A 113,787-nucleotide genomic window follows, 5' to 3' on the forward strand; every position below is an offset into this window, starting at 1 on the left:
GCCACCCCTTGCCGGGGACGCGTCTTCTCGCCTGGAAGTTCAGTGTCCACACCGCGAGCAAATCAACCGCCTACAACGGGCAGGTGCTCTTCGACACCGTCAATGAGTGGTGGTAGACCATGAACTCTTTTGGACTCGGCTTCGACTTTCGTCCCATGGTGCCTTGGGCAGGCGACGGCTATTTCGCGGGCGAACCCGCGCTGGGTGATGAGCCCGACGGTTTGGCGCGCATCATGAACGAGCCCAGCCGCATAGCGATTCGGGTCTTCGAGCGCCGGGGGATGAACTGTGTCGCCCAAGCGCTCAGCGCGTTTGACGGAACATGGCGAGTCGATGGACTCCGCCGTACCGACCGATACATGGTCGTGGGCGTCGACGGCCGCGCCACCGTCAACTCCGCGATCCAAGATTGGGTTTCCCCCGCGGAATCCACCGGTCCGGTGCCTATCCCTTTCCGCCTTGACGCAGCGTTTCCCTTCGTTATGCCTGGCCAGCTTCTTCGCGTCCTCGTGAGCACGTCTGGTGCTTCCGGCGATGTGACCTTCGATGTGATCGATGGCGCGATGCCGGCAGGCTTTACGCTGCAGTCGGCAGGCTCGTTCGGGATCATTTCGGGTGCGGTTACCTCAAACGATGGCGCGCTTTGGACTCTTCGCGGTACAGATGAATTGGGGCGCGAAGTTGCCATCGCGTGCGAGCTGCCGACCAACAACAATGTCTTTGACGTCCTGTTGAAGGCCGGTTCCGGCTCCGGAATCGACTTCTCTTGGGACCGCGCTCGTGCGATCACGACCACCACTTCGTGGCGAGGCGCCTTCGCAATCATTGGGAGGTCTAGCGGAAAGTACGCGTTCGAGCTGATACAGGCCTCGGGAGATGGGCAAGTAGGATCGGGCCAAAACTCCGTGTGCGGGATCGCGACCAAGGAGAACTTGAACAGCCAGCTTGCCGACATGGTCGGCAACGCACTGAATTCCGTCGGCTATTACGGCGGCAGTGATAGTACCGGGGCTCTGACATGGACGCTCGATACCGGCAATTCGGTCGTGTCCGTCGCAGCCTACAGAACGGCTGATGTCATCACCGTCGCGGTGGATGCCGATGCACCCGAGGTAACCTTCTACAAGAACGGCGCGTTCCAAGCAGCCGTGCCCCTGCCCGCGGGGAAAACCTGGTTTCCAACGATGACCTTGCGAAGGGTGGGCACCGTCGGCCTCGTGCGCACGACTGGACTTTCGTTCCTCCCGTCTGGATTCAGTGAGTGGAACGCGACGTGACCGGAGACGAGCGCAGGGTATGAGCGCCGCTGGAGCCAAGGTCGGGCTCGATCTCGGCCCGCTTCACGCGGGCCCAGGCAGTCGTGTCGGCCTGAACCTCGGGGTCCCTTGGGACGACGACATTCCCGACCCGCCCGATCCAGTCGACCGTGGGCTCAGGACCAACGCCACCATCCGGTGGGGGTCGGCCGCGGCACTGCGTCGTATGGACACGCGTGTCCCGTGGGGACGCATGCCCTCGATCCGGCGCACCGCGAGAGTGCCGTGGGCACCTTCTGCAGCGACTCGCCGCGCTTTTGCGCTTGCGTGGGGGAGCCTGCCGCGCCTGAATCGTACCGCGGCGGCCCGTTGGCGCACACGACCGCCCATCCAACGCCGTGCGGCAGATCTGCCGTGGACCAGCCTGCCGGTGCGTCGCCGTGGGGCCTCCATACCTTGGTTAGCCAGCCTGGCGCGCCGTGCGGTCGCCTCGTCAATCGCTTGGCGCAATCCGGGTCTGATTGCTGCAGGTCGCTCATTGCCCTGGATCGCGCGCTTGGCGACCCGCCGGCGCGACATCGAACTGCGGTGGCTCTACCCGGGTAGGACGAAACGCACGTGGCGCATCCCGTGGGGCTTGGCCAAGCGCATCCCTTGGATCGTGGTGCCGCCGAAACCTCCGAAGCCACCACCCCCCGACGACACCTTCCCGCCCGGCGATCGCGTCGGCCTCAACCTCGGTTGCCCGGCCATCGACGTCCGCGGCCTGGCGCCGCTCAACCTCGGCGTCACCGCGTGCTACGCGGTCCGCCCCACGCGCAGGACCTACATCGTGCTCAACTCCATCCTCGTCGTCCGTCTACCCGACCGCTTGCCGATCGAGGTCGACGCCGTCTCGATCGCGCAATCGATCGATGCCTGGGGCGCCACCTTCGACCTGTCGCTGTGCGACCCCGAGCAGCTCGAGCTGCTGAAGCCCAACGCCAACGGCCCGCGCGAGATCGAGGTGACGCTCAACGGGTACGTGTGGACGGCCATCGTGGAGGCCTACAACTCGCGCAAGGAGTTCGTCGCCGGCGGCGTCTCGATCTCCGGCCGCTCCCGCACGGCGTTGCTGGCGGGCCCCTACGCGCCGGCGCGCACCAAGGTGGCACCGCTGCAGCGCACCGCGGCGCAGCTGGTCGGCGAGGAGCTGGCCAGCACCGGCTACACCGCCGACTACGACACCGTGGACTGGGTGGTGCCCGCCGACGCGTGGTACTACGACAACACCACCCCGCTGGATGCCATTAGCCGGATCGCGGAGGCCAGCGGCGCGGTGGTCCAGTCCGACCCGGAAGAACTCACCCTGCGGATCCGCCCGCGCTACCCCACGAGCCCATGGGACTGGCCCGACACCACGCCCGACGCGGTGCTGCAGGACGACATCGTCACCTCGGTGAACCTGCAGGTGGTGAGCCAGCCGCTGTTCGATGCGGTGGTGGTCACCGGCGAGACCGCCGGCAAGGGCGTCACCGTGCGCGTCAAGCGCAACGGCGAGGCCGGCACGCTGTACGCGCCGCAGGTCAGCCACCCGCTCACCAACACGGCCGCGGTGGGGGCCGAGCACGGCCGCAACATCCTGGGCGATCGCGGTGAGCAGGCCAGCGTGGACCTCACCTTCCCCCTGTTCCCCGCGCCGCTGGCCGCCGGGGAAACCGGACGTGTGTTGCCCCTCGACCTGGTCGAGGTGCAGGCCTCGGAAGGCACCTGGCACGGCCAGTGCACCGCCGTGCGGTTCGACGCCCGCACCGACGGCAAAGCCCTGGTGATCGAGCAGACCATCACCCTCGAGAGGCACTACAGCGATGCGGACTGAACTCTGGGACCAGTTCTCGAACCTGGGCGGTCCATCGCCGCGCCTGCTGGCCACCGTCACAGCGCACAACGCCGACGGCACCAGCAGCCTCACAACCGCCGAGGGCGCGCAGATGCGCGCGCAGGGGCAGCTGGGCGGCACCATCCCCTACAACGTATGGGTGCAGGCCGGTCGCGTGGTGGACGTGGCGCCGAACCTGCCGCTGGTGGAAGTCACCGTCTGACCATGCGCGCAGCGTGGCCGTCCTGGAGCTATTCCTGGCAGGGCTCGTCGTCGCCCGGGATCAGCCCGTTGTCGCGCAGGATGCACTGCAAGCGCGTCCATACGTGCGCGTGGTCATCGTCGCCGGCGTCGGCTTCAATCTCCTCCGCCACGCCGGCGAATGCGCCGATCAGGTCGCTGTCGGGGTCCTCGTTGGCAAGTCGCTGCGTCTCCACAGCGAGCGCATCGATGCGGGCATCCAGTTCTGCACGGGACTGTTTCATGCGATGGCTTCCTCCGCGGGGATCGGGGCGATCAGGCTCGGATCATCCAGCTTCGGCCCGTTGACCGCCCGTGAAACGGGGTAGATCTCGATCGGCGGCGGCGTGAAGGCGAGCAGCATCGCCATGGCGTCCTCGGTGGAGCCGGTCGACCATGGTTCCATCATCGCGAAGGGCAGGAAGACCGGCATCCGCGTGTGGACTCGTCCGTACTCGTCGCGCGCATCTGTCGTGATGATCGCGAAGCTGCCGGGGTCACCCTCCGGCTGGATCTTCTGCCGCGGCTCCCAGATGCCGGCAGCGAACAGCGGCTCGTCGTTGGCGCGGTGCAGGTAGTAGGGCTGTTTCGCACCGGTCGGCCCCTGCCACTCGTAGTAGCCGGCCATGGGCACCAGGCAGCGGCGCTCGCGGAAGGCGTAGCGGAACGACCAGGACTTGGCCACCGTCTCCACCCGCGCGTTGATCGTCGAATACTTGAACTTGAGGTTGTCGGCGTGCCGTGGGATCAGGCGCCAGATCAGGCGGCGGACCTGTAGCTGGTCTTCGTCGCGGAGGATCACCCCGGCGCGCTGTGTCGGCGCGAGGTTGTAGCGCGGGGTGAGCTCGCGCAGATCAGGGCCGATCTCGGGGTAAACGTCGGCGTCGGCGAACGCCAGGGGCAACGGTCTCTGGACGAAACGACCGCACATGGCCTTACTCCATCACGTCGTCGATGGTGGCTGGGTTGGCGCTGAACCCCTCGCCGGCGGATTCCACGATGTCGTAGAGCGCTATCGATATCTCGCTGTCCGGGCCTGCGGCCTCGGCGTGCGCATAGAGGTCGCCGGCCTCGGCCCAGAACTCGTCCCAGAACTGGCGATAGGTCTTCCCCTTGCGGCGGTAGCCCACCATGAACGCCTCAAGGGCGGCGAGGCGGGCCGTCTGGTCGGGGGTCATGCCGCGGAGCATACCGCCGGCGCTCTCGAGCTGCGCGGCGGCCGCGGGTAACATGCCGGCATGCTCCCCGAAGGCTTCCGCTGGGCCAAGCGCCACCAATACGACGCCCAAGACAGTGCGCTGGTGCTCGATAGCACTCAAGTGGCCATGCTGCTTGATCGTCTGGACGGCAGTTGGTTCGTCAGGCTGTGGGCGCACTGGAGCATCCGCGAGCCGCTGGTTACGCGGTCGTGCACCAGCTTGGACGCCGGCCGGGCGGGCATCGAGGCTTGGGCCTGCCGGCACGAGGCGCAGATCCGGGACGAGGTAGCCCGTCAGGTGTGGAGGGCCGGCTAGGTCAGCCGCGGATCTCGGTGATGTCCGTCACCTTGCCGCCGCTGAACTCGATGTTCACCTGCTTGCCGTTGAGGTAGTACTCCCACCGCTCGCCGATGCCTGCGCCGTAGTGGTTCTGCAGCTGCACGATGCGGTCGGGCTGGCGCCCCGCCTTCTGGATCACGGATCCGGCGCTGTCACCGACGGATACGACGCCGCGATCGAAGCGGACGCTGAAGTCGGCCAGGGCCGCGGTGCTGGCCAGGGCCAGCAGGATTGCAAGGATGATGCGCATTGGACGTTCCCTCTTGTTGATTAGCAGCCTAACGATGACCCGGCAGGGTGCGCATCGGAAAATTTCTCGCGAAGCCATCACCCTGCAGGTGTGTAACCCTTTGATCTGTTTAGGTCGATTCTGACGGTTCTGGAGCCTGTTGATTCGATTGGAAACGCTTTGAATTCAAGACGATGCCGCTGTCATGGAACAAGTCTGGGGGACAAGTGGTCGTCGGTTCAAATCCGGCTACCCCGACCATTGATCGACGAAGCCCGCCTTGTGCGGGCTTTCGTTTGTCTGGCGCAGGCAGGTTCGCTGGTACCGGGCCCCGGAACCGGTCGGCAGCAAGACGCCCGAGCCGACCTACAATTGCCGCGTTGCCTGTTCAGGAAACCCCATGCACGCATTGTTTCGCAGCCTGTGCCTGCTCGCCTGTCTCGCCCTTCCCGCCCAAGCGCAATCGGGTTCGCAACTGACGGGCACGGCGCCGGCGGACGGACAGGTGGTTGCGCAACGCGCGGTGCAGGACGGAGCGCTGGCCCCCAGCGACGCGATCGTCGACATGGACACAGTGGTCGTATCGGGCGCGCAGCCAGGTCCAGGCATGTGGAAGGTGTCCAAGGGCGACCACGTGCTCTACATCCTGGGCACGCTGTCGCCGCTGCCCAAGCGCATGGACTGGGTTTCGCGCGACGTCGAGGACGTGATCGCCCGCTCTCAGGCGGTGATCCTGCCGCCGTCGGTGGCGGTGAGTTCCGATACCGGGTTTTTCCGCTCGCTGCTGCTGGTGCCGTCGCTCCTGCGCGCGCGCAACAACCCGGAGGGCAAGAGGCTCCAGGACGTGGTGTCGTCGGCCCTGTATGCGCGCTGGCAGCCGCTCAAGGCACGCTACCTGGGTCGCGACCGGGCCGTGGAGAAGCGCCGGCCGATCCTCGCCGCGCAGGAACTCTACGAAGCGGCGATGCGCAAATCGGGACTGGAACAGGACGACCGTGTCGGCCAGGTGGTGGAGAAGGCCGCCAAGCGCGTGCGCGTGCCGCTGCTGCCGGCGCAGGTGAAGCTGGTGGTGAAGAATCCCAAGGCGGCGCTGAAGGAATTGAACGCCATGTCGCTGCACGATGCGGGCTGCTTCGCCGGTACGCTGTCGCGGATCGAAGCCGACCTGGGCACGATGCGGATGCGTGCCAATGCCTGGGCGGTCGGCGATATCGACGCGTTGCGCGCGCTGCCGTTCCGCAACCAGTACATCGATTGCGTCAACGCGATCACCGAAACCGGCCTGGCGCAGCGGCTGGGATTCGGCGACGTGGTGCAACGGGTCGGCGACACCTGGATCCAGGTGGCTGAAGACGCGTTGGCGCGAAACCGCACGACCTTCGCCACGCTACCGGTCAACCAGCTGCTGCAGCCCGAGGGCTACGTCGAGCGGCTGCGGACCAAGGGCTACGTGATCGAGGCGCCCTGAGCGGGCGACGACCCAGCGCGGCAGAGCAGAGGACCGCTGCGGCGCCGAGGTTGTCGACCTGACAGCCGCTGATGACCTGCGAAGGACGGCTGGTGCACGGCAATGCCTCGCTTGATGCGTAGCCCGTAGCCTGCCCCTATTCGTAGACCTTCTGGCACGCCTCGCAGAAGAACGCGCGCCGATGGGCGGCGCCGAAGGACTTCACGTAGCTGATGCGGTGGCCGTCGCGCGGACACGTCTGCTTGGTGTGCACCTGGTAATGCTTTTTCAGCTCGAACGCCTTGCGCCAGCGGTAGAAGTCGAAGCTGTAATCGCGCGCTTCGCGCACCAGATCGCCGAGCTTGCGCGGCGACAGGGCGCCGACCCGGCTGCCCGGGTGCAGCCGGATGCGATGCAGGACTTCGTTCTTGATGATGTTGCCGACGCCCGCGAACACGTCCTGGTCGAGCAGTACGTCGGCGACCAGGCGGTCGGGCCTTGCGCGCAGCTTGCGACGCGCCTGCGCCGGATCCCACTCGTCGGCCATCACGTCGCCCGACCAGTCGTAGAGTTCGTCCAGCGGCTCGGAGAGGAAGCGGACCGAGCAGGCGTAGAAGTTGATTTCGCGATCGCGGGTGAAGCCGAGCGAGAGCCTCGGCGTCGCGTCCTTGCGTTCGTCGATCAGCCACCTGCCGTAGAGCAGGAAGTGGATGCGAATGGTGAACGGATCGAATTCCAGCAGCAGCTGTTTGCCCCAGTTGCGCACGCGTCGCAGGGTCTTGCCGTCGATGTCCGAGATCGGCTGCCGGGAGTTGCCGGCGACCCGCAGCACGCGCTTGCCGGCGAACGGTTGCAATGCTTCGCGCAGGATGACGAGGGACGGACCTTCGGGCATGCGGGGCGGATGGAGGCGGGGCATTCGACACTAGGCCGGACGGCGTGAACGCCGCGACAGCCCGACAGCGACAGCCGCCGGCGTACCACGACCGATCAGTGCAAGCTGCACGTCGCGATGCCATCGGACCGGGCGATTCAAGCCACGTTGGCGTCAGATGCGCAGTGCGACCCGATCCGGCGAAGCGTTCGCCGAACAAGGTGCCCGATCCGCGCGGCGACGCGGCTGCCGAGTGAGTCGAACAGCGACGACGCCGAGGGTTTCGCCCGCGTCAGCTGGCCGCGGTGCGCGCGGTTTGCAGGGGCGGCCTGGCCAGCCCGGGCCAGCGTGCCAGCAGGGCGGCGCGGATGCCGGCAACGTCCAGGCCGGCTTCGGCCAGCAGGTCTTCGCGGCTGGCGTGGTGCTGGAACGTGTCGGGCAGCCCCAGGTGCAGGATCGGCAGGACCACGCCGGACGCGTTCAGCAGTTCGGACACCGCCGACCCGGCGCCGCCCATGACCACGTTGTCTTCCAGCGTCGCGAATCCGTCGTGCGAGCGGGCCAGTTCGAGGACCAGCTCGCGGTCGAGCGGCTTGACGAACCGCATGTTGACCACGGTGAGGTCCAGCTCTTCGCCGACCTGTTCGGCTGCCGGCACCATCGCCCCGAACGCGAGCAAGGCGACGCGCGCGCCGCGGCGACGCAACTGCGCCTTGCCGATCGGCAGCGTATCGAGCTCGGGTTGCACCGCGACGCCTGGGCCGCTGCCGCGCGGGTAGCGCACCGCGGCCGGGCCGTCGAAGCGGAAGCCGGTGGACAGCATCTGCCGGCACTCGTTCTCGTCCGCCGGCGCCATCACCACCATGTTCGGGACGCAGCGCAGGTAGGAAAGATCCAGGTTGCCGGCATGGGTGGCGCCGTCGGGTCCGACTACGCCGCCGCGATCGATCGCGAACAGCACGTCGAGGTTCTGGATCGCGACGTCGTGCACCAGCTGGTCGTAGCCGCGCTGCAGGAAGGTCGAATAGATAGCGACCACCGGCTTCGCGCCTTCGCAGGCCATGCCCGCGGCGAGCGTCACGGCGTGCTGCTCGGCGATGGCGACGTCGAAGTAGCGCTCCGGGTATTCCTTGCTGAAGCGCACCAGGCCCGAGCCCTCGCGCATCGCCGGGGTGATGCCCATCAGCTTGTCGTCGGCCGCGGCCATGTCGCACAGCCAGTCGCCGAACACGTCGGTGTAGGTCGCCTTCCTGACCGCGCCAGGCTTCTTGACCACGCCCAGCTCGGGATCGAACGGCGACACCGCGTGGTAGCCGATCTGGTCGCCTTCCGCGAGTTCGTAGCCTTTGCCCTTGGTGGTGATGACGTGCAGCAGCTGCGGTCCCTTGAGCTTGCGCAGCACCTTCAGCGCGGCGACCAGCGCCTTGACGTCGTGGCCATCGATCGGCCCGGTGTAGTGGAAGCCCATTTCCTCGAACAGGGTCGACGGCACGAACATGCCCTTCCAGTGTTCCTCCCAGCGGCGCACGAACTTCGCCGCCGGCTTGCGCTTGTCGCCGAGCAGCTTCTTGCCGCCTTCGCGCAGCGCGTTGAGGGTATTGCTGCCGGTGGCGCGGCCGAGCATCTTGGTCAGGCCGCCGACGTTCTCGCTGATCGACATGCGATTGTCGTTGAGGACCACCAGCAGGTCGGGTTCCGGTTCCATGCCGCCGGCGTGGTTGAGGGCCTCGAACGCCATGCCCGCGGTCATCGCGCCATCGCCGATGACCGCAACGACCCTGCGGTCGTTGCCGGCGCGCGCATTGGCGATCGCCATGCCCAGCGCCGCCGAGATCGAAGTCGACGAATGGCCGACGCCGAAAGTGTCGTATTCGCTTTCCTCCCGCTTCGGAAACGGCGCCACGCCGCCGGCCTGCTTCACGGTGTGGATCTCGTCGCGGCGCCCGGTCAGGATCTTGTGCGGATAGCTCTGGTGGCCGACGTCCCAGACGATGCGGTCGTCCGGCGTGTCGTAGAGCGCATGCAGGGCGACGGTCAGTTCGATCACGCCGAGCCCGGCGCCGAAATGACCACCCGACTTGCCCACCGATTCGATCAGGTAGGCACGCAGTTCGTCGGCGATGGCGGGCAGTTCGGCTTCGTCGAACTGGCGCAACTCGGCCGGGGAGTCGATGCGCGAAAGGCGCGGATAGCGCGAAGAGTCGATCATCCCGGCATTTTCCCCTCCACCGTCGTGACGGGCAAGGCAAACCGGCTTTTGCGCGGCGTGCGGGGCGTCGCGCTTGTGCCGGCGCCGTCACCGCGGCAGCCGGCATTGCGACATTGCGCGAAACCGTACGTACGGCCAGGCAAGGTCGCCGGAGGGGGCCGCCGGGCGGCGGCGCGCGTTATTTTCCGCGCAGGCGCCCGAACAGGCCGGTCGGCTTGGTCGCCTCGATCGGCTCGACGGGTTCGTCGGGAGCGAGGTCGGCGAATCCGGTGGCGAGGCTGGCGTTGATGAAATCGGCTACGTCGGATACCGGCATGCCGCTGGCCTCGGCGAGCTCACGCACCGTCGCCGGGCCCTTCATCATCGCCGTGGCGATGCGGAAATGCTTGGGATACTCGCGTTCGGTCTGCGGCCACTTGTTGAGACGGTAGCGGCCGTCGGGATCGTGGCCGGGCAGCAGCGCACCCTTGCCGGCCAGCAGGGCATCGAGCCACTGCAGGCGCTGCAGCGGCTGCGCGGCGCCGGCTGCGGTGCTTTCACGGCTCCAGTCCGCGTCGTCGACATCCACGAAGTCTTCGCGCTGCACCACCGACGCGAACGCGGGGGCCAGCGGCTTGAGCGCCGCCGGGCCGTGGTAGCTGCGGTTCGACGGATCGATCAGCAGGACGACGCCATCGCCACTGCGATAGCGCACGCGGCGTTCGAGGGCGCCGGGCGCGAGCCAGTCGCCCAGGCGCCGCTCGCGCGGTGCGGCTGGTTGCGGGGCGGACTCTGTCGCCGGTGGGGCGGCGGCAACAGGTGCAGCCGCGGTTGCAACGGGTGCAGCGGAATCCGGTGCGCGCTCTTCGATCGCCGGAGCGGGGTCGTCGGTCGCATCGGATGCGGTTTGCGTGACGGCCGGGGTGCCTGGCACGCGCTCCGTCGGCGAGGCTGCGGGAGGTGACGGCGCGGGCTGCGGCGCAGGAGATGGGGGCGAGGAGGCTGCCGGCGGTGCGAGATCCGCTGCGGCGGCGGCCCTTGGCGCGGAGTCGCTGGCTGCCTCGGGCACGGAGACGCCGGCCTGGGCCGCGACGTCGCGCAGCAGGGTCGAGAACGAGTCGCTGTCGAAAGGTCGCCCCAGCCGGAAATCGGTTTGCGAGCGAGGTGCGGTGGTCAGCCCGATCACGTGCTTGCCCGCGGCGTGCAGGCGCAACCAGCTCATCGGCCCGTACATGCTGTCCATGTCGACCATGATGTGTTCGGCCTCGGTTTCCGGCACCAGCTGCCAGAGGCTGCCGATCCGCGCATTGGCGTGGATGAAGGCGGCCTTCAGTGCGGTTTCGGTGGCCGGATCCATCCCGGTCAGGCCAAGGGTCAAGGGCATCGTCACAGTCCGGCGTTTCGCAGCCCACGAGTGTTGCCAAGTGCGCGGCGCGCGTCAACGCGCGTGCTGCGGCAGCTTGTGGCCCGTCCGCGTCAGTTGCTGCCATGCCGCGAGGCGCGATCGGCCGCGCATCCGGGAAAAGTGAGACGTAGAGCGCAGCGCGCGCGACTGGCGTTCGCGGGGTAGCGCGGATGGAACGGGCGTCCATCGGGGAACAGCCGCGCCCGGAACCCGTCCGCACGGACCAGACTGGGAAGGCCAGCGACAGACGAGTTGCAACTGCGTTCGAAAAACATGGAGGTCGCAGCGTGCGGCGCGTGCCGGTTCGCGCTCGAACGCGAGGGGCAGCCAGGCGGATGCGATCAGGCGCCGAAGCGGCGCGAGCGCTTGGGGAGATGGTGCTTCAGGAACGCCATCTGGTCGGCGAGGATGTTGCGGTTGCTCAGGATCAGATGCTCGACCCAGCTCGGGCGATAGGGCACCGCGAGCAGCGGCATCGACGCCTGCTGCGGCGTGCGCCCGCCCTTGCGGGAGTTGCAATGGAAGCAGGCGGACACCACGTTTTCCCAGCTGTCACGCCCGCCCTGCGACAGCGGCTTGACGTGATCGCGCGTGAGCTGCTGGCGGCTGCAGTCGCGGCCGCAATACAGGCACAGGTGCTGGTCGCGCGCGAACAGTGCGGCGTTGGTGAGGGCAGGCGTGGGATCGAGGGCGTGCGCGCGGGCGTGGCCGCGGGCGGCGATGATCGGGTGCAGGGGCTGGACGCTGCGTTCGCCGCTGAGACGGTTGGTGCCGCCGTACACCACCAGGCAGGGGTCGCCCAGGGTCCACGCCACCGCGCCGCGCGCATACAGGCAGGTGGCATCCTGCCAGCTCATCCAGTCGAGCACGCGGCCGTGGGCGTCGAGCGAGAGCAGGCGCACGGCATCGAGTCGCGCGGGATGTGGGTCAGCGGTGCGATGGGTCGAAGCGGCGGCAGCCGGGTCCGCGAGGTCCCCGGTCCGGATCAGGCGAAGATTCGCTCTGTCGGTCTCCATCGGGCGACCAGCTTATACCCGATTGTTTGCGTTTTGGTAGCGCGTGCGCGCGCCCGCAGTCGCCGACGCCACGGTCGGGCAGGCGGAGGCGTCGTACGGGGCATCGGATGCGCTGTATCGCGCTGTCGCCGGATTCGGCTCGCCCTGACCTGGCGCTGGTACCGCGGCCAGGTTTCAGTCGAACCGGTCGGCGTCCATCGTCATCAGCGACGCAGCGCCGCTGTCGATCGCGGCCTTGTGCGCAAGCGTGCGCGGCAGGATGCGGGCGAAGTAGAAGCGCGCGGTCTCGCGCTTGGCGTCCTTGAACGCCTGCGGCTGCGACGAGGCATCCGCGGCGGCAACGCTGCGCGCCCACCAGTAGGCCAGCGCCATGTAGCCCGAATAGAACAGGTAGTCGTATGCGGCGGCACCGATCTCGTCGGCGTCGCCCATTGCGCGCTTGCCGATCGCCAGCGTCAGCGCCTGCCATTCGCCGGCCTTGGCGCGCAGCGGTTCGAGGAACTCGCGCAGCGCCCCGTCCTCTGCGTGCGCCTGGCAGAACGCCTCGACCATCCCGAGGAACACGCGCAGCCCGGCGCCCTGCAGCTGCATCGTCTTGCGACCCATCAGGTCCAGGGCCTGGATCCCGGTGGTGCCTTCATACAGCGTGGTGATGCGCGCGTCGCGCGCGAGCTGCTCCATGCCGTGCTCGGCGATGTAGCCATGGCCGCCGAAGCATTGCAGTGCGTGGTAGGTGCACTCCACGCCCCATTCGGTCAGGCAGGCCTTGACGATCGGGGTGAGGAAGCCGAGCAGGGCGTCGGCGCGTTCGCGCTCGCCGGCGTCGTCGGCATGGGCGACGATGTCCACCAGCGAGGCGGCGTGGTAGCCGAGCACGCGCCCGCCTTCCACCAGCGCCTTCTGGGTGAGCAGCATGCGGCGCACGTCGGGATGGACGATGATCGGATCGGCCGGCTTGTCGGGGAACTTGGCTCCGGTGAGCGAACGCATCTGCAGCCGCTCGCGGGCATAGCGCAGCGCGTTCTGGTACGCGCGGTCCGCCAGCCCCAGGCCCTGCAGGCCCACTGCCAGGCGCGCGGTGTTCATCATGGTGAACATCGCCATCAGGCCCTTGTTGGGCTCGCCGATCAGCCAGCCCTGGGCGTCATCGAAGTTGATCACGCAGGTCGCCGAGCCGTGGATGCCCATCTTGTGTTCGATCGCGCCGCAGCGCACCGCGTTGCGTTCACCGACGTGGCCGTCGCGGTCCACGCGCAGCTTGGGCACGATGAACAGCGAGATGCCCTTGCTGCCCGCCGGGGCGTCCGGCAGCCGCGCCAGCACCAGGTGCACGATGTTGTCGGTGAAGTCGTGCTCGCCGGCGGTGATGAAGATCTTGGTGCCGGTGATCGCGAAGCTGCCGTCGTCGCGCGGTGCGGCGCGGGTCTTGAGCAGGCCCAGGTCGGTGCCGCAATGCGGCTCGGTCAGGCACATGGTGCCGGTCCAGCGGCCGTCGACCAGCGGCTTGAGGAAGACCTCCTGCTGCCATGTTTCGCCGTGATGCAGCAGGGCCTCGGTGGCGCCGTGCGAAAGCAGCGGGAAATTGCCCCAGGCCAGGTTCGCCGCGTCGATCATTTCCTTCAGCGGGATCGCCGCCAGATGCGGCATGCCCTGGCCGCCGAACTCGACCGGCGACGCCAGTCCCGACCAGCCGCCGTCGACGAACTGCGCGTAGGCCTGCTTGAAGCCCGGCGGCGTGGTGACCGCGCCGGTGGCCTGGTCGTAGCCGCAGCCGACCTCGTCGCCAACCCGGTTGAGCGGCGCCAACACGGTTTCGGTGAAGCGTGCCGATTCGTCGAGCACCGCGTCGATGATGTCGCCGGTGGCTTCGGTGAAACCGAGCCTGGCGAACAGCGCCTCGGCGCCGAGCACATCGTGGAGGGCGAAGCGGATGTCGTGCAGGGGGGCCTGGTAGGTGCTCATGCCGCGATCTTGTTTCCAGTTCGGATGGGGTTGGCGAATGCGGCGACGACGGTGGTCGCCGGGTGCGCTAGCGCAGCACGCCGGGCAGGCCGGGGACCGGGGTCAGGCCGCTGGTGCGCTTGATGTCGAAGCTGCGCGAGCCCTTGTCCTCGGGAGCGGCCCGCAGCGTGCCTTCGAGCGCGTAGCCGATGCCGTGGTTGCCGCCGAGCGCGTCGGCGAGCGCGATGCGCGCCGCCGAAGTGGGGGTGTGGGTCAGGGTCACCACGTCGGCCGACTCCGGGCCGATCGAGATGCCGGCGTTGCCCTGCAACGTGCCCGCGGGCTGGTCGCCAAGGGTCACCGCCAGGTCGATCGCCTCGAAACGCATCGGGATGCTGCTGTAGTTCTGCAGGCGCAGCTCCACCGACCAGCTGCCATCGGCGCGCACCGTGAGCTGCTGGATGCTGGCGCTGGGTTCGGACACGCGCCGCACCGGGCCGTTACTGCAGGCGCCGAGCAGCAACGCGGTGGCTGCTGCGAGAAACAGGAACGACAACCCGCGACGATGCATGACCGATCCCCAGTGGGTAGAGAGGAGGACCGGAAAATACCACGGCGTATGGGCTCGGCGCGAAGCCGCTGTTGGGGGCTGGGTTCCGGTCGCCGCGAGGCATCGGCCCAGGGCCGAGCGGTGCCGGTGCGCCGGCATCAACACCGGGTCAGGTACCGCCGGATACGCAGCGCGCGTTTCACCGGCGCGAAGACAATCCGGCCCACGTCGGGTTCGCTACGCCGCTACGGCATGTGTCGCACGCCACACCCGTCCGGGCTGGCTGTCGGAAGTGCGCATCGTCACTTGCCCTCGTGACGCCGGGCAACCAGTTCCGCGATGTAGCGCTGCAGGCTGACCGTACCGCGTAACGGCGTATCGCTGAACTCGAATCCGCCGTCGACGCTGGCTTTGCTCATTCGCGCGTAGGAAGTGGCCGCCTTCTCCGAGAAACCTTGGCTGAGGAATGCATCTTTCCACCCGGCGCGCGGCGTGATGTCGAGTCCCACCGGCTTGCCCAGCGCACGCGCAAAAGCGTCGGCGACCTGGCGGACGGTATAGCGTTCGGGCCCCTCGACTTCCCGGATCGCGATGTCATCCGTCCCCGAAAGCAGGCGATCGGCGGCGAACCTGCCCAGATCCGCAGGTGCGACCATCGGGATCGCAAGATCGGCCGGGAAGATCGTGCTCAGCTTTCCGGTTGTTTCGACCGATTCGAGCAGCCCGTCCCAGTTGCTCATGTAGTACGCGCCACGATTGATCGCGGCAGGAATCGGCTGGCGGCGAAGACCCCGCTCCAGCTCCCAAAGCACATTCAGGTCGCCCAGGCATTCGCCTTCCTGCGCCCCGCCGGTGGACGCAGCGACGACTTTCTCCAGGCTTGCCCCTTCCAGCGCTTCGAGGATCTTGGCAGCCGTGCGCCGCTCGATGGTGTCAGTGTCCTGTGCGACATCGGCAGGGGGGTTCAGCAGAAAGGCGCGCTTCGCGCCACGGAAGGCAGCGCGGAGACTGTCGACGTCCTCGACATCGGCCTGGGCGAAGCGCGCTCCCTGGTCGCGCAGGCGCGAGGGGCCGTCGACAGCGCGGGTGATGACGATGACCTGCTCGCCGCGCCAGAGCAGTGCTTCTGCAACGGCAGACCCGACATGTCCCGTTCCACCCATGATGGCGTGCATGACCAGCTCCTGTTCGGAAAGCACCAGCGTGGGCGAGGGCAGTGTCAGGTCCTGTCAGGAGTCGCTAGAACTCGGCCTTGGGTTCGAGCCGTCTAAACTCCGCGAGGAGTTCCTGTCGAGAGCGGGGCGGCGATTCGGCCAGGACCTCGGCAAGCTCGATGCGATCGATGCGGAAATTGCGGAACGCCCGGCGCGTCTCGCACCAGGCGCCGAGCATTTCGATTTCGTCAAACCAGCCGAGCACCGTGGGCCAGACGACGCGCTGGCGCGCCTGCTTGCCAGCCGATCGGTAGCGCAGGCGGAGCTTGCGTTCCTCGCTGATCGCCTGCCGCACGATGCCGAGCGTCGCGTCTCTTGGGGTTCTCGGCGGGCCAACCAGGAACGGCGCCAGACGCGCGCCATGGTCATCGAAACGGGAAGGCGCGGCCGAAGCGAGTTTCGCGCGCACATGCGAAGCGGATTCGACCAGCGCGGGGTCGCCGCGACGCAGCACGAAGCGCAGGCCCAGGAGAATCGCAGCGGCTTCCTGCTGGTTGAAGCTCAGTGGAGGCAGGAAGTAATCGCCTCGGAGCAGATAGCCGACCCCGGCACTGCCTTCGACGACGGCGCCGCGACTTGCGAGGACGCGCATGTCGCGATAGATCGTTCGCTCGCTGACTTCAAAGCGCTCGGCCAGCGCCTTCGCCGTCACGGGCCGGCGACGCGCGCGCAGGGCCTGGAGAATGGCAAGGAGGCGCTCGCTGCGCACCATCGGAAGAGACCACTGATCTGGGGTTGCTTTCGCTGGGTAGGCGAGGATAGAGCAGGTCGCAGGCACGTCGTGTGTAAAGGGCATCGCGCCGGTGCATGCCGAAGGCCGACAGAGGTCTTGATCAGAACCCGGGCAAGAGCGCGCGGAAACCCGTGCCCCGACCTGCGCGGACTCCGGTTGCGGCCGTGCAGACCATGCTCGGAAAATGCGCCAACCCGACCACTTTCCTCGCGAGTCGTCAATCAGTGCCGCGGTCCTTGGGCACCAAGCCCTGGCCGGGCATGCGCGGCCTGGCGCACCCGCACAAAACGAAAACGCCCCGCTCTGAAGAAGCGAGGCGAACGGTGTACTTGTGGTGGCCGGGGACGGAATCGAACCGCCGACACGGGGATTTTCAATCCCCTGCTCTACCAACTGAGCTACCCGGCCGGAACGCATCGGCGCTGGGCCGTGCGAGGGCGAGATGATACGGGGCCGGGCGACAGGCGGCAAGCCAATCCGCATCCCGGCTGAATGGCGGCGACAGGCTTGACCGGATCCTGCGCGGTGGCGGCGCATGATCGGGGCTCCGCAAGCAATCGCACCGCGATATGGAGCCGCGATGAAAACCTTCCCGACCCTTGTGTGGCTGTCCCTGGTCATGGCGACCGCGTCCTGCGCGAGCACGGGCATGAGCGATGCCGACGAGCTGGCCACCTATCGCGCGCACGCCGGTGCGCCCGTGCGCAGTTTCCAGTTCTTTGGCCAGATCAACGGCTGGACCCCGCTCGGCGACAGCGCGGTCGCGGTGTGGACCAAGCCCAGCGAAGCCTGGCTGCTGGAGCTCTCCGGCCGCTGCCCGGGCATCGACTTCGCGCCTGCCATTACCGTGACCAGCCAGCTCAACCGGGTCAGCGCGAAATTCGACAAGGTGGTGCCGCTGGGCTCGGGGACGATGGACATTCCGTGCCAGATCAGCGAGATCCGCCCGCTCGACGTCAAGGCGATCAAGCAGGCGGAAAAGTCCGCGCGCGATCAGCCCGCGGCGGGGTCTTCGGGCACGTAGCCGGCCGGCGCTTCGGAACCGCCGGAGAACAGGAACTTTTCCATCTCGGTCTCCAGGAAGGCCCGGTGCTTGGGATCCAGCGGCGAGAGCCGGTTCTCGTTGATCAGCATGGTCTGGTGCGCCAGCCAGGCCGCCCAGCCGGCCTTGCCGATGCCCGCAAACACGCGCCTGCCCAGTTCGCCAGGCCAAGGCACGAAGTCCAGGCCCTCGGCGTCTTTGTTCTCATACTGGCAATGCACCCTGCGGCTCATGTCGGTGGATCCTCGTGTTCGGGGCGGAGCTGCGTTTCGAGCAGCGTCCTGATCGGCGCCGGGATGCCCAGCGTCCGAAGTTCGTCGCGTGCCACCCAGCGTAGGTCGTCATTGTCGCCGACCGTGTCGCGCATCGCGACTTCGCGCCAACGCAGCGGCTGCAGCGCAAGCCGGTAGTGGGTGAAACCGTGGGCGATCGCCTCGAGCGGTTCGCCGTGGTCGTAGTCGCCATTGACATGCCCCCCGAACCATTCGCGGGCCGCGGCGTGCGTGGCGGCCTCCGGTAGCGACCACAGCGCGGCCCACGCCCCCGTGGTTGGGCGCCGCTGCAGCAGCACGCGCCCGTCCGCATCGCGCAGCAGCAGCACGTGGGCGCTGCGCTCCGGCAAGGGCTTGCCGGGCTTTGCTGTCGGCAGCACGGCGACGCGGCCGGTGGCCAGCGCAACGCAGCCGCCTTGCAGCGGGCACAGCACGCATGCCGGATCGTGGCGCGTGCACAGGGTGGCGCCGAAATCCATCTGCGCCTGGGTGTAGTCGGCCATTCGCGCGGAGGGCAGGTGCGACTGTGCGATTTCCCACAGCACTTTCTCCACCTTCGGCAGGCCGGGCCAGCCCTCGATGCCGTGGTAGCGGCACAGCACGCGCTTGACGTTGCCGTCGAGGATCGCGAAGCGGTCGCCCCAGGCCTGCGACAGGATCGCCCCCGCGGTACTCCGGCCGATGCCGGGCAGGGCGACCAGTGCGTCGAAATCCCGAGGCAGGTCGCCGCTGTGGAGTTCGACGCAGGCTCGAGCCGCTGCGTGCAGGTTGCGGGCGCGGGCGTAGTAGCCCAGCCCCGACCACAGGGCGAGGACGTCGTCGAGCGGCGCTGCGGCCAGCGATGCCACGTCCGGCAGGGCGCCGACGAAACGCTCGAAGTAGGGCACCACCACCCGCACCTGCGTCTGCTGCAGCATGATTTCCGACAGCCAGACGCGGTACGGCGAGCGCGGATGCTGCCAGGGCAGGTCGTGGCGGCCGGAAACATCGAACCAGGCCAGCAGGCTTGTGGCGAACGTGTCGACATCGCGCGCCGCGCTCATGGCGCGGCGTCCCGTGGCAGCGAGGGATCTTCGATCCGGATCTCGACGCCCTCGAGCTGCGCGCCGGAGATCTCGAGTCGCGGCGTGGAAAGATGGCCCGACAGCGGCGGCAGCGGCGACCCGTTCGCCGCCGACGCCATCCATGTCGTCACGTCGGGCAGGCGGAAGCGCGCATCGAGCCGGGTCTCGTCGCGGCGCAGGCGCAGCGAGGCGGGGTCGGACAGATTGGCGCGGCCCAGGTAGTGCAGCGTGAACGGCAGCGGCGCATCGGACTCGCCGATTGGCGGTGGCAATGCCGGCCACGCTTCGGGCCAGTCAGCGAGCTTGCCTTCCATGTCGAGCAGCAGGCGCTTGCCGTGGGCCAGCGTGCCGCCGGCATCGATGTCCGGGACCAGGCCGTCGCCGCGCAGCGCGATGCCGGCCGGGGCGAGCGCCAGCGTGCCGCCGCGCAGCAAGAGCGGCGAGGTGATCGCGAAAGCGAACGGCAGCCGGGTATCACCGGATTCGTAGCGGCCGCCCACGCGCGCGCGCAGGCGTTGGCTGCGGATGCCGTCGTCGCCGAAGTGCAGTGGCGCGGAGAGCCAGACCCTTGCCGGCAGGCGCCAGCTGCCGGAGGAAGCCGTCACCGGGCCGACGATGGCGATGCCGGCGTCGTTGGCCGGTCGCGACATGGCCACGGCCAGGTCGAAGCGCAGTGCGAGCTCGCCCGCCGCGAAGCGCCCTGAGGCGCGCCCTTCGACGCGCCGGTCCGGCTGAAATCGTGGCAGCGAGATCGCGAGCCCGTCGACGCGCCAGCCGTCGCCGTCGATGCGTCCGTCGCTGACCTGCAGGCCATCGCTGAGCGTGGGCATGCGCGATTTGCCGGGCGGGCGCGTCGCCAGCCAGTGCTGCAGCGCCGGCAGGTCGAGCACCGGGGCATCGAGTTCGATGCGGGTGATGTCCAGTTGCTCGCCGCGGCTGCGCACGGTCGACCACGGCACCGAGACATGCATGCGCTGTGCTCGCAGCAGCGGCGTTTCGGCGCCCGGCTCGTGCACGGCCACGTTGCGTACGACCAGCAGAGGGCCGCCGCGCAGGCGGTATTCGCTGGTGCCGGTGGCGGTGATTTCCAGGCCCAGCGACTTGCCGAGCGTGTGGAGCACGAAGCCGGTGACGCGCTGCGGTTGGAGGAGCAGGGACAGGCCCAGCCCAAGCAGGACCAGGAGCACGGCTGCGGCGGCGAGGAGAATGATCGCGCGCTTCTTATGCATCGGCGGCGTCCGATGGTATTGCCGGTGGGGTCGGTTCCTGCGCCCGATGCATGGACTGCCATGGCATCAAGGACGATAGGCTTCTCACCGTGAAGGATGGAGTCGCCGTGCCTTGCCGGTGCAAGCAATCCTGTGGGAGCGGCTTGATCTGCGCGCCGTTTGCGAGGAGACCAGGCGAAGCGAGAAGCTCGCGGCCGAGGCCGCTCCTGCATGGCTTCAGCGATGGCGGCAGCGAACGATGCGCCGCCGCCGGACTAGGCGCTGCCCAGCTCACCGGGCAGCAGCGCGTCGACAAAGGCTTCGGCGTCGAACACGCGCAGGTCCTCCGGGCGTTCGCCGATGCCGGCGTAGCGGATCGGAATGCCGAACTCGCGCGCCAGCGCGAACACCACGCCGCCCTTGGCGCTGCCGTCGAGTTTGGTCACGACCAGGCCGGTGACCCCGGCCGCGGCGTGGAACTGGCGCAGCTGCGACAGCGCGTTCTGGCCGGTGGTGCCGTCGATCACCATCAGCACCTCATGCGGCGCGGCCGGATCGAGCTTGCCGAGCACGCGCTTGATCTTGCCCAGCTCGGCCATCAGCCCCTGCTGCGTGTGCAGTCGGCCGGCGGTGTCGGCAATCAGCACGTCGACGCCGCGTGCCTTCGCCGCCTGCAGCGCGTCGAATGCGACCGATGCGGCGTCCGCGTTCTGCCCCTGCGCAATCACCGGCACGCCGTTGCGTTCGCCCCACGCCTGGAGCTGGGCCACCGCGGCGGCGCGGAACGTGTCGCCGGCGGCCAGCATCAGGCTGCGGCCCTCGTCCTTGTAGCGCCGCGCCAGCTTGCCGATGGTGGTGGTCTTGCCGACGCCGTTGACGCCGACGGTGAGGATCACGAATGGCCTGGCGCGGTCGTCGATCACCAGCGGTCTGGCGACCGGCTGCAGCAGCGCGACCAGCTCCGCCCGCAGCGCCACGAGCAGCGCGCGCGCGTCGCTGAACTCGCGCGCTTTCATCCGCTTGCGCAGGTGCTCGACCAGCTGCGTGGTGGCGGTGACGCCGACGTCGGCGGTGATCAGTGCGGTCTCGATCTCGTCGAGCAGGTCGTCGTCGAGCTTGGGGTTGCGCGAAAACAGTCCGCCGAGCCCCCGCGCGATGCCGCTGCCGCGCAGGCGTTCGCGCCAGCCGGGCTTGCCGGGTGCGGCAGCGGGCTTCTCCTGCACCCGAGGTGGCGGCGCGGCAACGTCGATCGAAAGCGCCGGCGCCTGCATTGCGCCCTGCGCGGGCAGGGCCGGCGCGACCGGGTGTGCCGGCACGTCGCTGGCGATCGGCGGGGCAGCTTCGGGCGCGGGCTTGTCGCCGTCGGCGACCGTGCCGGCGGCGGGGATGGCGGCATCGGGCGTTGCCGCATTGGAGGATTCCGGCGCGCCCGGCGCCTTGGGAAACGCCGCGGCCAGCGCCTCGATGTCCAGGCCGCCCTTGCGGGTCTCGCCGTCGGTGCCGGCGGCCGCACCCTTGTCCTTCTTGCGGCGGAAGAAACTGACCATTCGTCGCCAATGCGGTGGGGGAATGAAATTGTCCGCGCGAGCGCGGAAAATGGTCGATCATGGTAGCACCCGGCATCGAAGCGACCGCATGAAATCCCGCAGTGCGAAAGCGGCCACGGGCGGCCGCGAAGGCAGCGTGCGCATCATCGGCGGGCGCTGGCGCGGCACCCGCTTGCCGGTGCCCGACATGCCTGGCTTGCGGCCCACCTCCGACCGTGCGCGCGAGACGCTGTTCAACTGGCTGCAGCCGGCATTGCCCGGTGCGCGGGTGCTGGACCTGTTCGCCGGCAGCGGCGCCCTGGGCCTCGAGGCGCTGTCGCGCGGCGCCCGCGAAGCGCTGCTGGTGGAACGCGACCCGCTGCTGGTCGAATCGCTGCGGGCCACGGTCGAGCGGCTGCACGCCGGCGGCGAAGCCACGCCCGTCCGCGCTGACGCGCTGGCCCTGCTGCGTGCGCCGCTGCACGGGCGTTTCGACATCGTGTTCGTCGATCCGCCCTTCGACAACGACCTGTGGAATGCGGTGCTGGCGGCGTTGCCGCCGTGGCTGGCCGATGACGCGTGGCTGTACCTCGAATCGCCGGCCGACCGCCGACTCGAACCAGGCGCCGGATGGCGCCCGCACCGCGAGGGCGGCAGCCGCGAAGCACGCCACGCCCTGTACCGTCGATCGGGCGGGGGCGCTGCTACACTGCCGCAGGTTCCCGACGACAGCGCGACGAGCACTCCATGAGCGTGGCCCGCAACCGCATCGCGGTCTATCCCGGCACCTTCGATCCGATCACCAGCGGCCACGTCGACCTGGTCGATCGTGCCGCGCCGCTGTTCGAGCGCCTGATCGTCGGCGTCGCCGCAAGCCCCGGCAAGGGGCCGGCGCTGCCGCTGGCGCTGCGCGTGGAGCTGGCGCGCGAGGCGCTGGCCCACCACGAAAACGTCGAGGTGCGTGGTTTCGATTCGCTGCTGGCGCACTTCGTGAAGGAAGTCGGCGGCGGCGTCCTGCTGCGCGGCCTGCGCGCGGTGTCGGATTTCGAGTACGAGTTCCAGCTGGCCAGCATGAACCGGCACCTGATCCCGGAGGTCGAGACCTTGTTCCTGACCCCGGCCGAACAGTACGGCTTCATCTCGTCATCACTGGTGCGCGAGATCTCGCGCCTGGGAGGCGACGTCACCGATTTCGTTCCGCCGGCCGTGGCGCGCGCGCTGCAGGCCGAATGGCAGCGGAGCCGCGAATGAGCACCACCCTCCAACCACCCGTCCAGGGGAGCCACATGAAAACCTTCTCCATGAACATCCTGAGCCACCGCGCGCTGCAAGTCTTCCTCGTCGCCTGCCTCGTGCTGCCGTTTGCGGCATGCAAGAAGGAAGAAGCGCCGAAGGAAACCGTCAAGGCGCCGGTGGCCGCGCCGGCTGGCGACGACATCGCCGCATGGCGCACCTACGTATCCGACGCGGTGACCCGCAACATGGGCGGCGTCAGCAACCAGCCTTACGTGTACCTGCTGCCGGGTGAAAACTCCGAAGGCTTCGAGGGTTCCTACGAACGGCTCGCCGAAAAAGCCGAGACCGACGTCGCCCGCGGCATCATCGCCGGCAACATGCTGGCCTACGCGTCGCCGGCCTCGGCCAAAATGGCGGACATCGTGATTGCCTCGTTCAAGGACGTGCCCGCCGACACCATGAAGGGCGTGCGCGTGCTGTTCATCGGCGACGCGGCCGACGATCCGCGGGTCAAGGCTGCCGTCAGCCCGGCCGGCGTGGACTACGTGTTCATCGAAGCCAAGTGATGCACTGAATCCTCCTTCGCGCGAGGTCCGGAGGGGCGGTGAAGCGGGCGATCAACCTCGCCGGCAACGACACCTTCCCCATCCCGGACCTCCTTTTTTGAAGGAGGAGCAGGTCCAGGCGCCTTGCCCGGTCGCATACACCACCAGCATGTCCCTCAAGATCAACGAACTCTGCGTCAACTGCGATGTCTGCGAGCCAGCCTGTCCCAACCAGGCGATTTCGCAGGGCGAAGCGATCTACGTGATCGATCCGGCCCGCTGCACCGAATGCGTGGGCCATTTCGACGAACCGCAGTGCGTCGTGGTCTGTCCGGTCGAATGCATCGATCCCGATCCGGACCACGTTGAAGGGCGGGAAAGCCTGCTGGCCAAGCTGCGGCGACTGCAGGCAGAGGACAGCGGCGCAGCGCCGCGCCTGGCCGAAGCGCCGACGCCACCGGTCGTGGTGTCGACTGCCTTGTCCTGAGATACCGGGCCGGAAAAGCCGAGGCCTGATGCTAGGCGGCCTCGAGCCCTGCCTCCACGTTTTTGGAGTTCGCATGAAAGCCATCGCACACCTGTTGCTTGTTTCGCTGCTCGCCCTCGCGCCTGCTGTGGCGGCGCCGCGCGCCGCAACGCCGGCCGCGCATCCGCCCGGCGTTGCCATCGCCTCGGGCCATGCGTTGGCCACCGAGGCGGGGCTGCAGGTCCTGCGCGAAGGCGGCAACGCGTTCGATGCGGCGATCGCGGTGTCGTCGACGCTGTCGGTGGTCGAGCCGATCAGTTCGGGATTGGGCGGCGGCGGCTTCTTCCTGCTGCACGACGCCGGCACCGGCAAGGACGTCTTCATCGACGCGCGAGAAACCGCGCCCGCGGCGGCGACCGAAGCCGAATACCTGCTGGAAAACGGCGAGTTCAACCGCGACCGGGCCATGAACGGACCGTGGTCGGCCGGCATCCCCGGCCTGCCGGCGGCGTTCGTGCACATGGCCGAGAAGTACGGGAAGCTGCCGCTGAAGACGACGCTCGCGCCGGCGATGCGCATCGCGCGCGAAGGCTTTCCCGTCTACGCGCGCATGGCCCGGGGCTACGCTTCGCGTCGCGACGTGATGGATCGCTACCCGGGCACGCGCGCGGTGTACCTGGCCAGCGGCAGGCCGATCGCCGAGGGCGACATCTTCCGCCAGCCCGACCTGGCGCACACCCTGGAGCTGCTGGCCGAGAAGGGATTCGACGGCTTCTATCGCGGCGAAACGGCGAAGAAGCTGCTCAAGGGCGTGCACGACGAAGGCGGCAAGTGGACCGCTGCCGAACTCGCCGCCTACCAGGTGCGCGAACGCGCGCCGATCGTATTCGACTACGACGGCTGGAAGATCACCACCGCGCCGCCGCCCTCGTCCGGTGGCATCGCGCTGGCCGAAATGCTGCAGATCCTTGAGCCTTGGGACCTGTCGAAGCTCGACGCCACGCACCGCACCCATCTGGTCGTCGAGGCTATGCGCCGCGCCTATCGCGACCGCACGTTCTATCTCGGCGACCCGGACTTCGTGGAGATTCCGCAGCGCACCCTGACCAGCGCCGACTACGCCGCCGGCCTGCGCGCGACGATCAATCCCGACAAGGCGACGCCCAGCGACATGCTCTCGGGCAAGCAGACGCCGCTGGAAGACGAGGAGACCACCCACTTCTCGATCATCGACGCCGACGGCAACCGCGTGGCCGCGACCCAGACGGTCAACCTGCTGTACGGCTCCGGCCTGATCCCACCCGGCACCGGCGTGCTGCTCAACGACGAGATGGACGATTTCGCGCTGAAGCCGGGCACGCCCAATGCCTTCGGCGTGATGGGCTTTGATGCCAACGCCCCCAAGCCGGGCAAGCGCATGCTCAGCTCGATGACGCCGACCTTCATGGAATCGGCCGACAAGGTCGCCGTGCTCGGCACGCCCGGCGGCAGCCGCATCATCACCATGGTGCTGCTCGGCATCCTCGGCTACGACGATGGCCTGGACGCGCAGCAGGTCGCCGCGCTGCCGCGATACCACCACCAGTGGATGCCCGACGTGATCCAGGCTGAAACCGATGCGTTCACGCCCGATGTCGTGAAGGGACTGCGTGCGATGGGGCACACGGTGGATGTTCCGGACGAGGAGGGTGGCGACGACGGCCGCCGTTCCAGCCATGTCTGGGGCAACCTGCAGACCGTGGAATGGAACAAGGCGACCGGCACCCTGTCCGGCGGCACCGACCCGCGCAATCCGGTGGGTGCGGCCAAGGTGCAGCTGTCGCCCTGACGTTGACGCGCGCATCGAACCACGAGTATCCGAATGCCGGACCAAGACAAGAAACCCCTGTTGCACGTGCTGCCGGCGATCCTGACCGGCGCCGCGGCGTTGATCGCATCGTTGACCGCGGTCTACGTCAACACGCGCGGCGACCGGCAGGCGACGCCGCAGCAGGCGGCGCAGCCATCGGTGCAGCAGCCCGCCGCCGCGCCCGCGCCTGCCGCGGAGTCGGCGGGACCGCGCACCGTGCACCTGCGCCTGGACCGCATCGCCGTGCAGCACGATGGCTCGGTCGGCAGCACCGACTGGCGATTCGCGGTCGAGCTCGACGGCGAGCCGCTGTTCGTATTCCAGCAGGACGACCTGGACGATACCGGCGGGCGCAACGTGGCGTTGCCTGAGGACGTCGGCAGCAACATCGAGATCACGCCCGGCAAGGCGGCCCATCTCGCGGTCAAGGCCTGGCGCGGCAGCCGCCTGCGCCTGGTGGAAGGCGAGCCCGATGCGCAGGGCGAGGGCGTGGTGGCTGCAACCGGAGCGCTGGCCCCGCTGGCCGTGGCGGCCTCGAAGCCGGAGAAGGGTGCGTTCGTTCTGTATTTTTCGGCGGCTTCCGAATAGCAAGGTTCAAGCACCGGCGCGTTACCATGCCGGGCATGCGGTCACGGATCATGGCGCGATGAAACTCTGGTCGATTTCGGGCAACAGTCAGCAGCTGGACGGCGGCGCGATGTTCGGCAATGCGCCGCGCGCGATGTGGGCCAAGTGGATGGCGCCCGATGCCGCCAACCGCATTCCACTGGCCTGCCGGGCACTGCTGGCCAGCCCGCTGGCCGGCAAGACCGTGCTGTTCGAGACCGGCATCGGCGCGTTCTTCGAGCCCAGGCTGCGCGAGCGCTACGGCGTGGTGGAGGATCGCCACGTCCTGCTCGAATCGCTGCGCGCAGCCGGGTTCGAGCATTCCGACATCGACGTGGTGGTGCTTTCGCACCTGCATTTCGACCACGCCGGCGGCCTGCTGGCGGCGTGGGCGGAGGGGCGCGCGCCCGAGCTGCTGTTCCCGAACGCCACCTTCCTCGTCGGCGCCGAGCAGTGGCAACGCGCGCGGCATCCGCATCCGCGCGACCGCGCCAGCTACATCCCGGAGCTGCCGGCACTGCTCGAAGCCAGCGGCCGGCTCGAGATCGTCGAGGGTGACCGCTCGCGCGCACTCGGGGACGCGGTGCGCTTCCATTACAGCGACGGCCACACGCCGGGGCTGATGCTGGCCGAGATCGTCGGGCCCGAACGCATCGACGGCCAGGCCCACGGCGGCGTGGTGTTCTGCGCCGACCTGGTGCCGGGCAAGCCGTGGGTGCACGTGCCCATCACCATGGGCTATGACCGCAACGCCGAACTGCTGATCGACGAGAAGCGGACATTTCTCGAAGACAAGTTCGCGCGCAACGTGCACCTGTTCTTTACCCACGACCCGGCGATTGCGCTGGCGCAGCTGTCGCGCGACGACAAGGGCCGCTTCGGTACCACGCACGAGACCGCGGAACTGCGGGCGAGGGTGCTGGGCTGATGCAGGTGCACGATCGCGACGCGCGCGCGCCGGCCCGGGCCCGCCTGCGCGCGCGATCATGGTGCGCGGCACTGCTGCTGTGCGCGATGGCCTGGTTGCCGGGGGCTGCTTTTTCGCACGCGACCGCGGCCGAAGGCGCGTCGCCACGCGGCGAAGCCAGGATCGGCAAGGCGCCGCGCGACCCGGACTTCGGCGTCACCACCCGTCATTCCGGCCTGCAGCGTCACGTCGAGATGTACCAGTGGACCCGCGCCGGCGGCGGCTACGCGCTGCAGTGGCGCGGCGCGCGCGTGGATTCGTCCGGGTTCGCGCCGGGCCACGAGAACCCGCGCGAGATGCCGCTGCGGGAACGCGAGTGGCGCGCGCCGGTCAGCGTCGACGGCCAGCCAGTGCCGGCGGATGTCGTCGCCGCGCTCGGCAAGTGGCAGTCGTTCCGGCCGAATTTCTCCGCGTTGCCGGGCAACATGTCGGCGACCTTCCAGCCCGAAGGCGACGGCCTGGGAAGCGCCGAAAATCCGCTGTCACCGCGAGTCGGCGACCTGCGCGTCACCTGGCGCGAACTGGTGCTTCCGCCGCTGGCAGGCCGGCTGGTGCTGAAGGACGGCGCATGGGCCTTGCGGGAGGGAGCCGTCGCGCCGACCACCGCTGTTCGGGACCTGAAAGTCAACGCGCAGCCGCCGTCGCGGGATCGGCCGACGTGGGTGATCTTTGCCGCAGGATTCGTCGTGTTGCTGGCGTTGGTGGTTGCCGCGCGTCACCGGCGCCGGGGCAAGCCAGCTGCCTGACGACTTCGTGGGTCGGCGATGCCGATGTCGCTCTACTCCGCGGAGTGGCGAGAGGGAAGCAGCAGAGTTGGATGCCATGGCTGACCGGCTGGGTCACCGTTGGCGCCCCTCGCCCCGGTTGATGACGGCCAGCAGTTCTTCGATCGTCGCGGCGGTGTACGACGCGGCCCGTGGCGTGCCCGCTTGAGGCGGCGGATCATCCGCTGCCCGCAGGCTTGCGGCAAGGCCGCTATTGCTCGTGTAGATCGGGGCGTCGGCGATGAAGTCCCTTGCAGCCGGGTCGGATCCGGTCAGGTGCCGGTAGAGGAGGATCGCGTCGAGAAGCACCAGGTCCTTTCCGGGGTGCATGCCGTCGATGTAGAACCACGTGAGCCCGGGTTCCGCGCTGCGCAGATCCTGCAGATTCTCCGAAACCTCGATGTACGGGATGCCGGCGGCCGCAGCCGCGGAAGATTCCGCCTCGACCAGCCTGCGGGATGCGGATGGCAGGGTTTGATACGTTCCCAGGAGCACGACGGCCGTGCCGTTTTTCCGGGCGAGCCTTGCGAGCGTCCTGATTGCCCGTCGGGACTGGATGCACGAATCGGGACCAAACGAGCACATCAGGTCCCCGCCACGCTCCTGCAGCACGAGCATCGTGTAGGCACGTCCGGCCAGGGCCTGCTCGACCGAGCCGTCGGCCACGCGTTCGGCGAGCGTCGCCCCGCCCTTGACGATCATGTCGCTATGGAATGCATGCCCGTTTGCCGATGCAAGCGCGGCAGCGACCGCAGGAACGTTGCCGACGTAAAGCTGGCTGTTACCAACAAACAGCACGCGGTCGGGTTGCTGCCTCGGGTGCGGTGCGCTGCATGACGTGCAGAGAAGCAGGGCCAACAGGATCGGAAGTACGAATTTATGCATGATCTGTTCGCCGCCGATTGATGATTGGTCGTCCCCGTACAATGCGTCTGTCGAAGGCGTGATTGCAGCAACTGTCGACGCTATCCGACCCGCGTACCGAAAATCTTGTCGCCCGCGTCCCCGAGTCCCGGCAGGATGTAGCCCCTCTCGTTGAGGCGCTCGTCGATCGAGGCGGTGTAGACCTCCACGTCCGGGTGCGCAGCTTCGAGCACCCTGAGTCCCTCCGGGGCTGCGACCAGGAACAGGCCCTTGATGCGCGCCGCTCCGGCGGCCTTGAGCATGTCGACGGTGGCGACCAGGGTGCCGCCGGTGGCGAGCATCGGGTCGAGCACCAGCGCGGTGCGATCGGCCATGTCGCCGACCAGGTTCTCGTAATAGGGCACCGCCGCCAGCGACGCCTCGTCGCGCTTGATCCCGACCACGCTGACTTTCGCCGCCGGAATCAGTTCCAGCACGCCGGGCAGCATGCCGATGCCCGCGCGGAGGATCGGCACCAGGGTGATCTTGCGACCCTTGATCCTGCGCACGCGCACGGTGCCCGCCCAGCCGTCGACTTCGGCTTCCTCGGTTTCGAGGTCCGACGTCGCTTCGTAGGTCAGCAGGGTGGCAACCTCCGCGGCGAGCTCGCGGAAGGTCTTGGTGCTGTTGTCGGCGCGGCGCATCAGGCCGAGCTTGTGCTGCACCAGCGGATGGCGGACTTCGACGATCTTCATGTTGCATCCCGGCTTGCGATGCCGAAAGTCTGCAGCAAAGCCGGCCCCCGTGCAGCCAATGCAAAAAAAGCCGGCGCTGGGCCGGCTTCTTCCAATGCCTTGGCTGCGCGCCGGCCCGTAGTTCGGGCGCGGCGCGTGCGGTCAGGCCGCGTCGGCCTGCTTCTGGCGCGGGCCTTCGAGCAGCGCGCGCTTGACCATCGCGACGATCAGTTCGATCTCGCTTTCGTCGGCGTCGAAGCGCGGGGTGAAGCGCAGCGAGTTCTCGCCGCCATGGATCACGCCCAGGCCGCGCTCGCGCAGCCATTCCTCGCTCGAACCCGCACCGTAGCCCTTGAAGCTCGGGTCGAGCTCGCAGGAGAACAGCAGGCCGGTGCCCTGGACCTTGGTGACCAGGCCGCCGAGTTCCGCCTTGAGCTTTTCCAGCGACGCCACCGCCTGTTCGCCGCGCTTGCGGATGTTCTCGCGCAGTTCGGGGGTGAGCATGCCGAGCACCGCGCAGGCCACGTCCAGCGCGCGCGGGTTGGCGGTCATGGTGTTGCCGTAGGTGCCGCGCCTGTAGATGCCCGCGGCGCGCTCGCTCAGCGCCAGCACCGACAGCGGGTACTGGCCGGCGTTGAGCGCCTTGGAATACGTCTCCATGTCGGGGGCTTCCTGGCCCTCGAAGCCGGGATAGTCGACGATCGACAGGGTGCCGGTCGCGCGCAGGCCGGCCTGGATCGAGTCGACCAGCAGCAGCGAACCGTGCGCCTTCGTCATTTCACGCGCGGCGGCGTAGAACTCCACCGGCACGCTGCGGCCCGGGTCGCCTTCGCCCATCACCGGCTCCAGGAACATCGCCTCGATGAACCAGCCGTTGGCGTCGGCGTCGGCGAACGCCTGTTTCAGCGCGTCGACGTCGTAGGGCGCGATCGCGATCACGCTGTCCTCGCTGCGGTAGCTGGCGAGGAAGTTCATGTAGGTCTTGCGGCTGGAATCGGAGTACAGCGCCGGGCGATCGGTGCGGCCATGGAAGCTGCCCTTGACCACCAGGCGCTTGACCTTGCGGCCGGCGTGCCTGGCGCCATCGTCGGTCATGGTCTTGGTGTTGGTGTCGGCGATGCGCGCGGCCAGCGACACCGACTCGGAGCCGGAGTTGAGGCACATGAAGCTGGCGTACGGGCAGGCGCCGCGCGTGTGGCCGATCTCACGGCGCAGCGCGCGCTCCGCGCGCAGGTGGGACAGGCTCGGGGTCATGATGTTGGCCATCGCCTGCGGACGAGCCATCGCGTCGAGTACCGGCTGCGGCGCATGGCCGAAGCCCAGCATGCCGTAGCCGCCGGTGTCGTAGAGCACCGCGCCGTTGAGCGTCACCACCCACGGGCCGCGCGCCACGAGCGCGACATAGGGGTTCACCGCATCCTGCGGATAGAAGTTGACGAAGCCCGCCTGCACGGCCTGCACCTGCGCGTCTTCGTCGAGGTCGAGCAGGTCGGCGAAGGCGTCCTTCGCGTTCGCGTATTCGGCGACGGCGGCGTCGACCGCAGCCTCGAGCTCCGGATGGGTGGCGGCGAACTTCGCCAGCGTCGCGTCGTCCAGGCCGGTGGTGCGGCGCTGTCCCTTGTGGGCGCGGAGCGGGGCGAGCCTGTCGGCGAGCGATTGGGTCTGCGACATCGTGCGGGTCCTCCGTTGCGGAATGGGGCCTGCCGCGCGGGCGAAGGCCAGCCCTCTATTATCGACATCTTTTCGTCGGTTAACAGGTGCGATCTGCGCAGAATTCAGGTAGATTTCGGCGAATCGACGAACTTTCGGGCGACCATGAAGCTCACCGGCGCCGATGAGGCCCTGCTGTCGCTGCTGCGCGAGAACGCACGCGCGCCGACCGCCGAAATCGCGCGCCGGCTGCAGCTGTCGCGGACCACGGTGCAGAGCCGGATCGAGCGGCTCGAGCGGCTCGGGGTGATCGCCGGCTACAGGGTCCGGGTGGGCGATGATTTCGAACGCGAGCAGGTCCGCGCGTTGATCATGATCACCGTCTATCCGAAGCAGATGCCGGCGGTGGTCGAGGCCCTGCGGCAGATGCCGGAGGTGCGCAGCCTGCAGTCGGTCAGCGGCGTCTGGGACCTGGCCGCGGTGGCGCTGGTGCCGACGATCGGCGACATGGACGCGCTGACCGACCGGATCGGCGCGCTGGACGGCGTCGAGCGCACGACGTCCTCGCTGGTGCTGTCGAGCAAGTTCGATCGCTGACCGCGCGGGAGCGCCGCGGGCCACGTGCAGCGGCCATGGCCGCGATGTGGGGCCGCCCTGAATCTCCGCCATGGCCGCTTCCACGAGCCGGCTTTCCGGACGCCCATGCCGCGCCGATTACAATGCGCGCCCCTGCCGGTTCCACCGCCTTGAAGAAGTCAGACTTCCACTACGACCTGCCGCCCGAACTGATCGCGCAGGCACCGCTGCCCGAGCGATCCGCCAGCCGCCTGCTGGTGGTGCCGCCGGGAGACGGGCCGTTCGACGATCGCCACGTGCGCGACCTGCCGGAACTGCTGCGCGCGGGCGACCTGCTGGTGTTCAACGACACCCGGGTGATCCCGGCGCGGCTGTTCGGCAGCAAGGTCGGCAGCGGCGGGCGGGTCGAGATCCTGATCGAACGCCTGCTGCCCGGCAACGAGGCGCGGGCGCAAGTGGGCGCGAGCAAGCCGCTGAAGGCCGGCGGGCGGATCGAGCTCGACGCCGGCGGCGAGGCCGAGGTGCTGGGCCGCGAGGGCGAGTTCTACCACCTGCGGTTCGAGGTCGGAGAGGCGCTGGACGCCTGGCTGTCGCACGCCGGGCGCCTGCCGCTGCCGCCGTACATCCGCCGCGAGCCGGGAAGCGACGACGACGAGCGCTACCAGACCGTGTTCGCGCGCAAGGTCGGCGCGGTGGCGGCGCCGACCGCGGGCCTGCATTTCGACGAATCGCTGCTCGAGGTACTGCGTGAGCGCGGGGTGCAATCGGGCCACGTGACGTTGCACGTCGGCGCCGGCACGTTCCAGCCGGTGCGCGTGGACGACATCGCCGACCACCACATGCACAGCGAATGGCTCGAGGTCGGCGCTGGGCTGGTGGAACAGGTGCGGCGCACGCGCGCGGCCGGCGGACGCGTCGTTGCGGTGGGCACGACGGTGGTGCGCGCGCTGGAGAGTGCCTGGCGTCAAGGAGAGGGCACCGATGCCGGCGAACTGCAGCCGTTCGCCGGCGAGACGCGGATCTTCATTTATCCCGGCTATCGCATCCGCTCGGTGGACGCGTTGCTGACCAATTTCCACCTGCCCGAATCGACGCTGCTGATGCTGGTGTCCGCCTTCGCGGGCAAGGCGCGCATGTTCGCGGCGTACGAGCACGCGGTGCGCGAACGCTACCGGTTCTTCAGCTATGGCGATGCGATGCTGCTGTGGCCGGGGGCAGGCGGGTGATGGCGCTGGCGAGCAACGGCGCATCCCCGCCCCTCCTTTTTCAGGGCAGGGCGCGATGCAGGGTGCGTAGCGCTGCGATGCAACGCCGGCAGGTCGAGGGAAGCCGGCAGGCGCGCACACGCGATGCCTGGCTCGATACCCCTTTGAAAAAATCGGGCAGGGGAGAGCTGTTCTTGTCTTGTCACAAGCGACGGAGCAACACCCGATGAGCCGCATGTCGTTCGAACTGCTCGGTAACGACGGCGCCGCGCGCCGCGGTCGCCTCTGGTTTCCGCGCGGCACGGTCGAAACACCGGCATTCATGCCGGTCGGCACCTACGGCACCGTCAAGGGCATGCTGCCCGACCAGGTGCGCGCGCTGGGCGCGCAGATCATCCTCGGCAACACCTTCCACCTCTACCTGCGGCCGGGACTGGAGGTGATCGAGGCCCACGGCGGGCTGCACGGCTTCGCGCGCTGGGACGGCCCGATCCTCACCGACTCGGGCGGGTTCCAGGTGTTCTCGCTGGCGCACCGGCGCAAGATCACCGAACAAGGCGTCACGTTCCAGGCACCCACCGACGGTTCGACGGTCTTCCTCGGCCCCGAGGAGAGCATGCGCATCCAGAAGGTGCTCGGGTCGGACATCGTGATGATCTTCGACGAGTGCCCGCCGGTGCACGTCGACGGCAAGCCGGTCGGCGTGGATCTGGTGGATCGCTCGATGCAGCTGTCGCTGCGCTGGGCGGAGCGTTCGAAGCGCGCGCACGACGGCAACGACGCGGCGCTGTTCGGCATCGTCCAGGGCGGCGTGCACCACGACCTGCGCACGCGCTCGGCCGAGGGCCTCAAGCAGATCGGCTTCGACGGCTACGCGGTCGGCGGCCTGGCGGTGGGCGAGACCGAGGCCGAGCGCAACGCGATGCTCGACCACACCTGCCCGCAGCTGCCGGGCGACCGGCCGCGCTACCTGATGGGGGTGGGGCGCCCCGAAGACCTGGTGGAAGCGGTGTCGCGCGGCGTCGACATGTTCGACTGCGTGATGCCCACCCGCAATGCGCGCAACGGGCATTACTTCACCGGTTCGGGCACGGTGCGCGTGCGCAACGCGAAATACGAGAAGGACACCCGGCCGATCGAGGAGGGTTGCGGCTGCCCGGCGTGCGCCGGCGGCTACACGCGCGCCTACCTGCGCCATCTCGACCGCTGCAACGAGATGCTGGCCCCGATCCTGGGCACGCTGCACAACCTCTGGTACTACCAGTCGCTGATGGCGCGGATGCGCGAGGCGATCGGGAACGGGGAGTTCTCCGGTTTCCGCGAAGCTTTCTACGCCGAGCGGCAGGGGATGCCCAGCGCCTGAGCGCCCGCGCAGCAGCCAGGTCGCACCGCTGCGCCGGCACGGCCGGTCGCGGCCCCGCGACCGCTCCCGCGACAGGCCGGGCAGCGCCGATGTCGCGTGATCGCCGGGCGGGGAGGAACCTTTCCGGTCCGCCAGAGTCCATTGCTGCCTCCTGCGCGTGCCAGGGGGCGCCACCACGGTTCCGGATGCCGTCCGGCGGCTCAGGGGCCGTGCCCGTGGCATAATTCCCCGCTATTTTGCCCGTGGAACTCCCGATGACCTCGTTCAATCCGCTCGACCTGCTGATCTCCCCCGCCTACGCCCAGACCGCCGGGCAAGCGCCGCAAGGCGGTGGCCTGAGCTTCCTGATCATGCCGATCGTGCTGATCGCGGTGATGTACTTCCTGATGATCCGGCCGCAGATGAAGCGCGCCAAGGAGCATCGCTCGATGCTGGAAAAGCTGGGCAACGGCGACGAGGTCATCACCAACGGCGGCATCGCCGGCGTGGTCCGCGAGATCGGCGACAGCTTCATCACCATCGAGATCGCCGACAACGTGCGGGTGCGCGTGCAGAAGGCCGCCATCGGCAACGTGCTGCCCAAGGGCTCGCTCAAGTCCGCCTGATTCCCTCCCAACGTCCGGCGCGGCGCCTGCCGCCCGGACCCGACAGCCACGTCATGCCTCGGCCATCCGGCCCGATGGCGTGATGCCCTGGAAACGCAACGATGCTTGAATTCCCGCGCTGGAAATACGTCGTCATCCTGCTGGTGGTGGTGCTGAGCACGCTGTACGCGCTGCCCAACATCTATCCGCAGGATCCCTCGGTGCAGATCACCGCCAACCGCGGCGCCGCAATCGACGATGCGCTGCGGCAGAAGGTCGAGGCGACGCTTGCGAAGGAGGGCATCGCGACCAAGCAGGTCGAGATCGACGACGGCGACATGCTGGTCCGCCTGCGGGGCCTGGACGAACAGACCCGCGCGGCCGACACCCTGCGCCCGGCGCTGGGCGACAACTACGTGGTGGCGCTGAACCTGGCGTCCACCGTGCCGTCGTGGCTGGAAACGCTGCGCGCTCGGCCGATGCTGCTGGGCCTCGACCTGCAGGGCGGCGTGCACTTCCTGCTCCAGGTCGACCAGAAGGCCGCGCTGGAGAAGCGTTTCGAGGCGTACGCCGAGGACGTCCGCGTGGCGCTGCGCGATGCCCGCGTCGGCTATGAATCGGTCGAGCGGCAGGGCAGCGGCGCCACGATCCGCGCCACCCTCGGCGAGGGTGTCGACGCCGACAAGGCCACCAGCGCGATCCTCAAGGCGATGCCGACGATGCAGCTGTCGGCGGACCGGAACATCGTGACCATCACGGTGCCGGAAGCCGAGGTCAACCAGATCGTGACCGGCGCGATCGAGCAGAACGTCGGCACGCTGCGCAACCGCATCAACGAGCTTGGCGTGGCCGAGCCGATCATCCAGCGCCAAGGCACCGACCGCGTGGTCGTCGAACTGCCCGGCGTGCAGGACACCGCGCAGGCCAAACGCATCATCGGCGCCACCGCCACGCTCGAATACCGCGCCGTGGTCGAAGGCAACGCCTACGACGCGGTGGCCAGCGGCAGCGTGCCGCCCGACGCGCGCGTGTACTACCGCAAAGAACTCGGCCCGGACGGCAAGCCGATGCCGATCCTGCTCAGCAAGCGCGTGATCGCCACCGGCGAACAGCTGGTCGACGCCAAGTACCAGCCCGACCCGCAGAGCGGCACGCCGGCGGTCTCGGTGACGCTCAACGGCCCCGGCGGCCAGCGCATGTTCGATTTCACCAGCCAGAACGTCGGCAAGCCGATGGCGGTGGTGTACATCGAGCGGATCCAGGAAGTGAAGGAAGTCGACGGCCAGGAAGTGCGCAGCACGCGCACCACCGAGCAGGTGATCAACGTCGCCACCATCCAGGGCGTGTTCGGCAAGAACTTCCAGACCACGGGCCTGGAAAGTCCGCAGTTCGCGCAGGACCTGGCGCTGCAGCTGCGCGCCGGCTCGCTGGCAGCGCCCATGGACTTCGTCGAGGAACGCGTGGTCGGCCCGAGCCTGGGCAAGGACAACGTCGAGCGCGGCACGCGCGCTGTGCTGTACTCGTTCCTGTTCGCGCTGGCGTTCTTCCTCGTCTACTACCGGATGTTCGGCATCCTCACCTGCGTCGCGCTGCTGCTGAACCTGCTGATCGTGATCGCGGTGATGTCGCTGTTCGGCGCCACCATGACCCTGCCGGGCTTCGCGGGCCTGGCGCTGTCGGTGGGCATGTCGGTGGACGCCAACGTGCTGATCAACGAGCGCATCCGCGAGGAGCTGCGCGCCGGCATGCCGGCCAAGACCGCGATCGCCACCGGCTACGACCGCGCCTCGGGCACGATCTTCGACTCGAACATGACCGCGCTGCTGGCCGGCGTGGCGCTGTATGCGTTCGGCACCGGGCCGCTCAAGGGCTTCGCGATCACCATGATCGTCGGCATCCTGGCCTCGCTGTACACCGCGGTGGAAGTGTCGCGCGGCATGGCTACGCTGATCTACGCGCGGCGCAAGAAGCTCAAGACGATCGCCATCTGACCGGATACGGAAACAGCACATGAAACTCTTCCCGCTCCACCTCATCCCGGCCAACCCGAACGTCAACTTCATGCGCCTGCGCTGGATCTCCATCAGCGTGGCGCTGCTGCTGGCGGTGGCCGCGGCCGCCGCGATGGGCGTCAAGGGCTTCAACTACGCGCTCGACTTCACCGGCGGTACCCTGGTCGAGCTGCGCTTCGACCGCCCGGCCAACGTCGACCACGTCCGCGAGCAGCTGGCGACCGCCGGCTACGAAGGCGCGCAGGTGCAGACCTACGGCAGCGGCAGCGATCTGCTGGTGCGGCTGCAGAACGAAGCGGGGCAGGACAACGTCGCGGCCAGCAGTGCCGCCGCCAAGGCCGTGCTGACGGCGGTCGATTCGACCGACAACCCGGCGCACATCACCCGCTCCGAGTTCGTCGGCCCGCAGGTCGGCAAGGACCTGGCGCGCAATGCGGTCTGGGCGCTGCTGTTCGTGGTCGTCGGCTTCCTGATCTACATCGCGTTCCGCTTCGAATGGAAGTTCGCGGTCGCCGCGATCCTGACCACCCTGCACGACGTGCTGATCGTCGCCGGCTTCTTCGCCTTCACCGGGCGCGAATTCGACCTGACCGTGCTCGCCGGCCTGCTGTCGGTGATGGGCTTCTCGATCAACGACACCATCGTGGTGTTCGACCGCGTGCGCGAGAATTTCCGCAACCTGCGCGTGGAGCCGGTGGAGCTGCTCAACCGCTCGATCAACCAGACCCTGTCGCGCACGATCATCACCTCGTTCGTCGCCTTCCTCAGCGCGCTGGCGCTGTACCTCTACGGCGGCGGCTCGCTGGAAGGCATGGCGCTGTCGCAGATGATGGGCATCGTGATCGGCACGATCTCGTCGATCTTCATCGCCTGCCCGCTGCTGACCATCGGCGCGTTGAAGGTGAGCAAGCAGGACCTGATGCCGAAGGCGAAGGACCTGGAGGCGCTGGCGCGCCGGCCCTGAAAGCCGCTTTCGCTGGATGCCTAACAAAAAGGCCGCGCAATGCGCGGCCTTTTTGTTTGCCCGCGATCCGGGCGCGGGGGGCGATGACCGCGCCCGCGATCGCGACCACGCAGGCGTCAGGAAAACGCCTGCAGGTAGCCCGAAGAGGCGATGGTCTTCAGCAGCGGATCGATGATCCGGACGTTGCCGGCGACCAGATGGCGCGGCCCGGTCTCGATGTGCAGCGGACCGGTCACGCCGCCGCGGAAGTCGCAGACCCGGCCGCCGGCCTCGCGCACCATCAGCGTGCCCGCGGCGATGTCCCAGGGCTGGACTCCGGACTCGAAGTAGGCATCGGTGCGACCGCACGCGACGTACGCCAGGTCGAGCGCGGCCGAGCCGGTACGGCGGATGTCCTCGGCGGTGGCCAGCAGGTCGCCGACGCACTTGAGCTGGGCGCCAGCGCGCTTGCGTTCGCGCGGCGGGAAGCCGGTGGCGATCAGCGCGCCGGCCAGTTCCTTGCGCTCGGAAACGCGGATCCGGCGCTCGTTGACCTGCATCCCGCTGCCCCGGCTGGCGGTGAACAGCTCGTTGCGCAGCGGGTCGAAGATCACCGCGTGGATCGGTTCCGGGCCTTCGCACAGGGCGATCGAGACGCACCAGTGCGGCAGGCCGCGCAGGTAGTTGCTGGTCCCGTCGAGCGGGTCGATCACCCAGGTGTAGCGGCTCGGGCCGCGGTTGCCCTTCTGCGGGCCGCCTTCCTCGCCGAGGATGGCGTAGTCGGGATTGGCCCGGCGCAGTTCCTTGACGATCGCCTCTTCGGCGAGGCCGTCGACCTCGCTGGCGTAGTCCATCCGCTCCTTCTCGACCACGTTCAGGGCATCGAGCCGATGCATGTGGCGCAGCAGGATGTTGCCGCCGGCGCGCGCCGCCTTGACCATGACATTGACAGCGGGTTGTTGCATCGCGGACAGCTCCGGGCGCGGGCGGTGATCGAAGGGGAAAAGAACGTCCCGGCGCCGTGGCCGGTTGCGCAGTTTACCATTCGCGCATGAACCAAGACGCCTTGACCGCCGACCGCATCCGCATCGTCCTGGTGGGAACCCAGCATCCGGGCAACATCGGCGCGGCGGCGCGTGCGATCAAGACCATGGGGCTGGCGCGGCTGGTGCTGGTCGCGCCGCAGCGCTACCCGCACAACGAAGCCGACATGATGGCCGCCGGCGCCGACGACGTGCTCGCGGCGGCGGTGTGCGTGGACACCCTGGCCGCGGCCCTGGCCGACTGCCGGCTGGTGCTGGGCTGCACCGCGCGCAGTCGCCGGGTGGCGCTGGAGGAGCTGTCGCCGCGGGTCGCCGCGGCGCGGCTGCGCGAGGCGGCGCTCGCGGGGGGCGAAGTGGCGGTGGTGTTCGGTCGCGAACGCACCGGCCTGGAAAACGAAGAGCTGCAGCTGTGCCACGCCGCGGTCCACATCCCCGCCAATCCCGAATACAGCTCGCTGAATCTCGCCGCCGCGGTCCAGGTGCTGGCCTACGAGCTGCGCCTGGTCCTGCTCGCGGACGCCGCCGCGCCCGCCGGCGCGGCGAATCCCGGCGGCCACGAGGAGGCCGATCATGTGGAGCGCACCGCGAGCCACGCGCAGATGGAAGGGCTGTTCGATCAGCTCGCGCAGACCCTGGACGACATCGATTTCCACAAGGGCAGGGCACCGGCCTCGGCCATGCGCAAGCTGCGCCGGCTGTTCCTGCGCAGCGACCTGCGGGAGCGCGAGGTGCGGCTGCTGCGCGGGATCCTCGCCGACGCGCAGCGGATGGCGCGCCTGGCCTCCGGCCGGCGCTGAGGATGGTCGCCGGGGGGATCGCGCAGCGCGTGCCAGCGGGTTGCATTTCCGCTAGGCTCGCTCCACTTTCGGCATTCCGGCGCGGCCAACTTGATCGAGCTGCTTGAGCGTATTGGCAAGGCGCTGGCGATCGGCCTGTTCGCATTCGCCTTCCCGTCGATCGCGCTGGCCAACGACGATGCGCACGTCCTGGTCCTCGGCCGCATCAGCGACGACCCCCAGGCGCATTACGAACAGCTCAAGCCGCTGCTCGACTACGTGGTGCCGCGGATGCGCGACGTCGGCATCACCGAGGGCCGGATCCTGATGGCGCGCGACGCCCGCCAGATGGCCAGTTACCTGCGCCGCGGCCGCGTCGACTGGGTCACCGAAACCGCGGCCACCGCGGTGCAGCTGCAGCGCCACGCACACGCCCGGCCGCTGCTCATCACCGAGCGCGATGGCGTCAGCCATTACCACACGGTGTTCTTCGCCCGCCGCGACAGCAGCATCGGCTCGCTGCCGGACCTGCGCGGCCGCAGCATCGCCTTCCAGAATGCGGCTTCGACCAGCGCCTATTTCGTCCCGGCGACCGAGTTGCTGCAGCGCGGGCTGCCGATGGAGATCCTGCTGTCGCCGATGGATCGCCCGGCAGCCGGGTCGGTGGGCTACCTGTTTGCGCGTTCGGAACTCAACATCTCGACCTGGGTCGACAAGCGCCTGGTCGATGCCGGGGTGATGAGCAGCCTGGACTGGGACAACCCCCAGCGGATGCCGCCTGCCTACCGCCGCGACATGAAGGTCATCCACCGGACCGGCGAATACCCGCGCGGGGTGGAAATGGTGCGCGGCGACCTGGACGCGCGCGTCAGCAAGCGGCTGCAGCAGGTCCTGATCGAGGCGACCTCCGATCCCGATGCGCGCGAGCCGTTGCTGCGGTTCTTCAAGACCACCCGGTTCCTGCCGCTCGACGCGAAAGTCAGGCAGGCGCTCCAGACGCTGGGCGAGGGTGTCGAACGGGTCGGGAACGAGATCGAATGAAGCTGCGCCACGGACTCTACCCGCGGTTCCTGCTGCTGGCCGCCGGCGTGCTGGTGGTCGTGCTGGCGGTGGTCGGGGTGATGCTGCACCGGCAAGCGACGATGCAGCGCGACGTCGTGACGCTCAGCCAGGAATCGATCCACGGCCTGCTGTTCGACCGGGTGCGCGAGCGCGGCCAGGCGGTTGCCGGCCAGCTGGCCGATTCCTTGGTCAATCCGCTGTATTACTTCGATCTCGATGCGATCGGCGAGGTGCTGCGCAGCGTGCTGAAGCAGTCCGACGTGCGCTACGTCATCGTCTACGACAACAGCGGCGCGGTCATCCACGACGGTTCCGGCGACATCGCCACCTACGGCCAGGCCATGGACGATCCGCTGGCCTACGAGGTGATCACCGCGTCCGAGATGCACGTGCAGGTCAGCGACAAGATCCTGGACGTGTCGGCGCCGGTCCGGATCGGCGAGCAGCGCATCGGCGGCGTGCGCATCGGCTATTCGCTGGACTCTGTGGTCGCCGACGAGAATCGCGCCACCGCGGCGATGCGGGTGCGGATGGACGACATCGGCTACCAGCACGCGATGTGGGTGCTGGTGATGATGCTGGTGCTGGTGGCGATCGGGGTGATGGTGAGCCTGGTGGTGCAGCGGTCGCTGGTGGGTCCGATCCGGCAGCTGGCCAACGCGGCGCGCGAAATCGAGGCCGGCAACTTCGCGACCCAGGTGCCGGTGACGCGGCGCGACGACGAGGTCGGCGACCTGACCCGGGCGTTCTCGCGGATGGGCGACAGCATCGTGCGCCACGACCGCGACATCCGCCGCATGGCCTACACCGACGCCCTGACGGGACTGTCGAACCGCCTGGCGTTCCGCGAGCACCTGGACCAGCGGCTGATGCTGGTGCGCGGGGCGGCGCGGCAGATGGCGCTGCTGTTCGCCGACATCGACGATTTCAAGCGGGTCAACGACACCCTCGGCCACGATGCCGGCGACGAAGTGCTGGTGCAGTTCTCCAACCGCATCCGCGAGGTGATCGAGCGCGACGACGACGGCCGGCACGCGGCGCTGGCGCGCTTCGGGGGCGACGAGTTCGTGATCCTGCTGGAGTTCTCCGACATCGGCGGCCCCGACATCCGGACCCAGGCCAGCCGCCTGGCCGACGCGCTGGTGGCGGAGCTGGGCCGGCCGATCATGGTGCGCGGGCGTCAGGTGTTCCTCGGCACCTCGATCGGCATCACCGTGTTCCCGGACGATGCGTCCAACGCGGCGATGCTGATGAAGAACGGCGACATCGCCATGTACCAGGCCAAGGTCGCCGGCAAGAACTGCCATCGCTTCTACAGCCGGGCCATGGACCAGGCGGTGGAGCGACGCGTGCACATGGAGCAGGACCTGCGCGGCGCCTGGGAGCGCGGCGAACTGAGCCTGGTCTACCAGCCGGTCTTCCGGCTCGCCGACAACACGCTCGCTGGCGCCGAGGCGCTGCTGCGCTGGCAGCACCCCGAACACGGCCCGATCGCGCCGTCCGTGTTCATCGACGTCGCCGAGCAGAGCGGCCTGATCGAAACCATCGGCCCGGCGGTGTTGCGCGCCGCGTGCGTGGACGCCATGCACTGGACCCGCGAGCACCCGGGCGCGAAGGACCTGTTCGTCGCGGTCAACGTCTCGCCGCGGCAGTTGCGCAACGGCGACCTGTCCGAACAGGTCGCGCAGGCGCTGGCCGACACCGGCCTTCCCGCCTCGCGGCTGCACGTCGAGCTCACCGAGACCGCGGTGATCGGCGACGAGATCCGCGCCAGCACCCTGCTGGGGCGGCTGCGCGCCACCGGCGTCAAGGTCTGGCTGGACGACTTCGGCACCGGCTTCTCCGGGCTGAGCCACCTGCGCCGGGTACCAATCGATGGCGTGAAGATCGATCGCAGCTTCGTCGCCGACGTATTGCGCGACCCGGACGACCTGGCGCTCACCACCGCGATCATCGCCATGGCCCATTCGCTGGGGATCACGGTGGTCGCCGAGGGCGTGGAAAAGGAAGGCCAGTTCGACATCCTGCGCGAGCGCGGCTGCGACCTCGCCCAGGGCTACTGGATGGGCTACCCGATGGTGCTCCGGGACTTCATGGCGCTGCTGGACTGATCGGCCGAGCCGGACAGGTCATGTCAGCCGATCGAACCATGCGGCCGCTTCGGTGGCCAGCGTGCCGCTGAGCACGCCGAACACCGCCACCGCCACCGCGCCCAGGCCCCAGGCGACGCACATCAGCGCGCCGTCGCGTTCGAGCAGGGCCAGCGCGAACAGCAGCAGGAGGCCGCCGAAGATGTAGTTGGTGAACGGGATCGGCAGCGCCAGCAGCAGGCCGAGCAGCAACAGCAGCAGGCCGCTGAACATGCCGGCGACGCGGTGGTCGAGCAGGACCGTGAGCCGCGGCCTGACCAGGTGTTCCAGGCGACCGAGCCAGGGCGAGAGCCGCTGTTCGAATCGCGACATCGCGTGCCGGCGCGGGCCGCGCTGGCCGATGAACCGCGGCAGCCAGGGCGTTCGCCGGCCGACGAGCAGCTGCAGGCCGATCAGGATCGCCAGCGGCCCGCTGATCGCGCCGCCGACGCCGGGGATTGGAATGAAGGCGGGCAGCGTGGCGACGAACAGCAGCATGCCGAACGCGCGTTCGCCGAGGCCGCCGAACACGTCGCTGAAGCGGATCGTTTCCTCGGGGTCGCCGGCCGCGAGCACGGCCAGCAGCGCGCGCGTCCCCGGCGGGGAAGGGGCGGAACGGGACGAGTCGTCGTCGCGCGACGGCCGGTCAGTCGGCGGGATCATGCCCGCCGCCGGGGGCCAGTCGCTGCAGCAGCAGCTTGTCGACGCGCGGTCCGTCGAGATCGACGATCTCGATGCGCCAGCCGCCCCACTCGAAGTGTTCGCCGACGTTCGGGATGCGGCCGAACTGGGCGATGATCATGCCGGCGGCGGTGTGGTAGTCGTATTCGTCCTGCAGCGGGAGCTGCCCGCCGCCGAGGATCTCGCGCAGCGTATCGACCGTGAGTCCGCCGTCGACCAGCAGGGAGCCATCGTCGCGCACCACCACCAGCGGCGCGGCATCGGCGCCGCCGCTGCCCTGGGTGCGGCCGATCACCGCCTCGACCACGTCGTTGATCGTCACCAGGCCGGTGATGTCGCCGTATTCGTCGACCACCATCGCCAGCGATTGCTGGTCCTCGCGCAGGATCTCCAGCAGCTTGAGCGCCGGCGTGGACTCGGAGACGAACAGCGCCTCGCGCAGGTCGCGGAACAGGTCCTGCTCGCGCTGGTCGAGGCGGTCGAGCAGCGACTTCACCTCGAGCACGCCCAGCACTTCGTCGTCGCCGCCGCGATACACCGGGTACCGCGAGAACGGCGTCTCGCGCATCGTTGCCAGGTTCTCCTCGTAGGTCTCCGAGGCGTCGAGCCACGCGATGCGGGTGCGCGGGGTCATCAGGCTTTCCGCGTCGCGGTCGCCCAGGCGCATCACCCGGTTCATCATGTTGCGTTCGTCGGCGTCGATCACGCCCTGCTCGTGGCCCTCGCTGACCAGCAGGCGGATCTCTTCCTCGGTGATCGCGTTGCGGGCGTCGTCGCGGATGCCGAGCACGCGCAGCACCAGCCGGTTGATTGCGCCGAGGCCGAACACCACCGGCTTGGCCGCGGTCGCCAGCATGTCCAGCGGGATCGCGACCACGCTGGCGATGCGCTCGGCGTTGGTCAGCGCCAACCGCTTGGGGATCAGTTCGCCGAACACCACCGACGCGGAGGTGATCAGGCCCACCGCGGCGACGATGCCGATGGTGTGGGCGTATTCGCCCAGCCCGGGCAGGGCGTGGGCGACCCAGACGGCGATCTTTTCGCCGATCGAGTCGCCGCCCAGCACGCCGGTCAGGATCGCGATCAGGGTGATGCCCACCTGCACGGTCGACAGCAGGTTGTCGGGATGCTCGGCGAGGGCGAGCGCGGTGCGGGCGCCGCGGCCGAGATTGCCGGGGGCCTCGCCCATCTGCTTCAGGCGGATCTTGCGCGAGGTCATCAGTGCCATCTCCGACAGCGCGAAGAAAGCATTGAGGATGATCAGCGCGGCGACGACCAGCAGCTCGATCACGACGCCACCTCACCGGGAACGAGGCGGAGCGCGGCAGCCGGAATGCCGGTGCCTGGGGTCGGATTGCGCGGGGGAGGCGGTGGTTCGTCCATAGGGGCGCCCGGGGCGCCGCGGCATGATAGCAGGGCCGCGTCGACGGGCTGCGGGGCTGGATGGCGGCGGCGGCTCCGTTCCTGGACTCCGCGCCTGCGGGCCGGGCGCGGCAGATGTCGCGGGGAATCGTGGGGAATCGTTCTGGGCGCCGGCCCGCAATCCGGGCACGCGCGGCTTCGGAAGATGTCACTTTGCGGTCATAATCGCGCCTTCGCTTCGATCGCAAGCCCGCGACGGGACTTCCCACGATGTTCTCACTGCAGACGATCTTCGGCTCCGGCAAGCAGTTCTTCCAGCTGCTCGACGAGTCCGCGGACGCGGCCTACGACGCCGCCAAGGCCCTCCACAGGATGATGCGCGAGCCTGCCGATCGCGAACCCGCGCTGGATGCCTTCAAGCTGGCGCGCCTGCGCGAGCGCAGCGCATCGGACAAGATCAGCCAGGCGCTGGTCGACAGCTTCATGACCCCGATCGAGCGCGAGGACATCGAGGCGCTCGGCTCGGCGCTGTACAAGATCCCCAAGCAGATCGAAAAGTTCGCCGACCGCTACTCGCTGGCCCTGCAACACCTGGAAGGCATCGACTTCGCTCCGCGCGCGGCGATGCTGGAGCAGGCCGCGAGCGTGGTCGTGGAGATGGTCGGCGACCTGAAGAACATGCACATCGACCGCATGACCGCGCTGAACGAAAAGCTGCGCTCGATCGAGAACGAGGCCGACCGGCTGATGCTCGAACTGTACCGCGACATCTACTCGGGCAAGCTCGACCACCTGCAGATGTTCCTGCTCAAGGAGTTCTTCGAGATCCTGGAAAAGGCCATCGACCGCTGCCGCGAGGCCGGCGTGGTCGCCTACCAGATCGTGCTCAAGAACAGCTGACCCGGGGACGGATGATGCTGACCCTCGTGCTGGTGGTGATCTTCGCCGCGCTCGTGTTCGAGTTCATCAACGGTTTCCACGATACCGCCAACTCCATCGCCACCGTCGTCGCCACCAAGGTGCTGACTCCGGGGCAGGCGGTGATCCTGGCGGCGGTGACCAACCTGTTCGGCGCCCTGACCGGCACCGCGGTGGCCAAGACCATCGCCTCGGGGCTGGTCGACACCGATGTGGTCGTGGTCACCTCGCAGGTGATCCTGTGCGCACTGGGCGGCGGCATCATCTGGAACCTGATCACCTGGTGGCGCGGGTTGCCGTCGTCGTCGTCGCACGCATTGATCGGTGGCCTGTGCGGCGCCGCGTTCGCCGCTGCGCACAACGACTGGGCTGCGCTGGTCTGGTCCGAACCGGTGGGCAACTGGGCGCAGAACAAGGGCCTGCTGTGGAAGGTGGTGCTGCCGATGATCACCTCGCCGCTGGCGGGCTTCGTGCTCGGCATCGTGGTGATGCTGCTGTTGTGGGCGGTCATCGCCGCGATGGTGCGCGCGGGCGGGGTGCTGCGGCGCCTGGCGCGGCCGCGCTGGGTCAATGCGTTCTTCGGCAAGGCGCAGCTGCTTTCCGCGGCCTACATGGGCTATGCGCACGGGCACAACGACGCACAGAAGACCATGGGGATCATCGCGCTGACGCTGTTTGGCGCCGAAGCGTCGGGGGCGCTGAACGACCTGCCGGCGTGGGCCGGTTTCCTGCATCCGGCGAACGCCGGCGAACAGGACATCGCGACCTGGATCGTGCTGTCCTGCGCGGTGGTGATGGCGCTCGGGACCGCTTCGGGCGGCTGGAAGATCATCAAGACGATGGGCCACAAGATGGTCAAGCTGCATCCGATCCACGGCTTCGCGGCGGAAACCAGCTCGGCCACCATCCTGACCCTTGCCGCCCATTTCGGCATGCCGGTGTCGACCACCCACAGCATCTCCACCGCAATCATGGGCGTGGGTTTCGCCAAGAACCCGCGCGCGCTGCGGTTCGGCGTGATCGAACGCATCGTGTGGGCGTGGATCCTCACCATCCCGGCTGCCGCCGGCGTCGCCTACGGAATGTTTCGGCTGTTCGAGCTGCTGGGCTGGGCATGAGCGCCGCCGGTCGGAGCTATGCCCCGGCCCTTCCAGGCGGTAATGATGTGTCGGCGAAAGCAGCCGGCGACGTAGTCCGATCCGTGGAGACTGGCTGCTAGAGCAGGTCGCCTTCCGCGGAAAGAGCGCGCTCCAGGTTGTCGCCCATGCCGCCGATTTCCAGCACCAACCGGTCCAGCTCGGACGCGGTCAGCGCTTCGTAGGGGCGGTTTTCGCACAGCTGCAGGTAGGGCACGCCATCGAGGTCGTCGATGGCCAGGTAGCCGATCCGGCTCTGCCAGTTGAACACCAGCGCGCGGCGGCAGTCGATGCCGGTAATCGGTGCGATCACCGTGTTCACGCGCAGGTAGTTGCGGCCGTCGTCGTCGTGCAGCTCGGACAGGAAGATCGCCTGGTGGCGGCGACCGTTGTCCAGCGACAGCTCCACGCACATCACGTACGGCTCCTGCATGGTGACGCGGTAGTCGCCGGCGTTGACGTGTCGGCGGATCTGTTCGAAGTTCTGCATGGTCGTGTGTCCCGGTCGCATCTGGCCGCTATGCTAGCCCAATGGCCGAAGCGTCCGCCGAAGAGCGCATCCTCGCCGCGATCCGCGCCGTCCCGCGCGGACAGGTGGCCGCCTACGGGCATATCGCGCGCCGCGCCGGCCTGCCGGGCCGCGCGCGCCTGGTGGCGCGGATCCTGGGCGGCAACGAAGACCCGGACCTGCCCTGGCACCGCATCCTGCGCAGCGACGGGCGCATCGCGTTTCCCGAAGGCTCGCGCGGATGGCGCGAGCAGTCGCAGCGGCTGCGCGCGGAGGGGGTCGCGGTGGAACGCGGCCGGGTGCGCATGCCGGCCGCGGACGTCAGCCTGGACGCAATGATCTGGGGCCCGGGCTGACCGCCTCGCGGGAGCGGTTGTGGCCGCGAATGTGCCTGCAGCGGACCCGGACAGCGACGGCCATCGCGGCCCAGACCATTGCCGCAGCGATGCTGTCGAGGGAGCGACGGGCTGCCGGTATCATGTGCCGGCACGTACAAGGATCCCGATGTTCACCAATCTGCCCCCCGTCACCAAGGCCCTGCTGATCGCCAATGGCCTGGTGTTCCTGCTCGAGATGGTCGTGGGCGCGCCCGCGCTGTCGATCTTCATGCTCTGGCCGCTGCAGGCCGGCGGCGAGGTGTTTTCGTCCGGCATCGGCTTCATGCCGTGGCAGCTGCTGACCTACGGCTTCCTGCACGATCCCACCAACTTCGCCCACCTGTTGTTCAACATGCTGGCGCTGCTGATGTTCGGCGCGCCGCTCGAGTACACCTGGGGCAACCGTCGTTTCCTGGCCTACTACCTGGTGTGCGTGGCCGGCGCCGGTCTGTGCCAGCTGGTGGTCACCACGTGGATGGCGTCGCAGGGCGCGCCGGTGGGGCCGACGCTGGGCGCATCGGGTGGCGTGTTCGGCCTGCTGCTGGCGTACGGCATGCTGTTCCCCAACCAGCGGGTGATGCTGCTGATCCCGCCGATCCCGATGAAGGCGCGCACGCTGGTGATCATCTACGGCGCGATCGAGCTGCTGCTGGGCTTCACCGGCCTGCAGCCGGGTGTCGCGCATTTCGCGCACCTGGGCGGGATGCTGTTTGGATGGCTGCTGATCAATTACTGGCGCGGCAAGCCGCCTTTCAGCCGCAGCGGGTCGCGGGTGCGAAGGTTCTAGATAGGGCGGGTTTTGATCCGCCTGCTACGCCGATTTCCCCAAGCCAAGGGCTTTAGATCAAGAGCTTTCGCGCCGTGACGGCGCGAGCCACCTTTCTTCGCTTGTGCAAAGAAACCTGGCGCAGAAAACACACCCCGCCTTCGCGCCCGCTGCTGCGCACCGGGTCCGCGGAGCCGGCGGATTTTCCGAGAGGGCATCCTGCCCTCGCGGAAAACGCCGCACATCCATGTGCGGCGCCCTGCGGGTCTTGTCCGCCGACTCCGCCGCTGCGGAGGGGGCCGGTAGATCAGCAGCAACAGCAAGAGCCAAGAGCGCGACTTCGGCTTGTTTTGATGGATCGATGTAACCGGTGTGTGACACGACAGGAGGCGCGGATATGCGCGCCTGCCCCGTGTCCGGGGACCGCCGGTTGGCGGCGACGGCTACCGCCAGATCGACACCTGCTGCTCCGGCTTGGCCTGCATCGCCGTTCCGGCCTTGCAGCCGTAGGCCTCGCCGAACGCGGGCAGGTTGACCAGCGGTCCGTTGGCGCGCCACTGGCCCGGCGCGTGCACGTCGACGGCGGCGCGGCGGGTCGCTTCGTCGCTGGACATCTGCTGTGGCCACAGCTGCGCCCAGCCTTCGAAGAAGCCCTGCTTCGATTCCTTCGGGAGCTCCGGCTGCGAGGCGACGAGCGCGTCCCAGGCCAGCTCCACGCCGACCAGGTCGGCGACGTTCTCTTCCTGCGTCTGGTTGCCGTTGACCCGGACTTCGCGCAGGCCCGGATACGGGTATGCCGAGTACTGCGCCACCAGCGGCGCGGTGCGCAGGCCCCATGCGGTCTCGTCGGCGGGCGTCCACCAGCTCTTCAGTTCGCCCGCGGCGTCGATGAACTTGCCCTTGGCGTCGACGCTGCGGCCGAGTTCGTGCCCGACCAGCGCCCCGAAGCTGCCGTAGTGGCTGGCGGCATTCCTGGCCATGTCCAGCACCGGCGGCTGCAGCACCGCGGCGCTGACGATCAGGCGGTTCTGGGCCATGTCGTAGGCCAGCGCAGGCTGCTGCGCCAGCACGTCCCAGCGGCGGCCGGCGTTGGCGTTGCCGATGCGCTTCATCTCTTCGCGATGGCGCCAGGTGGAAGCGATCAGCATGTTGCCGCCGAAGCTGCCGCGGCCCATCGGCTGGACGCTGTAGTCGAGGTCGCGCTTGGGCGCGCCGATCTCGATCTTGAGCTTCGCCAGCTTGGCCTTGGCTTCGGCCTTGGTCGGTTCGCTCATCCAGGTATTGCGATCGACCGCGCGGCCGAGCGCGTCGCGCACTTCGCCGGCGATCGTGTCCGCCCGCGACGCGGTGGTCGACGGCAGGTAGCGGGCCACGTATTCACGCGCCAGCATCGGGCCTGCGGCGAGGTTGATGGCGTCCAGCACCAGCTGGTCGCGCGGCGGCGGAGTCGCTTCGCCGCGCAGCACGCGACCGCGGAATTCGAAGTCGGCGTCGCGGAAGCTCTTCGACAGGTACGGCGCCATCGCGTTGCCGACCTGGAAACGCAGGTACGCCTTCCACTGCTCGGGCTTGATCTTGTCGACCATGGCGTCGAGCTCGGCGAACAGCGCCGGGTTGGACAGCGACACCACGTCGTCCTTCACGCCCTGGGCGGTGAGGAAGTCGTCGAGCTGCAGGTGCCGGTACGACTTGCCCAGCGTGTCCGACTGCACCAGCGCGTAATTGTTGCGCGGGTCGCGCATCAGCGACATCGGCTTGGACGCCTGCGCGATGCGGGTTTCGATGTCGACCACCTGCTGCGCCTGGGCCGCGGCCTTGTCGGCCGGGGTGCCGGTCAGCACCAGGATCTTCTGCACGTAATCCTTGTAGCGGCCGAGCAGGGCCTGGGTATCGGCGTCGGCGCGGGTGTAGTAGGTCGGGTCGGTCAGGCCGAGCCCGCCTTGGGTGAAATAGCCGATGTGGCGTTCGAGGTTGGCCAGGTCCACGTCGGGGGTGAACTGGAACAGCACCGGGATGCCCACCTGGTGCAGCGCCGCGATCGCCGGCGGGATGTCCTTCCCGCGGCGAATGCCGTCGATGCGTGACAGCAGCGGGGCGATCGGCTGCGCGCCGTCGGCCTCCACCGCGGCCACGTCCAGGCCGCTGGCCCAGAAATCGCCGAGCAGCTTCTGCACGTTGTTCTGCGGCGACTGCATGGCCGCGGCGAGCAGGTCGCGCTGCTGCTGCTGCGACCGGTCGCGCAGCTGGCCGAGCGCGGACACCTGGCCCGAACCGTCGACCAGCAGGTTCGCGGCCAGCCAGTCCTTGTTGGTGAAGGTGTAGAAATCGGTGCAGGCGGTGAGGGCGGGCTCGGCGGCCTTCTTCTTTTTCTTCGCCGCGTCGGCGTCATGCACCGACAGGCCGGTGACCACGACCAGGGCAAGGGCGAGGACCGAGGGCCGGGGGAAGGCGGGGCGCGCGTTGGGCATTGCGGATTCCATCGATGCGAAGTCGCGGGAGTTTAACAAGCCCGCTCGCCGCCTCACTGAATCGGCATGCACACTGCCTGCGGCACGCCGGAGATAGCCGCCCCCGTTGCCCAAGCTGCCGCATGGCGCGCCTTCCGCCGCGCGTGAGCGCTGTCGATTCCGGCTTGCCGCAGCTCCCGGAGGATCGGCGTGCTGGCCGGCGATCCCGCCGGCCAGGTGCGCGCTAGCCGCCGGGTGTCACCAGATCTGCACGCGCTGGTCGTCCGGCCGGACCATCGGATCGCCGGCCTTGCACTGGAACGCCTCGGCGAACGCCGGCATGTTCGACGGCGCGCCGATCGCGCGGAACTTCGCCGGCGCGTGTGGATCGGTGTTGAGCAGCACCAGCTGCGCCTTGTCTCGGATGTTGCCGCGCCAGACCCGCGCCCAGCTCAGGAAGAAGCGCTGGTCGCGGCTGAGGCCGTCGATCATCGGGTCGGGCTTGTCGCCCTCGGCCGCCTGCAAGGCGTCGTAGGCGAAGCTGAGGCCGCCCAGATCGCCGATGTTCTCGCCCATCGTCAGCTTGCCGTTGACGTGGTTGTCCGGGTGCCCGGCCAGCGGCACGTAGCCGTCGAACTGCGCGGCGAGCCTGGCGGTGCGCTCCTCAAAGCGCTCGCGGTCGGCCTTCGTCCACCAGTTGACGTTGTTGCCGGCGCCGTCGAACTGGCTGCCCTTGTCGTCGAAACCGTGTCCGGCCTCGTGCCCGATCACCGCACCGATGCCGCCGTAGTTGATCGCGTCGTCGCCGTCGGCGTAAAAGAACGGCGGCTGCAGGATCGCGGCCGGGAAATTGATCGTGTTGGTGCCGGAGCTGTAATAGGCGTTGACCGTCTGCGGGGTCATGTGCCACTCGTAGCGGTCGGTGGGCGTACCGATCTTGGCGAGCTCATAGCGCTCGTTGAACGCGTTGGCCGCGCGCACGTTGGCGAAATAGTCGTCGGGCACGATCGCCAGGCCATCCCAGCCGCGCCACTTGTCCGGATAGCCGATCTTGGGCAGGAAGGTGCTCCACTTCTCAAGCGCCCTGGCCTTGGTCTCGTCGCTCATCCATTCCAGGCCCTCGATGCGCGCCTTGAGCGCGTTGCGCACGTTGTCCACCAGCTGCTGCGCGCGCGCCTTGGCCTCGGGCGGGAAATGTTCCTTGACGTACAGCTGGCCCAGCGCCTGGCCCATGCCGCCGTTGACCGCCTCGAGCACGCGCTTCCAGCGCGCGCGCTGTTCGGGCTGGCCGTTGAGGGTCTGGCCGTAGAAAGCGAAGTTCTCATCCTGGAACGGCTTGGACAGGTATTCCGACGCGTCGTCGATGGCGTGGAAGGCGAGGTAGTCGCGCCACTGCGCCGCCGGCACGTCGGCCAGCATGGCGTCGAGCTGGGCGAAGAACTTCGGCTGCGACAGCGAGAAGCCGTCGCCCGCCGGCACGTCGATCGCCTTGAAGAACGCGGCCCAGTCGAAGTGCGGGGTGACCTTGTTGGCCTCGTCGATGGTCATGAAGTGGTACTGGTTCTTCGGGTCGCGCAGTTCCACGCGCGACAGCGAGGCCTGGGCCAGCCGGGTCTCGAACGCGAGGATGCCGTCGGCCTTCTTCGCAGCCTCCGCGGCCCGAACGCCGGTGAGCTCGAACAGCCTGGCGATGTGCGCCACGTACGCAGCGCGGATGTCCTTGTGTTCGTCCTGGGTGTAGTAGTCCGGCGTCGGCAGCCCGAGGCCGCCCTGTCCGGCGAACGCGATCTGGCGCGAGGCGTCCCTGAAGTCGGAGCCGGAGCCGAAGCGGAAGCCCTGGCCTTCACCCTTCGCAAAGGCCTGGCCCAGCCACGCGACGATATCCGCGCTGTCGTCGAGCTTCGCGATCGCCGCGAGGTCCGGTTTGATCGGGTCGAAGCCGGCCTTGTCGATCGCGGTCTCGTCCATGCCCGAGCGGTACAGCCAGCCGATCTTCTGCTGGATCGAGCCGGCGGCGGCCTTGTCAGCCCCTGCGTCGGCGGCATCGACGAGCTTGTGCTGCGCTTCCAGGCTCTGTTCGCGCAGCTGGTCGAACGCGCCCCAGCGGGTGCGATCGGCGGGAATCGGGTTGGCGGCGATCCACTTGCCGTTGGCGTAGGCGTTGAAGTCCTGGCAGGCGGAAACGGACGGATCGAGTTCGCCCACGTCGTACACCGGCGCCGGGGCCGCCTTCGGCTGCGCGGCGTGCAGCGGCGACTGCGATGCGGCCAGCGCGAAGGCGGTGGCGAGGACGAGTGGCTTGAGCGCGGATGCGGACATGGAGGTTTCCTTGCGTTGCTGGAATGGAGCTGAAGCGGGCAGGGCGGTAATGCCGGGGGCATTCCCGCAAATGGAGACGGCCGTCGCGGCAAGCCCCGACGGCCGTCTCCATGCAGCGGTTGGCTCCGGGCGCGGTCGGTCAACCGCGCGCGGCGGCCATCACCAGATCACGACCTTGCCGTCGTCGCCACGCACCATCGCGTCGCCGGCCTTGCAGTCGAACGCCGCGGCGAAGGCCGGCATGTTCGACGGCGCGCCGATCGCACGGAAGTTGGCCGGTGCGTGCGGGTCGGTGGTCAGGCGCACCTTCAGCTCGTCGGGCGTGAAGTTGCGGCGCCACACCGTGGCCCAGTTGAGGAAGAAGCGCTGGTCGCGGGTCAGCCCGTCGGTCTTCGGGTCGGGCTTGCCGTCGGTGGCCTTCTTCATCGCGTCGTAGGCGGTCGCCAGGCCGCCGAGGTCGGCGATGTTCTCGCCCAGCGTCAGGTTGCCGTTGACCTTGCCGCCGTCGGCGGTGGCGTAGCCGTTGAACTGGTCGACCAGCTTGCCGGTGCGCGCGGCGAAGGCCTTGCCGTCGGCGTCGGTCCACCACTGCTCGAAGTTGCCGCTGGGCCCGAAGCGCGCGCCCTGGTCGTCGTAGCCGTGGGTCATCTCGTGGCCGATCACCGCGCCGATGCCGCCGTAGTTGGCGGCGTCGTCGGCATTGGCGTCGAAGAACGGCGGCTGCAGGATCGCCGCCGGGAACACGATCTCGTTCTGCAGCGGGTTGTAGTAGGCGTTGACCGTCTGCGGCGTCATGCCCCACTCGGACTTGTCGACCGGCTTGCCGATCTTCGACAGGTTCCACTTGTAGTTGAACTCGTTGGCCGCCAGCACGTTGCCGATGTAGCTGTCGCGGCTGGTGGACAGGCCGCTCCAGTCGCGCCACTTGTCCGGATAGCCGATCTTCGGGGTGAAGGTTTCCCACTTGGCGATGGCCTTCTGCTTGGTCTCGTCGCTCATCCACTCGAGGTTCTCGATGCGGGTCTTGAGCGCGGCGCGCAGGTTCTCGACCAGCGTCTCCATCTTGGCCTTGGCTTCGGGCGAGAACGCGACCTTGACGTACATCTGGCCGAAGGCCTCGCCGGCGCCGTCCTCGATCGTGCCGAGCACGCGCTTCCAGCGCGGCTTGATCTCCTTCTGCCCGCGCAGCGCCTTGCCGTAGAAGTTGTAGTTCTCCTCGACGAAGGCATCGCTCAGGTAGGGCGCGGCGCCGTCGACGGTGTGGAAGCGCAGGTAGGCCTGCCAGGTGGCCGGGGACGTGTCTTCCAGCGCCTTGCTCACTTCCTGGTGGAACGCCGGGATCGCCAGCGAGAACTTCTCCTGCGGCGCGATGCCCTGGGATTCGAAGAACTTGGTCCACGGGAAGTTCGGGGTCAGCTTGTCGGCTTCGGCCGGGGTGACCGGGTTGTAGTACAGCGAAACGTCGCGCGACATTTCCTCGCTCGACTTCGACGCCTTGGCCAGGCGGGTTTCGAACGCGATCACCGACTTGGCCTGCTCCGCGGCGTCGGCCGCCGGCACGCCCGACAGCTCCAGCGTCTTCGCCACGTGCTTCTCGTAGGCGTCGAGCTTGTCCTTCTTGTCCTTGTCGATGTAATAGCCCTTGTCGGGCAGGCCCAGGCCGCCCTGCATGGCGTAGGCCATGTTTGTCGCCGAATCCTTGAAATCGGCCTCGGCGCCGAAGCCGAACAGGAAGTTCTGGCCCTTCGCGGCGGTGGTGCGCAGGTACTCGGCGATCGCGTCCTTGCCGTCGAGCTTGGCGATCGCGTCGAGGCGGTCCTGGATCGGCGCGATGCCCTGCGCATTGATCTTCGCCTCGTCCATGCCGGTGGACCAGAAGTCGCCGACGATCTTTTCCACGCCGGTGGCGTCGGCATCGGCCGCGGCCTGTTCGGCGAGCTGGTGCTGCACGCCCACCGAGCGCTCGTCGAGCATCTCGAACGCGCCCCAGCTGGTGCGGTCGCCCGGCACCGGATTGGCCGCGAGCCACTTGCTGTTGGCGTAGCCGTTGAGGTCGACGCAGGCGTTCTTGCTGGTGTCGATGTCCGAGAACTGGAAGCGGTTGACCGGGGGCAGCTTGCTTTCGTCCAGCGTCAGCGCTGTCGCGGCGGTCGCATCGGCCTTCGCGGCGGCGGCGGGCGCCTGGTCGCCGGCGGCGGTGTTCGCCTTGTCGCCGTTGCAGGCGGTCAGCGCCAAGGCCACGGCCAGCGACAGAAGCAGGACTTTCGGATTGTTCACGGTCACTTGGATCTCCGGCCCGGATCGGGCGTTGGATGGGAAGAAACGGGTCGTCCCGCCGGGCGGCCCGGGACGTCGGAGCACGATACCCGCGTGTCCGGCGGCCCGGGGGTGTCGAAGGTCATGGCGGTCGGCGTCGCGGGGTGGGGGGGCGACGCGCGCTGGCTTGCGTGCGCGGCCAACGCAGGCTGCCAGCTCTCGCCGTCGCGCCGGCCCGCCGACCCCGATCGCGCGGCTGCATGATTCGGCTCCATCGCACACCCGATGCTCACCGCGTGCCTGCCAAGGTGACCGGGTGACGGAGGAGACCGACATGGCGCGACTGGCGATCCTGGTGAACATCGAGGCCAAATCCGGCAAGGAGGCCGAGGTCGAGGCGTTGCTGCGCGACGCCCTGCCGCTGGCGCGCGGCGAGGCCGGCACCCGTGATTGGCAGGCGTTCAAATCCGGGCCGTCGACCTTCGGCATCTTCGGCACCTTCGACGACGAGTTCGGCCGCCGCGCCTGCCTGGAAGGGCAGGTGCTCGACGCGCTGGTGGCCCGCACCGAGGCGCTGCTGGCGCGGCCGCCGCAGGTCACCACCGTGGACCTGCTGGTCGCTGGCTGACCCGCCCGAGGCGGCAAGCCTGAACGGCGACTCCGCCGCTCTGGTGGCGTAGGTCGCATTCACGTAGACTTGCCCGGTCCTGCAACACGGCTGCCCCTGTCCCGGGCTGGTTTCCAAGACCGGCCCTCCGGACAGATACGATCCTGGTACGCCTGCCGCGACGGCCGAAGACTTCGGCTCCCCGCGGCCTTATCCCGCACGTCTTTCGTCGCGCAGACACGGTCCGGAACATCCGGCAACCGTCAAACCCTTGCCCGCAGCGCGGTTCTGGATAGCTCCGGGCAAACCATCGTTCTCCTGACCGGGAGCCCGTGCGTCATGCGCGGACTCGTTGCCGGCGGGCGTCGATTCCCAGGAGCAACACACAATGACGTTCGAAACACTCGGGCTTTCGCCCGCACTGCTGCGCGCGCTGTCCGAAGCGGGCTACAACACCCCCACCCCGATCCAGGTCCAGGCCATCCCGCTGGCGCTTGCCGGCCACGACCTGCTGGGCGGCGCCCAGACCGGCACCGGCAAGACCGCCGCGTTCGGCCTGCCGCTGCTGCAGCGCCTGTCCAAGCTCACCCCGGCCAACGGCGCGCGCAAGCCGCGCGCGCTGGTGCTGGTGCCCACGCGCGAGCTCGCCGTGCAGGTCGCCGACAGCATCAAGGCCTACGGCCGCCACCTGCGCATGAACGTCACCACCATCTACGGTGGTGCCGGCATGGGTCCGCAGGTCGACAACCTGCGCCGCGGCGTCGACATCCTCGTCGCCACGCCGGGCCGCCTGATCGACCATCTCGAGCGCGGCAGCGCCAAGCTCGACGCGATCGAGGTGCTGGTGCTGGACGAAGCCGACCGCATGCTGGACATGGGCTTCCTGCCGGCGATCAAGCGCATCGTCAACCGGGTGCCGAAGGAGCGCCAGACGCTGCTGTTCTCGGCCACGTTCGAGGCGCGGATCAAGGGGTTGGCGATGGAGTTCATGCGCAACCCGCAGCAGGTGCAGGTGGCGGCGAACAACACCATCGTCGAAACCATCACCCATCGCGCGCATCCGGTCGATGGCTCGCGCAAGCGCGACCTGCTGATCGAGATCCTGACCCGTCGCCACACCGACCAGGTGCTGGTGTTCGGCAAGACCAAGCACGGCTGCAATCGCCTGGCCGAGCAGCTCGAAACCGCCGGCCTGCGCGCCGTCGCCATCCACGGCAACAAGAGCCAGGCGCAGCGGCAGAAGGCGCTGAACCTGTTCAAGGCCGGCAAGGCGCGCGTGCTGGTGGCCACCGACGTGGCCGCGCGCGGGCTCGACATCCCCGACCTGCCGCTGGTGATCAACCACGACCTGCCGATGGTGGCCGAGGACTACGTGCACCGGATCGGGCGTACCGGCCGCAACGGTGCGACGGGCGAGGCGCTGTCGCTGGTGTCGCCGGAAGAGGGCGGCCTGCTCAACCAGATCCAGCGCATGCTGAAGACCGAGATCGTGATGGACACGGTGGCCGGCTTCGCGCCCAGCAAGCCGATCCGGCTCGACGCGCCGATCCCGAAGAACGGCGGTGGCGGGCAGCGTCCGGGCGGACAGCGTCCGCCGGGCAAGCCGGCGCATCGCCCGCACGGCAAGCCGGGCGCGCGCCCGGGTGCCCCCGGTCATGCCGGTCCCAAGCGCAAGAGCGGCCAGGGCGCGTTCGCCGGGCGTCGCGATACCCGTGCCGGCTGATTGCCGGTTCGCGAGATGAAGAAAGGGCCGGCATTGCCGGCCCGTTTTGTTTGCATGCCTTTGTAGGAGCGGCTTCAGCCGCGAGCTCGATTCCTCATCCGGCAGAAGCGGAAAACCCGCGGCTGAAGCCGCTCCTACAGGGTCCGCGACGGCTACTCCACCGTCACCCGTTTGCGGTTGTCGCCCGAGTCGCGGTCGACGAGCTTGTTGTAGGGGTCGATGCCGGCCTCGAACGGCTCCGCATCGAGCACCAGCTCGATCGTGTTGTCGGCCCCGGTGATGTGGTGCTTGCGCAGGTACAGGACCTTCTCGTCGGCTTCCTCGCCGCCCGGCGGCCGCGTGAACACGCCGATGTCGACCAGTTCGTCCATCTTCTCCTCGGTTTCCTTGCCCTTCCCTGCGGCGACGAGCTTGGCCGAATGCACCTTCAGCGTGAGTGCGTACTTGCCGTCCGGCCGCTTCTTCGCCGTCGCCTCGACCGCGCGGTTGTCGAAGAACACGATGCGCTCGAACAGGTCGCGGATCAGGGGGTGGAACTTCGGATCCGTGCCGGCGTACAGGTCGCCCAGGAAATCCCGCGTGGTCGGGTAGGGCGGTCCCTTGAAGGCCCACTTGTCCAGGAACCCCGCCAGGATGCGGTTGAGCGCGTCCTCGCCGATCGCGTCCTTGAGCGCGTAGAACACCACCGAGCCCTTGTTGTAGTGGATGTACTGCTGGTTCTCGTTGAGCGCCAGCGGCAGCTCCTGCACCCGCTCGGTGGCGCGGCTCATCAGGTACGTGTCGAGCTCGTGCCTGAGGAACTTGCGCATCTTCTGCGGACCGTACTCGTGCTCCATCACCATCAGCGCCGAATACTGCGACAGCGATTCGGACAGCATCGTGGCGCCCTGCACGTTCGCCCCGACCACCTGGTGCGCCCACCACTGGTGCGCGGTCTCGTGCGCGGTGACATAGAACACGTAGTCGATCTTCTCCTTGTCGCGCAGGTCGGCGATGAAGCCGATCGATTCGGAGAACGGCACGGTGCCGGCGAACGCCTGGGCGAAGCGGGAATAGTTCGGGAACTCCAGGAAGCGCAGCTGCCGGAACTGGTACGGCGAGAAATTGCGTGAGTAGTAGTCGAGCGACTTCTTCGCCGACTCGATCATGCGGTCGACGTTGTAGGGGTGCTTGGGGTCGAAGTAGACCTCCAGCGCGACGTCGTTCCAGCGGTCGCGCCTGACCTGCCAGTCGGCCGACAGCCACGAGAAGAACGGCAGCAGCTTGGCCTCGGACCGGTACTGGAAGTAGTTCCGGCCGCCCTTCGTCCACTTGCGCTGCAGGTAGCCGGGCGCCAGCGCGATCTGGCCGGAAGTGGTCGAGACCGTGGTTTCGAAGTTCACCCAGTCGGCGTTGCCGGAGATGTAGTTGTTGTTCCACTCGGCGCGGTCGTCGATCGGCGGCATGCGCGGTACTTCCGGCAGCCCGTACTTCTTGCGGTCGTTGCGATCCTGCAGCTCCATCTGCTCGATGTAGCCGAACTGCGGCAGCGCCGATCCGTTGTTGAAGAAGGTGCCGTTGTAGACCACCGACGTGCCGCCGCCGTTGAGCGGGAAACCGTGCGGGGCGTCGGTGTAGCGGAAGCCGAAGTCCATCGTCGCACCGGGCGCCAGGGGCGTTTCCAGGCGATAGATGCGATAGCCGGACACCGGGTCCGAGCTGACCAGCGCGTGGGCCGGGAAGTCGAGCGCGGTTTCGGTTTCCGGGTCGATGGTGACGTGCAGCTCGGAGATCGGCTTCGACGTCAGGTTGCGCATCCGGTAGCGGCCCGCGATCGACACGGTGCGCGTCAGGGGAAAGATGTCCACGTCGGCCTGGATGTCGGTGACGCGGGGCTGCGGCAGGTCGCGGTACTTGCCGTAGGCCTTCTCGTAGTCGGCCTGGCGCTGCTTGGCCAGGTCGCCGGGCACGTATTCGTTGAGCACGTTGGTGTTGTAGTAGATCCAGCCGCCCAGCCCGAAGAACGCCATCAGGGCGACGGCCAGCGTGGCCCGCAGCGGCGTGCTGCGCAGGCGCAGCCTGGCGGCCTTCAGGCGGTCCTTCCACCCCAGCGAGGTGCCGCGCGGCCACAGCGCGGTCGCGACGCCGAGCAGCAGCAGCGCGAACGCGGCCCAGTAGGCGCGGAACCACAGCCACGGCCCGATGAAGTGGCCGTAGCCGTTCATGTCCGAATATGGCGTGGGCGAAGCCTTGCCGTAGTTGTAGAGCGCGTGGTCGAAGTCGTACATGCCCATGACGACGCGCACGACGAGGTACGCGATCATCAGCACGTAGCCGACGAACATGTTGCCGGTGACCACCTGGAAGAACACCGCCAGCGCGGCGATCATCACGAACGGCACGAACTGCAGCAGCAGTCCCTTGGCGTACAGCAGCGGCTCGATGTTGCTGTAGCCGTCGACCAACTGGTAGCCGATCGTGAACAGTGCGCACGCCACCAGCACCACCGCGACCACGCCCGCCAGCGCCGTCATCTTCGCCGCCAGCGGCACCCAGTCGGGCGCGGCGTACGCATCGGTGGCCTCGGCCACGCGCATGCTGCGCTCGCGCCAGACCATCTCGCCGGCGTAGAAGGTGATGATGATGATCAGGAACAGGCTCATGCCGCCGTTGATCATCTCGAGCATCTGCGCCGTGACCGGCAGGGTCTCGGTGCCGTAGATCAGGCCGCTGAACTTGACCACGGTGAAGGTCAGGAGCAGGCCCAGCACCACCATCACGATGAACGGCGCGCCGCGCAGCGTGTTGCGCAGGTCGAACCACGACTGGTGCAGGTACTGGCGCAGCTGCGCGCGCCAGTCGCTGCGAAGGACCACCAGGACGCGGGATTCGCCACGCGCGATTTCCCCGGCATCGGTCTCTGCCTTGGCCTGCGATGCCTTGCGCCGGCGCAGCACGATGCCCTCGCGATCGGCGCGGAACAGGCCGAACGCCGCCAGCAGCATCACGATCGCGATGCCGATCCAGAGCGCGCGGTTGGCCAGCAGCAGGCCGGTCAGCGCCGGCAACTGGCGGTTGAGCTGGGCGCTGGACCAGTAGCGGATGTGGTCGGCAACGGCATTCGCGCCGGAGGGGTCGACCAGTGCGCCGACCCAGCGCGTGTCGAGGTCGCGGGTGAAGGCGTCCGACATCGACCAGAGCACGAAGAACACGATCACGCCGAGGTAGGTGTAGAGCATCGACCGCGTCAGCGTTGCCAGCAGGAACATCAGCGCCGACACGAACAGCAGGTTCGGCAGCACCAGCACGCCAAAGGCCCAGGCATAGGCGGCCCACGGCGTCGGTCCCAGCCGCGCGCTGTCGAGCCAGGGCATCAGGCTGCCGACGTAGAGGCCGATCGCCATCGCCAGCATGATCGCGAAGGTCGCGGCGAGTCCGCCGCCGAAGCGTCCGAGCAGGTAGTCGCGCTTCTTCATCGGCGTGGCGAAGAACAGTTCCGCCGTGCGCTGCTCGAAGTCGCGGATCGCGATGCCGGCCACGAAGATGGTCGCCAGCAGCACGCTGACGACGCTGAACGAGCCGAGGATGGAGATCACCACCGCCGGCGCGTTGCGCATGGTGTTGCCCACGCCGCCGCCGATGCTCACGTTGTCCGAGGCCATGGTGCCGAAGCCCATCAGCGCATAGACCGCGACCACGATCCAGAACACGCCGTTCTTCAGCAGCTGGCCGAGCTCGAAACCCAGCAGATGGCGCAGCATGGCTCAGGCCGCCCTGGCGCTGGAGGCATCGGTGCCCGCGGCGCGCCGCAGTTCGCCGAAGTACACGTCCTCCAGGTCCGGCGCCACCGCGCCGAAGCCTTCTCCCGGGTTGCCGTCGCTGAGGACGTGGATCACCGGTTGCCCGGCGACCAGCCGCGTCGACAGGACGGTGTGCGCCTTCAGGTGCTCGTCCAGCGCCGCCTTGTCGACGGTCTTCTTCCAGACCCGGCCATCGAGCGAGGCGATCGCCTCGCGCGGCTCGCCGGTCAGGCGCAGTTCGCCCTGGGCGATGATCGCCATGCGCGGGCACAGGTCGGTCACGTCCTCGACGATATGCGTCGACAGGATCACCACCACCTGCTCGCCGACCTCCGCCAGCAGGTTGAGGAAGCGGTTGCGCTCCTGCGGGTCCAGGCCCGCGGTGGGTTCGTCGACGATGATCAGCTGCGGCTGCCCGATCAGCGCCTGGGCGATGCCGAAACGCTGGCGCATGCCGCCGGAGAAGGTGCCGAGCTTGCGATGCCGCACCGGCCAGAGATTGACCTGCTGCAGCAGCGCCTTGACCAGGCCCTTGCGCTGGCGGCCGTCGACCACGCCCTTGAGGATCGCGAAGTGGTCCAGCATCGCGATCGCCGAGACCTTGGGATACAGGCCGAATTCCTGCGGCAGGTAGCCCAGGCGACGGCGCGCTTCGGTCTTGTCGGCGAGCACGTCGAGGTCGCCCAGGTGCACGCTGCCGCTGTCGGCGTCCTGCAGCGTCGCGATGGTGCGCATCAGCGTCGACTTGCCGGCGCCGTTGGGGCCGAGCAGGCCGAACATGCCGGTCGGGATGTCGAGGGTGATGCTCTTCAGCGCCTGCACGCCGTTGGCATAGGTCTTGGACAGGTCGCGGATCTTGAGCATGGACGGACTTCCCCTGGGAGCAAGGCTGCCATCGTAAACGTTCAAGCGGGCAAGACGATCGCGCCGTAAGTCATGGCGCAGCCGCTGGTTGCCTTTTTAGCCGTCATTCCCGCGCAGGCGGGAGGCGCTTCTCAACAGCCGAAGGCTGGCAATCCATGGCCGGTCACGCAAGCCGGGTCCGGACCGCATCGCCCCGGCTTCGCCAAGCGAATGCCATGGCTGGAAATTCCCGGCGTGCATCCCCGCCTTCGCGGGGATGGCGATATCGCAGGTGACCAGCGGGAACCCCGATGCCTGGGGCCCCGTGCCTGTCGCCGCGCTCAGCCCTTCTGCTTCTCCGCGATCCAGCGGTCGATCTTGCCTTCGAGGATCTGCAGCGGCACGGCGCCGTCCCTGAGCACTTCGGCGTGGAACTCGCGCACGTCGAACTTCGGCCCCAGCGCCTTTTCCGCGCGGGTGCGCAGCGAACGGATCTTCAGCTCGCCGATCTTGTAGGCGAGTGCCTGCCCAGGCCACGCGATATAGCGCTCCGCTTCCGCGGTGGACTGGGTTTCGCTCTCGGCCGAATTGTCGAGCATGTATTGGATCACCTGCTCGCGGGTCCAGCCCTTGCTGTGCAGGCCGGTGTCGGTGACCAGGCGGATCGCGCGCCACAGTTCGTTCTGCAGGTAGCCGAAGTAGTCGTACGGCGTTTCGTACACGCCCAGCGACTTGCCCAGCGATTCGGCGTACAGGCCCCAGCCTTCGATGAAGGCGGTCTCGCCGCCGAAGCGGCGGAACTTCGGCAGGTCGGTCAGTTCCTGCTGCAGCGCGAGCTGGAAGTGGTGGCCGGGAATCGCTTCGTGCAGGTACAGGTCTTCCGCGTCCCAGGTCTTGCGCGTGGGCAGGTCGTAGGTGTTGACGTAGAAGATGCCCGGACGCGAACCGTCCTCGCTGGGCGTCATGTAGCTGCCGCCGGCCGCGGACTTGGCGCGGTACGGCTCGACCGGGCGGATCTCGAACGGGGCCTTGGGCAGCAGCGAGAACTGCTCGGGGATGCGCTTGTTGATGCGGTCCTCGAGCGACCGGTAGTAGGCCAGCAGCGCGTCTTCGCTCTTGAAGCTGAACTGCGGATCGTTCTTCATGAACTCGAAGAACTCCTGCAGCGAGCCCTTGAAGCCGGCCTCGGCCATCACCTTGCGGATCTCGCCGTGGATGCGCGCGACTTCGTCCAGGCCCAGCTGGTGGATTTCCGCCGGGGTCATGTCGGTGGTGGTCGACTGGTGCGCGTTGAAGGCGTACCACGCGTCGCCGCCCGGCAGCTTGTCCAGGCCGACGCTGTCGCGGGTCGCGGGCAGGTACTCGTCGGCGATGAAGGCGCGCAGCTTGCGGAACGATGGCATGACCTGCTTGCCGATCATCTCGCGATAGGCCGCGGTCAGGCGCTTCCTGTCGGCGTCGCTGAAATCGTCCGGCATCGACTTGATCGGCCCCCACAGCAGGGTGTCCTCGGGCTTGTCCTTGATCAGCGCGTCGAGCTGCGGCACCACCTTTTCCATCAGCGCCCGCGGCTGCACCACGCCGGCCTTCATGCCCTGGCGCATGTTGTCGATCGCGGTGTCGAACAGCGTCGGCAGGCGGTTGCCGCGCGCCAGCCAGTTGTCGTAGTCCTTCACCGTCTTGAACGGCTGCGCGCCGGTGCCCGAGCCGAGCATGATGGTGTAGCTGGCGATGCTGCCCATCTGGTTGACCGGCATCATCCAGTCCGGGTACTTCTCCGACTCCAGCGAATCCCGGGCGTCGCGCACGAAGATCTCGTAGCTCAGCAGGTCCTGGCCGGCGAGGCCGTCGGAGCCGATCGCCTCGACACGCGCGAGCCAGTCCTCGGTGAAGTCGTGCGACCTGGCGCGGAATTCGGCGCTGTAGAAATCAGGCAACTGGTCGTTGTAGCGCGCGTCGCCCTGGAACGTGGCCTGCAGCGGGTTGAGCTTGAGCAACGCTTCCCAGTATGCGTCGTACAGCGCATCGAGGCTGGCGGCCTTGTCGCTGGCGGGGGTGGCCGCGGCCGCGGTTTCCTGCGCGAAGGCGGGTGCGGGCAGTGCGAACCCGCCGGCGAGCGTGGCGGCGATGGCGAGGCTGAGCAGCAGAGGGCGTGCGGTCATGGCGGTTTCCCCGGATGGAATGCGGCAAACGTGCACTGTCGCCGGGCACCGGCGCGCGGGCATGGGCCAAAGGTCACCACGGCAAGCCACAGGTGCGCGGTCACAGGTAGCCCGGGCAACGCCGCAGGCCGCACCCGGGGCTCGCGCCGGGTTCCCGGAGTCCCGGAGTGCGCTGCGCTTATCCGGGCTACGAAGATTTCAGGGGGATCAACCCTCGGCCGCTTGCGCCTGCAGCTCCGTCGCGCGGGCATCGCCGAGATAGCGGCGGATCGCGGCGCGCGCGAGGTACAGCAGCGGGATCAGCGCGATCGCGGCGAGCATCTTGTACAGGTAGTTGAGCGTGCCGATGGCGAGGAACAGCGACATTTCCCAGTGCTGCGGCCCGAGCACGAACGCGATGTACAGCACCACGAAGCTGTCGATCAGCTGCGACACCGCGGTCGAACCGGTCGCGCGCAGCCACGCCTGTCGGTCGCCGGTGCGGCGGCGGATGCGGTGGTAGATGTTCACGTCGATCAGCTGGCCGAGCATGAACGCGACCAGCGATCCCCAGATCGTCCACAGCCCCTGGCCGAACACCGCGGCGAAGGCGGCCTGGTAATCGGGCACGCCCTGGTCGCTGGCCACGCCCGTCCACCATGGCGCCGGCGCGAGGTGGATCGCGATGAAGGCGAACGCGAAGCCGTAGACGATCAGCGCCGCCGCCAGCCAGCTGATGAAGCGCACGCCGCGACGGCCGAAGTATTCGTTGATCGTGTCGGTCATGATGAACACGATCGGCCACAGCAGGGTGCCGGCGGTGAAGCTCAGCGAACCGGTCTGGCCGAACAGGTTCCATTCCAGCGGGCGGATGCCGAGCGTGTCCTCGAGCGCGAAGATCTTGACGCCGATGAACTCGGCGAGGACCGCGTTGACGCAGAAGAACGCGGCCAGCGCGATGAACAGGCGCGCGCTGCGGTCGTCGATGGGGCGCGTCATGGCGTCGTCCGCGGACCGGTGATCGCGGCGCCTGGCCTGGCAAGCAGTGCCTTCCCGAGCACGGCCCAAGAGCAGGTGGGACAGCGGCCGGGAACGTTCGCAGGCGCCGGCATGCCAGCCGCCGAGGCGGAACCCGACGCCCCGGTTTCGTCGGCCGCGCGCGCGGCATCGTTCATGCGGGCGTGCGGGGTTCGCCGAGGGCGGGGGCGGCGAACGGGATCGAATCGGGCGACACCGCGCCGCCGGAGATGATGAAGCTCATCGCCTGGTCGACGGTCCAGTCGGTCGGGGTGATCTTTTCCACCGGCACGATTTCGAGGTAGCCGGAGGTCGGGTTCGGCGTCGTCGGCACGTAGACCGCGGCCAGTTCGCGCCCGGTGCCCTGTTCGCGGAGCACCCGGGTGACGAAGCCGACGGACTTCATCTGGCTGTGCGGGAAGTCGATCAGCACCACGCGCTGGGTGCCGTCGGGCTTGGTCTGCAGGATGTCGAGCAGTTGGCGCGCGCTGCCGTAGATGGTGTTGGCGAACGGAATGCGCTGGATCAGCGCTTCCAGCCAGCGCAGCAGGCGCTGTCCGAACACGCGGCGCGCCATCACGCCCGACAGCAGGATCACCAGCACCGTGGCGACCAGGGCGATGGCGGTCTGCACCCACGGGTCGTCGAGCCAGCCCAGCGCGCGCGGATCGGCGAGCGCGGCGTTGTGCAGCAACGGCTGCACAAGCGGGCGGCTGATGTCCGACAGCAGCACGAACACGAACTTGACCACCACCCACGTCAGCCAGATCGGCAGCAGGGTGAGCAGGCCCGTGAGCAGGGTCTTTTTGAAACCGTGCCGGGGAGGCGTGCTCCGCTCGGGCGTGACCGAAGGCGTGTGCTGTGGAGGCGTGGACATGCCGCGATTCTACCGGCCCGCGACCGCCGGATCGGCGTCAGCGCTTCGCGGTCGGACGCGGCAGGTCGCTGACCAGGCGGATTCCGACGTCGTCGTAGCCACGCGCGGACTCCAGCGGCCGCGCGCCCTTGCCGCCGCGCCAACTGGTGCCGCTCCCGATCCGCTGGCTGCAGTTGCCGCTGCAGTCGCTGTTCCACTCCGACACCTGCCTGCCCGCGCCGGCCGCCGGCAGCAGCGCGGCTTCGCGCGCGTGCGGCAGGCGATAGGGCAGGCCGCTGCGCTGGCCGAGCCAGCGGGCATAGGCGTTGGCGTCTTCCCACGACACGCAGACCACGGGCTGGTCCCCGGACTGCTCGAATCCGGGGGAAGTCCAGTCCCGCGGCGCGAGCATGCGCAGCAGCGAGGCGCTGGCGCGGCAGCGCGCCGGCTCGCGGCCGGTGGCGCTGGCGAAGCGGGCGTACTCGTCGCGCGTCACCGGGCGCCGCGATGCGGCAAACAGGGTGTCGCCGTTGCGCACCAGCACCATGTCCCCGGCGATCTTGTCCAGGCGTTCGCCCGGCTGCGGGATCCCGTCGGCACGCGCCGACAGCTGCTGCAGCTGCGCGCGCGACAGGCCGAATGCGCGCGCGCCTTCCACCACCTGCCGGGCGCTGCCGCGGTCGAAGGCGTCAGCGGCGACATCGATGCGCGCCAGCAGCGCCTGCGTCACCCGCTGGCGCAGCTTGTCGACCGCGCCGGCGTCGGCATGCAGCGTGGTTTCTGCAACGCGGATCGCGTCGCCGACCTGGGCGACGGCCCGCTTGTCGTCGCCCTCGCGGATGCTGCGGACCGCCGCGTCCGCGCTGGCATCGATGAACCTGCCGACCGCCGCCGACAGGCCGAGATAGCTGGCGTCGCTGCGATGCGCGGCAAGCAGGCTGTCGCGGGCGTTGTCGTCGCGCGGCGCGCCCAGACGCCCGCGGCTGATCTGCGCATCGGCCCTGGCCACCCAGCGTTCGGCATCGGAGGTCGGCGCGGCGCGCAGCAGCGCATCGGCCGGGTCGCCCGTCACCGGCTGGCCGTTCGCGTCGGGCGGGGCGGGCAGCGCGAACGTGGCTTCGTTGTCGGTCATCGCCACCACGGCCGGCTTCGCCACCCGGAAGTAGTCGTCTCCGTTGCCCTGGCGCAGGAACAGGCCGATGCCCGCCGCCACCACGAGCACCACCCCCAGCCACGCCCACACCGGCATCCCGCGCACCTTGGCCACGCGCGCGCGCAGCGCGGGCAAGGCCAGCATCTCGTGCGTGCCGCTGCGCTGTGGCACGCGTTCGAGCGCTTCAAGCATGTGCGCGGCGTCGTGGAAGCGCTTGATCGGACCCTTGGCGAGCGCCCGGTCGAGGAACCGCTGCCAGTGGCGCAATCGCGGAGGCAGGCGCGGAATCGGCTCCTTGACGTGCATGATCGCCATCGAAACCGCATCGCCGGCCTCGTAGGGCAGGGCGCCGACGAGCATTTCCCACGCCAGTACGCCGACCGCGTACAGGTCGGCGCGCGGATCGACTTCCTCGCCGCGCGCCTGTTCCGGCGCCATGTAGGCGGTGCTGCCCACCGCAAGCCCCGCGGTGGTGACGCGGGTGCCGTAGCCGCGGCGCAGGGCGATGCCGAAATCGGCCAGCAGCGGCCGCTCGGTTTCATCGAACAGCACGTTCTCGGCCTTGACGTCGCGATGGATGGTGCCGCGCGCGTGGGCGTAGCCGAGCGCGGACAGCAGCGCATGCAGGATCTCGCGCACCCGCGCCTGCTCCATGCCGCCGTTGCTTTCGGCGATGCGCTGGCCCAGGTGGCCGCGGGTGAGATAGGGCATCGAGTAGTAGGGCAGGCCGTCGCGCGTGCGCCCGACGTCGTAGATGCCCACGATGTGCGGGTGCTCGAGCCGGGCGATGGTGCGCGCCTCGTTCTCGAAGCGGCGCCGGCTGACCTCGTCCGCCAGCGCCTCGGGCAGCATGACCTTGATCGCGACCTGCCGCGACAGCGAGACCTGTTCGCCCAGGTAGACGGTCGACATGCCGCCATGGCCGATCGCGCGCAGCAGCGCGTATCCGGTGATCTCCGGCAGCGTTGCCTTTCCGCTCTCGTCAGACAGCGTGTCGCGCATGGTTCCCCCCCGTGGCCGGCCAAGGATACGTCCTGCGCGCGGGCAGGGGATGAATGACCCTGCCGATCCGCAGCCTCGTCCCCGGGCAGCGGCCGATGGCATGGATCATGGGCCGGCGCGGGGTGAATCCGTGGCTCAACCGTTCCCGTCGCGCGGTGGCTTGCGCCGCACGTAGACCTGCTTGCGGATGCGCGCGACCACGTCGCCCTCGCCGTCGATGACGTCGGTCGCGAACCAGTGCAGGTATTTCCCGCCGTCGGCGGTGGCGTCGCGGATGAGCGCCAGCACGTCGTCGTCGAGCTGGAATTCCGCCGCCACCGCGCCGCGCCCGGGCTTGACGAACTCGATGTCCGCGGCCTTGTCCCACACGATGTAGCCGCTGCCCAGCGCCTGCATCGTCATGATCATCCAGAACGGATCGGTCATCGCGAACAGGCTGCCGCCGAAATGGGTGCCGACGAAGTTGCGGTTGTACCAGTGTTGCCGCAGTTCCACCCGCGCATGGTGATAGTCGGCCGACAGCGCGCGCACGCGGATGCCCGCGAATAGGAACGGCGGCCAGATGTTGAGCACGCGGCGAAGGGTGGAAGCGGAAACCTGGTGGGCCATGATGATCCGTGCGAAGGGCGAAGCTGGCGTCCGGAAGAAGCGACGATCCGTTGCCGCCAATGTGCGGAACCCTCGCTTTGCTCGAGGCGGCAGCGTGGGGACGGGCTGGATACCGGGCACTTGTCGGCGGGTTGCCGCCGGGAGGTTGCCCCAGCCGCGGCGAAGCGGTCAGACCAGCAGCAGCGACGACATCTTGCGCCGGTAGCGGCCGACCAGGTCTTCGTCCTCGACCACGCGGAACGCGTCGATCAGCGCTTTTTTCGGCAGTGCGTCGTGGAAGTCGCGATTGCGGCGCAGCATCTCGAGGAACTGTTCGAACCCGGCCTCGGCGTCGCCGGCGACGATGTGGTGCACGCCCAGCAGGTGGCGCGCCGCGAGGTCGTCGGGGTCGGCGGCGATCGCCGCTTCGAGCGCTTGGGGTGCCGGGGCGTCCTTGAGCAGGGTGGCGAACCCGAGCCGCGCGCGGGCGCGGACTGCGCGGTCGTCGGTGGCCAGGTTGGCGGGCAGGGCGTCGAGCAGCTGTCCAGCTTCGGCGGCGGCGCCGGTCTGCAGCAGGACCAGGGCGAGATCGAGCTTCAGTTCCGCCTTGTCCGGCTCGGCTTCGATCGCCTGGCGCAGGCGCATCGCCTCGGCGTGCGGGTCGGCCGGCGGTGCGGGCTCGTCTGCGGCCGGCGCTTCGGCCGCCTCCGCCGGGAGGACGCCATGATGGGTCAGGAATTCTCGCACCTGGCCCTCGGGCAGCGCGCCCTGGAAGCCGTCGACGATCTGCCCGTCCTTGACCAGGAACACCGTGGGGATCGAGCGGATCTGGAAGGCGCCGGCGATCTGCGGCTCGGCCTCGGTGTCGACCTTGGCCAGCTGGAAGGCGCCGTGGTACTCGGCCGCCAGCTTCTCGAGGATCGGGCCGAGTGCCTTGCACGGCCCGCACCACTCGGCCCAGAAATCCACCAGGACCGGCGTCTGCAGCGATTTCTGCAGCACTTCTGCCTCGAACGTGGCGGTGGTGGCGTCGAAAACGTGCTGCGCGGCGGTGGCGTCGGGGGACATGGAAGGTTCCGTGGCGTGTTCAGCCGGAGATTGTGCCAGCTGGCCCGGATTCCAACCGGATGTAAAACAAACTTGACATGCGGTAATCGAAATGTAAGCTCTACATGACATCAAGTCGGCTGGAGGTGACATCATGGAATTGCGACGTTGGGGGTTGCCAATCCTGGTGCTGGTCGGGGGACTGTCGCTGTGGCTGTTGCTCGCGGGGCCTTCGCGGGTCCTGGGGCTGGACGGCGGCAGGTGGGGCGTCGTGCTCCTGGTCGCCGTGGCCTGGGGATCGCTCCTGGCGGTGCGGTCGCTACCGCGCGGCGACCTCGAGCAGGCGTCGCCGGGCGAATGGAAAGCCTGGATCGGCGTGCTGTTCATGGCGGTGGCGGTCGGGTACTTCCTGGCGAAGATCCAGGTGTTCCAGGCCCCTGCGCTGCCGCACAACCCGCAGGCCACGGCCGTTGGCCGCAACGTGGTCATGTTGCTGGTGGCGTGGACCGTGCTGTCGGGCGTGGTCGCGGCCCGCTGGAAAGGCAGCGTGCAGGAGGACGAACGCGACCGCGACATCGCGCGCAAGGCCAGCGGCTGGGGGCGCGGCGCGACGATCGCGTGCGTGGTCGGGCTGGCCGTGACGCTCGGGTTCTCCCCGGCGGACAGGCTGCTGTGGGCGACCCACCTGATGATCGCCAACCTGCTGGTGCTTTCGCTGATGTGCGGCTGCCTGTTCGAGTACGCGGCCACCGCGATCGCCTACTGGCGGGACCGGCATTGAACGCGCGTCGTCCGCCGCAAGGCCGAAACGCACCGGCGCGAACGTCGCTGTCGTTCGGCGAACGCTACGCCCGCCGAGCCTGGGCGGGTCTTGCCTCGCTGGCGCTGTTGGTATCGGTGGCGGCATTCGGCGGGTCGCCGAGCAGGGTGCTGTTCCTGGCCGCGGTATTCGTGCTTGCCTGCCAGCCGCTGTTCCGCAGGCGGCAGATGTTCGAAGAGCAGCGCCGCAACGAAGTGATGGAGGACGAGCGCGATCGCGACATCCGCCTGCGCGCGGCCGCGCACGCGCGCGCGGTGCTGGCTGCGGGCGTGGGCGCTCTGGCTGTCGCTTTGTGCATCCCGGCCGCGCGGCAGGCGCTGCAGGCCAGCGATCTGGCACTGCCTGCCGTGCTGGTGCTGCTGGTGATCGCGGCTACGTTGTGTGGATATGTATCCGAGATCGCCGGTTATCGGGTCGAACGCAGGTGAGCGGCACGCCGATCGCCAACGAGATCCGGCGCCTGCGCTTCGAACGTGGCGAGATGACGCAGGAGGCGCTGGCCCAGGCGTGCAGTGTGACCCGGCAGACAATCATCGCGCTGGAAGCCGGGCGCTACGCGCCGTCGCTGGAACTGGCGTTCCGGATCGCCCGTACATTCGGGGTGGGCGTCGAAGACGTGTTCCGGTGGGAGAAGACATGAAGCATTTGCCGCAGCTTGCCGCGATCGCCGCGGCGGTCCTGTTCACCGTCGCGGTTGCCGGTTTCGGCGCTGCGCTCGAGGGCTACTTGCAGTCCACGCATCCGGTGGGACTGCTGGGCGCGCGCGGATTGCCGCACGCGCTGGCGTTCAACGCCCTCGGCTTCGTGCTGCCTGGGGGGCTGGCCGCATTCGTTGCGTGGCGGCTGCGCGCGGCCATTGGCGACGGCGGCCCCTGGATCGCGCGCATCGGCGCCTGGCTGGCACTCCTGTCGGCGCTCGCGTTCGCGGCGCAGGGACTGCTACCGCTGGATCCGGGCGACCTGGAATCCGACACCAGCCGTGCCCATGCGACCGCGTGGACGCTGTGGTGGGTCGCATTCGTGCCGGCGGCGGCGATGCTCGCCGCGGGGCTGCGGCAGGGCGGGGGTTCGCAGGTGCTGGTGCCGGCGAGTGTGATCGCCGCGATCGTCGTTGCGGTGCTTGCGATGCTGCCGCTCGAGCTGCTCGCGCCGGCCGTCACGCAGCGGATGGTGTTTGCGGCATGGCTGATGTGGTGGGGCGTGGCGGCATGGTGGGTGGGAACAGCGGCTGTCGTGGCTGCAGGATCGAGGTAATGGGAAGGGATTTCCACAAGGCGCCATTCCGACACACTGGCTGTCATTCGGAGCGTAGCGAGGAACTGCTTCCAGCGAGGACGGCGACACCCAAGGCAGATTCCTCGCTGTGCCCGGGATGACCTCAGAACCGGAATGACATCACGGCTCCGCCAGCAGCGTGGCGATCTCCGCGCCCAGGCGCAGGTCGTCGACCAGGCCGAACCGCTGCCGCCGTAGCCGGCCTTGACGATCGATGAGCATCAGCGTCGGCGTGCCCTGCATCGCGTAGGCCTGCATGGTCAGCGGCAGCGGATGCCGCGCGGTGTCGCCGTCGCGGTGCGCGTCGACCCCGACCGGATAGCCGATGCGGTTCTCATGCAGGTATACCTGCAGCGCATCGGGACCCATCGCGTGGTGGTGCTCGAACACCGTGTGCAGGCCGATCACGGCCAGGTCGGTGGACGCGAACGCGGCCGCGACCTTGAGGCTTTGCGGCACCGCCTGCTGGACGCAGGCCGGACACAGCATCTGGAAGGCATGCAGGAATACCACGCGTCCGCGCAGGGACGACAGCGATGGCGCACCATCGACATTGAACCAGCGCGAGACGTTCCAGGCTGGCGCGTCGCGCGGCACGGTGGCACCGGTCATGGCGCGCACGCGGCAGACGGCGCCGCGTCGGCACCGGCCGGCGCCGCCGCCGCAGCGGCAGGGGGGCGCAGGCCGCGCGTTTCGAGTCGGACTGCGCGATAGACGGCGAGCGCGGGCGGGACGATGGGCACGGATCGACGCATTCGGCTTCTCCCGGGTAAAAAGCCATGGTATTCGGGCCCGATGGCGGCAATTTGTGCACTGCGGTAGGCTTGCTGGCCGTCCCTGGAATGCGCCCGCCCGTGTCCGCCGACCCTGCCGCCTACGATCCCCGAGCCGTCGAATCCGCCGCCCAGCGCTACTGGGACGACACGCGCGCATACGAGGTGACCGAGGCATCGCCGAAGCCCGCGTTCTACTGCCTGTCGATGCTGCCGTATCCCTCCGGGGCGCTGCATGTCGGCCACGTGCGCAACTACACCATCGGCGACGTGATCAGCCGCTACCAGCGGATGACCGGCAAGAACGTGCTGCAGCCGATGGGCTGGGACGCCTTCGGCCTGCCCGCGGAGAACGCGGCGATCAAGAACGCGACCGCGCCGGCGAAGTGGACCTACGCCAACATCGATCACATGCGCGCGCAGCTCAAGGCCATGGGCTACGCGATCGACTGGTCGCGCGAGTTCGCGACGTGTTCGCCGGACTATTACGTGCACGAGCAGCGCATGTTCGTGCGGCTGCTGAAGAAGGGCCTGGCGTACCGCCGCAATTCGCTGGTGAACTGGGATCCGGTCGACCAGACCGTGCTGGCCAACGAGCAGGTGATCGATGGGCGCGGCTGGCGCACCGGCGCGCTGGTGGAGAAGCGCGAGATCCCGCAGTGGTTCCTGAAGATCACCGACTACGCGCAGGAACTGCTCGACGGACTGGACACGCTCGACGGCTGGCCGGATTCGGTCAAGACCATGCAGCGCAACTGGATCGGCCGCAGCGAGGGCCTGGAAATCCAGTTCCGGGTCGAGGGCGAGGACGTGCCGCTGACGGTGTTCACCACGCGCCCCGACACGCTGATGGGCGTGACCTTCTTGTCGATCGCAGCGGAGCATCCGCTGGCGATCCGGGCCGCCGGCACCGATCCGGATCTGGCCGCGCAGATCGCGGGGCTGCGGCAGGGCGGTACGTCCGAAGCCGAGCTCGAGACGCAGGAGAAGCGCGGCGTCGATACCGGCCTGCGCGCCGTGCATCCGATCAGCGGCGATGAAGTCCCGGTCTGGGTCGCCAACTTCGTGCTGATGGGCTATGGCACCGGCGCGGTCATGGCGGTGCCCGGGCATGACCAGCGCGACTGGGAGTTCGCGAAGAAATACGACCTGCCGATCCGCATGGTGGTGGTGCCGGCGCCGGTGCGCGACGCGCTGCGCGAGATCGGCGCGGATGCGCTCAAGCCCAGCGACCCGATGCAGGCCGCGCTCGGCGGCAGCGGCGCGATCGACGTCTACGACACCGGCGCGGCGGTGCAGGTGGTGCAGGATTTCGAGCGCCGCATCGCCGAACAATCCGCGTACACCGAGCGTGGCTCGCTGGTGAACTCCGACGAGCTGGACGGCATGGATTTCCAGGAGTCGTTCGAGGCGCTGGCCGCCAGGTTCGAAGCCGATGGCCGCGGCGCGCGCCGCGTCAACTTCCGCCTGCGCGACTGGGGGGTGAGCCGGCAGCGCTACTGGGGCTGCCCGATCCCGGTGATCTACTGCGACACGTGCGGCGCGGTGCCGGTGCCCGAGGACCAGCTGCCGGTCGTGCTGCCCGAGGACGTGGCGGATGCCTTCTCGACCGCGGGGGTGGTGCACTCGCCGATCAAGTCCGATCCGCAGTGGCGCAAGACCACCTGCCCGCAGTGCGGCGGCCCGGCCGAGCGCGAAACCGACACCTTCGACACCTTCATGGAGTCGAGCTGGTACTACGCGCGCTATACCTCGCCGGGCGCGAAGGACATGGTCGACGGGCGCGCCGACCACTGGCTGCCGGTGGATCAGTACATCGGCGGCATCGAGCACGCGATCCTGCACCTGCTGTACTTCCGCTTCTTCCACAAGCTGCTGCGCGACGAAGGGCTGGTGAAGTGCGACGAGCCGGCGGTGAACCTCCTCACCCAGGGCATGGTGGTCGCGGAGACCTACTACCGCGAAGGCGGCGACGGCCGGCGCGAATGGATCAACCCCGCCGACGTGCACGTGCTGCGCGACGAGCGCGGACACGTCACCGGCGCCACGCTCAAGGCCGATGGCCAGCCGGTGAAGATCGGTGGCACCGAGAAGATGTCGAAGTCCAAGAACAATGGCGTCGACCCGCAGGCGATGGTCGACCGCTACGGCGCCGACACCGTGCGGCTGTTCTCGATGTTCGCCTCGCCGCCGACGCTGTCGCTGGAGTGGAACGAGGCAGGCGTCGAAGGCATGGCGCGCTTCCTGCGCCGTTTCTGGCGCGAGGTGCAGCAGCACGTCTCGCAACCGGACCACCCTGAAGTCGATACCGCCGCGCTCGATGCCGGGCAGAAGGCGCTGCGCCGCCAGCTGCACGAGACGATCCAGAAGGTCGGCGACGACTACGGCCGCCGCCACAGCTTCAACACCGCGATCGCCGCGCTGATGGAGCTGCTCAACCACGTGGCGAAGTTCGACGACATGAGCGGGCAGGGCCGCGCCGTGCGCCACGAGGTACTGCAGACGATGGTGCTGCTGCTCAATCCGGTCACCCCGCACGTTTGCCACGCGCTGTGGCAGGCGCTCGGGCACGCGGAAACGCTGCTGGAGGACCAGGCCTTCCCGCGGGCCGACCCGGCGGCACTGGTGCGTGACCTCGTCACCCTGGCGGTGCAGGTCAATGGCAAGCTGCGGGGCACCATCGAGGTCGCGCCGGACCAGCCGCGCGACGCGATCGAGGCCGCGGCGCTGGCCGAGCCGCATGTGGCCAGGTTCATCGGCGAGGGCCAGGTGCGCAAGGTGATCGTGGTGCCGGGCAAGATCGTGAATATCGTCGTTGTTGCCTGAACGATGCGGACGTTCCGCTTGCCGGTCCTTGCCCCGTCGTACAGACTTGCCCGCATGACCCGACTGATCGCGCTCCTCGTCCTGGCACTGGGCCTGACCGCCTGCGGCTTCCACCTGCGCAGCGCGCTGACTCTGCCGCCGGACCTGGGGCCGGTGCGCGTGGTCGCCAGGGATCCCTACAGCCCGCTGGCAGAGTCGCTGGCCGTGGCGCTGGAGCAGGCCGGTGCGACCCCGGCGCCCGAAGCCGCCGACGGCGACGTGGCCACGCTGCGCATCCGCCTCGAGAAGTGGGGCTCGACGCCGATCAGCATCGACCAGTTCGGCCGCGCGCAGGAGTACACGCTTCGCTACGCGGTGATGTTCAGCCTCGACAAGGCCGATGGCACCAACGTCGTGCCGCAGCAGACGGTGGAGCTTGCACGCGACTACGTGTCGGTGCCCACGCGTTCGACCGGCACCGAGGGCGAGCGCGAACTGCTGGCCCGCGAGATGCAGAAGGAAATGACCGCGTCGATCCTGCGCCGCATCGATGCCGCCTCGCGCGCGCCGATGCCGATCGGGATGCCGGATGCATCGCCGACGCCTGTCGACGGGACCGTACCGCCCGCAGAGCCCGTCCTGCTCGACGAGCCCGCCGTGCCCGAGGCACCTGCCGCGGAACCGGCGACCACGCCCTGAGCGGCGTGTCGCGCCGGCCGGCATTGGATTCGCGTTGGAACTGACCCCGGAAAGCCTGGTGTCGCGGCTTGCGGGCGAGCCGCTGCGCCCGGTCTACATGATCACCGGCCCGGAACCGCTGCTGGTGCTCGAGGCTGCCGACGCCGTGCGTGCCCATGCGCGAGAGCACGGCTACGCGGAGCGCGAAGTCTTCGACGCCGACGGCCGCGACTTCGACTGGAATACGCTGGCGATGACCTTTCGCGCGCCCAGCCTGTTCTCGGCCCGGCGGCTGATCGAGTTGCGCCTGCCCACCGCCCGGCCGGGCAAGGAAGGCGGCGAACTCATCGTTGACTTCTGCGCGCAGCCGCCCGGCGACATCGCGCTGCTGGTGACCGGCGGCGAATGGAGCAAGAAGCACGGCGGCAAGTGGAGCGAGGCCATCGCGCGCATCGGCTGCCTGGCCGTCGCCAAGCAGATCCGGCCCGACCAGATGCCCGGCTGGGTCGAAACGCGGCTGCGCAAGCGCGGCGTGCAGGCCGACCGTGGCGCGGTCCAGCGGCTGGTCGAGCGGGTTGAAGGCAACCTGCTTGCCGCCGCGCAGGAAATCGACAAGCTGGTGCTGCTCGCCGACGGCAAGCCGATCGACGCCACGCGGATGGAATCGCTGGTGGCCGACGCGGCCCGCTTCGACGTGTTCCGGATGCTCGACGCGGCGCTCAACGGGCAGGGCGCGCGCGCCTCGCGCATGCTCGCCGGCCTGCGCGCCGAAGGCGAGGCGATCCACGCGCTGATGGGCATGGTGGTCAAGGAACTGCTCACGGTGGCGGCATTGGCCCGGGTGCAGGCGCGCAACGGCAACCTCGCCGCCGAGTTCAAGGCGCAGCGGGTGTGGGATTCGAAACAGGCCACCTACCGGCGCGCGCTGCAGCGCCACGCGGCGCCGCACTGGGAGCGCTTCGTCGCCGAGGCGGGCCGGGTCGACCGGATCGCCAAGGGTCGCGGGCAGGGCGACGCCTGGCAGGTGCTGGAACGGCTGCTGCTGGTGGTCGCCGACGCGAAGGCGCGGCCTTTGCTGGCGGGCGCTGCAGGCTAGGCCTCAGGGCCGGGCAATGCGCAGTGGCGAGCGGGACGCCCGCTTTGGAACCCGTCCAACTGCGCCCTCGGCCCCGGGCGGGCGGTTAGTCTGACGGCATGGTCCCCAATTCCCATCCCCCCATCGCCGGCCTCCAGGTCCTGATCTTCTACGGCGGCACTTTCGATCCCGTCCATGATGGGCACCTCGCCATTGCGCGCGCGGCGCGCGACACGCTCGACGCGGCCATCCGGATGATGCCGGCCGCCGATCCCCCGCATCGCAGCCCGCCCGGGGCGACCGCGACGCAGCGCGCCGAGATGCTCGACCTGGCCGTCGTCGGCGAACGCGACCTGTGCGTCGACCGCCGCGAGCTGCGCCGCGAAGGCCGCAGCTACAGCATCGACACGCTGCTCGAGCTGCGCGCCGAACATGGCGCGGATGCGCCGATCGCACTGCTGGTGGGCGCCGACAGCTTCGTCGGCCTGCCCGACTGGCACCGGTGGCGCGAACTGTTCGACCAGGCCCATTTCGTCGTCGCCGAACGCCCGGGCAGCCCGCTCGACCAGGACCTGCGCCCGGAACTGGCCGCCGCGCTCGCGGGGCGCTGGCGCGCTTCACCGGCGGCGTTGCGCGATGCGCCGGCCGGTTGCGTGTTCAGGCTGCGCCAGCCGCTGCAGGAGGAGTCGGCGACCGCGATCCGCCAGCGCATCGCCGCGGGCCGTGCCTGGCGTGAGATGGTGCCTGTGGCCGTTGCCGGCTACATCGAGCGGCACGGGTTGTACCTGAATGCGGAAGAGCACGCCGGGCCGCCGGCACGACCTCCTCTATAATCGACCGACGCACGCATCCAGAGCCATGCCCATTTGACCAGTACCGCGCAAGTCATCAAGACCCGTCTTCCCAACCCGCCGCCGTCCGCCGAGGTCCTGCTCGAATCGGTCCAGGCCGCGGTCGCCGAACTCAAGGCCAACGATGTCGTCGAGATCGACGTCCGCGGCAAGACCAGCGTGTGCGACTTCATGGTCGTCGCCTCGGGCACTTCGACCCGGCACGTCAAGGCGATCGCCGACGAAGTCGTGCGCTTCGCCAAGAAGCTCGACTGCCAGCCGCTGGGCGTGGAAGGCGAGCAGGAGGCGGAGTGGGTGCTGGTGGACCTCGGCGACGTCGTCGTCCACGTCATGCTGCCGCGGGTGCGCGAGTTCTACGCGCTCGAGCGCCTGTGGACGGTCGGCGACGAGCCGCCCGGCGACCATGAGTTCGACGCCGACGAGCGTCTTTGAGACCGTCCTGATCGCAGTCGTGGGCCGCGGCGCCAGCCGCGCCCTGCTCCGTGGCGGGTTCCCACGATGCCCGCGCTCGCGAGTCGACAGGCCTGCGCCGTGCGCATCTTCACGGATGATGGGTTGATGCCGAAACGGTCGCCGATGTCGCAACCGCGGATCGCGCGCGGATGAAGGCCCGGCTGGTCGCCGTCGGCGAGCGCCCCCCGCACTGGGTCGCCGAAGGTTACGCGGAATACGAAAAGCGACTTTCGCACTGGCTGCCGCTTGAGCTGGTGGAGATCGCGCCTGGCCTGCGCGGCAAGCATCGCGACGCCGCGCGCGCCACCCATGACGAGGGCGCACGCGTGCTCGGGGCGCTGCCGAAGAATGCGCACGTGGTCGCGCTCGACGGCCGCGGCCGCCCGCACACCTCCGAGCAGCTTGCCGTGCGCATGGAGCACTGGCGCGGCCTCGGGCGCGACCTGGCGTTCCTCGTCGGCGGCCCCGAGGGGCACGCCGCCGAGGTGGTCGCGCGTGCCGACGAGCAATGGTCACTGGGCCCACTGACGCTGCCGCACATGCTGGTTCGGCTGGTACTGGCCGAACAGCTCTATCGCGCCTGCGCGCTGCTGGCCAACCATCCCTACCACCGCGCGTAGTGCAGGCCTTGATTCGCCGCACATCCATGTGCGGCACCCTGCGGGTCTTGCCTGTCGCCTCCGCCGCTACGGCCGGGCCCGAAGCAAGAGCAACACGATTCGTAGGAGCGGCGGGAGGCGCGAACCTTTGCCGTTGCCCTCGTAGGAGCGGCTTCAGCCGCGAGCTCTTGCCACGCGCTGAACATGTCTTCCTGCACGCAAGCCGAAATCAACCGCGCCTCACGACGACTTCGTCCAGCCGCAACGCCTGATCTCAGTCGAGGCTGTACTCGATCGGCACCAGCCCCACTGCCTGCACCGCTTGCCCGTTCCTCATCGCCGGCCGGAACGTCCAGTGTTGCAGCACGTACCTGCGCGCGGCGGCGTCGAGGGCGCGGTGGCCGCTGCTCCGCTCCACGTCGACCCGCAATGGCCGGCCGTCGACATCCACCAGCACCTGCAGCAGTACGGTGCCCTGCAGGCCGGCGACCAGCGCATCGCGCGGATACGGTGGCGACGGCGCCTTCGCGTACTCCAGGCGCATCCCGGCGACCGGACCGGAGGGCGGCGCGATGTCCGCGGCGGCGGTATCGGTCGGCTGTGCCGCGACGTTGTCCGCGGGGAGCGTACCCAGGTCGATGACCACCTGGTCGATCACCGGCCGCACGTCGCGATGCACGGGCGTCGGAAGCGCGGGAGCGACCGGCGTGACAGGCTGGGTGACCGGCACGGGCACCGGCGGGAGCGGAGGAACGATCCTTTCGAAGATCGGGACAACCACCATCGGGCCATCGGCGGGCGGCGCCAGGTCCGGCAAGCCCGCCGGGACCAGCAACACCAGGAAAACGCAGACGTTGAGCGCGATGGCGCCGGCTCCGGCGGCGATGCGGGCGACGTCCAGTCGCGGAACGGAAGCACCAGGAAACACATGCGCGTGTTGAAGCACCATGACCCACCTCCACTGGTTGCGTGACACGATCCACTAACGCGCGTGCAACAGGTGCGGGGTTGAGCCAACCGGCGCACGCGGCACCCGACTCGACTGCGATTCCAAACTGCGCTCCGCGCGCGTGCACGGCAAGTGACGGGCGGATGGCCGGTGCCGGCCGGGGGACCAGTGGCAAGCCAGACAAGTCCACTGCCTCGCGTGCCTGCGACAGACGGCCGAAATCGGCCGCGGGCCGGCTCAGTCCGCCAGCGCCCGGATCAGCGGCTGCAGGTATTCGTGGTACGGCGCCCACTTTGGCTGCTCGCGCACCGTGACGCGGTCGCGGACCTGCACGGCACTGGCGGTGGCCACGCCCCGCGACCGCGCGCGGTGTTCGAGCATCGCCGGATCGAAATCGATGCCGCAGAATGCCGCGACCTCGCGCATCACCGTCTCCGGCTCACGGGTCAGGCGCGCATAGTCCACGTCGAGGATCCGCCCCGGGCAGGCCGCATGCCAGTGCCCCATCAGCCGCCGGTACTGGCGGTAGTACGCGGCCAGTTCGAGCTGGTCGTAGGACCAGGGATTGGCGTCCGAGAACAGCTCGCGCAGGTTCGAAAAACAGGTTTCGACCGGGTCTCGCACCATGTGCAGGATCCGCGCCTGTGGCAGGGCCTGGCAGATGAAGCCGAGGTTGAGGAAGTTGGAAGGCAGCTTGTCGGTGAAGAAAGGTTCGCCATCCAGTCGCCACGCGATCCCCTGCAGATAGCGTCGTCCCGCCTCCGCCAGGTCAGCGCTGGCGGCGCGTTCGACGATCGTCGCATCGATGACGCCACGGCAATGGTGGTCCGTTGCATCGCGCATCGCGCTCGTGAAATCGTAGAGTTCGCCGATTCCGTGCACCTGCGGGGAGCCGTCGAGCAGCTGCTCCAGCAGCGTCGTGCCGGACCGGTGCATTCCGACGATGAAGATCGGCGTAGCGGAGCCTTCGGGAATGGCGCGCGCTGGGCCGGTGTGCGCGGGCAGGGAGCGAAGCGCATCCACGAGCGTGGCGGTTTCTCCGGCTTCGTACTGCAGTGCCGAACGCTTCGCTCGACATGCCATCGACAGCGCCTGCCAGGCTTCGGCGTGTTCGGCACGCTCGTCCAGCGCGCGGTGCAGCGCGAATCCGAGCAAGGCGATGTCGGCCGCCGTCCTCCCGGGCCGCGCGAGCTGGGAACGCATTGCCGACACGTCGCCGGCGCTTGCGAAACCGGGCCCCAGCATCGAACGCAGCCAGTAGCCGTGCGCGATCTCCGGGGCGCGCCGCAGGGCGCGATCGATATCGCGCGATGCTTCGTCGAAGCGTCCGAGGTAGATCAGCACCTGCGCCCGCGCCAGCAGGGTGGGTGGGTAATCGGGGTCTCCGTGCCGCGCCTCGTCCAGGTATTCGATCGCCTGCCCGGGCATGTTCACATAGCTCAGTTGCGCGGCGATCGCGATCAACAGCGGAATGGGAATGTTCGACAGCGGGCCCAGCCGCGCGACGCAGTCCTGCAATTCCGGAAGCGCGTTGAACGTGCGCAATCGCTGCACGAGTTCAGCCAGTACCTTGGGGGCCGCATTGCCAGAACGCGCGGCCCGCACGGCGAAATCGCGCGCCAGCCGATAATGCCCGCAAAGCGAGTGCAGGTAGGACAGTTGCACGAGCGCGGCGGCGTCGTGGGGGCGCAGCTGCAGCGCGGCCTCGCAGGCGGCAATCGCCTGCGGGAACTCGCGCCGGCCGGCATGCGCCTCGGCGGTCGCCAGCAGCGCCGCGAAACTTCCGGCACCCGCACTCGGGCCTTTCACCTAGAACTGCCATCCAGCGCAGCGCGCAGCGGTTCGAGCTGTCGCGCGTAGCGTTTCCAGGCCCCGATACCCCGCCCGTGGATGGGCTCGCGGACCTGGGCGCTGCTCGCAGTGGCGACCGGCGCTTCGTTGCGGGTGATGTCCGCCAGTCCCGGATGTCGGGGGATGCCGAGGAAATCGAGCACCGAGGCGATCGTCGGCTCCGCGTCGCCTACCAGCGACTCGTAGTCGACCACCCTGATGTTCGCCGGCGCAGCTTCGACCCAGTAGCTGATCCATCGGTGAGCCATGTCGACGTGGGCGGCGAGTTCCGCGAATCCGTAGCTGTAGGGATAGGCATTGCCCTGGAAGAGCTCCTTCAGGTTCGAGAAGGCGCTGTCCATCGGGTCGCGTCGCATGACCAGGATCCTGGCCTGCGGCAGGCTTTGCAGGATCAGCGGAATATTGAAGAGGTTGGACGGGTTCTTGTCGACCGCGAGCGCGGTCGCCGAAGCGTGGCGCCGCAATCTTTCCATGTACAGGTGGCCGATCCGGTGATGATCGAGTTCCCGCATCCACTGCGGATCGGCTTCGTTGGCCATGCCGGTGAAGAAGCGGTCGCTCGCTTCGCCGACCGACGCGGCCAGGTCGTTGCGTTCACCGACCGAAGTCACCCATCCGTGGTTGCCGAGGATGCGATCGAGCAGGGTGGTGCCCGTGCGAGGCAGGCCGAGCAGGAAGACCGGCAGCGGCTGCAATACGGCGACGCCGTCAGCGTCCACAGGATGCCAGGCAGGTTGCATCAGGTTCGAGAGCCGCGCCTGCCGCGAAGCCGCATCATCGCGAACGCGGGCATGCATGATGCCGGCACCGCGCGACAACGCCCCCCATGCCTCGTCCGTATCGCCCAGGGCGTCGAGCTCATGGAACAGCGCGTACTGGACATGCGCCTGTTCGAGGCTGTCGACGGGATGGTGATCCGAGGCGACCCTGAGACGAGCGAGGCGTGTTGCGGGTTCGGGCCGCCGAAGGGTCGCGACCGCCCAATGGGCGTCGGCGAAGGTGGGTTGGAGGCGCAGGCTTTGTTCGTAGCTTGCGCTAGCAGTATCGAGCTGGCCGAGGTAGCGCAGCACGTTCCCGCGGGTGAACGTCAGCAGGTGGTTGGGGGGCACGCGCACCTCGACCGCGTCGAGGAAGCGGAGCGCGTCTTCATAGCGGCCGACCAGCCAAAGATGCTGCGCGAGTACCGGCGCCTGCGACAGGACGGCCGGGTCCTGCCAGTCCGCCGAGAGGATGACGGACGCGACTTCGACGTCCTCCGCGAAGTCCAACAGGCGAAGGGTGACATGGGCGAGGTTGCGCGTGCTGGCACCCAGCCGCATCGCGTCCGCGGCCCGCAGCGCGTATCGGTGGGCGGCGCCGTAACGACCGTCGAGCTGTGCGAAGCGGGACAGGCGCAGCAGCGCGGGAACGTGCAGCACTTCAAGCGCGATCAGCGCCTCGTACTCGCCGCGGGCGGCTGGAAAGTCACGCGCAGCTTCGAACTGCTGGCCGCGTTTCCAGTGATCCTCAAGTCGTTGCTGCATGCGAAATATGCCGATGGCGGTCACCGATGACCAAGGATAGCGATTGTCGCCAGCCATGTCGGTGGCCAATAAAATGCCGGCCACCCTGGGGTGGCCGGCCAATGGAGAGAGACTGTTTGCGGTTGCAGGCTAGAAGTCGTACTGCACCATGAAGCGGACGCTGCGTGGCGCCTGCGTGCTGCGCGCCACTCCGTAGGTATCGAGCGGCGTGCCCGTCGCGCCGTCTTCGGCCACGTCGGAGACCGCAGTCACCTTCTGGTTGTCCAGGATGTTGAAGACGTCGATCTTGAACTGCAGGCCTTCGGCCCAGTTCGGGCGGTAGGCGATGTTCAGGTCAATCGAGTTGGTCCAGGGCAAACGTCCGGCCTTGCCTCGCGGCACCGCGATCGCAGGGCCATCCACGCCACCGGCCTCGGTGACGCCGCACCTAAAGAACGACGACCCGTACGGATGGATGCCACCGTTGTACGGATAGAAGACGCCGAGGCAGTTCTTCGGCCGGCCCGACTGCACCAGCAGGTTGGCGCCCATCGACCATTCATCGGTGAACTCGTAGTTGCCGAAGACCTTGAGGCTGTGCCGGCGATCATTCGGCAGGTAGCCGTACGAATCGATCATCAGTTCCTTGTAGTCGAAGTCCTGGGTGACGCTGGTGTCGGCCTGGCCGATGTCGGACTTCACGCCGCCTTCGGTATTGCCCTTGTTCCAGGCCATCGTCCACGAGGCCTGGAAGAAGAACTTCTCCCAGCTCCCGTCCCAGAACAGTTCCAGTGCCTTGTACGTGCGCTTGGCCTTCGGAGAGAGCAGTTCCCCCGGGATCGTGTACTCGGTCAACGTGCCGTCGCCTTCGATGTCGGTCAGGAACACCGCGTCCTCGCCCGGATTGAACATGCGGCAGTAGGGGAAGCCGGCGTTGGGCAGAACTGGATCGAACCCGTCCTCAATGGCCTGGTTGTAGATGGGCGAATAGTCGCAGTTGTCGTCGATGGCGGCCTTCAGCTTCCGATAGATGGCGCGCGCGCCGATGCTCTGGTGGTCCGTCACCTGGCTCTGGAAGCCGAGGATGTACTCATCCTGGTACATCGGATCGAGATTGGTCGCGGCAATGGTGGCCGGGTTCTTCGGCTCGCCGAACTCGCCGTTGATGTAGACCAGGCCGCCCAGGGGTACGAGACCGGTTGGCGCCCCCGTGACCGGGTCGACGCCGGTGAACGTGAAGTTCTGACGGGTATACAGCGAGGCGCTGGCCCCACGAACCGCGACGCTGGGCGTGAGCGGCAGCGCATAGCGGCCGGCGTTGCCGTAGATCTTCAGCGTGGAATCGCCGTTGACGTCCCAGGAGAAGCCCAGACGGGGACCGAACTGGTTTTCGATCTTGACGTAGGCCTCGCCTTCGCCGTTGTAGTTCTCGAACGTGTCCCATCGCCCGCCGAAATAGGCGAGGAAGTTGTCGGTGACGTTCCAGCTGTCCTCGATGTAGTAGGCGTGCTGCTTGAGCTTGACCGTGGAACCCTGGTTGACGATCTGTTCCCGGACGATGTCGAACTCGTCGCCGGTATTCGCAGCACCGTCCGGACCGTTGTTGGTCGAGTAGCGCCACAGCCGGCCGCCCTCGTAAGAGGTACCGGCCACGGATTCGTACTCGTCGCTGTCATAGCCGAAGCGGAGCAGGTGATCGCCCAGGGACCATTCGGCGTCGACGCGGAACTGGTCGCGGGTGTCGCCAGAATCGCGGCGGTCGACCGAATCATTGGTGATGTTGCACAGCGTGCCGTAGCTGCCGGTCAGTTCGGCGCGGTAAGTTGGGCGGGCGTCCGAAACTCGCGGGCAGCCAGTTGCAGGCATGCCAAGATCACCACCGTATTCAACCACCGTCCCGTCCGCGGTTTGCAGGTGCGTCGAGCGCGAGAACTCGCCGTGACCGTAGAGGGCGGACAGGGTGAAGTTGTCGGTCAGGTAGCCGGTGTACTTGCCGATGAAGTTGTCGCCGCCGTTTTCGACGTACTTGGTGCCGATCAGCTCGCCCGTCTCCGGGTCGAGGTAGTCGGTTTCAAATTTCTGGGTGTCGCTGAAGGCGGTGAATTCGAGCTTGTTGCTGTCGTTGATGTTCCAGTCCATCTTCAACAACCACGTCGGGTTCCTCAGTTCCTCGTCACTGGGCTTGTCATCGAAAACCGTGGTGGCCGTCTTGCTTTCGGTACGGCCGTACGACACCAGACCGTAGGCAAAGAGCCTGTCCTGGATCAACGCACCGCTGGCCCAGGCCGAGGTGATCCACTGGTCGGTGGACGCCCGGGAATTGTCCTGGGCCCGCGTTCCGTTCGCATCGTCCAGCGGATTGGCGAAATAGTAGTCAACAGTTTCGGACTGCAGCGAATCAGGCGAATAGAAGACGTTGCCGCCCGCGTGGAACTCGTTCGTTCCTCGCTTGGTGATCTGGTTGACCACGCCGCCGGTCGAGCGACCGAACTCGGCGCCGTAGCCGCCGGTCTTGACCTGCTGCTCCGCGATCGCCTCGAAAGGAATCCGCGAGAAGTTGAGGTTGCGGAACGAGTTGGTGATGTTGAAGCCGTTGACGTAGTACTGGTTCTCCGCTACCGACGAGCCGCCGAAGGACGCGAGGTTGCCGAAGGCGTTGTCGCCGCGGACCGTGCCGGGGGCGAGGAGAGCGACCGAGGTGGTGTCGCGCGGAACCGGGATCTTGGCGATCTGCTCCGCGGTCAGGATCGACGTGGATTCGACCGAGGAGACGTCGATCGGATTGACGATACGGGCGCCGACCACTTGCACCGCGTCCAGCGTGGTTGCGCCGCTGCTAGCCCCGGCGAAGTTCACCGAGGTGCCGGTGCCAACGTTGACGTTGACGCCTTCCCGCACTGCGGCCGCGGAGCCGTCGGAACCCTGCAGGGTGACGGTGTACGTTCCGGTAGCCAGCGACGAGAAGCGATAAGTGCCATCGCTGCCGACGACGACGCTACGGGAAAACCCGGTGGCCGGATTGGTGACCTGGACGGTCGAGCCGGAGTCCGCCTGGCCGAAAATGGCGCCGGACGTATTGGACTGGGCAAAGGCTGCAGTGCTGAAGCACAGCCCAAGTGCCGCACACAGCGCGGTGCGTTGATAGCTCTTTCGATAGCGGTGCTGCTTCAAGGTCTCTCTCCCCTCGGTAAAGCAGTGGAATTGCCCGGCCGGCAAACGACCGGGGGTGGCGGCGGTCGCACATTGGCCCCCCGTTGTGCAACTGCCATTCGGAGTAAATCACGGCTTGGAACGTAAAAAAACAATTAATGACAATTTTTTGCGCAAATCCAGCCAAGAGGCTTGTCCCGCATTGGCAACGGCCGCCGACCTGGACTTTGCGTTGGCGCCGGTCGATTGCAGCCTGATTGCCGGCGCGCATTCATCTCTATCTAGTTGTTTACAAACAGCTTTTCTTGCGTCTCGCAAGCGAATGCCTTGTCCAGCCTGGTTCTGGGCCTGTTCGCTGGCGGCCCATGACAGAACAGCCGCACCTGGCGCCAAAGCTCAAGCCGGCCCAGGTCGGCGCCACGCCGAGCCACCACATGGGTCCGCCGCGGTCGGGCGCCCAAGTCACCGGCATCGCGGGTGCCGGCTGGGTTGATTCCTCGCTCGACGAAAACTCTCACCCCGGGCGCGTACCGGTACAGCAGTCGACGGCGCTTGCGCTTTCCCTTTGGCGACCGCCGCGAAACTGGCGGATCCTGAGGCCACGAAAAAAAGGCGGGCCTTGCGGCCCGCCTTCTTGATGCATGCAGCAGTGGAACCGAGGGCTCAGCGCCCGAGTTCGAACACCACGTCCAGGTTCGCGGTCAGCGTCGTCTCGCCCGGGGAGACCGGCGGCGCGCCCGCGGCATCGAAGGCTTCCGCCTTGGCCATGCGCATCATCATCGGCTGCGGCGGCTGGAAACCGCCGCCTTCGCTGATGCTGACGATGCGGCGCACCTTCAGGTCGAGCGACTTGGCGTACATCTGCGCCCGCTGCCGCGCCTTTTCCAGCGCGGCACGCCGGGCCTCGTCGTAGACGGCTTCGGGCTCGTCGATCTCGAAGCTGGGGCCGTTGACCTGGTTGGCACCGCTGGCGACCAGCGCGTCGAGCACCTCGCCGAGCTTGCCGATCTCGCGCACCTTGATGCTGACCGTATTGCTGGCCTGGTAGCCGGTGATCGCCGGGGGCTGGTTGTCGGTGTACTTGTACTGCGGGCTGACGTTGATGCCGCTGGTCTGGATGTCCTTCTCGGCGATGCCGGCGGCCTTGATCGCCGCCATCACCTGGTTCATCTGCTTCGCGTTGGCGGCCAGCGCGGCATTGGCGTCGGCGGCCTGGGTCACCACGCCCGTCGACAGCGAGGCGACGTCCGGCACGCGGCTGGCCTCGGCGTGGGCGGAAACGGACAGCAGGGTGCCGTCGCTGGTCGTGGAAGCCGGGGTCACGGGGTTCTGGGCACAGGCAGTCATGGTCATGCAGCTCAGGGCAAGGGCGCTGGCGAGCGCGAGGGGGCGCAGGGGGTTGCGAAGCATGGTGGTCTCCATCGTGGAAGCGGATCAGGGTCGGTACCGTCCAGTGAACGGGTCGTGAGCCTGAATGGGGTTAAGACGCGCCGGGCCGGGGTGGTTCGAAGCCTGCAGGTTATCCTTTCGCGATGCTGCATCTTGCCTCGCAATCCCCCCGCCGCCGCGAACTCCTGGGCCGTCTGGGCGTGGAATTCGGTGTCCTGGACATCGACGTGCCCGAGCGGCGCGGTCCCGATGAGGCGCCCGCCGACTACGTGCGCCGGGTGGCCCGCGAGAAGGCGGGAGCCGGCCTGCTGCAGGTGGTCGCGGTGCCGGGCGCGGTGGTGCTCGGGGCCGACACCGAGGTGGTGCTGGGCGACGACGTGTTCGGCAAGCCGCGCGACGGGCGCGATGCGGCAGCGATGCTGCGCCGGCTGTCGGGCCGCACGCACGAGGTGATCTCGGCGGTCTCGCTGGTGTCGGCCGATCGCGAGGCGCAGGCGGTGTCGGTGTCGCAGGTGACGTTCGCCGAACTCACGGATGCCCAGATTGCGGCCTATGTCGCCAGCGGCGAGCCGATGGGCAAGGCCGGCGGCTATGCGATCCAGGGCGGGGCCGAGGCGTTCATCGCGCACTTGTCCGGCAGCCATTCCGGGGTGATGGGATTGCCGATGTACGAGACCGCGCGATTGCTGGCAGGATTCGGCATCGGCGACAGGACGGTGGCCGCCATGGAACCCCAGGGATGAACATGCATGGACGTTGTCCGGGCCCGGATGCCGGCCGCTGCGCCGGCGCGGGCCGGCCGTGGCCGCAGCCCGGGATTCGCGCCGCATGCGCGGTGGCGCCATGACCGAGGAGATCCTGGTCAACGTTACGCCCCGCGAGACCCGCGTGGCCGTGGTCGAGAACGGCATGCTGCAGGAGCTGCACATCGAACGCGGCTGGTCGCGCGGCGTGGTCGGCAACATCTACAAGGGCCGAGTGCAGCGGGTGATGCCGGGCATGCAGGCCGCTTTCGTCGAAATCGGCCTGGATCGCGCGGCGTTCCTGCACGCCAGTGACGTGATGCGGTCGCTGCCGACGCCGGAGACCGCCGGCGATGCGACCGCCGCGCCGCAACCGCCGCCGCCGGTGCCGCCGATCAGCGAACTGCTGCGCGACGGCCAGGAAATCGTGGTGCAGGTGGTCAAGGATCCGATCGGCACCAAGGGCGCGCGGCTGACCATGCAGATCAGCATCCCGTCGCGGTACCTGGTGCTGTTGCCGCAGTCGCGCACCGTCGGCGTGTCGGCGCGGATCGAGGACGAGGCCGAGCGCGCGCGGCTGAAGTCGCTGGTGGGCGAACTGGCGGCGGACGGTCGCCAGCACGGCTACATCGTGCGGACCAACGCAGAAGGACAGCCCTCCGAAGCGCTCGCCGAGGACATCACCTACCTCGGCCGCGCCTGGGCGCTGATCGAGCAGCAGATGCTCGAAGCGCGCGTCGGCACCCGCATCTACGAAGACCTGACCCTGCCGATGCGCGCGGTGCGCGACCTGATGCGGCGCGACGTGGAAAAGGTGAAGGTCGATTCGCGCGAGACCTGCGACCGCCTGCGCACGTTCGCCGCGCAGTACATGCCGGGCCTGGACGAGAAGATCGAACACTATTCCGGCACCCGTCCGGTGTTCGACCTGTACGGCGTCGAGGACGAGATCCAGCGCGCGCTGGAGAAGGAAGTGCCGCTGAAATCGGGCGGCTACCTGGTCATCGACCAGACCGAGGCGATGACCACGGTCGACGTCAACACGGGCTCCTTCCTGGGCCAGCGCAACCTCGAGGAGACGGTCTATCGCACCAACCTGGAGGCCGCGCAGGCGGTGGCGCGCCAGCTGCGCCTGCGCAACCTCGGCGGCATCATCATCATCGACTTCATCGACATGGCCGACGCCGAGCACCGGCGCCAGGTGCTGCGCACGCTGGAGAAATCGCTGGCGCGCGACCACGCCAAGACCACGGTGTACGACTTCTCGCCGCTGGGCCTGGTGGAAATGACCCGCAAGCGCACGGTCGAGAGCCTGCAGCGACAGCTCAGCGAACCCTGCCACGAATGCGGCGGCCGCGGCATGCTCAAGACCGCCGAGACGGTCACCTACGAGATCTTCCGCGAGATCGTCCGCGCCGTGCGCCAGTTCGAGGCCGCGCGGCTGCTGGTCATCGCTTCGCCGAAAGTGGTCGGGCGCATCACCGACGAGGAATCGGCGGCGGTGGCGGAGTTGGAGGAGTTCCTCGGCAAGTCGATCCGCTTCCAGGCCGACGAGCAGTACCTGCAGGAGCAGTTCGATGTCGTGCTGCTTTGAGGACGGCGCCCGGGTCGGGAGGTTGTGCCTTGGACGCAGCGCGCAATCGTGGGCGCGGCCTCGTCCGCGATCGGTCGCAGGCGATCGCGGCCACGGCCGCGATCACGTTGGTCCTTGCATCAGCCCAGCCCACGGCTTGCAGCCCCGGCTTCGCGCGCGCGGAGCGCGCCGCTGATGTCCCCGAGCCTGCAACGGCACCTGCGCCGCGCACGGCGCGGTGCCTGGTACGTGGTGGCCGTGATGCTGGTGGTGATGGCACTGGCGGCCGGCGTGGTCAGCCAGATCCTGCTGCCCTGGGCGGAGCGGCACCCCGAGCGGATTGAAGCCTGGCTCAGCGCGCAGGCCGACCGCAGCGTGCGTTTCGACCGGGTGCAGACGCAATGGACCCGGCGTGGCCCGCTCCTGCGGCTGGACGGCCTGCGCATCGGTGACGGCGCGGACGCGGTGCCGATCGGCGCGGCGGAGGTGCTGGTTTCGCAGTACGCGGGGCTGCTGCCCGGCAGTTCGTTCACCGAGCTGCGGCTGCGCGGACTCGAACTGACCCTGCAGCGCGAAAGCGACGGCCGCTGGCAGGTGCGCGGTCTGCCTGGCGACCAGCGCCCCGGCGGCGATCCGTTCTCCACGCTCGAGGGTCTGGGCGAACTGCAGGTGATCGGCGGCAAGCTGCGCATCCAGGCGCCTGGGCTCGGCATCGACGCCCAGGTGCCGCGAATCGACCTGCGCCTGCGCGTCGACGGCCCGCGCGTGCGCGTCGGCGCGCGCGCGTGGATGCGTGCGGACGCCGCGCCCGTGGAAGCGCGGGTGGATTTCAGCCGTGACGACGGCAATGGTCGTGCCTACGTCGCAGCGAAGCGGGCGCGGCTTTCGGCGTGGTCGCCGCTGCTGCACGCCGCGGGCGTGACCGTCGCCGACGGCAGCGGCAGGGTCGAGGCCTGGGCCACGCTGCGCGGCAACCGGATCGCGGTAGCCACGGCCGATGCCGACCTGCAGGCGCTGCAGCTGCGCGGCGCGCCGATGTTGCCGTCCGCCGCCGCGCCACGGGTCGCGTTCGGCCGCGTGCAGATGCGCGGCCGCTGGCAGCTGGTGGACGGCGGCTGGCGTTTCGATGCGCCGCGGCTGCGCGTGGGCGACGGCCGCGATGCGCAGGTGCTGGACGGCCTGGTGGTCGCGGGTGGGCAGCGCCAGGCGCTGCTGGCGTCGCGCATCGACGCAGGCCCCTTGCTGGCACTGGTCGCGCTCAGTGATCGCGTCGCTCCCGGGCTCCGGCGGTGGCTGCTCGATGGCAAGCCCGATGCGGTGCTGCAGAACGTGTCGCTGGCCGGCGTCCGCGGCGGCGCGCTCAGCGCGCAGGCGCGGGTCGAGGGCCTGCGGTTTTCGGCGCACGGCGATGCGCCCGGGATCAGCGGCCTAGGTGGCCGCCTCGAGGGCGACGCGGACGGGTTCGTGTTCGATTTCGAGCCGGACGCGACGCTGCGATTTGACTGGCCGAGCGGGTTCGGCGCACCGCACGACGTGCACCTGACCGGTCGCGTCGCCGGCTGGCGGGAAGCTGGCGGCTGGCGCGTGGAAACGCCCGCGCTGCGCATCGCCGGCATCGGTTACGGCGCCGACGTGCGCGGCGGGATGACGTTCCAAGGCGACGGCACGCGTCCGCGCATCGACGTGGCGGCACGGGTCGACGACACCCACGTCCCGGTCGCCAAGCGCTTCTGGGTGCGCCACCTGATGTCGCCCGGCACGGTCCATTGGCTCGACACGGCGCTCGTCGGTGGCCGTGTGCTCGACGGGCGCGCGATCGTGTCCGGCGACCTGGACGACTGGCCGTTCCATCCCGGCGCGCAGGGGCGGGGAACCACGGGGGCGAAGGGACGTTTCGAAGCCACCGCGCGGCTTGCGGGCACGGTGGTGAAATTCCAGCCCGACTGGCCCGCGGTCGATCACCTCGACGGCGACGTGAGCTTCATCGGCAACGGCTTCACGGTCCGAGGGCGCGGTGCGATCGCGGGCGTCGCCATTCCGCGCCTGGAAGCGGGGATCGCCGATTTCCACGCCGCGGATCTCGTGGTCGGTGCGGATGCGAAGACCGATGCGGCGAAACTGCTTGCGCTGCTGCAGCACAGCCCACTGCGGCGGCAGCATGCCGAGACGCTCGACAACCTCACCGCCCGCGGCCCGGCAACGGCGAGCCTCGCGCTCGACCTGCCGCTGCACCACGACGCGCCGGCGCCGAAGATCGACGGCCGGGTCGAGCTGGCCGGCGTCCGCCTCGGCGAGAAGCGCTGGAAACTGTCCTTCGAACAGGTGCGTGGCGAGGTGGCGTACGACCACGAAGGCTTCACCGCCGACGGGCTGCGCGCCACCCATCTCGGTCAACCCGGCCGCCTGGCGCTGCGGGCCGGGGTGGGCCATGTGCGCGATCGCGACCAGGCTTTCGAGGCCGAGGTCGCCGCCTCGCTCGACGCCCACGAACTGCTCGACCACGCGCCGGAAATGGCCTGGCTCAAGCCCTACGTCAGCGGTCGTTCGCCGTGGACGGTGGCGCTGGCGATCGCGCGCGTCGCACCCGCGAACGGGACCGAGCCGCCGATGCGCCTGAGCCTGCAGTCGAACCTGGAAGGCACCCGGCTCGGCTTGCCCGAGCCGATGGACAAACCGGCGGCGGCCGCGCTGCCAACGACGGTAGACACCACCCTGCCGCTGGGCAGCGGCGACATCGCGGTGGCCTTCGGCCAGCGCCTGGCGTTGCGGGCACGCAGCGCGGGCGATCAGACCGGCGTGCGCGTCGTGCTCGGCAGCGGCCGCGTCGAACAGGCGCCGCCCGCGTCAGGCCTGGTTGCCACCGGCCGCACCGCGACGCTCGATGCGATCGACTGGATGGCGCTGACCACCGGCGGCAGCGGGCAGTCGCTGCCGCTGCGGCGCATCGATGTGCTCGCCGAGCGCCTGTCGCTGCTAGGCGGCAGTTTCCCGAATACCCGCCTGCGCGCGCAGCCGTCGCCAGTCGGCACGGCGGTCCATCTCGAAGGTCCTCGGCTTGCCGGCAGCCTGTCGATCCCGCGTGCCGCGCGCGCGCCGGTGACGGGCCGCTTCTCGCGCGTGTTCTGGCAGTCGGCAAGGCGCGGGGCATCGGCCGTGCCAGCCGGGGCCGAGGCACCGGGCTCGGCAGCGCCGGCGTCCGTCTCCGCAGCGCCGGCACGGGCGCCCGCACCGCCGCGAGGCGACGACATCGATCCAGCCAACGTGCCGCCGCTGGACATCGGCATCGACGCGCTGCATTTCGGCGAGGCGGCGCTGGGCAGCGCGGAGCTGCGCACGCGTCCGGTCAACGGCGGGCTGCGCATCGAACGCGTGCAGACGCGCTCGAAAACGCAGCGCATCGATGTCAGCGGCGACTGGCTGGGCCGCGGCGCCAGCGCGCGCACGCGCCTGGAGGTCGACGTGCACAGCGAGGATTTCGGCGCGTTGCTCGCCGGGTTCGGCTACGGCGGCCGCGTCGCCGGCGGCGACGGCGATGCGCACCTCTCCGCGACCTGGCCGGGCAGCCCCGCAGGATTCCGGCTGGCCGACCTGCAGGGCAAGCTGCAGCTGGCGGCCAGGGACGGGCGGCTGGTGGAAGTCGAACCGGGTGCCGGGCGCGTGCTCGGCCTGCTCAGCGTGGCCGAACTGCCGCGCCGCCTGATGCTGGATTTCCGCGACTTGTTCTCCAAGGGCTTCGCGTTCAATCGCATCGGCGGCAGCGTCGAGTTCGACAACGGGCAGGCGCGCAGCGACGACATGAACATCGACGGCCCGGCGGCCGAGATCCGCATCCGCGGCAGCGCCGACCTGCGTGCGCAGACCTTCGACCAGCACATCGAGGTGCTGCCCCGGTCCGGCAACCTGCTGACGGTGGCGGGCGCGCTTGCGGGCGGCCCGGTCGGCGCCGCGGTCGGCGCGCTGACCAACGCGGTGCTGCGCAAGCCGCTGGGCGAGATGGGCGCGAAAAGCTATCGCGTGACCGGGCCGTGGAAGGATCCCAAGGTCGAAGTGTCCGGGCGCGAGCAACCATCGGCAGCGCCGGCCCGGCCACCCGCGCAGCCCTCGCCCGGCGAGACACCCGAAGCGCCCGGGTTGCCAAACGACGCCCCGGCCCCAAACTCGAAGCCATGACGATGACCACCGATCCGCACCAGGGCGATTCACCGCTCGCACTCGCCCAGACCCGGCTGCTGAGACCGGCTGGCCTCGACCCACGCGAACTCGAACGCACCTTCGGCGCCTTGCTGGGTCCGGGCATCGACTTCGGCGATCTGTATTTCCAGCATGCCCGGCGCGAGGGCTGGACGATGGAGGACGGGATCGTCAAGGAAGGCGCGCATTCGATTGAACAGGGCGTGGGCGTGCGCGCGATCTCCGGCGAGAAGACCGGTTTCGCCTATTCCGACGACATCAACGCCGCCGCGCTGCTGGCCTCGGCGCAGTCGGCGCGCGCGATCGCGCGTGATGGCGACGGCCACGTCGCGCGCACGCTCGTCCCCGGCCATGGCCGGCAGCTGTACGCGCCGCATGATCCGATCGATGCGATGGGCAACGAAGCCAAGGTCGAGGCGCTGCGCCGCGTCGACAAGCTCCTGCGCGCCGTGGACCCGCGGGTGAAGCAGGTGATGGTGGGTCTGACCGGCGGCGTCGACACGATCCTGGTCGCGCGCAGCGACGGTGTGCTCGCCGGCGACGTGCGCCCGCTGGTGCGCATGAACATCCAGGTGATCGTCGAGCAGGACGGGCGCCGCGAATCGGGCTTCGCCGGCTACGGCGGGCGCCATTCGTACGCCGAGTTGCTGGGCGACGGCAAGCCGGAGAAGTTCGCGCGCGAGGCGCTGCGGCAGGCGCTGGTCAACCTCGAGGCCATCGACGCGCCCGCCGGGGTGATGCCGGTGGTCCTCGGTGCCGGCTGGCCCGGCGTGCTGCTGCACGAGGCGGTCGGCCACGGGCTGGAAGGCGATTTCAATCGCAAGGGCACCTCCACCTACGCCGGCCGCATGGGCCAGCGCGTGGCCTCGCCCGGCGTGACCATCGTCGACGATGGCACCCTCGACGGCCGCCGCGGCTCGCTCAACGTCGACGACGAAGGCACGCCGACGCAGTGCACGCCGCTGATCGAGGATGGCGTGCTGACCGGCTACATGCAGGACACGCTCAACGCGCGGCTGATGGGCGCCAAGCCCACCGGAAACGGCCGCCGCGAGTCGTTCGCGCACCTGGTCATGCCGCGCATGACCAACACTTACATGCTCGCCGGGACGCACGATCCGCAGGACATGATCCGTTCGGTCAAGCGCGGCCTGTACGCGGTCAATTTCGGCGGCGGACAGGTCGACATCACCAACGGCAAGTACGTGTTCTCGGCCACCGAGGCCTACCTGATCGAGGACGGCAGGGTGACCGCGCCGGTCAAGGGCGCGACCCTGATCGGCAACGGGCCGGAGACGATGCAGAAGGTGAAGATGATCGGCCACGACCTGGCCCTGGACGAGGGCGTCGGCGTGTGCGGCAAGGACGGGCAGAGCGTGCCGGTCGGTGTCGGCCAGCCGTCGCTGCTGATCGAGGGACTGACCGTCGGCGGCACCCAAGCCTGATGCTTGCAATGCGCCCCATGCGCCCTTGTACGAGCGGCTTCAGCCGCGAGCTTTTCGCTTCCGCGGGCGGGGTAAAGAGATCGCGGCTGAAGCCGCTCCTACGAAAGCCGACGGATCAGGCGGTTTCGTCGTCGCCGGGCTCTCCTGCTTCCAGCAGCTCCTTCACCGCGCGGAACAGCTCGCGGAAGGCGTGCAGCGGCTTGTTGCGCTTGCGTTCGTCGAGCGTGTTGCGGACCAGCTGCCGCAGCTGCTGGCGATCGGCCGACGGATGCGCCTCGATCAGGGCCGCCAGCGCGGCGTCGCCCTCGTCGAGCAGGCGCTCGCGCCAGTGTTCGGCGCGGTGCAGCAGCGCGGTTTCCTGGCGCGCGGCTTCGCCACCGGCGTCGAGCGCGTCGCGGATCGCGTCCAGCACCTCGTCGTCCTCGCGACGCATCTGCTTGGCCAGGAACGCCAGCTGGCGCTTGTGCGCGATGTGCGAGGTGATGCGCCGCGTCTCGGCGATGTGCGGGTGCAGGTCCTCGGGCACCGGCAGCTTGGCCAGCTGCGCCGGCGGCAGGGCGACCAGCCGCTGCGCCAGTTCCAGCACGTCCAGCGCGTCGCGCCGCTGCTGGCTGCGGCTGGTACCGAGGAATTCGCCCGTGGTTTCGTCTTTGCCGCGCATTGCATGGACCTTTTTTGTCGGGACGGATGGCCAAGGATGACGCGGATGGACACCCGGGACGTGGACGCCACGCCACCGGCCCTCCAGCCCTTCGACTGCACGCGCCGGCTGTTCCCCTGGTCGCGTTCCGCATCACCCATTGCAAAAGCCGGCCTGGCTGACCCGCTACAGGAACCAAGGATAATTCATTGAACACCGCCATCTCCCCCGCTGCGCCGGCCCACGACGACAGCATCGATCGTCTGGACCACCTCGAAGCCGTGTCCGCGCGCCTGCTCGAGCGATGCCGCGCCGCGGGCGCCAGCCAGGCGGAGGTGTCGTGCTCCGAGGAGCGCGGCCTCAACGTCAGCGTGCGCATGGGCAGCGTCGAAACGGTCGAGTCCACGCGCGATCGCGGCATCGCCGTCACCGTTTATTTCGGCCAGCGCAAGGGCAGCGCCAGCACCGCGGACCTGCGCGAGGAAAGCCTGCAGGCCACCGTCGACCAGGCCTGCGCCATCGCCCGCTTCACCGAGGACGACCCGGCCGCCGGCCTCGCCGATGCGAGCCTGATGGCCACCGACCTGCGCGAGTTCGACGGCTGGCATCCCTGGGCGCTGGACGCGGATCGCGCGGTCGACCTGGCGCTGGCCTGCGAGACCGCAGGGCGCGACGCCGACGCGCGGATCGCCAACTCCGACGGCGCCTCGGTGGGCAGCGGCGAATCGCTCAGCGTGTACGCCAATTCGCACGGTTTTGCCGGGCGCGATCGCAGCACCCAGCACAGCATCGGCTGCGCGCTGATCGCGGGGCAGGGCGACTCCATGCAGCGGGACGGCTGGTACAGCCTGGCGCTGGCCGAGTCCGACCTCGCGTCGCCGGCGTCGATCGGCCGCCGCGCCGCGGAGCGCGCGCTGTCGCGGCTGGCGCCGCGCCAAATCGCCACCGGCGAGTATCCGGTGCTGTTCGCGAGCGAGATGGCCCGTTCGCTCATCGGCCACCTGCTCGGCGCGGTGTCGGGCGGCGCGTTGTACCGGCGCGCCAGCTTCCTGGTCGACAGCGCCGGCACGCAGCTGTTCCCCGGCTGGTTCTCCATCCACGAGCGGCCCTTCCTGCCGCGCGGCCTGCGTTCGGCGGCGTTCGATGCCGAAGGCGTGGCCACCCGCGAATCGGCGCTGGTCGAATCCGGCGTGCTGCAGCGTTACGTGCTTGGCAGCTACTCGGCGCGCAAGCTCGGCCTTGCGACGACCGCCAACGCCGGCGGCGTCCACAACCTCGAAGTCGCCGCCAACGCCGGCGACCTGGAGGCCATGCTGCAGGGCATGGGCCGCGGCCTGCTGGTCACCGAGCTGATGGGGCAGGGCGTGAACAACATCACCGGCGACTATTCGCGCGGCGCGGCCGGGTTCTGGATCGAGGACGGCGCGATCTCGCACGCGGTCGACGGCATCACCATCGCCGGCAACCTCCGCGCCATCTTCCAGGCCATCGAGGCGGTGGGCAGCGATGTCGATCCGCGTTCGCACGTGCGTACCGGGTCGATCCTGGTCGGGAGGATGACGGTGGCCGGAGGGGAGTGAAGGCGCGGGGGCTTCGCCATCGCCGGCGCGCTGCGGCGCGTTGGCAAGGCGGCCGGTCGGTGGTGCGGTCGCAAGCTGACCGTGGCCTGCCGCAGTCGCCCCCCGTGAAGCCTGCGTTCCACCATCCGCGGGTGGGGCGATGCGCGCCTTTGGCTGACCGCCGCCCGCGCCGATTGACGTATTCTCCGAACATTGCCGGCGTCGCCGGCCTGGCCACGGGGAACGACATGACCGATTTCAATGAAGCCGTAACGCCTCCGCCGCTGTCATCGGGAGTGCCCGGTGCGGAAGAGCGCCAGTGGGCGATGTTCGCGCACCTGTCGGCGCTGGTCGGCGGCATCCTCACTTCGGGCTGGGCCGGCAGCATCGGCTGCTTCATCGGCCCGCTGATCATCTGGCTGGTGAAGAAGGACGCGATGCCCTTCGTCGACGACCAGGCCAAGGAAGCGCTGAACTTCAACATCACGGTGGGGATCGCGTTCTTCGCGCTGTTCCTGCTGGCGCTGTTCACGCTGGGCATCGGCCTGGTGATCGCGATACCGCTGTGGATCATCATTGGCATCGCCTGGCTGGTGCTGACCATCATCGCGGCGATCAAGGCCAACGAAGGCGTCGCCTACCGCTATCCGTTCACGCTGAGACTGGTGAAGTAACCAGCGCGCGCACTGCCGTGGCCGCACATGAGCGGCCGCGGCCCGGGTCGGGAAGGCTGCGCATGCTGTCCCGACCCGTGTGGGGAAGCCCGATGGGCTTCGACCTCCCATGCATCGACATCCCGCCACCGGGCGTTGAGCCCCGCGATCAAGTCGCAAGGCGGCGTGCGTAGGCCATCGGTTGGGTTGCGCGCCACGCGCCAGGCCCCATTCTGGATGCGTGCCGGAACTGTCCCCGGCCGGGAGCGCACGATGGAACACACCGCCGACGGCAGCCTGCCGCAGCCCCTGTCCCCGACCGCCAGCGAACGCCAATGGGCCGCGCTGGCGCACCTGTCCGCCCTGGTGCTGGCACTGATGACCAGCTGGATCGCCGGCTTCGCCGGCGTGCTTGCCGCGGCCGTGGTCTACCTGATCAAGCGCGACGATTCGCCGTTCGCCAGCGAACACGCGCGCGAGGCGATCAACTTCAACCTCAGCATGTTCGTGTACGCCTGCGTGGCGGTGGCGATCGGCATCGCGCTGATCGGCGTGACCGTGCTCACGCTCGGCATCGGACTGCTCGTCACCATACCCGCCGGGCTGGTACTGCTGCTGGCGATCGGCGCGATCGCGGTGACCTGGCTGGTCTGCAGCATCATCGCCACCGTCAAAGCGTGGAACGGCGAGCGCTACCGCTATCCGCTGACGCTGCGCCTGTTCGGCTGAGGCGGCCCACGTAGAGCCGGCCGCGCGGCGAGGCGCCGCGTGGCCGGTGCATCGATCGCAGGAATCAGTTGCGCTCGGTGTATTGCTGCAGCCCGGCGAGGCTGCGGCGATCGATGCGGTCGAGCCGGTCGCCCAGCGCCGGATGCGTCTTGTACAGCTGGGCAAGCCTCGGCGACTGCGCGCCCAGCGCGGTCATCTTCTGCAGCACCGCGTACAGCCCCAGCGGGTTGAACCCGGAGCGGGCGAGGTAGATCTCCGACGCTTCGTCGGCGCGGTATTCGGCGTCGCGATCCAGCCGCGTCAGCATCACGGTCGCGCCGTGGCGACGCACGTAATCCTTGGCCATGCTGGCGGCGATATCGCCGCCCACGTTGACTTCGCCGGCCACGATGTCCTGTCCGGCCTCGGTGATGGCCTGCTTGCGGATGACGTTGTAATGGTCGCGCTGCACGACGTGGCTGATCTCGTGGCCGAGCACGGCGGCGACCTCGGTGTCGTCGGCCAGCAGTTCGTACAGGCCGCGGGTCACCAGCACGTAGCCGCCGGGCGCGGCGAAAGCGTTGACGTCGCCCGATTCGATCACGCCGAAGCTCCACGGCAGCTCCGGGCGCGTGGTCTGCGACGCCATCCAGCGGCCGATGAGGTTGACGCGGCGCTGCGCGTCGGCATCGTCGACCAGCGGCGCGGCGCCGAGGAGGCGGCCGGTGATTTCCGGGCCAAGCGCCAGCTCTTCCTCCGACAGTTCCTCCTCCGACTTGCCGGCCGCGGCGTCGGCGACCTTCATCGCGTCGTCGGCGCGGCCGCCGAACAGGCCACCGCCGACCTGCGACAGCAAGCCGCGCGCGCTCGCCAGCGCGCCGCGCTTCTGCGCCTGACTCCTGCCGCCGCGTTCGCCCGGGCCGGCTTCCGACGCGAAGGCCACCCGGGTGGCGCTCCATCCGCGACTGCGCGCGAGCGCGGCGGCGTCCTCGGGCGTGGCCCGGTACGCGGCCAGTTTCGCCATCTGCGCGGCGTCGTAGCCGGCCGTCCGCAGCGCGGCCTCGTCCAGGCCGCGGACGCCCGCGGTCTCGATCGTGCGGCCCTTGCCGGACTGGCCGCCGAACAGGGCGCGCACGGCCGACCCCGACGCTTCGCCGCCGGCGTGCGACACGCGCACGTCGTTGACCCGCACGAATCCCGGCTGGCCCGCGGGCAACTCCACCCGGAACCACATGCCCTGCTGGCCCGCGACGGTGACGGACGCGTTGCGTTTCAGGGTGGCGACCGCGGGCGCCTTCAAGTCGGGCGCGCCGCGCACGTCCACGGACGCCTTGTGGACCACGGCCGCCATGCTCGCGGCCAGCGTGGATTGCGAAGCGAGGGACGACACGACAAGCGCCAACAGCAGCGCGGCGAGGCGAACGGTGGTGGAGGGCATGCGGGGGCTCCGGACGAAAACGGGTCGGTCGCCTGCTACAACGCGATTGGAGGCCGGAAAATGCCACATCGGCTCGCGGTCGCCTGCGAGGCGGCTGCAGGAGCGTCAGTCCTTCCCCGCAGCGGGCCTTCCGGCCTCCAGGGCCTCGCCGTGAGATTCGCCCGGCAGGAACGCGTGCCCCGCCGACAGTGCCTGCTCATCGCTGCTGGCAAGCAGCTGGCCCAGCACCGAGCAGACGCGGGCGCGGGTCTTCGCGATCGGTTCGTCCCGGGCGACCGCCTCGCTGACCAGGCTGGCCACCCGGACGCTGCCATCGCTGGACAGCACGTCGTCGTGCCCGGCCAGATGCTCGCACAGCGCCTGCAGTTCGCGCCGCGCGGTGGCCTCCACGCTGTCGCGGTCCGGCCCGCCCCACATCAGCACGGTGATGTCCATCAGCGATTCGTACAGGAAATGCTTGTATTCGACGATGCCCTCGATCGCGACCGCTCGCGGCCCGCGATAGAGCCAGCCGCGCAGCCGGCGGCGGTACTCGCGGATGCGGCGCCGGCTTTCCCTGCGGCCGGTACCTTCGTCCTCGGGCACGAAGCGCAGGCGCACCATGGCCAGCCAGCGATCGAGCGCCGGGTCGAACTGCGGGCGGTAGTCGTCGTTGCCCACCGCGCGCCCGCGCTGCGTGGCGGCGTAGCTGCGGCACAGCCCGAACACCAGGCTCACGAATGCCAGCGCCGCGAAGATGTCGAAGAACACCCCGTACAGGCTCAGCCCCACGAACGCGGCGCCCAGCAGCGCGAGGTTGCTGGCGAAGAACACCGCGTCCATGTCCCATGACGGCTCGCCGCGCCAGAACACGAAGCAGCTGAAGACGACCAGCAGCGCGGCGAGCAGGTACTTGAAGCCCGCCGGCGGCATCCAGATCGAGGAGTCGGCCAGCAGCGCCTCGACCGCTTCGGCATGCACTTCCACGCCGGGCGTGGCGGGATTGACCGGCGTGGGCTTGGCGTCGTTGAGCCCCGAAGCGGTGTAGCCGACCAGCACGGCGGCCCCCGTCAGCGGTGGCGGTTTGCCACGGCTGCAGACCGGGCGGCCTTCGATCAGGTCCGCCGCGCTGGCGTAGGGCAGCCTGGAGTGCTTGCGCCAGTCCACCCGCACCGACGCGGGGAAGCTGGCGGCCGGCTGGCCGCTGGCCCGGCTGGCGACCAGCAGCGCGAGCGAAGGCAGGGCCCAGTCGCCGAACGCCTGGCGCAGCCGGATGTCGCGCAGCACCCCGTCGCCGCTGCGATCGACATCGAGCAGCGCACTGTGGCGCTGCATCGCCTCGCCGTAGGGCAGCAGCAGGACGAGCCCGGGGCCCGGCGTTGCCGGGTGCGCCGCCAGCGCGAACGCGTTGGGTACCTCCGACACCGGCGTGGTGTTGCCGGTCCGCGCGAAGGACGCGGGCACCCGCGCCGAGCCAAACACGAAGCGGCCCTCGCCGCCCTCGGCCATGGCCTCCAGCACCAGGTCGCCGGCGGGGTCGGCCTGCGCGCGTTCGATGAACTGGATGTCGTAGCCGACGGTGTCCACGCCGGCGCGGTCCAGCGCGTCGAGCAGGTCGGCATGGCGCTGCCGGCTCCACGGCCAGCCGCCCAGGCCGAGGCTGCGATAGAACTCGATCGAACAGTCGTCGATCTCCACCACCACCACTTTCCCCGAGGGCCGGGGCTCGGCCGGACGCAGCCCGATCACGGTGTCGAAGATCGCATTCTCGGCGGCGGCGAGGTTGCGGTCGTGGTGCCAGTCCCAGGCCAGCCAGCCCAGCGCGGCCACCGCAAGCAGCGGATAGAAGGCGAACTTCAGCCGCAGCGCGAGCCTGGCATAGGGCCTGCGGTAGCCGCGCTCGAGCGCGCCCCAGCGGCTGATGAAGGTGTAGCTCGCCGCGGCCATCGCGGCCTCGAACCAGCGCTCGACGCGCTTGTACCAAGGCATCGCGTTCCCCATGGCGTGGCTCCCCTGGTATGGCATCCCGCAGGCACTTTTTACGGACTCGCCTGCCTCCGGGGTTCCGGCCTGCGTTGCCCCTTGGTCCCGATTCCGAACTATGCCTGCTTGCGCCTTGGCGCGGCACCGTTCGCGGTGCGATTTCGTCGGACTTTTGCCGGGCGCGTCAGCGGACGCGCTCGATGGCCTGCCGACCCAGCTCGGCGAGCACGGCGACGCGATCCCCGAACGGCGCCAGCGCGTCGGTCATCTCCGCGCGCAGCGACTCCAGCCGCGCGCGCGACGCGTCGATGCCGATCAGCGCCGGGAACGTGGCCTTGTCCTGGGCCGCGTCCTTGCCCGCGGTCTTGCCCAGCGTGGCGCTGTCGCCTTCGACGTCGAGCAGGTCGTCGCGGACCTGGAAGGCGAGGCCGAGCGCGTCGGCGTAGCGGTCCAGGGCCGCGCGCGCGGAGGCGTCGACGCCCGCGGCGATCGCGCCCAGCCGCACCGACGCACGCAGCAGCGCCCCGGTCTTGAGCGAATGGAGATCTTCGAGCTCATCGACGCCAAAACGCTCCGCGGCGCCGGTGGCCTCGATGTCCAGCGCCTGCCCGCCGCACATTCCGCGCGAGCCGGCGGCAAGGGCGAGCTCCCGCAGCATGTCGATGCGCGCGTCGGCACTGCCGGGGGCCTGCGCGAGCGTGGCGAAGGCCAGCGACTGCAGCGCGTCGCCGGCGAGGATCGCGGTCGCCTCGTCGAAGGCGACGTGCAAGGTGGGCTGGCCGCGGCGCAGGGCGTCGTCGTCCATCGCCGGCAGGTCGTCGTGCACCAGCGAATAGGCGTGAACCAGCTCGACCGCCAGCGCCGGCGCGTCGAGCAGCGCCATGTCGGCACCGAACGCGGCGCCGGTGGCATGCACCAGCAGCGGCCGCATGCGCTTGCCGCCGAGCAGTGCGGCGTGGCGCATGGCGGCGTGCAGTCGTTGAGGCGATTCGCCCGCCGGGGGCAGGGTGCGTTCAAGCGCGGCGTCGATGCGCAGGCGCCACTGCGCGATCACCTGCGCCAGGTCGCGATCCACGCGCTAGGCGTCGGCTGTAGGGCCGAACGGTTCGGCCGCCGCCGGGTTGTCCGGATCGCTGAGCAGCTTGACCCGCAGCTCGGCCTGTTCCAGCGCCTGCTGGCACCGGCGATACAGGCCGACGCCGCGTTCGTAGGCGGCCAGCGATTCCTCGAGGCTGAGCTCGCCGTGCTCCATCTTCTCGACCAGCTGCTCGAGCGCGTCGAGCGAGGCCTCGAAATTGGCGACGGGAGAGCTCTCGGTGTCGACGTCGGGGGTGGATTTGCGGGGCATGCGCGCAGTTTACGACAAGCCCGGTTTCAGGGGCGACGCCGCGGCGTCGGATCGGCGCCTTCGAGATTGCCGATGTCGTCGCGCGCCGGCCCGGATTGCCACGCCAGCCGCGCACCGCGCGCGCGCAGCCAGGCATCCAGCGGCGCGGACACCGCGAGGTCGCCCGCGGCCAGCACCGTGCCCGCGGCATCGGACAGCAGCGGCAGATGCTCGCGCTGCCATGGCGGTACGCCGGCGGCCTGCAGCACGTGCTTGAGCGCATGCGAATGGCGACGGCCGGGCAGGTGGATGCGTTCGCCGCCCTGACGCGCGTGCGCGTGGAGCGGGATGTCGAAGGCGTCGACGCCTTCCAGCCGCAGTTGCCCGCCGCCAGGCAGCGGCAAAGCGTCCCTTCCGTCCCAGCGCGCCCGCCAGGATGACGGCAGGGGAGCGCGCCCTGGACCCGCGTGCAACAGGCCGCGCCAGCGACGGATCCTGGCGCCTTGCCATTCGAACGCGGCATCGCTGTCCGCGGTGGCGACCAACAGGTCCCCTTCGATCCGCTCGATGCCCTGCGCCGGCAAGGGTGGCAGCGCGAGCGTCGCGATCCAGCGTCGCAGCACGCGCGCGCGGCGGGCGCGCGGCATGAGGCCGAGCGCAGCGACCGACAGCGCCTGCGGGTCGCGCGTGCGCGCGGTGGCAAGCGCTGCCTCGTCGCCCTCCAGGAGCAAGTCGCTGGCCTCGGCCGAGAGCGCCGCGCTGCGGGCAAATGCCGCGTCCGCCCCCGGCCAACGCTCGCGCAGCAGCGGCAGCAGCCGGTGGCGCAGGAAGTTGCGGTCGTGCGCCGTGTCGTCGTTGCCGGGGTCTTCGACCCAGCGCAGCGCATGGTCGCGCGCATGGGCCAGCAGCTGCGCGCGCGGCACGCCCAGCAGGGGCCGCCACAGCCATCCGCCGGCGAAGCGCTGCCACGGACGCATCGCCGCCAGTCCGTCAGGCCCGGAGGCGCGCAGCGCCCGCAGCAGGAAGGTCTCGGCCTGGTCGTCGCGGTGATGCGCCAGCGCCAGCGCCCCGTCGTCGTCCAGCGCCGCGGCGAAGGCCCGTCGCCGGGCCACACGCGCGGCGGCTTCCAGTCCGCTGCCTGCATCGCGCGCGACTTCCACCCGCGCCACCTGCAGCGGGACGCCGAGTCCACTGCACAGCGCGTGGCAATGCGCGGCCCATTCGTCGGCGGCCGCCTGCAGTCCGTGGTGCACGTGGATGGCGCGCAATCCTCCGGCGCGGATCGCCGGCTGCATCGCCAACAGGTGCAGGAGCACCACCGAATCGAGTCCCCCGCTGAGCCCGACCAGCACCGGTCGCTCCGCGCCGTCGGCGCGGGGCCTCGCGGTGAAACCGGCCGGCAGGGCATCGCTCATGGGCGCGATGGTGCCATGCGCCGCGACGCAGTGATCCGCGTGCATGGTTTGGCTGCGCCCCACGGCCCGCTACAGTGGTCCGATCCCCCGCACGAGGTCGATCCCCGATGAGCCGTCTGTTCCAGCCCCTGCAGCAGCGTGGCCTGCAGCTGCGCAACCGCATCGCGGTGTCGCCGATGTGCCAGTACTCCTCCATCGACGGCATGCCGGACGATTGGCATCGGGTGCACTTGGGCAGCCGCGCGGTCGGCGGCGCGGCGGTGGTGTTCACCGAAGCCACGGCGGTCTCGCCCGAAGGCCGCATTTCGCCGCAGGACGCCGGGATCTGGAACGATGCGCAGGCCGGGGCATGGGCGCCGGTCGCGGCCTTCATCGCCGGGCAGGGCGCGATTCCCGCGATGCAGCTGGCGCACGCCGGACGCAAGGGCAGCACGTATGCGCCCTGGCGCGGGTCGGGCGAAGTGCCGGTGCAGGACGGCGGCTGGCAGGTGGTCGCGCCTTCCGCGATGCGGTTCGACGCGGATTATCCGCTGCCGGTCGCGCTCGACCGCGATGGCATGGCCAGGGTCGTCGCCGACTATCGCGCCGCGGCGCTGCGCGCGCATGCCGCGGGCTTCCGCATCGTCGAGATCCACGCCGCGCACGGCTACCTGCTGCATGAATTCCTGTCGCCGCTGTCGAACCGCCGCGACGACGCCTATGGCGGCGATTTCGACGGCCGCACGCGCCTGGTGCGCGAGGTGATCGCCGCGGTCCGCGACGCGTGGCCGGAGCAGCTGCCGCTGTGGCTGCGGATCTCCGCGACCGACTGGGTCGATGGCGGCTGGGACCTGGCACAGAGCGTCGAGCTGGCGCGCGTTGCCGGGCAACTCGGCGTGGACCTGGTCGACGTGTCCAGCGGCGGCCTCGACCCGCGCCAGGCGATCACGTCCGGCCCGGGCTACCAGGTGCCTTTTGCGGCGTGCATCCGCCGCGAAGCCGGGGTCGCCACCGGCGCGGTCGGGCTGATCACCGAACCTGCGCAGGCCGAGGCCATCGTCGCGGACGGCGACGCCGACGTGGTGCTGCTGGCGCGCGAGCTCCTGCGCGATCCGTACTTTCCGCGTCGCGCGTCGAAGGCGCTGGGCGTGGAGATCGAGGCGCCGCCGCAATACCTGCGCGCCTGGGAGCGATGAAGCGCAGCGCCAGGTCGAATCGACCAGGCGCAGCGCCTCAGGCCGGCGAGCGGCAAGCCTCGGGCGATTTCGACAGGTCGGCGACCAGCAGCGGCTTGCGCGCGATCAGGGCGATCGAATCATGGGCGGTGTCGTCGTGCACGGGCCGCCCGTCGAGGTCGAAGGCTTCGGCATCGCGTTCGAATCCCGCGTCCTCCAGCTGCCAGCGCTGCTTCTCCAGCGTCACGTAGTACAGCATCGTGCCGTAGTGGTGGCAGACGTCGTTGATCACCGAGTAGTCGTCCGCGTGCACTTCGTGCGGCCTGAACCGCCTGCGGTTGCGCAGGCGCAGCGCGGTCTGCGCGGCGAAGCGCGACAGGCGCACCGCGGCGCGCAGCGGATGCAGCGTCCACTGGAACTGCGGGAACTGGAAGCCGCGCCGGTATTCGGGCGAGTTGCGGTTGTGGGTCGAGAACACGAAGATCCCGCCGGGCTGCAGCACGCGCCGGACCTCGCGCAGGATCTGCAGGCGGTCGGCGTGCGACACCATGCCGATGCCGTTGCAGCTGAACACGGCAAGGAAGATGGAGTCGTCCGCCACGGCCGACATCGCTCGCGCGTCGGCAAGGTCGAACCGCACGCCCGGGAATCGCTGCCGGCACGCGTCGACCATGTCCTGGCTGTAATCGATCCCCAGGTAGTCGGCGCTGATGGCGCGCAGCGCTTCGACCGTGCGCCCGCCGCCCACGCCGATGTCGAGGATCGGTTTGTCCCGCGCCAGCGGGGCCACCCGGGCAAGGGTCGCCTGTTCGGCGGCGCTGAGCTCCGACGGACGCGCGTACTGCGCGACCACCGAGGCGTTGGTCATGGTCCGCATGTTGATGCGGTCGATCGACTCGCTCATCCCCTTCCCCTGTCGCACGCGCAGTGCGCGCCTGGATCATCCGCCTGATACAACCGCAATCCTGCCCCGTCGGTCCGTCGCTGGCGCCCGTCGCGGTCAGGCCGCCTCGAACGCCCCGTATCCGCGCAGGCGCCGGTAGCGCTTCTCCAGCAGGTCCTGCGTGGGCAGCGCTTCGAGCGCATCGAGTTCGTTGAGCAGCACGGCCTTCAACCGGGTCGCGGTCTGCTTCGGATTGCGGTGCGCGCCGCCGATCGGCTCGCGCACCAGCTTGTCGATCAGGCCCAGCTCCAGCAGGCGCTTGGCGGTCAGGCCGAGCTGCTCGGCCGCATCGCGCGCCTTGGCCGCGTCCTTCCACAGGATCGAGGCGCAGCCCTCGGGGGAGATCACCGAATAGGTGCTGTATTCGAGCATCACCGTGCGGTCGCCGACGCCGATCGCCAGCGCGCCGCCGGAGCCGCCTTCGCCGATCACGGTGCAGACGATCGGGATCTTCAGTTCCGACATCTCCAGCAGGTTGCGCGCGATCGCCTCCGACTGGCCGCGCTCCTCGGCACCAATGCCGGGGTAGGCGCCGGGGGTGTCGATGAAGGTCAGCAGCGGCAGCCTGAAGCGCTCGGCCATCTTCATCAGCCGCAGCGCCTTGCGGTAACCCTCGGGGCGCGGCATGCCGAAGTTGCGGCGCACCTTGGCCTTGGTGTCGCGGCCCTTCTGGTGGCCGATGATCATCACGCTGCGGCCGCTGATGCGGCCGAGGCCGCCGACGATGGCCGCATCGTCGGAGTAGGCGCGGTCGCCGGCCAGCTCCTGGAACTCGTCGCAGATCACGCGGATGTAGTCGTTGGTGTACGGCCGCGCCGGGTGGCGCGCCAGCTGCGACACCTGCCATGGCGACAGGTCGCGGAAGATCTGCGCCGTGCGCAGGCGCAGCTTGTCCTGCAGCGTGTGCAATTCGGCGTCGATGTTGACCGCCGGCCCGGTGCTGGCCTGGCGCAAGTCCTGGATCTTCGCCTCGAGGTCGGCGATGGGCTGTTCGAAGTCTAGATAGTTCGGGTTCATCCGTAGCGGGCTCTCGGGCAGCCGGGCTGCCGTGGATCGCCACAGTCTAGCCGACCGACCCCGGCCATACCGAGGCGTACAGCGCTGACGCGATGCCGCCGGGCTGGATACGGCCGCTTCCCGGCCGGCCAGCCGCGTGGCAAGCGCGCGGGGTCGGGGTGGCCGCCGCGTGCCGGTCTGCGGCAAGCTGGACAGCCCCTCATGCCGCCACGCCCATGCACGAACCCATCCAGAGCCAGTTCGACCTCGGCAGCCTCGACCTGCCGGACATTCTCGGCACCATCCACGAAGAGGTCCGGGCGCGCCTGGGCGAAGGCGAAGTGGCCGGCTACATCGATTCGCTGGCCATGGTGCCGCTGGATCGCTTCGGCATGGCGGTGGTCACGGTCGATGGTGAAGTTTTCGAAGTCGGCGAATCGCGCCAGCGCTTCTCCATCCAGAGCATTTCCAAGGTCCACACGCTCACGCTGGCGCTGGATGCGGTGGGCGACGACCTGTGGCAGCGCGTGGACCGCGAGCCGTCGGGCGATCCGTTCAATTCGCTGATCCAGCTGGAGTACGAGAAGGGCATCCCGCGCAATCCCTTCATGAACGCCGGGGCCCTGGTGGTGGCCGACGTGGTCCTGTCCAACTACGACGATGCCGCCCAGGCGCTGCTGGAATTCATGCGTCGGCGCTCGGGCAACCCGGCGGTCGGCAGCGATATCGTGGTCGCCCGGTCCGAGCGCGAGAGCGGCTACCGCAACGTGGCGATGGCCAACTTCATCAAGAGCTACGGCAACCTGGAGAACGACGTCGAGGCGGTGCTCGACTTCTACTGGCTGCAGTGTTCGCTGAGCATGGATTGCGTAGACCTTGCGCGCAGCGTGCAGTACCTGGCCAAGCGCGGGCATTGCGGGGTGGCCGGCGAGCGGGTGGTGAGCTACGAGCTGTCCACCCGCATCAACGCGCTGATGATGACCGCCGGCACCTACGACGCCGCCGGCGACTTCGCCTTCTACGTGGGACTGCCGGCCAAGAGCGGCGTGGGCGGCGGCATCGTCGCGGTGGTTCCGCACGTGATGAGCCTGTGCACCTGGTACCCGGGGCTCGATGACAAGGGCAACTCGCTGCTTGGCCGCTACGCGCTGCACCGCTTCGCGCAGATGACCGGGCTGTCGGTGTTCTGAGCGCTCAGCTGGCCCACGGCCGGCTGCCCATCGCCAGCTTCACCGCGCGCACGCCGGGCTGCGCGCGCAGGGTGCCGATCAGGTCGGCGTCGGCGCGCACCGAGTGGCCGCCGTTGAGGTCGAGCGTGCCGGCGGCACCGTCGGGCAGCAGCAGGTCGTAGCGCAGCGGCGTGGCGCCGGGGCGGTGCTGGGCGAGCAACGCCTCGATGCGGTCGAGCACGCCGGCCACGCGCAGGTCCAGGCGCAGGTTCAGGCGCTTCGCGCTCTGCGGGCAGACCTGGTGGAAATCCCAGCAGCGCCGCGCGCGCAGCGAGAAGCCGCCGCTGAACTCGTCCTCGCGCAGGCCGCCCTCGACCACCAGGATCCGGTCGCGGGTGAGCAGCTGGGCGAACTCGAAATAGGCTTCGGCGAAGAACGCGCATTCGATGCGGCCGCGTCCGTCCTCCAGCTGCACGAACGCCTGCGAATCGCCGCGCTTGCGCATGCCGGTGACCTGGCCGGCGATGATCGCGGTGGTTTCGGGGCGCCAGCTGCGGCCTTCCTTCTGCGGGCCGTTGCCCTGGCCCGCGGCCCACAGCGCGTCGAGCTGGCCCAGGTCGCTGCCGACCAGCGCCTCCAGTTCGTCGCGGTAGGGATCGAGCGGGTGTCCGCTGAGGTAGTGGCCGAGGGTGTCGCGCTCGCCGGCGAGCTTCTGCGCCAGCGGCCACTCGCTCGCTTCCTGCAGTTCGATGCGGGTGGGCGAAGCCGGCTCGGCGAACCCGCCGAACAATGACACCTGTCCGGCCTCGCGCTCGCGCGCCATCTGCTCGGTCGCCTTGAGCACCTCCGGCAACTGCAGCATCAGCGTGGCGCGGTTGCTGCCCAGGGCGTCGAGCGCCCCCGAGTTCACCAGTGCCTCGAGCGTGCGTCGGTTCAACTTGGTCGATTCGACGCGCTGGCAGAAGTCGAGCAGGTCGTCGTACGCCCCCTGTCCGGCGCGCTCGGCCGCGATCGCCTCGCAGGCGCCGCGGCCCACGCCCTTCACCGCGCCCAGGCCGTAGCGGATGGTCCGCTCGTCGATCGCCTCGAACATGTAGTTCGAGGCGTTGACGTCAGGCGGCAGCACCGTCAGCCCCATCGCGCGCGCTTCGTCGAGGAACATCACCACCTTGTCGGTGCTGTCCATGTCCGACGACAGCACCGCGGCCATGAACTGCGCCGGGTGGTGCACCTTCAGCCACGCGGTCTGGTAGGCGACCAGCGAATAGGCGGCGGCGTGCGACTTGTTGAAGCCGTAGCCGGCGAACTTTTCCAGCAGATCGAAGATCGGTCCCGACACGCGCGGCTCGATGCCGTGGTGCTCGAGCGCGCCGGCTTCGAACTTGGCCCGCTCCTTGGCCATCTCCTCGACTTTCTTCTTGCCCATCGCGCGCCGCAGCAGGTCGGCGCCGCCGAGCGAATAGCCCGCCAGGATCTGCGCGGTCTGCATCACCTGTTCCTGGTACACCACCACGCCATAGGTGGGCGCCAGCACCGATTCGAGCAGAGGATGCGGGTACTCCACCTGGGCGCGCCCGTGCTTGCGCTCGATGAAGTCGGGGATCAGGTCCATCGGCCCCGGCCGGAACAGCGAGTTCAACGCGATCAGGTCCTCGAACCGGTCCGGCTGCGCGCGCTTGAGCAACTCGCGCATGCCGCGCGATTCGAACTGGAACACCGCGACGGTGTCGCCGCGGGCGAACAGCTGGTACGTCTTCGCGTCGTCGAGCGGGATGGTGGTGATGTCGAGCGCGGGACGCGGCCCGGCGGCTGCGCCGGCTGCTCCTGCTTCATTGCCCGTTGCCGCGGTGCGCGCATTGATCGCCTTGACCGCCCAGTCGATGATCGTGAGCGTGCGCAGCCCCAGGAAGTCGAACTTCACCAGGCCGACCGCCTCGACGTCGTCCTTGTCGAACTGCGTGACCGGGTTGCGGCCGCGTCCATCGCCATCGTGTTCGGCGAACAGCGGGCAGAAATCGCTGAGCGGGGTGGGCGCGATCACCACGCCGCCGGCGTGCTTGCCGGCGTTGCGGGTGAGGTCCTCGAGCTGCAGGGCGAGGTCGAGCAGGTCGCGGACGTCGTCCTCGTCGTTGTAGCGCGCGATCAGCTCGCTGCTGGCGAGTTCCGGATTCTTGCGCGCCGCCTCGGAACGCCCCAGCGCATCGTCGAGCGAAATGCCGAGCGTCAGCGGGATCAGCTTGGCGATGCCGTCGACGAAGCCGTACGGGAAGCCCAGCACGCGACCGGTGTCGCGCACCACCGCCTTGGCCGCCATGGTGCCGTAGGTGATGATCTGGCTGACGCGGTCGCGGCCGTATTTCGCAGCGACGTAATCGATCACCTCGTCGCGGCGGTCCATGCAGAAGTCGATGTCGAAGTCGGGCATCGACACGCGTTCGGGGTTGAGGAAGCGCTCGAACAGCAGGTCGTAGGGCAACGGGTCGAGGTCGGTGATGCCCAGCGCCCAGGCCACCAGCGAGCCGGCGCCGGAGCCGCGCCCGGGGCCGACCGGGATGCCGTGGTCCTTGGCCCAGTTGATGAAGTCCGCGACGATCAGGAAGTAGCCCGGGAACCCCATCTTGATGATGACGTCGAGCTCGGTTTCCAGCCGCGCGGCATAGCTGGCGCGGTCGTGGCCTTCGGCCAGCGGCTGCGTCTGCAGCCGCCGTGCCAGGCCGTCGCGCGCCTCGCTGCGGATCCAGGAGTCGAGCGTGTGGTCCGACGGCACCGGGAACGCCGGCAGGTAGTACGTGCCCAGCCGCAGCTCGAGGTTGCAGCGCTGCGCCAGCGCCAGCGCGTTGTCGATCGCATCGGGCACGTCCTCGAACAGCGCCGCCATCTCGTCGCTGGATTTGAGGTACTGCTGCTTGCCGTAATCGTGCGGCCGGCGCGGGTCGTCGAGTACGCGCCCGGACGCGATGCACACGCGCGCTTCGTGCGCGTGGAAGCCTTCGGGCGCGAGGAAGCGCACGTCGTTGCTGGCCACCACCGGGATCCCGAGCTTGCCCGAAGCGTGCAGCGCGAAGTCGTTGAACCCGTCCTCGCCGTCGAGGCCGCAGCGGGTGAGTTCGAGATGGATGCGATCGCCGAACTGGCGCTGCAGGTCGGCCAGCGCCTGTTCGGCGAGGTCGTGGCGGCCGGTGTCGGCCAGTTGCCCGATCTGCGCGTGGCGACCGGCGAGC

The 113,787-nt window shown here is 69.0% G+C and carries 98 protein-coding genes and 1 tRNA gene (2 of these 99 running past the window's edge); 49 read left to right on the forward strand and 50 right to left on the reverse strand.

Annotation, left to right across the window (positions count from 1 at the left end):
* From ACFOM9_RS02980 to ACFOM9_RS02995, 4 genes are all read left to right on the forward strand, one after another.
* Positions 1–116 carry the 3' portion of a hypothetical protein gene (locus ACFOM9_RS02980; protein WP_386706032.1) on the forward strand. 868 nt of this gene lie to the left of the window's left edge, so only the last 116 of its 984 coding nucleotides appear in the window; its start codon lies beyond the left edge, outside the window; its stop codon occupies positions 114–116.
* A 3-nt stretch (positions 117–119) separates the two neighbouring features.
* Entirely contained in the window at positions 120–1,277 is a 1,158-nt protein-coding gene (locus ACFOM9_RS02985; RefSeq protein ID WP_386706034.1) for a hypothetical protein, read from the forward strand.
* 535 nt (positions 1,278–1,812) lie between these two features.
* Positions 1,813–3,114, forward strand: coding sequence for a hypothetical protein (locus tag ACFOM9_RS02990; protein ID WP_386706036.1), 1,302 nt, complete (start codon positions 1,813–1,815; stop codon positions 3,112–3,114).
* On the forward strand, positions 3,104–3,337 hold the full coding sequence (locus ACFOM9_RS02995; protein ID WP_386706038.1) for a hypothetical protein: 234 nt from the start codon (positions 3,104–3,106) through the stop codon (positions 3,335–3,337). Before ACFOM9_RS02990 ends, ACFOM9_RS02995 begins: the two co-directional genes overlap by 11 nt.
* 28 nt (positions 3,338–3,365) lie before the next feature.
* On the opposite strand, the gene ACFOM9_RS03000 is transcribed toward ACFOM9_RS02995, so the two are convergent.
* The 3 genes from ACFOM9_RS03000 to ACFOM9_RS03010 are packed head-to-tail and all read right to left on the reverse strand — an operon-like array spanning position 3,366 to position 4,586.
* Positions 3,366–3,599 carry a hypothetical protein gene (locus ACFOM9_RS03000; RefSeq protein WP_386706040.1) on the reverse strand — a complete coding sequence of 78 codons (234 nt, stop codon included), beginning with the start codon at positions 3,597–3,599 and terminating at the stop codon, positions 3,366–3,368.
* The gene (locus ACFOM9_RS03005) at positions 3,596–4,285 is read right to left on the reverse strand and encodes an SOS response-associated peptidase (RefSeq protein ID WP_386706042.1); all 690 of its coding nucleotides are present in this window, start codon (positions 4,283–4,285) and stop codon (positions 3,596–3,598) included. The genes ACFOM9_RS03000 and ACFOM9_RS03005 overlap by 4 nt, the downstream gene beginning before the upstream one ends.
* A gap of 4 nt (positions 4,286–4,289) precedes the next feature.
* Complete coding sequence (locus tag ACFOM9_RS03010; protein ID WP_386706044.1) at positions 4,290–4,586, reverse strand: hypothetical protein; 297 nt, start codon at positions 4,584–4,586, stop codon at positions 4,290–4,292.
* A gap of 6 nt (positions 4,587–4,592) precedes the next feature.
* Between ACFOM9_RS03010 and ACFOM9_RS03015 the strand changes: the two genes are divergently transcribed.
* Entirely contained in the window at positions 4,593–4,868 is a 276-nt protein-coding gene (locus tag ACFOM9_RS03015; RefSeq protein WP_386706046.1) for a hypothetical protein, read from the forward strand.
* A gap of 1 nt (position 4,869) precedes the next feature.
* Here ACFOM9_RS03015 and ACFOM9_RS03020 read toward each other — a convergent pair whose 3' ends face one another.
* Positions 4,870–5,142 (reverse strand): hypothetical protein, encoded by a 273-nt coding sequence (locus ACFOM9_RS03020; protein WP_386706048.1) that lies wholly within the window; start codon positions 5,140–5,142, stop codon positions 4,870–4,872.
* A gap of 379 nt (positions 5,143–5,521) precedes the next feature.
* Here ACFOM9_RS03020 and ACFOM9_RS03025 point away from each other — a divergent pair, with 379 nt between their 5' ends.
* Positions 5,522–6,589 (forward strand): TraB/GumN family protein, encoded by a 1,068-nt coding sequence (locus ACFOM9_RS03025; protein ID WP_386706050.1) that lies wholly within the window; start codon positions 5,522–5,524, stop codon positions 6,587–6,589.
* A 136-nt stretch (positions 6,590–6,725) separates the two neighbouring features.
* On the opposite strand, the gene ACFOM9_RS03030 is transcribed toward ACFOM9_RS03025, so the two are convergent.
* The 9 genes from ACFOM9_RS03030 to ACFOM9_RS03070 all read right to left on the reverse strand — a co-directional run bounded on the left by ACFOM9_RS03030 (position 6,726) and on the right by ACFOM9_RS03070 (position 16,897).
* The gene (locus tag ACFOM9_RS03030; protein ID WP_386706052.1) at positions 6,726–7,463 is read right to left on the reverse strand and encodes a DNA-formamidopyrimidine glycosylase family protein; all 738 of its coding nucleotides are present in this window, start codon (positions 7,461–7,463) and stop codon (positions 6,726–6,728) included.
* A gap of 271 nt (positions 7,464–7,734) precedes the next feature.
* Complete coding sequence (dxs, locus tag ACFOM9_RS03035) at positions 7,735–9,651, reverse strand: 1-deoxy-D-xylulose-5-phosphate synthase (protein ID WP_386706054.1); 1,917 nt, start codon at positions 9,649–9,651, stop codon at positions 7,735–7,737.
* 178 nt (positions 9,652–9,829) lie between these two features.
* A complete protein-coding gene (locus tag ACFOM9_RS03040; RefSeq protein ID WP_386706056.1) occupies positions 9,830–11,014 on the reverse strand; it encodes a hypothetical protein in 1,185 nt (394 codons plus the stop codon).
* Positions 11,015–11,376: 362 nt separating this feature from the next.
* A complete protein-coding gene (locus ACFOM9_RS03045) occupies positions 11,377–12,051 on the reverse strand; it encodes an HNH endonuclease (RefSeq protein WP_386706058.1) in 675 nt (224 codons plus the stop codon).
* A 174-nt stretch (positions 12,052–12,225) separates the two neighbouring features.
* The gene (locus tag ACFOM9_RS03050) at positions 12,226–14,013 is read right to left on the reverse strand and encodes an acyl-CoA dehydrogenase C-terminal domain-containing protein (RefSeq protein WP_386706060.1); all 1,788 of its coding nucleotides are present in this window, start codon (positions 14,011–14,013) and stop codon (positions 12,226–12,228) included.
* Positions 14,014–14,080: 67 nt separating this feature from the next.
* The gene (locus ACFOM9_RS03055; protein WP_386706062.1) at positions 14,081–14,563 is read right to left on the reverse strand and encodes an NDR1/HIN1-like protein; all 483 of its coding nucleotides are present in this window, start codon (positions 14,561–14,563) and stop codon (positions 14,081–14,083) included.
* Positions 14,564–14,844: 281 nt separating this feature from the next.
* Positions 14,845–15,717: an NmrA family NAD(P)-binding protein gene (locus ACFOM9_RS03060; protein ID WP_386706064.1), complete on the reverse strand. Its 873-nt coding sequence runs from the start codon at positions 15,715–15,717 to the stop codon at positions 14,845–14,847.
* A gap of 64 nt (positions 15,718–15,781) precedes the next feature.
* Positions 15,782–16,468: a helix-turn-helix transcriptional regulator gene (locus ACFOM9_RS03065; protein ID WP_386706066.1), complete on the reverse strand. Its 687-nt coding sequence runs from the start codon at positions 16,466–16,468 to the stop codon at positions 15,782–15,784.
* 353 nt (positions 16,469–16,821) lie between these two features.
* A tRNA-Phe gene (locus tag ACFOM9_RS03070) sits at positions 16,822–16,897 on the reverse strand.
* 172 nt (positions 16,898–17,069) lie between these two features.
* Between ACFOM9_RS03070 and ACFOM9_RS03075 the strand changes: the two genes are divergently transcribed.
* The gene (locus ACFOM9_RS03075; protein ID WP_386706068.1) at positions 17,070–17,513 is read left to right on the forward strand and encodes a DUF6491 family protein; all 444 of its coding nucleotides are present in this window, start codon (positions 17,070–17,072) and stop codon (positions 17,511–17,513) included.
* Here the strand turns inward: ACFOM9_RS03075 and ACFOM9_RS03080 are convergent.
* From ACFOM9_RS03080 to ftsY, 4 genes are all read right to left on the reverse strand, one after another.
* Positions 17,483–17,764, reverse strand: coding sequence for an oxidative damage protection protein (locus tag ACFOM9_RS03080; RefSeq protein WP_386706070.1), 282 nt, complete (start codon positions 17,762–17,764; stop codon positions 17,483–17,485). The genes ACFOM9_RS03075 and ACFOM9_RS03080 overlap by 31 nt on opposite strands.
* Positions 17,761–18,846 carry an A/G-specific adenine glycosylase gene (mutY, locus tag ACFOM9_RS03085; RefSeq protein ID WP_386706072.1) on the reverse strand — a complete coding sequence of 362 codons (1,086 nt, stop codon included), beginning with the start codon at positions 18,844–18,846 and terminating at the stop codon, positions 17,761–17,763. Before mutY ends, ACFOM9_RS03080 begins: the two co-directional genes overlap by 4 nt.
* Positions 18,843–20,096, reverse strand: a complete 1,254-nt coding sequence (locus tag ACFOM9_RS03090) for a hypothetical protein (protein ID WP_386706074.1) — start codon at positions 20,094–20,096, stop codon at positions 18,843–18,845. The genes mutY and ACFOM9_RS03090 overlap by 4 nt, the downstream gene beginning before the upstream one ends.
* Positions 20,097–20,350: 254 nt before the next feature.
* Positions 20,351–21,622: a signal recognition particle-docking protein FtsY gene (ftsY, locus tag ACFOM9_RS03095; protein WP_386706076.1), complete on the reverse strand. Its 1,272-nt coding sequence runs from the start codon at positions 21,620–21,622 to the stop codon at positions 20,351–20,353.
* A gap of 88 nt (positions 21,623–21,710) precedes the next feature.
* Between ftsY and rsmD the strand changes: the two genes are divergently transcribed.
* The 8 genes from rsmD to ACFOM9_RS03135 all read left to right on the forward strand — a co-directional run bounded on the left by rsmD (position 21,711) and on the right by ACFOM9_RS03135 (position 28,016).
* Positions 21,711–22,352: a 16S rRNA (guanine(966)-N(2))-methyltransferase RsmD gene (gene rsmD, locus ACFOM9_RS03100; RefSeq protein WP_386706077.1), complete on the forward strand. Its 642-nt coding sequence runs from the start codon at positions 21,711–21,713 to the stop codon at positions 22,350–22,352.
* Entirely contained in the window at positions 22,349–22,852 is a 504-nt protein-coding gene (gene coaD / locus ACFOM9_RS03105) for a pantetheine-phosphate adenylyltransferase (protein ID WP_386706079.1), read from the forward strand. Before rsmD ends, coaD begins: the two co-directional genes overlap by 4 nt.
* Before the next feature lie 59 nt (positions 22,853–22,911).
* Positions 22,912–23,403, forward strand: coding sequence for a hypothetical protein (locus tag ACFOM9_RS03110; protein ID WP_386707272.1), 492 nt, complete (start codon positions 22,912–22,914; stop codon positions 23,401–23,403).
* Between the two features lie 148 nt (positions 23,404–23,551).
* Positions 23,552–23,869, forward strand: coding sequence for a YfhL family 4Fe-4S dicluster ferredoxin (locus ACFOM9_RS03115; RefSeq protein WP_386706081.1), 318 nt, complete (start codon positions 23,552–23,554; stop codon positions 23,867–23,869).
* A gap of 73 nt (positions 23,870–23,942) precedes the next feature.
* On the forward strand, positions 23,943–25,676 hold the full coding sequence (gene ggt, locus ACFOM9_RS03120; protein WP_386706083.1) for a gamma-glutamyltransferase: 1,734 nt from the start codon (positions 23,943–23,945) through the stop codon (positions 25,674–25,676).
* A 33-nt stretch (positions 25,677–25,709) separates the two neighbouring features.
* Positions 25,710–26,285, forward strand: coding sequence for a hypothetical protein (locus ACFOM9_RS03125; RefSeq protein WP_386706084.1), 576 nt, complete (start codon positions 25,710–25,712; stop codon positions 26,283–26,285).
* Between the two features lie 58 nt (positions 26,286–26,343).
* On the forward strand, positions 26,344–27,231 hold the full coding sequence (locus tag ACFOM9_RS03130) for an MBL fold metallo-hydrolase (protein WP_386706086.1): 888 nt from the start codon (positions 26,344–26,346) through the stop codon (positions 27,229–27,231).
* A complete protein-coding gene (locus ACFOM9_RS03135) occupies positions 27,231–28,016 on the forward strand; it encodes a TMEM43 family protein (protein WP_386706088.1) in 786 nt (261 codons plus the stop codon). Before ACFOM9_RS03130 ends, ACFOM9_RS03135 begins: the two co-directional genes overlap by 1 nt.
* Before the next feature lie 93 nt (positions 28,017–28,109).
* On the opposite strand, the gene ACFOM9_RS03140 is transcribed toward ACFOM9_RS03135, so the two are convergent.
* The 3 genes from ACFOM9_RS03140 to ACFOM9_RS03150 form a co-directional block, all read right to left on the reverse strand.
* The gene (locus ACFOM9_RS03140; RefSeq protein ID WP_386706090.1) at positions 28,110–28,919 is read right to left on the reverse strand and encodes a hypothetical protein; all 810 of its coding nucleotides are present in this window, start codon (positions 28,917–28,919) and stop codon (positions 28,110–28,112) included.
* 80 nt (positions 28,920–28,999) lie between these two features.
* Positions 29,000–29,632, reverse strand: a complete 633-nt coding sequence (gene upp / locus ACFOM9_RS03145; protein ID WP_386706092.1) for a uracil phosphoribosyltransferase — start codon at positions 29,630–29,632, stop codon at positions 29,000–29,002.
* A gap of 141 nt (positions 29,633–29,773) precedes the next feature.
* Positions 29,774–31,282: an aminotransferase class III-fold pyridoxal phosphate-dependent enzyme gene (locus tag ACFOM9_RS03150; protein WP_386706094.1), complete on the reverse strand. Its 1,509-nt coding sequence runs from the start codon at positions 31,280–31,282 to the stop codon at positions 29,774–29,776.
* A 144-nt stretch (positions 31,283–31,426) separates the two neighbouring features.
* Between ACFOM9_RS03150 and ACFOM9_RS03155 the strand changes: the two genes are divergently transcribed.
* The 6 genes from ACFOM9_RS03155 (at position 31,427) to secF (ending at position 37,965) form a co-directional block, all read left to right on the forward strand.
* On the forward strand, positions 31,427–31,858 hold the full coding sequence (locus tag ACFOM9_RS03155; protein ID WP_386706096.1) for an Lrp/AsnC family transcriptional regulator: 432 nt from the start codon (positions 31,427–31,429) through the stop codon (positions 31,856–31,858).
* 149 nt (positions 31,859–32,007) lie between these two features.
* Positions 32,008–33,063, forward strand: a complete 1,056-nt coding sequence (gene queA / locus ACFOM9_RS03160) for a tRNA preQ1(34) S-adenosylmethionine ribosyltransferase-isomerase QueA (RefSeq protein ID WP_386706098.1) — start codon at positions 32,008–32,010, stop codon at positions 33,061–33,063.
* 205 nt (positions 33,064–33,268) lie between these two features.
* Positions 33,269–34,405 (forward strand): tRNA guanosine(34) transglycosylase Tgt, encoded by a 1,137-nt coding sequence (gene tgt, locus ACFOM9_RS03165; protein WP_386706100.1) that lies wholly within the window; start codon positions 33,269–33,271, stop codon positions 34,403–34,405.
* Between the two features lie 254 nt (positions 34,406–34,659).
* Positions 34,660–35,010: a preprotein translocase subunit YajC gene (gene yajC / locus ACFOM9_RS03170; RefSeq protein WP_386706102.1), complete on the forward strand. Its 351-nt coding sequence runs from the start codon at positions 34,660–34,662 to the stop codon at positions 35,008–35,010.
* A gap of 101 nt (positions 35,011–35,111) precedes the next feature.
* A complete protein-coding gene (secD, locus tag ACFOM9_RS03175) occupies positions 35,112–36,980 on the forward strand; it encodes a protein translocase subunit SecD (RefSeq protein WP_386706104.1) in 1,869 nt (622 codons plus the stop codon).
* Between the two features lie 19 nt (positions 36,981–36,999).
* Positions 37,000–37,965, forward strand: a complete 966-nt coding sequence (gene secF / locus ACFOM9_RS03180) for a protein translocase subunit SecF (RefSeq protein ID WP_386706106.1) — start codon at positions 37,000–37,002, stop codon at positions 37,963–37,965.
* Between the two features lie 116 nt (positions 37,966–38,081).
* Here the strand turns inward: secF and ACFOM9_RS03185 are convergent, their stop codons facing one another.
* Positions 38,082–38,909 carry an inositol monophosphatase family protein gene (locus tag ACFOM9_RS03185; protein WP_386706108.1) on the reverse strand — a complete coding sequence of 276 codons (828 nt, stop codon included), beginning with the start codon at positions 38,907–38,909 and terminating at the stop codon, positions 38,082–38,084.
* A gap of 86 nt (positions 38,910–38,995) precedes the next feature.
* On the opposite strand from ACFOM9_RS03185, the gene ACFOM9_RS03190 reads away from it, so the two are divergent.
* The 3 genes from ACFOM9_RS03190 (at position 38,996) to ACFOM9_RS03200 (ending at position 42,936) form a co-directional block, all read left to right on the forward strand.
* Positions 38,996–39,784, forward strand: a complete 789-nt coding sequence (locus ACFOM9_RS03190; RefSeq protein WP_386706110.1) for an RNA methyltransferase — start codon at positions 38,996–38,998, stop codon at positions 39,782–39,784.
* Between the two features lie 93 nt (positions 39,785–39,877).
* The gene (locus ACFOM9_RS03195) at positions 39,878–40,804 is read left to right on the forward strand and encodes a phosphate/phosphite/phosphonate ABC transporter substrate-binding protein (RefSeq protein WP_386707275.1); all 927 of its coding nucleotides are present in this window, start codon (positions 39,878–39,880) and stop codon (positions 40,802–40,804) included.
* On the forward strand, positions 40,801–42,936 hold the full coding sequence (locus ACFOM9_RS03200; protein ID WP_386706111.1) for a putative bifunctional diguanylate cyclase/phosphodiesterase: 2,136 nt from the start codon (positions 40,801–40,803) through the stop codon (positions 42,934–42,936). The genes ACFOM9_RS03195 and ACFOM9_RS03200 overlap by 4 nt, the downstream gene beginning before the upstream one ends.
* 18 nt (positions 42,937–42,954) lie before the next feature.
* On the opposite strand, the gene ACFOM9_RS03205 is transcribed toward ACFOM9_RS03200, so the two are convergent.
* Together ACFOM9_RS03205 and ACFOM9_RS03210 are read right to left on the reverse strand one after the other, a co-directional pair.
* Positions 42,955–43,617 carry an exopolysaccharide biosynthesis protein gene (locus ACFOM9_RS03205; RefSeq protein WP_386706112.1) on the reverse strand — a complete coding sequence of 221 codons (663 nt, stop codon included), beginning with the start codon at positions 43,615–43,617 and terminating at the stop codon, positions 42,955–42,957.
* Positions 43,601–44,926, reverse strand: coding sequence for a hemolysin family protein (locus tag ACFOM9_RS03210; protein ID WP_386706113.1), 1,326 nt, complete (start codon positions 44,924–44,926; stop codon positions 43,601–43,603). Before ACFOM9_RS03210 ends, ACFOM9_RS03205 begins: the two co-directional genes overlap by 17 nt.
* A 341-nt stretch (positions 44,927–45,267) precedes the next feature.
* On the opposite strand from ACFOM9_RS03210, the gene ACFOM9_RS03215 reads away from it, so the two are divergent.
* Positions 45,268–45,897, forward strand: a complete 630-nt coding sequence (locus ACFOM9_RS03215) for a DUF47 domain-containing protein (RefSeq protein ID WP_386706115.1) — start codon at positions 45,268–45,270, stop codon at positions 45,895–45,897.
* Between the two features lie 14 nt (positions 45,898–45,911).
* A complete protein-coding gene (locus ACFOM9_RS03220) occupies positions 45,912–47,033 on the forward strand; it encodes an inorganic phosphate transporter (RefSeq protein WP_386707277.1) in 1,122 nt (373 codons plus the stop codon).
* 97 nt (positions 47,034–47,130) lie between these two features.
* Here ACFOM9_RS03220 and ACFOM9_RS03225 read toward each other — a convergent pair whose 3' ends face one another.
* On the reverse strand, positions 47,131–47,541 hold the full coding sequence (locus ACFOM9_RS03225; protein WP_386706117.1) for a hypothetical protein: 411 nt from the start codon (positions 47,539–47,541) through the stop codon (positions 47,131–47,133).
* Positions 47,542–47,582: 41 nt separating this feature from the next.
* Here ACFOM9_RS03225 and ACFOM9_RS03230 point away from each other — a divergent pair, with 41 nt between their 5' ends.
* A complete protein-coding gene (locus tag ACFOM9_RS03230; RefSeq protein WP_386706119.1) occupies positions 47,583–47,915 on the forward strand; it encodes an MGMT family protein in 333 nt (110 codons plus the stop codon).
* A gap of 148 nt (positions 47,916–48,063) precedes the next feature.
* Positions 48,064–48,723 carry a rhomboid family intramembrane serine protease gene (locus ACFOM9_RS03235; protein WP_386706121.1) on the forward strand — a complete coding sequence of 220 codons (660 nt, stop codon included), beginning with the start codon at positions 48,064–48,066 and terminating at the stop codon, positions 48,721–48,723.
* A gap of 422 nt (positions 48,724–49,145) precedes the next feature.
* Here the strand turns inward: ACFOM9_RS03235 and ACFOM9_RS03240 are convergent, their stop codons facing one another.
* The 3 genes from ACFOM9_RS03240 to ACFOM9_RS03250 all read right to left on the reverse strand — a co-directional run bounded on the left by ACFOM9_RS03240 (position 49,146) and on the right by ACFOM9_RS03250 (position 55,751).
* Positions 49,146–51,170 (reverse strand): M13 family metallopeptidase, encoded by a 2,025-nt coding sequence (locus ACFOM9_RS03240; RefSeq protein ID WP_386706123.1) that lies wholly within the window; start codon positions 51,168–51,170, stop codon positions 49,146–49,148.
* Positions 51,171–51,407: 237 nt separating this feature from the next.
* Entirely contained in the window at positions 51,408–53,468 is a 2,061-nt protein-coding gene (locus tag ACFOM9_RS03245) for a M13 family metallopeptidase (protein ID WP_386706125.1), read from the reverse strand.
* Between the two features lie 159 nt (positions 53,469–53,627).
* Positions 53,628–55,751, reverse strand: coding sequence for a M13 family metallopeptidase (locus ACFOM9_RS03250; protein ID WP_386706127.1), 2,124 nt, complete (start codon positions 55,749–55,751; stop codon positions 53,628–53,630).
* A gap of 307 nt (positions 55,752–56,058) precedes the next feature.
* Between ACFOM9_RS03250 and ACFOM9_RS03255 the strand changes: the two genes are divergently transcribed.
* Positions 56,059–56,352: a putative quinol monooxygenase gene (locus ACFOM9_RS03255; protein WP_386706128.1), complete on the forward strand. Its 294-nt coding sequence runs from the start codon at positions 56,059–56,061 to the stop codon at positions 56,350–56,352.
* Positions 56,353–56,719: 367 nt separating this feature from the next.
* On the forward strand, positions 56,720–58,054 hold the full coding sequence (locus ACFOM9_RS03260) for a DEAD/DEAH box helicase (RefSeq protein WP_386706130.1): 1,335 nt from the start codon (positions 56,720–56,722) through the stop codon (positions 58,052–58,054).
* A 152-nt stretch (positions 58,055–58,206) separates the two neighbouring features.
* Here ACFOM9_RS03260 and ACFOM9_RS03265 read toward each other — a convergent pair whose 3' ends face one another.
* The 8 genes from ACFOM9_RS03265 to trxA form a co-directional block, all read right to left on the reverse strand.
* Positions 58,207–61,794, reverse strand: coding sequence for an ABC transporter permease/M1 family aminopeptidase (locus tag ACFOM9_RS03265; RefSeq protein ID WP_386706132.1), 3,588 nt, complete (start codon positions 61,792–61,794; stop codon positions 58,207–58,209).
* Between the two features lie 3 nt (positions 61,795–61,797).
* On the reverse strand, positions 61,798–62,697 hold the full coding sequence (locus ACFOM9_RS03270) for an ABC transporter ATP-binding protein (RefSeq protein WP_386706134.1): 900 nt from the start codon (positions 62,695–62,697) through the stop codon (positions 61,798–61,800).
* Positions 62,698–63,017: 320 nt separating this feature from the next.
* On the reverse strand, positions 63,018–64,838 hold the full coding sequence (locus tag ACFOM9_RS03275) for a DUF885 domain-containing protein (protein ID WP_386706136.1): 1,821 nt from the start codon (positions 64,836–64,838) through the stop codon (positions 63,018–63,020).
* Positions 64,839–65,045: 207 nt separating this feature from the next.
* Positions 65,046–65,816, reverse strand: coding sequence for a queuosine precursor transporter (locus ACFOM9_RS03280; RefSeq protein WP_386706138.1), 771 nt, complete (start codon positions 65,814–65,816; stop codon positions 65,046–65,048).
* 172 nt (positions 65,817–65,988) lie between these two features.
* Positions 65,989–66,711, reverse strand: a complete 723-nt coding sequence (locus ACFOM9_RS03285) for a DUF502 domain-containing protein (RefSeq protein WP_386706139.1) — start codon at positions 66,709–66,711, stop codon at positions 65,989–65,991.
* 37 nt (positions 66,712–66,748) lie between these two features.
* Entirely contained in the window at positions 66,749–68,845 is a 2,097-nt protein-coding gene (locus ACFOM9_RS03290; RefSeq protein WP_386706141.1) for a protein kinase domain-containing protein, read from the reverse strand.
* Positions 68,846–68,980: 135 nt separating this feature from the next.
* Positions 68,981–69,454: a DUF4442 domain-containing protein gene (locus tag ACFOM9_RS03295; protein WP_386706143.1), complete on the reverse strand. Its 474-nt coding sequence runs from the start codon at positions 69,452–69,454 to the stop codon at positions 68,981–68,983.
* Positions 69,455–69,622: 168 nt separating this feature from the next.
* Complete coding sequence (trxA, locus tag ACFOM9_RS03300; RefSeq protein ID WP_386706145.1) at positions 69,623–70,501, reverse strand: thioredoxin; 879 nt, start codon at positions 70,499–70,501, stop codon at positions 69,623–69,625.
* A 133-nt stretch (positions 70,502–70,634) separates the two neighbouring features.
* On the opposite strand from trxA, the gene ACFOM9_RS03305 reads away from it, so the two are divergent.
* From ACFOM9_RS03305 to ACFOM9_RS03320, 4 genes are read left to right on the forward strand one after another with little or no spacing between them, the layout of a single operon-like run.
* The gene (locus ACFOM9_RS03305; RefSeq protein ID WP_386706147.1) at positions 70,635–71,261 is read left to right on the forward strand and encodes a hypothetical protein; all 627 of its coding nucleotides are present in this window, start codon (positions 70,635–70,637) and stop codon (positions 71,259–71,261) included.
* Complete coding sequence (locus tag ACFOM9_RS03310) at positions 71,258–71,728, forward strand: DUF2178 domain-containing protein (protein WP_386706149.1); 471 nt, start codon at positions 71,258–71,260, stop codon at positions 71,726–71,728. Before ACFOM9_RS03305 ends, ACFOM9_RS03310 begins: the two co-directional genes overlap by 4 nt.
* Positions 71,725–71,940 (forward strand): helix-turn-helix transcriptional regulator, encoded by a 216-nt coding sequence (locus ACFOM9_RS03315; RefSeq protein ID WP_386706151.1) that lies wholly within the window; start codon positions 71,725–71,727, stop codon positions 71,938–71,940. The genes ACFOM9_RS03310 and ACFOM9_RS03315 overlap by 4 nt, the downstream gene beginning before the upstream one ends.
* Entirely contained in the window at positions 71,937–72,554 is a 618-nt protein-coding gene (locus ACFOM9_RS03320; RefSeq protein WP_386706153.1) for a DUF998 domain-containing protein, read from the forward strand. The genes ACFOM9_RS03315 and ACFOM9_RS03320 overlap by 4 nt, the downstream gene beginning before the upstream one ends.
* 141 nt (positions 72,555–72,695) lie before the next feature.
* Here the strand turns inward: ACFOM9_RS03320 and ACFOM9_RS03325 are convergent, their stop codons facing one another.
* A complete protein-coding gene (locus tag ACFOM9_RS03325) occupies positions 72,696–73,187 on the reverse strand; it encodes a TlpA family protein disulfide reductase (protein ID WP_386706155.1) in 492 nt (163 codons plus the stop codon).
* Between the two features lie 242 nt (positions 73,188–73,429).
* Between ACFOM9_RS03325 and leuS the strand changes: the two genes are divergently transcribed.
* The 6 genes from leuS to rlmH all read left to right on the forward strand — a co-directional run bounded on the left by leuS (position 73,430) and on the right by rlmH (position 79,830).
* Complete coding sequence (gene leuS, locus ACFOM9_RS03330) at positions 73,430–76,174, forward strand: leucine--tRNA ligase (RefSeq protein ID WP_386706157.1); 2,745 nt, start codon at positions 73,430–73,432, stop codon at positions 76,172–76,174.
* A gap of 54 nt (positions 76,175–76,228) precedes the next feature.
* A complete protein-coding gene (locus ACFOM9_RS03335; protein WP_386706159.1) occupies positions 76,229–76,852 on the forward strand; it encodes an LPS-assembly lipoprotein LptE in 624 nt (207 codons plus the stop codon).
* Between the two features lie 34 nt (positions 76,853–76,886).
* Positions 76,887–77,927, forward strand: a complete 1,041-nt coding sequence (gene holA / locus ACFOM9_RS03340) for a DNA polymerase III subunit delta (protein ID WP_386706161.1) — start codon at positions 76,887–76,889, stop codon at positions 77,925–77,927.
* Positions 77,928–78,025: 98 nt separating this feature from the next.
* The gene (nadD, locus tag ACFOM9_RS03345) at positions 78,026–78,739 is read left to right on the forward strand and encodes a nicotinate-nucleotide adenylyltransferase (RefSeq protein ID WP_386706163.1); all 714 of its coding nucleotides are present in this window, start codon (positions 78,026–78,028) and stop codon (positions 78,737–78,739) included.
* A 33-nt stretch (positions 78,740–78,772) separates the two neighbouring features.
* Positions 78,773–79,189: a ribosome silencing factor gene (rsfS, locus tag ACFOM9_RS03350; RefSeq protein ID WP_386706165.1), complete on the forward strand. Its 417-nt coding sequence runs from the start codon at positions 78,773–78,775 to the stop codon at positions 79,187–79,189.
* A 170-nt stretch (positions 79,190–79,359) separates the two neighbouring features.
* Positions 79,360–79,830, forward strand: a complete 471-nt coding sequence (rlmH, locus tag ACFOM9_RS03355) for a 23S rRNA (pseudouridine(1915)-N(3))-methyltransferase RlmH (RefSeq protein WP_386706167.1) — start codon at positions 79,360–79,362, stop codon at positions 79,828–79,830.
* A 253-nt stretch (positions 79,831–80,083) separates the two neighbouring features.
* Here rlmH and ACFOM9_RS03360 read toward each other — a convergent pair whose 3' ends face one another.
* The 5 genes from ACFOM9_RS03360 to ACFOM9_RS03380 all read right to left on the reverse strand — a co-directional run bounded on the left by ACFOM9_RS03360 (position 80,084) and on the right by ACFOM9_RS03380 (position 88,671).
* Positions 80,084–80,758, reverse strand: coding sequence for an energy transducer TonB (locus ACFOM9_RS03360; protein ID WP_386706169.1), 675 nt, complete (start codon positions 80,756–80,758; stop codon positions 80,084–80,086).
* A gap of 237 nt (positions 80,759–80,995) precedes the next feature.
* A complete protein-coding gene (locus ACFOM9_RS03365; RefSeq protein ID WP_386706171.1) occupies positions 80,996–82,567 on the reverse strand; it encodes a tetratricopeptide repeat-containing sulfotransferase family protein in 1,572 nt (523 codons plus the stop codon).
* Positions 82,564–84,156, reverse strand: a complete 1,593-nt coding sequence (locus tag ACFOM9_RS03370; RefSeq protein ID WP_386706173.1) for a tetratricopeptide repeat-containing sulfotransferase family protein — start codon at positions 84,154–84,156, stop codon at positions 82,564–82,566. The genes ACFOM9_RS03365 and ACFOM9_RS03370 overlap by 4 nt, the downstream gene beginning before the upstream one ends.
* 105 nt (positions 84,157–84,261) lie before the next feature.
* A complete protein-coding gene (locus ACFOM9_RS03375; protein WP_386706175.1) occupies positions 84,262–87,282 on the reverse strand; it encodes a TonB-dependent receptor in 3,021 nt (1,006 codons plus the stop codon).
* A 642-nt stretch (positions 87,283–87,924) separates the two neighbouring features.
* A complete protein-coding gene (locus ACFOM9_RS03380) occupies positions 87,925–88,671 on the reverse strand; it encodes an SIMPL domain-containing protein (RefSeq protein WP_386706176.1) in 747 nt (248 codons plus the stop codon).
* Positions 88,672–88,793: 122 nt separating this feature from the next.
* Between ACFOM9_RS03380 and ACFOM9_RS03385 the strand changes: the two genes are divergently transcribed.
* The 4 genes from ACFOM9_RS03385 (at position 88,794) to tldD (ending at position 96,602) form a co-directional block, all read left to right on the forward strand.
* Positions 88,794–89,393, forward strand: a complete 600-nt coding sequence (locus tag ACFOM9_RS03385) for a Maf family protein (RefSeq protein WP_386706178.1) — start codon at positions 88,794–88,796, stop codon at positions 89,391–89,393.
* A gap of 100 nt (positions 89,394–89,493) precedes the next feature.
* A complete protein-coding gene (rng, locus tag ACFOM9_RS03390) occupies positions 89,494–90,987 on the forward strand; it encodes a ribonuclease G (protein ID WP_386706180.1) in 1,494 nt (497 codons plus the stop codon).
* Positions 90,988–91,161: 174 nt separating this feature from the next.
* Positions 91,162–95,136, forward strand: a complete 3,975-nt coding sequence (locus tag ACFOM9_RS03395; protein WP_386706182.1) for a YhdP family protein — start codon at positions 91,162–91,164, stop codon at positions 95,134–95,136.
* 2 nt (positions 95,137–95,138) lie between these two features.
* The gene (gene tldD / locus ACFOM9_RS03400; protein ID WP_386707279.1) at positions 95,139–96,602 is read left to right on the forward strand and encodes a metalloprotease TldD; all 1,464 of its coding nucleotides are present in this window, start codon (positions 95,139–95,141) and stop codon (positions 96,600–96,602) included.
* 115 nt (positions 96,603–96,717) lie between these two features.
* On the opposite strand, the gene yjgA is transcribed toward tldD, so the two are convergent.
* Complete coding sequence (gene yjgA, locus ACFOM9_RS03405; protein WP_386706184.1) at positions 96,718–97,263, reverse strand: ribosome biogenesis factor YjgA; 546 nt, start codon at positions 97,261–97,263, stop codon at positions 96,718–96,720.
* Positions 97,264–97,463: 200 nt separating this feature from the next.
* Between yjgA and pmbA the strand changes: the two genes are divergently transcribed.
* The 3 genes from pmbA (at position 97,464) to ACFOM9_RS03420 (ending at position 100,183) form a co-directional block, all read left to right on the forward strand.
* Complete coding sequence (gene pmbA, locus ACFOM9_RS03410) at positions 97,464–98,822, forward strand: metalloprotease PmbA (RefSeq protein ID WP_386707282.1); 1,359 nt, start codon at positions 97,464–97,466, stop codon at positions 98,820–98,822.
* A 227-nt stretch (positions 98,823–99,049) separates the two neighbouring features.
* Entirely contained in the window at positions 99,050–99,475 is a 426-nt protein-coding gene (locus tag ACFOM9_RS03415) for a DUF4870 domain-containing protein (RefSeq protein ID WP_386706186.1), read from the forward strand.
* 252 nt (positions 99,476–99,727) lie between these two features.
* Positions 99,728–100,183, forward strand: a complete 456-nt coding sequence (locus tag ACFOM9_RS03420) for a DUF4870 domain-containing protein (protein WP_386706188.1) — start codon at positions 99,728–99,730, stop codon at positions 100,181–100,183.
* 64 nt (positions 100,184–100,247) lie between these two features.
* Here ACFOM9_RS03420 and ACFOM9_RS03425 read toward each other — a convergent pair whose 3' ends face one another.
* The 5 genes from ACFOM9_RS03425 to tilS form a co-directional block, all read right to left on the reverse strand.
* On the reverse strand, positions 100,248–101,600 hold the full coding sequence (locus ACFOM9_RS03425; protein ID WP_386706190.1) for a M48 family metalloprotease: 1,353 nt from the start codon (positions 101,598–101,600) through the stop codon (positions 100,248–100,250).
* Between the two features lie 105 nt (positions 101,601–101,705).
* On the reverse strand, positions 101,706–103,580 hold the full coding sequence (locus ACFOM9_RS03430) for a CHASE2 domain-containing protein (protein WP_386706192.1): 1,875 nt from the start codon (positions 103,578–103,580) through the stop codon (positions 101,706–101,708).
* 166 nt (positions 103,581–103,746) lie between these two features.
* On the reverse strand, positions 103,747–104,625 hold the full coding sequence (locus ACFOM9_RS03435) for a polyprenyl synthetase family protein (RefSeq protein WP_386707284.1): 879 nt from the start codon (positions 104,623–104,625) through the stop codon (positions 103,747–103,749).
* Positions 104,626–104,640: 15 nt separating this feature from the next.
* Positions 104,641–104,910 carry an exodeoxyribonuclease VII small subunit gene (locus tag ACFOM9_RS03440; protein ID WP_386706194.1) on the reverse strand — a complete coding sequence of 90 codons (270 nt, stop codon included), beginning with the start codon at positions 104,908–104,910 and terminating at the stop codon, positions 104,641–104,643.
* 26 nt (positions 104,911–104,936) lie between these two features.
* The gene (gene tilS / locus ACFOM9_RS03445) at positions 104,937–106,304 is read right to left on the reverse strand and encodes a tRNA lysidine(34) synthetase TilS (protein WP_386706196.1); all 1,368 of its coding nucleotides are present in this window, start codon (positions 106,302–106,304) and stop codon (positions 104,937–104,939) included.
* Positions 106,305–106,411: 107 nt separating this feature from the next.
* Between tilS and ACFOM9_RS03450 the strand changes: the two genes are divergently transcribed.
* Complete coding sequence (locus ACFOM9_RS03450; RefSeq protein WP_386706197.1) at positions 106,412–107,479, forward strand: NADH:flavin oxidoreductase/NADH oxidase; 1,068 nt, start codon at positions 106,412–106,414, stop codon at positions 107,477–107,479.
* A 37-nt stretch (positions 107,480–107,516) separates the two neighbouring features.
* Here ACFOM9_RS03450 and ACFOM9_RS03455 read toward each other — a convergent pair whose 3' ends face one another.
* Together ACFOM9_RS03455 and ACFOM9_RS03460 are read right to left on the reverse strand one after the other, a co-directional pair.
* Entirely contained in the window at positions 107,517–108,362 is an 846-nt protein-coding gene (locus ACFOM9_RS03455; RefSeq protein ID WP_386706199.1) for a class I SAM-dependent methyltransferase, read from the reverse strand.
* 96 nt (positions 108,363–108,458) lie between these two features.
* A complete protein-coding gene (locus tag ACFOM9_RS03460) occupies positions 108,459–109,418 on the reverse strand; it encodes an acetyl-CoA carboxylase carboxyltransferase subunit alpha (protein WP_386706201.1) in 960 nt (319 codons plus the stop codon).
* Positions 109,419–109,633: 215 nt separating this feature from the next.
* Here ACFOM9_RS03460 and ACFOM9_RS03465 point away from each other — a divergent pair, with 215 nt between their 5' ends.
* The gene (locus ACFOM9_RS03465) at positions 109,634–110,587 is read left to right on the forward strand and encodes a glutaminase (RefSeq protein WP_386706203.1); all 954 of its coding nucleotides are present in this window, start codon (positions 109,634–109,636) and stop codon (positions 110,585–110,587) included.
* A 4-nt stretch (positions 110,588–110,591) separates the two neighbouring features.
* Here the strand turns inward: ACFOM9_RS03465 and dnaE are convergent, their stop codons facing one another.
* Positions 110,592–113,787 carry the 3' portion of a DNA polymerase III subunit alpha gene (gene dnaE, locus ACFOM9_RS03470; RefSeq protein WP_386706205.1) on the reverse strand. 380 nt of this gene lie beyond the right edge of the window, so only the last 3,196 of its 3,576 coding nucleotides appear in the window; its start codon lies beyond the right edge, outside the window; the stop codon is at positions 110,592–110,594.

Source organism: Luteimonas notoginsengisoli (assembly GCF_042648885.1).
Lineage (GTDB): Bacteria > Pseudomonadota > Gammaproteobacteria > Xanthomonadales > Xanthomonadaceae > Luteimonas > Luteimonas notoginsengisoli.

Bases quoted from the DNA above. Each gene is read 5' to 3' on its own strand.
- ACFOM9_RS03260 (WP_386706130.1), top strand. From the start codon at position 56,720: ATGACGTTCGAAACACTCGGGCTTTCGCCCGCACTGCTGCGCGCGCTG.
- ACFOM9_RS03220 (WP_386707277.1), top strand. From the start codon at position 45,912: ATGCTGACCCTCGTGCTGGTGGTGATCTTCGCCGCGCTCGTGTTCGAG.
- ftsY (WP_386706076.1), bottom strand. From the start codon at position 21,622: ATGGTCAGTTTCTTCCGCCGCAAGAAGGACAAGGGTGCGGCCGCCGGC.
- ACFOM9_RS03015 (WP_386706046.1), top strand. From the start codon at position 4,593: ATGCTCCCCGAAGGCTTCCGCTGGGCCAAGCGCCACCAATACGACGCC.
- ACFOM9_RS03255 (WP_386706128.1), top strand. From the start codon at position 56,059: ATGGCGCGACTGGCGATCCTGGTGAACATCGAGGCCAAATCCGGCAAG.
- ACFOM9_RS03395 (WP_386706182.1), top strand. From the start codon at position 91,162: ATGTCCCCGAGCCTGCAACGGCACCTGCGCCGCGCACGGCGCGGTGCC.
- ACFOM9_RS03200 (WP_386706111.1), top strand. From the start codon at position 40,801: ATGAAGCTGCGCCACGGACTCTACCCGCGGTTCCTGCTGCTGGCCGCC.
- ACFOM9_RS03385 (WP_386706178.1), top strand. From the start codon at position 88,794: ATGCTGCATCTTGCCTCGCAATCCCCCCGCCGCCGCGAACTCCTGGGC.
- ACFOM9_RS03335 (WP_386706159.1), top strand. From the start codon at position 76,229: ATGACCCGACTGATCGCGCTCCTCGTCCTGGCACTGGGCCTGACCGCC.
- ACFOM9_RS03415 (WP_386706186.1), top strand. From the start codon at position 99,050: ATGACCGATTTCAATGAAGCCGTAACGCCTCCGCCGCTGTCATCGGGA.
- ACFOM9_RS03140 (WP_386706090.1), bottom strand. From the start codon at position 28,919: ATGCATAAATTCGTACTTCCGATCCTGTTGGCCCTGCTTCTCTGCACG.
- ACFOM9_RS03240 (WP_386706123.1), bottom strand. From the start codon at position 51,170: ATGCCCAACGCGCGCCCCGCCTTCCCCCGGCCCTCGGTCCTCGCCCTT.
- ACFOM9_RS03270 (WP_386706134.1), bottom strand. From the start codon at position 62,697: ATGCTCAAGATCCGCGACCTGTCCAAGACCTATGCCAACGGCGTGCAG.
- ACFOM9_RS03420 (WP_386706188.1), top strand. From the start codon at position 99,728: ATGGAACACACCGCCGACGGCAGCCTGCCGCAGCCCCTGTCCCCGACC.
- ACFOM9_RS03280 (WP_386706138.1), bottom strand. From the start codon at position 65,816: ATGACGCGCCCCATCGACGACCGCAGCGCGCGCCTGTTCATCGCGCTG.
- ACFOM9_RS03275 (WP_386706136.1), bottom strand. From the start codon at position 64,838: ATGACCGCACGCCCTCTGCTGCTCAGCCTCGCCATCGCCGCCACGCTC.
- ACFOM9_RS03020 (WP_386706048.1), bottom strand. From the start codon at position 5,142: ATGCGCATCATCCTTGCAATCCTGCTGGCCCTGGCCAGCACCGCGGCC.
- ACFOM9_RS03130 (WP_386706086.1), top strand. From the start codon at position 26,344: ATGAAACTCTGGTCGATTTCGGGCAACAGTCAGCAGCTGGACGGCGGC.
- tgt (WP_386706100.1), top strand. From the start codon at position 33,269: ATGAGCCGCATGTCGTTCGAACTGCTCGGTAACGACGGCGCCGCGCGC.
- ACFOM9_RS03230 (WP_386706119.1), top strand. From the start codon at position 47,583: ATGGCCGAAGCGTCCGCCGAAGAGCGCATCCTCGCCGCGATCCGCGCC.
- mutY (WP_386706072.1), bottom strand. From the start codon at position 18,846: ATGAGCGCGGCGCGCGATGTCGACACGTTCGCCACAAGCCTGCTGGCC.
- ACFOM9_RS03090 (WP_386706074.1), bottom strand. From the start codon at position 20,096: ATGCATAAGAAGCGCGCGATCATTCTCCTCGCCGCCGCAGCCGTGCTC.
- ACFOM9_RS03455 (WP_386706199.1), bottom strand. From the start codon at position 108,362: ATGAGCGAGTCGATCGACCGCATCAACATGCGGACCATGACCAACGCC.
- ACFOM9_RS03320 (WP_386706153.1), top strand. From the start codon at position 71,937: ATGAAGCATTTGCCGCAGCTTGCCGCGATCGCCGCGGCGGTCCTGTTC.
- secD (WP_386706104.1), top strand. From the start codon at position 35,112: ATGCTTGAATTCCCGCGCTGGAAATACGTCGTCATCCTGCTGGTGGTG.
- yajC (WP_386706102.1), top strand. From the start codon at position 34,660: ATGACCTCGTTCAATCCGCTCGACCTGCTGATCTCCCCCGCCTACGCC.
- rng (WP_386706180.1), top strand. From the start codon at position 89,494: ATGACCGAGGAGATCCTGGTCAACGTTACGCCCCGCGAGACCCGCGTG.
- ACFOM9_RS03285 (WP_386706139.1), bottom strand. From the start codon at position 66,711: ATGTCCACGCCTCCACAGCACACGCCTTCGGTCACGCCCGAGCGGAGC.
- ACFOM9_RS03045 (WP_386706058.1), bottom strand. From the start codon at position 12,051: ATGGAGACCGACAGAGCGAATCTTCGCCTGATCCGGACCGGGGACCTC.
- ACFOM9_RS03025 (WP_386706050.1), top strand. From the start codon at position 5,522: ATGCACGCATTGTTTCGCAGCCTGTGCCTGCTCGCCTGTCTCGCCCTT.
- ACFOM9_RS03040 (WP_386706056.1), bottom strand. From the start codon at position 11,014: ATGCCCTTGACCCTTGGCCTGACCGGGATGGATCCGGCCACCGAAACC.
- tldD (WP_386707279.1), top strand. From the start codon at position 95,139: ATGACCACCGATCCGCACCAGGGCGATTCACCGCTCGCACTCGCCCAG.
- ACFOM9_RS03465 (WP_386706203.1), top strand. From the start codon at position 109,634: ATGCACGAACCCATCCAGAGCCAGTTCGACCTCGGCAGCCTCGACCTG.
- ACFOM9_RS03135 (WP_386706088.1), top strand. From the start codon at position 27,231: ATGCAGGTGCACGATCGCGACGCGCGCGCGCCGGCCCGGGCCCGCCTG.
- ACFOM9_RS03190 (WP_386706110.1), top strand. From the start codon at position 38,996: ATGAACCAAGACGCCTTGACCGCCGACCGCATCCGCATCGTCCTGGTG.
- ACFOM9_RS03235 (WP_386706121.1), top strand. From the start codon at position 48,064: ATGTTCACCAATCTGCCCCCCGTCACCAAGGCCCTGCTGATCGCCAAT.
- ACFOM9_RS03030 (WP_386706052.1), bottom strand. From the start codon at position 7,463: ATGCCCGAAGGTCCGTCCCTCGTCATCCTGCGCGAAGCATTGCAACCG.
- ACFOM9_RS03000 (WP_386706040.1), bottom strand. From the start codon at position 3,599: ATGAAACAGTCCCGTGCAGAACTGGATGCCCGCATCGATGCGCTCGCT.
- upp (WP_386706092.1), bottom strand. From the start codon at position 29,632: ATGAAGATCGTCGAAGTCCGCCATCCGCTGGTGCAGCACAAGCTCGGC.
- ACFOM9_RS03080 (WP_386706070.1), bottom strand. From the start codon at position 17,764: ATGAGCCGCAGGGTGCATTGCCAGTATGAGAACAAAGACGCCGAGGGC.
- ACFOM9_RS03115 (WP_386706081.1), top strand. From the start codon at position 23,552: ATGTCCCTCAAGATCAACGAACTCTGCGTCAACTGCGATGTCTGCGAG.
- ACFOM9_RS03440 (WP_386706194.1), bottom strand. From the start codon at position 104,910: ATGCCCCGCAAATCCACCCCCGACGTCGACACCGAGAGCTCTCCCGTC.
- ACFOM9_RS03295 (WP_386706143.1), bottom strand. From the start codon at position 69,454: ATGGCCCACCAGGTTTCCGCTTCCACCCTTCGCCGCGTGCTCAACATC.
- ACFOM9_RS02985 (WP_386706034.1), top strand. From the start codon at position 120: ATGAACTCTTTTGGACTCGGCTTCGACTTTCGTCCCATGGTGCCTTGG.
- ACFOM9_RS03360 (WP_386706169.1), bottom strand. From the start codon at position 80,758: ATGGTGCTTCAACACGCGCATGTGTTTCCTGGTGCTTCCGTTCCGCGA.
- ACFOM9_RS03125 (WP_386706084.1), top strand. From the start codon at position 25,710: ATGCCGGACCAAGACAAGAAACCCCTGTTGCACGTGCTGCCGGCGATC.
- trxA (WP_386706145.1), bottom strand. From the start codon at position 70,501: ATGTCCCCCGACGCCACCGCCGCGCAGCACGTTTTCGACGCCACCACC.
- ACFOM9_RS03305 (WP_386706147.1), top strand. From the start codon at position 70,635: ATGGAATTGCGACGTTGGGGGTTGCCAATCCTGGTGCTGGTCGGGGGA.
- ACFOM9_RS03290 (WP_386706141.1), bottom strand. From the start codon at position 68,845: ATGCGCGACACGCTGTCTGACGAGAGCGGAAAGGCAACGCTGCCGGAG.
- ACFOM9_RS03185 (WP_386706108.1), bottom strand. From the start codon at position 38,909: ATGCAACAACCCGCTGTCAATGTCATGGTCAAGGCGGCGCGCGCCGGC.
- coaD (WP_386706079.1), top strand. From the start codon at position 22,349: ATGAGCGTGGCCCGCAACCGCATCGCGGTCTATCCCGGCACCTTCGAT.
- ACFOM9_RS03265 (WP_386706132.1), bottom strand. From the start codon at position 61,794: ATGCTGCGCCATCTGCTGGGTTTCGAGCTCGGCCAGCTGCTGAAGAAC.
- yjgA (WP_386706184.1), bottom strand. From the start codon at position 97,263: ATGCGCGGCAAAGACGAAACCACGGGCGAATTCCTCGGTACCAGCCGC.
- ACFOM9_RS03450 (WP_386706197.1), top strand. From the start codon at position 106,412: ATGAGCCGTCTGTTCCAGCCCCTGCAGCAGCGTGGCCTGCAGCTGCGC.
- ACFOM9_RS03155 (WP_386706096.1), top strand. From the start codon at position 31,427: ATGAAGCTCACCGGCGCCGATGAGGCCCTGCTGTCGCTGCTGCGCGAG.
- ACFOM9_RS03205 (WP_386706112.1), bottom strand. From the start codon at position 43,617: ATGATCCCGCCGACTGACCGGCCGTCGCGCGACGACGACTCGTCCCGT.
- ACFOM9_RS02995 (WP_386706038.1), top strand. From the start codon at position 3,104: ATGCGGACTGAACTCTGGGACCAGTTCTCGAACCTGGGCGGTCCATCG.
- ACFOM9_RS03055 (WP_386706062.1), bottom strand. From the start codon at position 14,563: ATGCATCGTCGCGGGTTGTCGTTCCTGTTTCTCGCAGCAGCCACCGCG.
- rsmD (WP_386706077.1), top strand. From the start codon at position 21,711: ATGAAATCCCGCAGTGCGAAAGCGGCCACGGGCGGCCGCGAAGGCAGC.
- rlmH (WP_386706167.1), top strand. From the start codon at position 79,360: ATGAAGGCCCGGCTGGTCGCCGTCGGCGAGCGCCCCCCGCACTGGGTC.
- ACFOM9_RS03460 (WP_386706201.1), bottom strand. From the start codon at position 109,418: ATGAACCCGAACTATCTAGACTTCGAACAGCCCATCGCCGACCTCGAG.
- nadD (WP_386706163.1), top strand. From the start codon at position 78,026: ATGGTCCCCAATTCCCATCCCCCCATCGCCGGCCTCCAGGTCCTGATC.
- ACFOM9_RS03065 (WP_386706066.1), bottom strand. From the start codon at position 16,468: ATGGTGCGCAGCGAGCGCCTCCTTGCCATTCTCCAGGCCCTGCGCGCG.
- ACFOM9_RS03005 (WP_386706042.1), bottom strand. From the start codon at position 4,285: ATGTGCGGTCGTTTCGTCCAGAGACCGTTGCCCCTGGCGTTCGCCGAC.
- ACFOM9_RS03225 (WP_386706117.1), bottom strand. From the start codon at position 47,541: ATGCAGAACTTCGAACAGATCCGCCGACACGTCAACGCCGGCGACTAC.
- ACFOM9_RS03430 (WP_386706192.1), bottom strand. From the start codon at position 103,580: ATGGGGAACGCGATGCCTTGGTACAAGCGCGTCGAGCGCTGGTTCGAG.
- ACFOM9_RS03075 (WP_386706068.1), top strand. From the start codon at position 17,070: ATGAAAACCTTCCCGACCCTTGTGTGGCTGTCCCTGGTCATGGCGACC.
- ACFOM9_RS03150 (WP_386706094.1), bottom strand. From the start codon at position 31,282: ATGTCGCAGACCCAATCGCTCGCCGACAGGCTCGCCCCGCTCCGCGCC.
- tilS (WP_386706196.1), bottom strand. From the start codon at position 106,304: ATGAGCGATGCCCTGCCGGCCGGTTTCACCGCGAGGCCCCGCGCCGAC.
- ggt (WP_386706083.1), top strand. From the start codon at position 23,943: ATGAAAGCCATCGCACACCTGTTGCTTGTTTCGCTGCTCGCCCTCGCG.
- ACFOM9_RS03010 (WP_386706044.1), bottom strand. From the start codon at position 4,586: ATGTTACCCGCGGCCGCCGCGCAGCTCGAGAGCGCCGGCGGTATGCTC.
- ACFOM9_RS03060 (WP_386706064.1), bottom strand. From the start codon at position 15,717: ATGCACGCCATCATGGGTGGAACGGGACATGTCGGGTCTGCCGTTGCA.
- dxs (WP_386706054.1), bottom strand. From the start codon at position 9,651: ATGATCGACTCTTCGCGCTATCCGCGCCTTTCGCGCATCGACTCCCCG.
- ACFOM9_RS03380 (WP_386706176.1), bottom strand. From the start codon at position 88,671: ATGCTTCGCAACCCCCTGCGCCCCCTCGCGCTCGCCAGCGCCCTTGCC.
- ACFOM9_RS03215 (WP_386706115.1), top strand. From the start codon at position 45,268: ATGTTCTCACTGCAGACGATCTTCGGCTCCGGCAAGCAGTTCTTCCAG.
- ACFOM9_RS03050 (WP_386706060.1), bottom strand. From the start codon at position 14,013: ATGAGCACCTACCAGGCCCCCCTGCACGACATCCGCTTCGCCCTCCAC.
- secF (WP_386706106.1), top strand. From the start codon at position 37,000: ATGAAACTCTTCCCGCTCCACCTCATCCCGGCCAACCCGAACGTCAAC.
- ACFOM9_RS03425 (WP_386706190.1), bottom strand. From the start codon at position 101,600: ATGCCCTCCACCACCGTTCGCCTCGCCGCGCTGCTGTTGGCGCTTGTC.
- ACFOM9_RS03325 (WP_386706155.1), bottom strand. From the start codon at position 73,187: ATGACCGGTGCCACCGTGCCGCGCGACGCGCCAGCCTGGAACGTCTCG.
- ACFOM9_RS03245 (WP_386706125.1), bottom strand. From the start codon at position 53,468: ATGTCCGCATCCGCGCTCAAGCCACTCGTCCTCGCCACCGCCTTCGCG.